The sequence below is a fragment of the Kordia algicida OT-1 genome (genome assembly GCF_000154725.1).
GTDB classification, from domain to species: Bacteria; Bacteroidota; Bacteroidia; order Flavobacteriales; family Flavobacteriaceae; genus Kordia; species Kordia algicida.
Genome location: NZ_DS544873.1, coordinates 2,317,340 through 2,432,682, shown reverse-complemented (window position 1 = coordinate 2,432,682; position 115,343 = coordinate 2,317,340). Strand labels below are relative to the sequence as shown.

Genomic DNA, 115,343 nt, shown 5'->3' with positions numbered 1-115,343 from the left:
TCATGCGGATTTTCCTCAATTTTCTTGCGCTCTTCAAAGGTAAACGTATCAAATAAATCGGGTTTTTCCTCTAATAAGTGAATGGATTCGTGTTGTTTTCCATCTTCAAAACTAGCCCAATGATCTTTATTTACATACGGTGAAAATATGGTAAATGTTGGTTTGTTGAGCGCTTTTGCAATATGAACAATGCCGCCTTCATTTGCCACCATTAAATCACATGCATACATCAGTCGTACAAAACCGCGAATACTATCTTCATAAATGTCTAAAATGATACTTTCTTTGTTTTGACAAAGTTCGTAAATCTTGTCAGCTTCCGCTTTTTGATGCGGCGCATAGTTGAACAAAATATGTACTTTATGATTTGAGGTAATGTAATCTACAATTTCAGCAATATATTCATACGGCATCGATTTTTGTGGCGTGCTTCCTAAAATACCCAACATTAACACAGGATGTTTGTATTTGTCAAGTTTTGGATACGATTTTTCGCTTTCTTTTAATGTGATTTTTGGTTCAAAATCTGGGTTTTCCAATGGAAAAACACTTGTGATTAAGTTGATTCTATCTTCAATCGCTTTTCCGCAAATTTGTGTTTTTTCATCCAACAAATTAATTGGATGTGAGTAGAAGTGAAGTGGTAATTTTTTGTGCTTTCGTTTGTTTCCAATGCGATATTTTGCTTTCGAAAAGTAACAAATCAAGCGACTTTGCAGTTTTGAATACGGATCAAAAATGATGTCGTATTTCTCTTTTCGAATCTTGCCAATCATCTTTATCAAATTCGGAATCTTCTTTAATTCCTTTTCATTAATCGGAATGATAACGTCAATGTTCGGATTGTTTTCAATAACGCCTGTTGTATAATCATACACCATAAAATCTACACGACTTTCAGGAAATATTTTTTTAATATTATTTGCAATTACAGAACTTATCAAGACATCTCCAATACGTTTATTCTGTATAATTAATATTTTTTTCATGTAGTATAATTGTGAAACCAGGCTATTCGTGCAAAATATTATTTTTTCGGCTTTTATTAAAATTTCATTTAGTATATCTTTGGAAAATATCCTCGAAATATGCAAACTGTACACATTCATCCAAAATATCAAGATAAAAGAGAAGCGGTTTTGGCTTTTATCAATGATTTTCAAAATCAAGGTGAGTATGTGACAAAAGGAGAGCGAAACGTTATCAAGTCTTTTAATTTGGATGATGAAACGATCAATATAAAATCGTTTCGTGTACCAAAAGCTTTTAATAGTTTTATATATAAATTTGTACGACCTTCTAAAGCAAAACGTTCGTTTGAATATGCGGAAAAGTTATTGTTAAACGCGATTAAAACGCCGTTTCCGATTGCATATGTGGAAAATTTTTCTGCTTTGGGCTTGAAAGATAGTTATTATGTGAGTTTACATATTGACTATGATTTTGATTTTCGGGCATTAATTCACGATCCGTTGTTTGAAAATCGTAGGCAAATTTTAGAGCAATTCGCAGAATTCTGTTTTCAGTTACATGAACATGATGTCAATTTTTTAGATCATTCTCCAGGAAATACGTTGATTGTAAAACGCGATCAGCATTATGATTTTTATTTAATAGACTTAAACCGAATGAAGTTTGAATCAATGAATTTAGATCAGCGTATGGAAAATCTAAAACGTTTATGGTTATCAAAATTGATGATTCACATTATTAGCAAACGTTATGCGGAATTAGCAAATAAAGAACTTCACGAAGTACAGAATTTATTACTTAAACACAGTACAGCATTCAAACGAAAGATAAACCGTAAAAAATATTTGAAGAAGAAATATTTGAAGAAGAAGCGTGTTTAAGATACTTTATTTTTGATTTTGTTCAGTGAAGTGATTTAAACTTTTTTGATTTGCTAAAAAATTACTGTTTTTCAGCCCTGTTTTCGTCTTTTTTTCGTTCCGTAGTGCTGCTATGAAACTCAAAAAAGCCTTCAACAGTACTTAAAACTTCTAATTTTCGCTTAAACCCGAAAAGTTTAAATCACTTCAGTAAAAAAACTTTTACAATACCGAATTCTTGGATTCTAAATTTTTAAAATCTTAACTAAAATTAATAAGTGAAACTTCCAAAGTAATTTACCTATTGATAGATTATTCTTTTCTATTCAGATTGAATTTTAAATCTATGAATTGCGCGAATCGATTCTAAACTTCAAAAATCGTTTTTCTTCACGTGCTAACAAGCTTTTATATTTATTTGGCGGATGAATGGTAAATACAAGTTTTTCTTTTGTTTTTGGATGTATCAACTGAATCGAAGTTGCGCATAAAAACAATCCTTTTTTATAATTTTCTTCCGCTTTTCCATACAATTGATCGCCCACTATTGGATGATTGATACTTGCCAAATGTATGCGTAATTGATGCGTTCTTCCTGTTTTTGGGAATAATTTTACCAGCGAAAGATGTCCGTTTTGTAATGAAGAAACAGTTTGAAGTGTTTCGTAGTTTGTCAATGCTTCTTTTTCTGCTACGGCGGAAGTAATTTCACCTTCTTTATCTGTTTTACCGATAACAATTGCCTGATACGTTTTTGAAATTTCCTGTTGTTCAAATTGTTGATATAGTGATATTTGTGCACTTTTTGTTTTGGCGATAATCAAAATTCCTGAAGTCGGATTGTCTAAACGATGTACAGGTTTCGGAAACGGCAAAGCATCAATAGAATTAGAAGGTTTTAGGTTGTGTGGTAATGCGTTTTCAATAGTTTTAAAATAATTTCCATTAGTAGGAAATCCAGCAGGTTTGTTGATGATAGCAATTTCATCATCTTCAAAAATTACAGAAATGACAAGCTTGAATATTTTCTTTACAATTGTTTCTTCAGCATAAATTTCAATGACATCATTTTCAGAAATAAACGTAGCTGTTGTCGCTATTTTATTATTGATGAGAATCCGCTTCTTTTTCAACGCTTTTTTGAGGGAACTTTTCGTAGCAATACTTGTAAAATTAGACACATCATATGCCTGAATTCGCACGGGAGAATTAAGTTTGGGAACAATATGTGTTTCGAGAAGTTTCAAGAATGTTACTTTTTGGTAAAAATAGAAAGACTAAATTAAATAATTAAATATCAGTTGATTTATGATTGATTATATATTATCTTATGGCTAAAAAGTGTTAATTCTTACAAAAATATTCAAATTCTACGGTTTACCGTAATGTATTGACGTTCGTTTTACATAATTTTACACCATAAAATAGCATAAACCTCAACATATCATGAAAAAAAAGAATTTTATACTCAGCATATTATGTGTTTTTACCGTGTTTGTAATTTCTTGTTCATCAGACGATTTAACTATTGAACAAAAAACGTTGAGTAAATCAGAGCAAGACGCAATTGTGAAATTAGTTTCTACAAATTTATCTATTTCTAAAGATGCGAATGTATCAATTGATTCTGTAAAACTGATGAAAATTAATGATGGCTATTATTTAAGATTATATCATGATGGTGAAATTACAACGACGTTATTAAAAGTAGAAAAAGAGACAATGTTAAAATATGCAGGAATTTCATGTACTACTACGTATTGTGCTACTGATGATGGTTGTATCCCAGATAAAGATGGAAAAAAATGTACCAAATGCGGCGCTTTTAGTTCTGACTGTAAAAAGACAGTAACATCAGATGTACTTACAGAATAAAATTAGTTATACATTTTAATAAATATAAAAGACTATCTAAAAAGTACAGATTTCGTCAAGCCGAACTTGATTCGGTTTCTCATAACAGTTGAAAATCAATATGATGAGATTCTGTATCAAGTCCAGAATGACGTTTTAATATACTTTTTAGACAGTCTCCTTTATAGATATCTAGATCTAATACTATTTTACTTTTTTCCCAACTGTACTGTTGCCGCCTTGATGAAGTGTCAAGCTTTTTGGCATTTTTGTGCGTTCATCAATTTGAAAAGTAACGCTTGCAGGAACAACTTTTAGAAAGAAATTATCTTCCGATTCTGCAAACATTTCAAATTTGGATTGTCCGGTAGCTTGTGCGAAAATTTGATTTCCGTCCACCGTAATTTCAATAAAGAAATTTGGTGCTAATTGGTAATTTCCAATGTATTTTTTGAGTGTTGTAGGAGAAAGTTGTACTTCTTTTTTTGGTTCGGGCAATTTTGCATCGGTTTCAATTCCTTTAGATTCAAAAGTATTACTTTTAAAAATAGCCGTTTTTTGCTTTCCATCAGAAAAAATAAATTCCGAAAAACTGTCTTCGAAGAAAAAACGATGCTGCGAAAGCGGGAAAATTTTAAATTCAGCGCTACTGTCCGTTCGTTGACTGTATAATTGGTTTCCTTTTAAGGTGATAACACGTATTGTGCCATCTTCAAATTTGTATGCGCCAACCCATTTTTTGAGTTCTTCTTTACTAAGTTTGATAGCATCCATAGCTTTTGGATATGGTTTTCCAATAGCAATAGCGGCAATTTTGTTAGCAGTTTGTGTAGGCGAATCACAATCGCAATTTGTCAAAATAATCACGTATACATCTTCGCTTGGTACATAAATTCCTTGTGTGGTAAAACCAAAAATTCCGCCACCATGCTCAATAGTTGCTACATCTTTGATGCTGTTAAGCGACCATCCGTAACCGTAATTGATTTTATTGCCGTTGTTTAGTGTGTAGTTTGTAAAGGCTTTTTCTAAACTTTTCTTAGAGATTAATTCGTGATTTTGAACTGCGGTATTCCACTTTAATAAATCATCAACCGTAGACATGATAGAACCTGCCGCATACGGAATGGTCATGCTGATATAATCTGCATTTGCATAACCATTTTCGCTTTGTTGATAACCATACGCTCTGTTTTTAATGATTTTAGACTTGCTTCCGTAATGAGATGTATTCATGTCCAATTTGTCAAAAAATCGCTTTTGGATAAAATCTTCGTAAGTCATTCCGCTTACCTTTTCAATGATATAACCCAAAAGAACGTATCCAGAGTTGTTATAGCGGTATTGTTCGCCAGGTTTAAAATCCATTGGCTCGTTTTTAAAGGCGTCAATGAGTTCTGTAACCTTTAAATCTTTTCGTGCAAATTCTCTTAACGAAGGAATTGACGTGTAACTTTTTATTCCAGAAGTGTGTGTTAGTAAATGATGAATGGTAATTTTAGTGCCTTGTGTCGGATATTCAGGAATAAACTTTGTGATTTCATCGTCCAGCGAAAGTTTTCCTTCTTCTAGTAGCATTAAAATACCAACTGCGGTAAATTGTTTTGTGATGGAACCAATTTCGAATACATTTTCAGGAATCATGTTAATGTCCAATTCTACATTTGCTTTTCCAAAAGCTTTTCGGTAGCGCACTTTGCCATCTTTTGCGACTAAAACGGTGGCGCCATAATTTTCTTTTTGATATTGATCGTTCATAATTTGATCGATCAGTTTTTCCATGTTTTGCGATAGCAGAACGGCAGGAGCTGTAATAAAGAGAAGTAGTAAAAGTTGCTTAAGTAATATGCTTTTTTTCATGTTTTTTGTTTTTGATTGATGATTAGTTAGACGATATAAAGTTTGATTTGGTTACAAAAAAAGCCTCTTGAATTTCAAGAGGCTTTAAGATACTGCTTTTTACAGTTTATTTTATCATTTCGTAACTACGTTTGATGAATTGTGTCAATTCTTCTCCCGTAAGTAAGTTTTGTGATAATCGCGCTAAATCGAGAGATTGCTTGATTAAACGTTCTTGTTTCTTTCTTGTTTTTGTGTTTAGAATTTGTCCAACCAATTCGTGATTTGTATTTACGATTAAGTTGTACATTTCAGGGAAATTCCCCATTCCAAACATACCGCCACCGCCAGTTTGTTGCATTTCTTTCATACGACGCATAAATTCTGGTTGCGTAATCATAAATGGTGATGCGTTTGAATCCATTGCTTCTAACTGAACCGTGTATTTATCGGCAGGAACAACTTCTGTTAAGGTCGTTTTTAACGATTCTTTTTCTTCGTCTGAAAGCTTAGAAATTTGTGCTGAGTCTTTCTTGATGATGTTGTCAATATGATCGGCATCCACACGAGCAAACGAAATGTTCTCTTTTGATGTTTCTAATTTTTGAATTAAATGTGAAACAATTGGAGAATCTAACAACAATACTTCATATCCTTTTTCTTTGGCAGCTTCAATATAGCTGTGCTGTTGATCTTTGTTAGAAGCATACAAAATGATCGTTTTATCATCTTTATCTGTTTGTGCATCTTTTATTTTTTCGTATAATTCTTCATACGTATAATACGTTCCATCAACAGAAGGATATAGTGCGAATTTATCAGCTTTGTCAAAGAATTTATCTTCTGAAAGCATTCCGTATTCGATCACAATTTTAATATCATCCCATTTTGCTTCAAAATCTTCTCTGTTGTTTTTGAACAGTGAATTTAATTTGTCCGCTACTTTTCGTGTGATGTATGAAGAAATTTTCTTTACATTTCCATCCGCTTGCAAGTACGAACGTGAAACGTTTAATGGAATGTCTGGAGAATCAATAACACCTTTTAGCATGGTTAAAAACTCAGGTACAATTCCTTCTACATTGTCCGTTACAAATACTTGGTTTTGGTATAATTGAATGCGATCCTTTTGCATGTTCATATCATTCCCAAGTTTTGGGAAATATAAAATACCAGTTAAGTTAAACGGATAATCTACATTTAAATGAATGTTGAATAAAGGTTCTTCAAATTGCATTGGATATAACTCGCGGTAGAAACTTTTATAATCAGCATCTTCTAAATCGGCAGGTTGTTTTGTCCACGCTGGATTTGGATTGTTGATGATATTATCAACTGTAATTTTTTCAGCTTCTGCGCCTTCTTCTGCATCTTCAGGAAGTGGAAGTGTTTCTTCTTTTGTTCCAAACTTGATTGGAATAGGCATAAATTTGTTATATTTTACTAACAATTCGTTGATTCTTGAATCTTCTAGGAATTCGGTTGAATCTTCTGCAATGTGTAAAATAATTTCTGTTCCACGCTCTGTTTTGTCGTGTTCTTCTATCGTATATTGTGGCGAACCATCACACGTCCAATGTGCCGCTTTTTCATCTTCTTTATAGCTTTTTGAGATGATTTCTACTTTTTCTGCAACCATGAATGCAGAATAAAAACCAAGTCCAAAATGTCCGATAATTCCTGAATCTTTGGCAGAATCTTTGTATTTTTCTAAAAATTCTTCGGCTCCAGAAAAAGCCACTTCGTTGATATATTTTTGGATTTCGTCTGCTGACATTCCGATTCCCTGATCGATAATGTGCAATTTCTTTCCTTCTTTGTCTACTTTAATTTCGATCACTGGATTTCCGTATTCTACGCTAGCTTCTCCAATATTGGTTAAGTGCTTAAGCTTAAGTGTAGCATCGGTTGCGTTAGAAATAAGCTCTCTTAAAAAGATTTCGTGATCGCTGTATAAGAACTTCTTAATTAAGGGGAAAATATTTTCTACAGATACATTAATATTTCCTGTTGCCATTTGTTATCTTTTTAGTTTATGATTAAATAATTCGTATTGTTTGACAACATTCTTTTCAAAAAAAATACCATGTTCTACGCAAGTGACAAGATGACATCATTTCTGTCAAATTTTGATTAAAAGATTGAATGAGTAAATCTCTTTGAAATACCTTTACGGAAATTTTGTAAAAATTTGCGGTAATCTGCTTTTTAGTTACAATAACTTTTGTGAGTCCAACAAATTCTTTTGATACTATTTCATTAGATAATTTATAAAGACAAAAAAACTCCGCCAAAAAAGCGGAGTTCCTATTGTTTTATGTAAAAGAGATTACTTAGAATCTGGTTTTTTGTTTTTTAGATGCATTTCTAACCAACGATCTTGTTCCCACAATAAGTGCAAAATAGATTCTCTTGATCGGTATCCGTGACTTTCCTTTGGAAGCATTACCAAACGTACAGGCGCGCCCATTCCTTTTAGTGCGTTAAAATAACGTTCACTTTGTAAAGGATAGGTTCCTGAGTTATTATCTGCTTCACCATGAATTAATAATAATGGTGTTTTCATTTTATCAGCATGCATAAACGGTGACATGTTGTAATATACTTCAGGAGCTTCCCAATAGTTGCGTTCTTCACTTTGAAAACCGTACGGAGTTAGCGTTCTGTTATACGCGCCACTTCTTGCGATTCCTGCGGCAAACAAATCGGAATGCGTTAATAAGTTTGCAGTCATAAATGCACCGTACGAATGTCCGCCAACGGCAACTTTCGTCCTGTCAATATATCCAAGTTTGTCTACAGCATCAATAGCAGCTTTTCCGTTAGCAACTAATTGTTTTATAAACGTATCGTTTGGTTCTTCGTCACCTTCACCTACAATTGGGAAAGAAGCATCATCTAGCACTACATAACCTCTGGTAACCCAGTAAATTGGCGAACCGTAATACGGATAGGTAAATTCATTAGCGTTTGTCGTTACCTGACCTGCATTTTTCTTGTCTTTGTATTCTACAGGATATGCCCAAAGAATCATTGGGTATTTTTTTCCTTCTTTATAATCTGTAGGAAGATATAAGGTTCCAGAGAGATCCAAACCATCATCACGTTTATAGGTTATTACTTTTTTTGATACATTCTGAATACTTTCAAAAGGATTTTTAATATTTGTGAGTGGTATTTCTTTTTTATTTTTCTTTAAGTTTTTAATGTAATAATTAGGATATTCATTCTGTGATTCTAGCATGATTAAAAAGCTTCCTTTTTTTAAGTCAATAGCATCGAGAATATTTAGTCTTTTATCTGTAAAATCAGATTCATAAATACGTGTCTTTTTTTGAGTTTTTAAGTTGAATTTGTCCACAAAAGGTTTTCTTCCGTTTTTGCTATATCCTTCACCGATTAAATAAAGATTGTTTTTTTCGATACTTAATACATATTCATTGAAAGAATTCTTTGAAGTGATATAGTTTCCAGGATTGCTATATGAATCTTGGTAACTTCTGTCTGTAATCACTTTGGCAGGAATAGAATTGTTGGAAGGATTGAATAGATATCTTTTCGTATTTCGCGTATTCCACCAATAATCATAGGCAATCGCAGTTGTTTTGTTTCCCCAAGTAATTCCAGAAAAACGCCCTTTTGTTTTTAGTAATGATGTTGGTGTTCCTGTAAAAGGAGCTTTTAGTTGAAATACTTCATCTCTGTGAGCAACTTCTTTTCCAGCATCGCCTTCATCCAAGGCTTTACACCAATATAGAGTTGCTGCTTGATCTGAGCGCCATCTTAGACTTCTACGTCCTTTACGAACAGACATGAAACCTTTTGGTAAATCTTCAATTAATGCAACTTTTAAAGCTTCATATACTTTATTTCCTTTTGTATCATAAATTACGGAAGTGTATGGAAATCTTGAATAAGTCACTAAATATGAAAATGGTTTTTCAATAGTATTCAACATGATAAATTCTCCATTTGGCGAAAAAGACATGCTTTTATACATATTTTTTTCTTTCCATAAAGTATTTGTACCGTCAAGGTCAACTTTATATAACTCCGAAGTGGCTAATTGTTCAAAATTGAATTCGTCATTTTTATTTTTCAATAAATCTTGATAGGTTCTGTTTTGCGCTTTTTTACCTTTTTCGCTTACTGAAATTGTAGGTCCTGTAGGTATTGTAATCGCAGTATTAATCAATGCTTTTCTTCCATTAGGAACTTTTTTTACCAATAAAGATTGACTATTTTTAAACCACATATACGGACTTCCAATGTTGGCATTTAAATTTGCATCTGTAAGTTTTTTTGCTGATTTTGTAGTGAAATCAACAATCCATAATTCCACGCCAGTGTCAGTCGTATTTGTTAGTGCTATTTTTGTTTCATCTGGCGACCATCTAAAATTGGCAAATTTTCCCGTAGTCGGCAATCCTTTTACAGTTTCTTCTCTGCTATTGCGCCCAATTCTAATTTCAAGTCTGTTATAATAACTTTGTCTGCTGCCAATATTTGTTTTTGGATTGATACGTAAACCTGCCAAGCGTAATTCTTTTTCAGAGAGTTCGGCAATAGTTTTGTAACTGCTTCGATATAAAAAATAGAAATTTTCTCCTTTGCTATCCATACGAACTCTTGGTGCGGCTTCTGCATCAGCAAGTTCTAGAATTTCTTGAGGTGGTTTTTGATATCCAATATTTTCTTGTGCCCGAATGATCGAAAAAGGCAGCGTTATTAAAAAGAGTAAGATTATTTTTTTCATGGTAATTTTTTTGTTTTTGGTTGGTGAAATGTAAAACTATTTAAAAAAATGAAGAAAATCGTAAAAAACAGAAATTTCCTGTAAGGAATCGTAAATCATTTCGATATACTTTACAACGATTAAGGAGAGAGATTACTACAAAAATAGAATGATTCCTTAATCAATTGTTTATTTATTGGTTAGGTTGTTTTAAAGCACATTTATGTTTCATAGATGTGCTTTTTCGTTGAAGTGCATTCAATTGACAGTACAGATGTAATTATTAATGCTTAATATTGTGGTTCAATTTTTAAGAATGTGTAAATTTATAGAGCGATTTTACACTAAAAAATTTAAAATCTACAATTTATGTATACATCAAGAATTATAGGATTAGGACATTATGTTCCAGATAATGTAGTTACCAATGACGATTTATCCAAAATAATGGATACGAATGATGAATGGATACAAGAACGTACAGGAATAAAAGAAAGAAGATTTGCTGTAAAAGGTACAGAAGATACAACTTCGGGAATGGGCGTAAAAGCTGCAAAAATAGCAATTGAACGTGCAGGTATTGACAAAGATGACATCGATTTTATCATTTTTGCTACTTTAAGTCCAGATTATTACTTCCCAGGACCAGGCGTAATGGTTCAAAAAGAACTAGATATTAAAACGGTTGGAGCACTCGATGTACGTAACCAATGTTCTGGTTTTGTTTATGCGATTTCTGTTGCCGACCAATTTATTAAAACTGGAATGTATAAAAATATTTTAGTGATTGGTTCTGAGTTACATTCACACGGTTTAGATATGACAACTCGTGGGAGAGGAGTTTCTGTGATTTTTGGTGATGGAGCTGGAGCGGCTGTACTTACTAGAAGTGATGATAACAGTCGTGGAATTTTATCAACACATTTACACTCACAAGGAGAACATGCAGAAGAACTAGCTTTAACGGCACCAGGAATGGGAACACGTTGGGTAAATGATATTTTAAAAGATCACGATAACGGAGAAGAAGATACTTCATACTTTCCACTTATGAACGGACAGTTTGTATTTAAAAATGCAGTAGTTCGTTTTAGTGAAGTAATTATGGAAGGTTTGATGCAAAACGGATTGAATAAAGGTGATATTGATATGTTAATTCCGCATCAAGCGAATTTACGAATTGCACAATTTATTCAGAAGAAATTTGGATTAAGTGACGATCAAGTCTATAACAATATCATGCGTTATGGAAACACAACTGCGGCATCAATTCCAATTGCACTAACAGAAGCGTGGCAAGAAGGAAAAATCAATGAAGGTGATACTGTAGTATTGGCAGCTTTTGGAAGTGGATTTACTTGGGGAAGTGTCATTATAAAATGGTAAATTAAGCTTGCGAATAAATTTCGCATCATCATAACAATAAAATCCCAAATGCTGGCGTGCGTTTGGGATTTTTTCTTAGATATAAATATCTAGTATACGTTATGCAATTTTAAGGGTATTTTTAGAGTGCTAAATTCGAATAATTAACCTAAAACAATACAGTATACTTAATTTGATACTGCAAGTAGGCTGTTTTTTTTGAGATTTGTTTACTGATTGACAGAATTTTAACATTTTTTTTGTTCAAATGTGCTAGTTTACGGATTAATAGCACTTTGATAACAAACTAAATCGTACAAAAAAATAGAAAACCCTAGCTGTGCACAACTAAGGTTTTCTTTGTTTAATAACGTTCAATTAACACTAACCATCAATAATAATTGAAGTTATTAATTTGTTATGGAATAGCGATTTATAAGAATCCGCCACTTCCTGATTTTTCATCATTATCACGTTGTTTACGAGATTTTGCTCTGTATTTTCCGCCACCAAAACGGTATGAAATGGCAACATTTACCGTATTACTTTCCCAAGTAAAGGCTCCAACCTGACGGAAAGGTCTTTGTCCATCAAAACCAAATTCCATAGTGTTGAAAATATCATTATAATTTACACTCAACGTTCCGTTTCCTTGTGCAAATGAGTAACGTGCGCCAATGTTTACAAAGTACATTGGTTTCATCTCAAATTGTAATCCTTGTACACTTCCACGGTAAAACCCAAAAGCAGAAAGGTTTAATTTTTTACTTACTTTAAAGTTGTTGAACATTCTAAAATTCCAAGCGGCATTGTCAACCTCAACAGTTTCACGAACAATATTATCAGCCGTAGCAACATCTGTTGGTGCATTTAATGATTCCGTAATTCCTTTTTGTGTTTGAGAAAAGAAATCGAAACTAGAGTTAAAACTCCACCAGCTTGTTGGTCTAAAGTTGCTTGAAATCTCTACTCCATACGCGGAAGTATTGTCAAAATTATCGTGAGTTAAAATCAATCGGTTGATATCTGTACGATCTACAAAAACGGCTCTGTTAATCTCATCTTCAATCAATCTATAAAAAACGCCACCCGTAATTGTTCCTTTATTGCCAAGTTTTCTCGTGTAATTTACTTCCATAGAGTTGGTAAATTGTGGCTCTAGATTGATATTTCCAAAAGAAGAAATCAATGGTGTACTCCATTCTCTAATAGGATTTACTTGTCCAATTCCAGGACGATCTACACGTCTGCTATAACTTAATTGGTATGAATTTTTTTCAGAAGGTGTATATGTAAAGAACGCCGAAGGATACACTTGAACGTAATCGTTTTCAAAAACAATATTATTTACGTCAGTTGTTTCAATTTCTCTAGAAAGTGCGTTTGCATCTACCTGAACGCTTTCTGCGCGTAGACCAACTTGGTATGACCATTTTTCGTATTGTTTTCCATACGTTCCGTACACAGAATAAATATCTCTGCTATAATCAAAATCAGTACTTGGCGTTCTGCGTAAGTTTCCTAATTCGTTAAACGTAAATCCAGAAGATTGATAGTCAATTCCAGAATTAAACAAACGTGCTTCTGCACCTAATTCTAACTTGGCTTTGTTTTTTAAAGGACGCACATAATCTAGGTTAATTGTCGTACGATCTCTGTCTGTTTCAGTTTCATCAATATAATCTGGAAATGCAGAAACACCCGAAAATTGAAAGTCAATATTATCATTTGCATCAAACACATTATAGTCTACTTCAAGTTCAATGTTGTGACCTTCATCGTCAATATCATATTTATAGTTAAAGTTGTATTGTGAAGCAAGATTATCATTTAAAGCTGCAAAATCTTGAAAACTGTTGGATGAAGCATCGTCATAGAAAAATACGTCTGTAACTCCATCTGTTCTGCTGTCGGTAATATTTTGATTGGTAAAGAAAGAAACGGTATTTTTTTCATTCAAATAAATATCAACTCCAACTTTAAATAAGTGTGTTTTTCTATTGTCTAAAAAGCTGAAAATTTGTTCTGAATTTTCGTCTGCACGGAAGATATTTCCATCATTTGCATTTTTAGAAATATTGTTTCCGTAGTTTCCAAAGATGTTGAATTTTCCGTTACGGTAGTTCATATCAAGAGAACTGTTAAACTTTGATTCACGTTCACGCGTCAAACCAATATTTACATTTCCATTGAAACCAATATTTACATTTTTACGCAATACAATATTGATGATTCCGCTCATTCCTTCAGGATTATATTTTGCGGAAGGATTTGTAATTAATTCTATTTTTTTGATAGAATTGGAAGGTAATTGTCTTAATAATTGTGCTGTTGGAATGTTGGATAACTTTCCATCAACCATTACACGCACATTCTGATTTCCTCGTAAACTGATGTCTCCTGTTTGCTGATCGACATTTACAGAAGGTAAATTGTTCATAATGTCGGAAGCAGTTGGTCCGCTTGTTACCAAGTCTTTACCAACGGTAATCACCTTTCTGTCTACTTTTTGTTCAATTGTGGTACGTTCGGCAACAACTTCAACTTCATTAAGCGTTGTAGCACTTTCAGCTAAAGAAATCGTTCCGAGTTGCGCAATTTTATTCTCTCTTGAAATTGTAATTTCTCGCGTAATAGTTTCGTAACCGATAAACTGAATGTCTACTTTAAGCGTTCCTGCGGGAATTTTTTCAATTTTGAAATTTCCGTTGTCGTCTGAAATTGCTCCAGTAATAACTTTGTTGTCTGCTTTCGATTTGATAACAATCGTTGCATAAGGAATTGCTTCGCTGGTGTTTGCGTCAATAACTTTTCCTTGTACAGTACCGATTTTGGGGGTTTCGTTTTGAGCGTGTAAGGCAAAGCATAACATTGCCATGCACAGTGTGAATAGTTTTTTCATGTAATTAGTTCGTTTTTTGTTGATGATGATGAAACTAGAAATACTAGAATCATGCATACTTGACGAAGGAATTCAAGTTGTGTTACGTTCTTTAACTACTTTTAACATATTTTAACAAATATGAGCGTTGCATTTTAAAAATTAGTAAGTTTGTACGCTCATCACCAGTGAGTATAACCCAATTCGTAACCTAAATATATAACCTATTGAAAACATTAGTATTAGGTGCTTCCTTGAAGCCACATCGCTTTTCTCATAAAGCTGTACATAAACTTTCTGCAAACGGACACGAAGTCGTTGCCTACGGATTAAGAGAAGGAGAAATTAATGGTGTAAAGATTGATACAGAACTGTTACCATACGAAGATATTCACACAGTTACGCTGTATTTAAATCCGTCAAGACAAGCCGATTTTTACGAATATATCATTTCGTTACAACCAGAACGTGTCATTTTTAATCCTGGAACGGAAAATTCAGACTTTTATAAAATGTTAGAAGAAAAAGATATCAAACATACAGTAGCTTGTACCTTAGTTATGTTGGCGTCTAATCAATACTAAACCTATAAACGTTAGCAATCCGTTAATCGGTAACAATTCATATCCGAATTGATAAAAAGTTTTCTTTGAAAGTTTTACTGCTGCTGCCATATCGGCTACATCAGCAGTAAAAAAGGTATAATATGCTCCAAAATTAGCAATCAAATACGTCAAGCAGATGGAAACTAAGGTCACAATCCAAACGTTTTTATCAACGACTTTATATTTGGTGAAAATTCCAAAGGCAAACAATCCTAATAATGGACCGTAAGTGTAACCAGCAATCGTTAATAAACTGTCAATAACACTTTTGTTACTCAAACTATTAAAGATAACGACAACAATAATAAGCACGACTGACATCGCAATGTGAACAATTTTACGAGTGCTTTTCTGTTTATTTTCTGGTTTCTTTTCAATACCTAAAAAATCTACTGAAAAAGAAGTTGTCAGAGAAGTTAGGGCAGAATCGGCGCTCGAATACGCGGCAGCAATTAATCCTAATAAAAAGACAATTGCCAACACAATTCCCAATCCGCCTTTGAGCGCAATTTCAGGAAATAACAAGTCTGTTCTAGGTTTTCCGTCCATAATAGGAACTTCAATACCGTGTTTACTAGCATACATAAATACCAACGCTCCTAATAATAAAAAGATCATATTTACAACAACCAACACAAGACTGAACGAAACCATATTTTTTTGTGCGTCGCCCAAACTCTTGCAAGTTAAATTCTTTTGCATCATATCTTGATCGAGTCCTGTCATACAAACCGCAATGAACAATCCGCCAAGGAACGATTTTACAAAATAATTCTTTGCCATCATATTGTCGGTAAACCATATTTGACTGTATTCGCCTAAAGATTCTGAGTTCCAAAAATTACCAAAACTCATGTTCAAGTCGCCTAAAATCAAATAAATAGCAACGCCAACGGCAATTAGCATAAATAGTGTTTGTAACGTATCTGTCCAAACAATCGTTTTAATTCCGCCACGAAATGTGTATAACCAAATCAGCAAAACAGACAGTGAGACCGTGACAAAAAACGGAATTTCATACGCGTCAAAAACATAACGTTGTAGTACAATAGCAACCAAATACAATCTAAAAGAAGCACCAAGAATTCTGGAAATTAAAAAGAAAAAAGCACCAGTTTTATAACTCACAACGCCAAATCGATCTTCTAAATATTGATAAATAGACGTGACATTCAATCGATAATAAATAGGCATTAACACATACGCAATGATAAAATAACCAACCAAATAGCCAAAAACGACTTGCATATAACTAAACTGAGAAGCTTCTACCCAACCAGGCACGGAAATAAAGGTCACACCCGAAAGTGATGCGCCAATCATTCCAAAAGCTACGACATACCAAGGCGATTTTCGCGAGGCCTTAAAAAAAGTTTCGTTACTATCGTCTTTTCCTGTGAAATAGGAGATTAAAATCAAAACGCCAAAATATCCGGCAATCAGTAGTAAAATGTGAATCGGCTGCATCAATGTAAATTTTCAATAGTGCAAAATACAAACTTCTATGACTTTTTTAGATTGAATGCTTAAAAGATTAAAGAATTCAATAATTCAGAATTCTCAATTCAGAATTCTGAATTAAAAAAACGTAACTTTGTCAAATGGAATTCTCCTCAAAACTCTTAGAAAACGCAGTCAACGAAATTTCGCAATTGCCTGGAATCGGAAAGCGAACGGCATTGCGCTTGGTTTTGCACCTCTTGCGTCAACCAGAAAGTCAAACCTTGCATCTTACGAATGCATTACAAGACTTACGCACGGAAATCAAACACTGCAAAAACTGTCACAACATTTCCGATGTAGAAATTTGTGATATTTGTAGAAATGTAAATCGCCAGCAAGAAATTATCTGTGTAGTAGAAGACATTCGCGATGTCATGGCAATTGAAAGTACTGCACAATACAAAGGACTCTATCATGTCTTAGGTGGAAAAATTTCTCCGTTAGACGGAATTGGTCCGCATAATCTAACCATCAATAGTTTGGTTGAAAAAGTAAAAGCAGGAAAAGTCAAAGAAATCATTTTTGCGCTCAGTTCCACAATGGAAGGCGATACGACCAACTTTTACATCTACAAACAAATTGAAAAATATGACGTAAAAACCTCTACAATTGCTCGTGGAATCTCGGTTGGAGACGAATTAGAATATGCAGATGAGGTCACTTTAGGAAGAAGTATTCTCAACAGAGTTCCGTTTGAAAATTCACTGAAAAGTTCATAAAATCATTTGTTCATGCAACTTTCAGTCATCATTCTCAACTACAACGTACGCTACTTTTTAGAAGCTTGTATCAGAAGTGTGCAAGCGGCAATTTCTGAATTAAATGCAGAAATTATCGTCATTGATAACAATTCGCCAGACGACAGTTGCGACATGATGCAAAATACATTTCCAAACATTCAACTCATTCCAAACACGGAAAATGTAGGTTTTGCCAAAGCCAACAATCAAGGAGTCAAAATTGCAAAAGGGAAATACATCTGTATCTTAAATCCAGATACAATCGTTGCAGAAGATACCTTTACGCAACTTCTAAAATTTGCCGAAACTACCGAAAATCTAGGAAGTATAGGTTGCAAACTCATCGATGGAAGCGGAATGTTTCTACCAGAAAGCAAACGCAACATTCCTACGCCAATGGTTTCTGTAAAGAAAATTTTGGGTAATAAAAACTCAGGTTACTATTCCAGTCTTGATGAAAACGACATCGGAAAAGTCGATATTTTGGTTGGCGCGTTCATGTTTATGGAAAAAAATGTCTATGAAAACGTACAAGGTTTCGACGAAGACTATTTCATGTATGGCGAAGACATTGATTTGTCGTACAAAATAAAAAAAGCAGGTTTTCAAAACTACTATTACGGCAAAACGACAGTCATTCATTACAAAGGCGAAAGCACGTTAAAAGACAAAACCTATGCAAAACGGTTTTACGGAGCCATGCAATTATTTTACAAAAAACATTTCAAAAGAAATCTCATCTATGATGTGGCGGTGACGCTTGGCGCGAAGTTAATTCCGTTAGTATCATCATCCGAAAAAGAAGCCAAAAAACAAGTCCAAAAATATATTTTTGTCAGCGATTCGGCGGAACGTTTCAAGAAAATAAAAGCCGTTTATCATCCGAAAGAATGTACTCGCGTAGAAAACTTAGGGCACTTATTACGTCAAATAAAAAATGAAAACAGTACAGAAATCATTCTAGACAATCATTTTGTGGATACAAAAATGATCATTCAAATCGTTGAAAAACAACTTGGATATTACAAAATATTACCAAAAAACAGTACTTTTATCATCGGTAGCGATTCCTCAAAAAATAGAGGAGAAGTTCAATTACTGAATATATCGAAGTAGGATTGTTAAGTAAGCAAAAGAATTGTGTTTGAGAAACTTGAAGTACGGTTACCGAACTTGTTGAAGTAAATTGAAAATAATTCAATAAAAAATCATATTATTTAGTATTTTCGCAAAATAAAATAAAATAACATCTTTAGATTAAGGATATGGCAAAATTTGAACTAAAACTTCCACAGATGGGAGAAAGTGTTGCAGAAGCAACAATTATATCATGGCTCAAAGAAGTTGGCGACACTATTGAAGCTGATGAAGCAGTCTTAGAAATCGCAACAGACAAGGTAGATTCTGAATTGCCAAGTGAAGTTGATGGTGTTTTAGTTGAAATCTTATTCAACGTAGATGATGTTGTAAAAGTTGGGCAAACAGTTGCTATTATCGAAACAGAAGGAGAAGGAGAGGCAACAAGCACAGAAAGTACAGAAACATTACCTGAAACCGAAGTAAAAGGCGAACCTGCAGAAGCAGAAATTGCAGCACAAGCAGTTGTAAAAGCAAAAGAGACAGTAACAAATGACTTTTCAACTTCTGAAAAATTCTATTCGCCATTAGTAAAAAACATTGCGAAAGAAGAAGGGATTTCAGTTGAAGAATTGGACAGCATTGCAGGGACAGGAAAAGATGGTAGAGTTACAAAAAACGATATCCTCAATTATATAAAAGAAGGTAAAAAACAACCGAAAGTTGTACAAAAATCAAACGTGCAAGAAACGCCAAAAGCAGCAGTAAAAGAAGCTGCAAAAACGGTGGCAATGCCAAAATCGACACCAGCAACTCCAGTTTCTGTAAACGGAAGCGACGAAATCATCGAAATGACACGTATGGGGAAACTCATCGCGCATCACATGGTCGCTTCGGTACAAACCTCAGCACATGTACAAAGTTTTGTAGAAGTTGATGTGACAAAAATCTGGAATTGGCGTAAAAAAGTAAAAACGGCTTTTGAAAAACGTGAAGGTGAAAAACTAACGTTCACACCAATCTTTATGGAAGCGGTAGCAAAAGCGCTAAAAGATTTCCCAATGATGAACATTGCTGTAGATGGCGATAACATCATTAAAAAGAAAAATATCAACCTAGGCATGGCAGCTGCATTACCAGACGGAAACCTAATTGTTCCTGTTATCAAAAATGCAGATCAACTAAACTTGGTAGGCATGGCAAAATCTGTAAACGACTTGGCAAGCAGAGCAAGAGCTAACAAATTAAAACCAGACGATATTCAAGGTGGAACGTATACAGTAACGAATGTGGGTACTTTTGGAAGCATCATGGGAACTCCGATTATCAATCAGCCACAAGTTGGAATTTTAGCTTTAGGTGCAATTAGAAAAGTGCCTGCTGTGATTGAAACTCCAGAAGGTGATTTTATCGGAATTCGTTACAAAATGTTCTTATCACATTCCTACGACCACAGAGTTGTCAATGGAGCACTTGGGGGACAATTTGTAAAACAAGTAGCTGATTACTTAGAAGCTTGGGACAGCGATAGAGATATTTAATTTGAAATTATACAGATTATATAGAAGAAAGAGTTCTCAATTATGGGAACTCTTTTTTGTTAAGTTTTGGTATAGTTTCTTTACAAAAATTCACTTAATGTAATGTTTAAGTAGTATTTGGAAATTAGATGGTTTCTATGTTATGAGTTAACAAATGAGTGATTTAAAAATCAACAAACAGAAAAAATCCAACAGTGCTAAAGCGCGATCTAAGAGATTTCTGCCAGTCTAAAAGCAAAGCGGTCTAAAAGCGTCAACGATCTATTTATCCTTCTTCAACATCTCAATAAAAGAAATCAAATTCAAACCTTCATGCAATTCGCCTTTCACAATGGCAATTGGAATAGAAGAAATCATCACATCTTGGCGTTTCATTTTGGAGATTGTATTCCAGAAAAATTCTTTATATCGTTCATTTTCAGAAATATTCAACGCTTTGTGTGAAATGCGATTTGCTTTTAGCATGCCGATCAACTTTTCACATTTAGGACATTGATCTTTCGTAAAAATGATAGTTTCGCCTCTATCAATCAATTGGTTCAGCACTTTCCAATTTTTAACGTTCACGACATCAACATTGACCTTTTCCAGTTTATCATCAAAAGAATAAAAATAGGTGTATTCTGGTGTTGTATTTTTTAGTGGAATCAACGTGGTAAGTAATGTTTTTTGTTTGGAAGGCGCATTTTTAATCACGGGTCGGTAACTACTTTTCCGAAAGCCTTTACCATCAATCTTAAAAAAAACTTCTTTATCGGTTTCGGAGTGATTCATCGCATAAAACAAAATTTTTTTCTTCTCTTTCACCTCTATAATTTCAACAGCTTTCGTTTGTGCAAACATTGAAAATATCCAACAAAAACACAGCAAAATAGTTGCTAAAATAGACTTCCCCATACTTGATTTCATTTAATTGTTAATAAAATATAAAAATCAATTATTATACCACAAAATAATTTTATTTGCTCCGTAATAGTGGTAAATTTACTCTTTTAAACAAAAAAATGGAATTAAAACTAAAAAATCCGATCTGCTTCTTCGATTTAGAAACGACAGGAGTAGAAGTGGCAAAAGATAGAATTGTAGAAATTGCGATACTTAAAGTGTATCCAAACGGAAATAAAGAGAGCAAAACATGGTTGGTAAATCCTGAAATGCCGATTCCCGCAGAAACGTCAGAAATTCACGGAATTACAGATGATAAAGTTGCTAACGAGCCTACTTTTAAAGAGCTTTCAAAAGAAATCTACAACATGATAAAAGATAGTGATTTGGCAGGTTACAATTCTGACCGATTTGACATTCCGCTATTAGCAGAAGAATTATTACGCGCAGATATTGACTTCGACATGAAAAATAAAGTCTCTATCGATGTACAAACCATTTTTCACAAAATGGAGAAACGAACGTTATCTGCCGCATATAAATTTTACTGTGGAAAAGAACTCGAAGGCGCACACGGCGCAGAAGCAGATACAAACGCAACGTACGAAGTGTTAAAATCGCAATTAGATCGTTATGACGAATTGGAAAATGATGTAAAAAAGCTAAGCGAATTTACTACACGTAAAAAAACAGCCGATTTTGCAGGTTTTATCATCTTCGATAAAGATGGCGAGGAAATCTTCTCTTTCGGAAAACACAAAGGTAAAAAAGTAGCAAAAGTGCTTGACGAAGAACCTGGCTACTTTGGCTGGATTCTCAATGCAAACTTTCCATTGTACACCAAAAAAGTGTTGACAGCGATCAAACTAAGAAAACTCAATACCAAATTTTAAAAATAAAAGTGATTCTGAGAAAATCTACCATAATACTCATAACATTTTTAACAATAAGCATAAGTTTTGCGCAGAAAAACATTTCAGGAACTATTGTAAATCAAGAAACCAACGAACCTATTGCGTATGCACATTTAATCATTCCGACTGAAAAAAGAGGAACAACGGCAGACTTTAATGGGAAATTTGAATTTACAGTACCTGATAAATGGGTTGGAAAAGAACTAAAAATAACCTGTGTTGGTTTTGATGACAAAAAAATAGTGCTCACGCAAAAAAAAGGCTTGGTCATTTACATGCAACCTTCTGTTGAATTTTTGAGTGCCGTACATTTATCCAACACAGAAAAAGAAAAAATAGTACGTGTCAATCCGTTTCGTGGAAGGCGAAGTATCGGCTTAGGAAACTTTAGTGGTGGCGCATATCCGTCAATGTTTGCTCGGTATTATTCGTATGACGAAAGTTTGGGCGATGAAAACTATCTAAAAGAAGTCACAATATTCTTTTACAAAGAAGGTAGGCACAATGCAAAATTCAGATTTCGTATTGTCTCAGCAACAGCAAATAAAATGCCGAAAGACGATTTGCTAGATCCTATCATTGTAGAAATAAGCTATAAAAAAGCAAAAACAAAAATACAAATGCCCGCCAATGGAATAGAAGTGCCAAAAGAAGGTTTTTTTGTGGTGGTGGAACATTTATTTATTGAAGAAAATACCTTTGAAGAAGTCATTCATTTAAAAGTAAGTGACACGCTCAAAATATACGACATCAAACAAAAGCGGTATGCACCTATATTTAAAGGTATTGTAGAAGAAGATGGCGAATCTTTCTCGTATTATATGTCTGTCGACGGATGGAAAAAAGTACGAAAACTAAAAATGCCGCGTGCTAATTTTAAACCCAATGAAGTTGTAGCACCAGCATTTAAACTAAAACTAACAAACTAAATAACTAAAAATACACCGATGAAAATTATTTGTATTGGTAGAAACTACACGGAACACATTGCAGAGCTAGAAAATGAAAAACCTGCTGATCCCGTAATTTTTATGAAGTCTGATACTTCGATACTTATAAAAAAGCAACCATTTTTCATTCCCGATTTTTCAAAAGAAATTCATCATGAAGTGGAAGTTTTGGTAAAAATTAATAAATTAGGAAAATATATCGATCAGAAGTTTGCGCACAAATATTATAACGAAATCAGTGTAGGGATTGATTTTACGGCGCGCGACTTGCAATCGAAACTCAAAGCCAAAGGATTGCCGTGGGAAAAAGCAAAAGCTTTTGATGGTTCGGCAGTTGTAGGAAAGTGGATTTCGAAAGATCAATTTACAGATTTGAACGATCTCAATTTCAAATTAGAAAAAAATGACGAAATCGTTCAGCAAGGAAATACCAAGCAAATGCTTTGGAAAATAGATGAACTTATTGCATATGTTTCTCAATATTTTACCTTAAAAATCGGAGACATCATCTTTACAGGAACTCCAGCAGGAGTTGGCAAAGTGCATGCTGACGATCGATTGACGGGATATTTAGAAGGACAACAATTATTTTCAATAGTAGTAAAATAAAAAATGGGATATAACTTAGAAAAAATTAACGCAATTTCAGATGGAGATAAAGATTTTATAGAAGCAGTCGTAGTCACTTTTATAGAAGAAATTCCAGAAGATCTTGTAAAACTTGAACAAGAAGTAAAATCAGGGAATTACGAAGGTATTTATCAAGTAAGTCATAAGATAAAGCCAAACTTAGATTTACTTGGTATGCAAGAATCATACGATCAAAATCTTCAAATACTTAGCTGGTCAAAAGCAGAAACCAACATCACGGACATTGTAGTCATTTTTGAAAGTGTCTCCAAAAAAATCAACGACAATATCATTGAACTAAAGAAAGAATTCAACTTACACTAAGTATGATTGCAGAAATAATTACCATCGGTGATGAAATTCTTATTGGGCAAATTGTGGATACCAATTCTGTATTCATATCAAAAGCACTCAATGAAATTGGAATCTCTGTGCATCAAATCACGTCAATTCAGGATGAAAAAACACACATTCTAGAAGCGCTAGAAGCTGCAAAAGCAAAAGCTGATATCGTATTAATCACTGGCGGATTAGGTCCGACAAAAGACGACATTACCAAACATACTTTATGTGAATACTTTGAAGACGAACTCATTCGAAACGATGAAGTTTTAGTGCATATAGAAGAATTATTCAAAAAATTTGCAACGACTTCGCCAATTTCGGACATGAATAGAATGCAAGCTTTAGTACCTTCCAAGGCACAAGTTTTAAAAAATGAATTTGGGACAGCACCAGGAATGTGGCTTGAAAAAGACAATACGGTATTCATCTCAATGCCAGGCGTTCCGTATGAAATGCGCGGATTGATGACAAATCATATCATTCCGAAACTTCAAGAAGAATTTGAGCGTCCTTTTATATACCACAAAACGATTCTCACGTACGGAATGGGCGAAAGTAGCATTGCAATGAAAATTGAAGCTTGGGAAGACAGTCTGCCGAGTTTTATCAAACTTGCCTATTTGCCTAACTACGGAAAAGTACGTTTACGTCTTACGGGAAAAGGAACCGACAAAGAAAAAATTATCACTGCTGTAGATGCATATGCGCAACAACTATATCCAATAATTGGAGATATCATTCAAGGAATAGAAGGAAAAAGCAGTATTGTAACGCAAATTGGAGAATTTTTAAAAGCAAAAAAACATACATTGGCTGCTGCCGAAAGTTGTACAGGTGGACGCATTGCTGCCGAAATTACAAAAGAATCTGGTGTTTCAGCATTTTTCAAAGGAAGTGCGGTAACTTATGCATTGCCATCTAAAGTTGATCTTTTGGGCGTTTCGGAAGACATTATCAAAACGTATTCTGTGGTGAGTACACAAGTTGTAGAATTAATGGCTGCTGGCGCAAAAAAAATCTATAAATCAGATTATGCAATAGCTACGACAGGAAATGCGGGTCCGTCAAAAGGAAACTCAGATGTAGAAGTTGGTACGGTTTGTATCGGAATTGCCACGCCAAACGGAATCGTTTCGCAAGAATTTAATTTTGGACAACCGCGCGAAAAGGTAGTAAATAAAGCTGTTACAAAAGCTTTTCAGATGTTACTAGAAGAAATTTTAAAAAACAGTAACTAAATATTTGCTGAGAAAATAAAAAAATGTAAATTTGCACCTCGTTTTTGAATAACTTAAAAGTTTAGTACAGATGTCAAGAATTTGTGAATTAACAGGTAAGAAAGCTATGGTAGGGAATAATGTTTCCCATGCAATGAATAAGACAAAACGCAAATTTAATGCGAATCTTACAAAAAAGCGCTTTTACATCCCTGAAGAAGATAAGTGGGTAACTTTGAAAGTTTCTACTTCAGCATTAAAAACAATTAATAAAAAAGGAATCTCAGCTGTGCTAAAAGAAGCAAGAGCGAAAGGTTTTATCAAGTAATTCAGTCATAAAAGTATAAATACCAATAGCAATGGCGAAGAAAGGAAATAGAGTTCAAGTGATACTAGAGTGTACAGAGCACAAAGCGTCTGGACAACCAGGAACTTCTCGTTATATCACTACAAAAAATAAAAAGAATACTCCAGACAGATTAGAGATTAAAAAATTTAATCCAATCTTAAAGAGAATGACTGTTCACAAAGAAATAAAATAATAAGTCATGGCAAAGAAATCAGTAGCATCCTTACAAACAGGATCAAAAAGACTAACAAAAGCAATCAAAATGGTAAAGTCTCCAAAAACAGGAGCTTATACATTTGTTGAGTCAATCATGTCACCAGATAAGGTAAACGATTGGTTAAAAAAATAAGTATATGTTTATACTAAGTATATAAGCTACTTTCGAAAGAGAGTAGCTTTTTGTTTTTATACCTCAACCTAAAAAATATGACAGTTTTTCAGGTGTGTCATTTGGGCAAGATAATTGACAATGAAAAGGTATCTAAAATAACAATGCAAAACATACATGAATTTTAAGTATCTTGTTTTGCGGTTCGCATAAATATTAAAAGGTGCGTAGCATTAAAAATAGTATCACAAATTATGAGTTTTTTTAAAAAAATATTTTCATCAGAAAAAAAGGAAACACTCGATAAAGGTTTGGAAAAATCGAAATCAAGTTTCTTTTCAAAATTGACCAAAGCTGTTGCAGGAAAAAGCAAAGTAGATGATGAAGTTTTAGATAATCTTGAAGAAGTATTAGTGAGCAGTGATGTTGGAGTTGATACGACTTTAAAAATTATTGACCGAATAGAAGAAAGAGTTGCTAAAGACAAATATTTAGGAACGGACGAATTAAATAAAATTCTCCGCGAAGAAATTGCAGCATTACTTTCTGAAACAAACTCTGGAGAAGATACTGAATACACCATTCCAGCCGATAAAAAGCCATACGTACTTATGGTCGTTGGAGTAAATGGTGTTGGAAAAACAACTACGATCGGAAAACTAGCACATCAATTCAACAAAAAAGGACTCAAAGTAGTACTTGGTGCTGCTGATACATTTAGAGCTGCTGCAATCGATCAATTACAAGTTTGGGCAGATAGAGTAGGCGTTCCTATCGTAAAACAAAGCATGGGAAGCGATCCTGCTTCGGTTGCTTTTGATGCTTTACAATCGGGAGTTGCACAAGATGCTGATGTTATTATTATTGATACTGCGGGAAGATTGCATAACAAAGTAAACTTGATGAAGGAATTGACAAAAGTCAAAAAAGTAATGCAAAAAGTCATTGGAGACGCGCCACACGACGTTTTATTGGTTTTAGATGGTTCTACAGGTCAAAATGCTTTTGAGCAAGCAAAACAGTTTACTGCGGCTACAGAAGTAACAACATTGGCAGTAACCAAACTCGATGGAACTGCAAAAGGTGGCGTTGTCATAGGAATCTCAGATCAATTTCAAATTCCTGTAAAATACATTGGTGTTGGAGAAGGTATTGAAGATTTGCAAGTATTCAATAAATATGAATTTGTAGATTCATTCTTTAAAAAATAAGATAGATTTCTTAGAAATCGCTTCGCTTTTAGCATTTTAGATTTTTATTGATGTTTTGAATTGTCTTTACGAGAATTTTAGAAAAATTCGTGGCAATCTGTTTCTTTCAAATATGAATTTTTATGATTTGAATAGGTTACTTGATTGAAAATTCTTTGTAGAAAAACTAGAGGTTTCTTCATATTAAAATTTCCAAATCAAAAATTCACTCGCTATGACGATTTGTATTCAAGAAAACCAATTATAATTCGAAGTTAATTCAACATTCAAAATCCAACATTTAACATAATAAACCTCACAATCTAAGAAAGTCTTTGACCCGTCCTAAAAAACCGTTACAGTTATTTAGGATTAAAAATAGTTAAAACACAGATAAGACAGCTGTCTTATCTGTGTTTTTTCTTTTATAGGTTTTTATGTTGACTTTATTTTGTTTGTGCATCTGTTCTGGAGTTAGCATTTGACATGATAAATGCGGTCTTTTGGTATTATAAACTTTAATACTCTGTTGTACTATTTTCTTCATTAGTTTGATGTCTATTTTAGAGGTGCCCATCAAAAACTCTTGTTTCAAGATTCCGTTGATTCGCTCTGCTACTGCATTTTGATATGGATCATAGGATTCTGTCATACTACATTTAATATGACTCTTAGTTAATATTCTTTGATATTGATTACTACAATATTGTAAACCTCTATCAGAATGATGTATTAGCCTTTCCTTGGGATATTTTCTGTTTTTAACAGCTTGCTTTAATGCTTTTATAGAACTATCTACTGCTAAGGTATTGGATAGATAATACCCAACGATCATCTTAGAATATGCATCTGTAATAAGCGATAAATACATGGGATTAGCTCGATTACCTACATAGGTAATATCTGCTACCCAAACTTGTTCTGGTCTGTTTACATCTAAATTCTCTATTACATTGTTATGTTTTCTAAACCGATGATGAGAGTTAGTAGTGATATGATAGCTCCGCTTGGGTTTAATCAACATATGATTTGCCTTTAAAATAGCAAATAAACGATCTCTGCCGACACCTAAACTACGTAAAGACTCTTGTAGAATATGATATAACTTCCTTGTGCCAATACGTGGTTGCTCTATTCTAACAGATTGAACCAGCTCTATCACATCACTAGCAATACACTGTCGTTTCTCTTTTGAACGTATCGCTCGGTAATATACTTGCCTGCTTACCCCAAGTAACTCACAAGTAGATGAGATACTTTCTCTGTAATGTATTCTAAACATATCGATTACTTGGGTTTGGAGTTTTTTCTGATAGGAATATTAAACTCTTTTTCTGCTAAATCAATCATCATATCAAACAAAATAGCTTTCTTGTCAGCACGCTCCGCCAGATGTTCTGCACGAGCCTTCTGCTTTTCTAACAGTTTGATTTTTTCTTCTAATTCTAAAATCTTTTGTTCTGGAGTCTTTGTCATAGAAAGTGGAGTTTGATTATGCCAATCAAAGTTACCATATTTTTTTAACCAAGTTCTGATGGTAGATCCAGATTGTATACCATACTTTGATAAGACTTGTGAGCGTGTCAGTTTACCCTGTTCAATCTCTTGAACTACTTGGAGTTTAAAAGATAATGAATAATCTTTTTGAGTACGTTTTACATAATTTGTTTTCATTACGCTTAAAATTTAGTGTAACGCTATTTCAGGACGAGACACTTAAAACAAAAAAGCTGCACGTTAAAAACATGCAGCTTTTTTTGATATCTATTCTAATTAATCTCTAGAGACTATATCTTTGTCAATCGAATGGTGACTTCGCTAAGTGGAGCGTTTGTACACATTGCACTTCCTGTGTCTTCTGTAAAGCGAATATCAATAGTAGTATCATCTACCATATTATAAGCGGTTGGTGTTGCTGCGCCTAATCCTAACAGTACATTTGCGCCTCCACAATTGAAGTTTGTATCTTGATCTTCTGGAACACTTACCGTTCCATCACAATTTAAAGTAAAGTTAAACGTCATTGTTGGTTGTGTACCTGCAACATCTAAGTTTGCTAAATACTTTACAGTAATGCTTCTTTCCGTATCAGAAACACTCACAATTTCTACCGTTGCAGGATCACCAAAAATTGGCTCATCTGTATTTCCAATTTCTTCATATGTGTACATTCCTGTATATCCTAACGTCGGAGTTGTCACACTTCCAAAACTAAACCACTGACTTTGCGTTGTAGAACTACATATCGTTCTTACAGCAAATGTATATGTTGTATTTGGGCATAAGCCTGTAGCTGTAAAATTAGAGTTGTTTGTCGTTGTAATCGTTCCTGTATCTGGCGTAAAACCTGCGGCTTCACCATAACTTACTTCCCAAGTAGTTTGTGCATTCGAATCCCAATCTACTGTAATTGAATTTTGAGTAACGGTATCAAAAGTTAAATTAATTGGCGGTAAACAAGTAGCAAATCTATACGGTCCAGAAAAAGCACTTGAACTTCCTGTTTGGCTTCCATCAGTTACTGAATTACAATTGGCACGAACATAAAATTCGTATTCGCTATTTGGCATTAAATTATTTACAATATGCTCAGTACTATTTCCTGTAGCAAACAATTCAGCTTCTTCCAAATTAAATCCTACAAGTCCGTATTTAATCTCCCAAGAAATTTCACTTCCGCCAGGCATCCATGTCAATGTTGCTCCTGTTTGTGTAATATTCGTTGCGCCTAAACCAGTTGGAGCTGGACATGAAGTACGAAATTCAACAGGTCCAAACCATTCGTTATTTGCCAAATCACAATCAGACTTTACATAAAACTCGTATGAAGTCTGTGGAGATAATCCTGTAATATTAATGCTTGTTGCTGGTGTGTCAATAATAGTTCCAGTATCTGGATCAAATCCTGGTAATCCCCAAGAAGCAGTCCAAGTAACTCCAGTAACTGGTAAACATTCTCCAGCTTCATTAACGCTTCCACACCAATTCAATCTGGCTGAATTATCGGTGATATCAGAAGCAAAAGATGCTGCTACGGTTTGACATGGCTGTATAATTTCTGGAATTTGTACATCGTCTGAACACGAAAACACAAATCCTATCAGTAGAAGTAAAACTACTTTTTTCATAAATTTTTTTTTTCGAATATGACAAATATATAAAAACAATAAAGAGTTTATCATTTAGAAGCCAAAAAAACAAGAATTCTAAATAGTTAAACTTTAAGATTGTATCTTTATATCTGTAAATAACGTATCAAAATGAAGAAAATTATATTTCTAGCTATTCTATTTTCATCAATAGCTTGTCACACACAAAAAACAGCGCAACAAGAAAGTAATCTCTCAGATATTAGTGCAAAAGAGTTTCGAGAATTTAAAGTATTAGATTCTAAAATCATTGATAATCAAGGTGTTTGGAATTCGGTTTCAACACAAATGGAAGATTTTACGGAAGCCGATTACAAACGCTTAAAACCATACATCTTAGAGAAAAACATTTTGGAACTACACCAAAGCAGAGTGCAAGGCGTATTTACTTATGAGCAATTGGTGAAATTTTATCTCTATAGAATTAAAAAATACGATCGTGATAATAATTTGTCATTAAATTCTGTAATCAGCATCAATCCAAATGCAATTACAGAAGCGAAACAGCGTGATCGTGATTTTTTCAATAAAAAACTAAAACCGCTTATTTTCGGAATGCCCATCTTACTAAAAGATAATATCAATACCGAAAATATGCCAACTACGGCTGGCGCGTTTGCACTTGAAAATAACAATACAAACGATGCTTTCATCACAGAGCGATTAAAAGAAAACGGCGCTATCATTCTTGGAAAAGCCAATCTAAGTGAATGGGCATACTTTTTCTGTGGCGATTGTCCAAGCGGTTACAGTGCTATTGGTGGACAAACCTTAAATCCGTACGGAAGAAAAATATTTGACACTGGTGGATCGAGTTCTGGAAGTGGCGTTTCAGTTGCAGCAAACTTCGCTGTCGCTGCCGTAGGAACAGAAACTGCAGGTTCCATACTTTCGCCATCAAGTCAAAACTCAGTTGTAGGACTCAAACCAACCATCGGTTTGTTGAGTCGCTCCGGAATTGTACCAATTTCTAGCACACTAGACACACCTGGACCGATGACAAAAAATGTGATGGACAATGCAATTTTATTATCCGCGTTGTACGGTTATGATACAACTGATAGTAAAAGTAAGAATTTCAAATATGCAGGAAGTTACTACTATTCGGGAATTAAAAACGGCAAACCTTCCTTGAAAGGCAAGCGTTTTGGCGCATTTACTCGTTTAATGAATGACACTTTATATGTAGAAGCATTGGAAGTTTTAAAACAGCAAGGCGCAGAAATTATAGAAATAGAAGAAGTGGAAGTTGGATTGCCAAAATTTATCAATCTGTTGAATCTTGATATGCAAAATGACTTGCCAGATTATTTCAAAAACCATGGAGGAAAAACACTTTCGCTCAAATCTGTACAAGATGTGATTGATTTTAACAAGCAAGATTCCGCGAAAGCGATGCCATATGGACAAAAATTATTCTATGGAATTGTGAATGACAACGCTTCCAAAGAAGAATTCTCAGAGATGAAAAAAGTATTGCACGAAAACGGAAAAACATTTTTCAATTCGCCTATGGAAAAACACAATTTAGATGGTGTTTTATCCATCAATAACTATCATGCGGCATTTGCGGCAGTGGCAGAATATCCTGCGCTCACCGTTCCGATGGGTTATACGAACAAAGGCGAACCAAAAGGACTTACCTTTATCACAAAATCGTTTGGCGACAAAAAATTACTAGAATGGGCGTATGTCTACGAGCAAGCGTCTAAAAAGCGAAAAGCACCGAAAAACTATCAATAACATACTAATTTGGGCGTTCCCAAAACAAAATAAAACCCGCACATTGAGGAATCTCGAAATGCGGGTTTTATTTTGTTTTCGTCAGGCTATCCGCGTTACACGGTAACTTGCTACTATCCTTAACGCGGGAAAACATATAGGTTGTATTACACTGAGCAAAGTCGAAGTATCCTTAACGCGCATACAATTACCTATTCTCTATAAAAGGATATACTATTTTAATCAAATACTCTTTAATCAATCAAAGTATTTATTTTTCCCCAAAAAACATTATCAAAGTCAGAAAGTGCAAAATTGTCATCATCGGCAGCATTTCCCATTCGCACAATAACCAAATCTTTGCTTGGAACGATATAAATCTTTTGATCGTTTTTACCTAATGCACAAAACATGTCTTGTGGCGCATTCGGAATCAATTCACCAGAAAACTCCAATTGAGTTTGTGGCAAACGATAAGAAGTCTTTCCATTGAGCCACCATAAATATCCATACGCTTTGTTGATATTTTGCGTAGTTGATGTTGCTTCATTCAAAAAACTTTCAGGGATAATCTGTGTGTTTTCCCAAGTTCCTTTTGCGGCAATGAGCAAACCAAAACGAGCCATGCTTCGTGTCGTACTCCAATACACATTCGTATTTCCATTTTGAATCCAAGAGCCAGTCATGCCAATACGATTTTTCAATTTTACCTCAAAATAATCATCCCACGGTTGATTGCTTGCGGAAGCCACTACATCTTGCATTTTCAAAAATACACCGTGATATGCCCAACGTGTTCCCGCATCTGCAATATATTGTAAATTTTCGGGAGCAATTCCATCGCCCATACTATCATCCAAACCTGAAGTCATAGACAATAAATTTTTACAAGTAATTAAATTTTCTTTTTCCAAAGTGGCGCTTGTCCAACCATTTCCAATATAATCGGAAACTTTATCATTAAGATTGATGAGACTTTCTTCTTGTGCAATTCCTGCAACAGCAGTTGTCAAGGTTTTTCCGGCACTTGCCCAATACCAAGGTGATGTATCTGAATGTCCGTTCATATACGCTTCTACAACAATTTTTCCTTTGTGAAGGATGATAAAACTTTTGGTGTTTTTTTCTTCAAGATATCCTAAAAGTGGTGACAATTGATCTGCATTCCAGTTCAATTCTGTAACCGAAGTTGTTTCCCATGTATCGGAAGTTAAAGGTGGGAAATACAGGGATGTATCAACCGTTGTAGGCGTTTCTTCTGGTGGAATTTCATCTGTTTCTTCCGAAGAACAATTCACAAAAAATAATACTAAAACAAATAGAAATACAAAAAAAAGTCGGTTCATCTTTTAGATTTTCATTTTATGACTGTTAAATATACCAAAGGTTTAAATTAGATTGTATCTTTGCCCACTGAATTTTTGGATATGAGAACAAAGACTTTAAAGAAAAACAAAATCAACGTCGTAACACTTGGATGCTCTAAGAATGTATATGATTCTGAAGTTTTGATGGGACAATTGAAAGCCAACGGAAAAGAAGTGGCGCATGAAGAAGAAGGAAATATTGTCGTAATTAACACGTGCGGATTCATCAATAATGCAAAAGAAGAAAGCGTTAATACGATTTTAGATTATGTAAATAAGAAGGAAGAAGGCGTTGTTGATAAGGTTTTTGTAACAGGTTGTTTAAGTGAGCGTTATAAGCCAGATTTAGAGGCAGAAATTCCAGATGTTGACCAATATTTCGGAACTTCAGATTTACCACGATTGCTAAAAGCACTTGGTGCCGATTACAAACATGAATTGATTGGTGAGCGAATTACAACAACACCAAAAAACTATGCATATCTTAAAATTGCGGAAGGTTGCGATCGTCCGTGTTCATTCTGTGCAATTCCGTTAATGCGCGGAAAACACAAATCGAAACCGATTGAAGAATTGGTAGAAGAAACCGAAAAATTAGCCGCAAAAGGTGTCAAAGAATTGATCTTGATTGCACAAGATTTAACGTATTACGGACTCGATTTATACAAAAAGCGAAATCTTGCAGAGTTGCTTCAAAATTTAGTAAAAGTAGAAGGAATTGAATGGATTCGTTTACATTACGCGTTTCCAGCAGGTTTCCCGATGGATGTTTTAGAAGTAATGAATAATGAACCAAAAATTTGTAATTACTTAGACATTCCGTTGCAACACATTGCGGACGATATTTTAAAGTCGATGCGTCGTGGAACCAATCAGGCGAAAACGACTAAGTTATTAAAAGAATTCCGAGCTGCCGTTCCAAACATGACCATCCGTACAACATTAATTGTTGGTTATCCAGGAGAAACTGAGGAACATTTTCAAACCTTAAAAAACTGGGTTCAGGAAATGCGTTTTGAACGTTTAGGTTGTTTCACGTATTCGCATGAAGAAAATACACATGCATACAACTTAGAAGACGATGTACCAGAAGAAGTAAAGCAAGATCGTGCGAATCAAATCATGGAAATTCAGTCGCAAATCTCTTGGGAATTGAATCAGGAAAAAATTGGACAAACCTTTAAATGTATCATTGATCGAAAAGAAGGAAACTACTTTGTAGGTCGTACCGAATTTGATTCTCCAGATGTTGATAATGAAGTTTTAATTGACGCAGCAAAATTCTACGTAAAGCAAGGTGAGTTTGTAGATGTTAAAATCACAGATGCTGCTGATTTTGATTTGTATGGCGAACCTGCTGTGAAATGATAAAAGCTAAATGTAAAAGTATTTCAAATGTCATTACGAGGAGTTTGCGACGAAGTAATCTGTTTCTTTTTTTATGTTGAATGTTAAGTTTTGAATGTTGAATTGACTTCAAAGTGTAATTGATTTTCTTCAATACGTTTTGTTATAATGAATATCGAATACTGAATATTTAATTTTGAATGTAGAAGTTTTTGAAACGACTTCATTACGAGGAGTTTGCGACGAAGTAATCTGTTTCTTCGCTAAAAGCTAAAAGCTAAAAGCTAAACACCAAACATTGCGCAAGCGAAACAAGTCTAAAAGCAAAGCAGTCTAACAATGAAGTGGTCTAAAAGCGCCAGCGATCTAAATCACAATTCAAAACTATTATTATTCACCATAAAAATTGCATTGGCAAAAAACAACTTTCCATTTTCCCAAAAAGCACGAAACATTGGATTATCAACCATATAAATCACGCTTCCTTTTTCAATGCGTTGTTCTCCAAAAACTAAGGTATTTTTAATATTTTTAGCAGCTTTATATCCTGCAAAACCAGAAACTACGTTATTATCTTCCAAATAGGTAACGGTATATCCTTTTTTCAAATAATCATACGCGTCGCTTCCTAATTTCAAGGTAAAATACGAGTCGTTATATCCAAATCCTAGTGGATGTGTCGTATCAACTTTCGTTTTAAAAATAGCTCCTGTAATGTAATTGGAAATATTCTTTCGTTCGCTCTTTGCATACGAAATAATTTCATTCTTTTTATCTTCCTTTTCACGCTCTTTCTTTGTGAGCCCAAAACCTTCTTTTCCTTCAAATGTTCTTAAAGCACCTTTCATCGCAATTACTTTCCCACCACGAGAAATCCAATTCTTTAACACTTGTAATTGTTTGTTATTAAAGACTTCCTTATAATTTCCGTCAGGTAAAACCAAAACATTAAAAGAATTCAGTGTATTTGCAGAAAAGCTTTCACTATTAATATTCGTTACAGGAAATTTTAATTCTTGCTCAAAAAAGTACCAAAGTTCACCAAAACCTAATGAACTTGTTGTTTTTCCAGACATTACCGCGACTTTTGGCATCTTTATTTCTTTAATATCTGGCGAACCCAAATCAACACCATTATCTGAAAACCCACTACCAATTTTTGTCATTATTATTTTAGAACTATTTGCTAAATCTGCTAAAGATGTATTGAAATTAGCTATATTTTTATTATCACTACGGGTAATAATCAACGAACCACGATCGAACTTTTTTCCATCATAAACAATTGGTTTTTCGGTAAAGCGAATGCGAAATTTGTTTTTTAACAATCGACTTAAAAAAGCAGCATCTTTGATTGAATTCCAAGAAATAATGTAAGCAGGACTTGTGCCATAATCTGAGTTAAAAATTATAGAATCTTTAGTTATTGCATTTGTAGAAACCAAAGTCTTAGAAGCAGTTGTTTTTAAACCATACGCATACGGAATACTCCATGCAGTAATATCATATGTAACAGAATCACTCAATTTTGCGTTGGGCTCAAACAATACTTTGACCATTTTTGCTTTTGGCTGATTTGTGCTGACCACCAACGCATTATTTACCTTATTTGATTTCTGAGAATTACTCTCATAATCGTATCCTTTTATCGTTGTGTTTGCAGTAAAACCGTATTTAATTTCATGTCTATCCAACAAGGTTGTTAACTTATTAATACGATCTTGATTTCCTTCCAAAACATAACTTTTATATGTAAAATCCTTATTACTAAAAAACTTTTTAAATTCAGCATTCAACTTATCAACATTTTTTGATGAAATCTCTACGGTTGACAATCCTGTAGTATGATGATGTGCAATTCGATCTTTCAACGTCAGCAAATCGCCTTCATCAGTCATAATTCCCAAACCTGCGCGTCCGTGTCCTGCTTGTTCGTACGTCATTCCAATGGCACCATTAAACGTAGGATATGTATCTCCATAACTCGGATAAAACAAATCAAAACGTTCGCGCGTAAAATACAACCAACCTTCCTTATCAAAATAGCCAGCATGATTCTTTCCAATTTGTATCTGAAAATTACGTTGCCAATCGGTAATAACTTCATGAAAAGGTTCTGCTGCAGGTGCAAAATAATACGGTTCGTTAATGCCTTGTTCATGAAAATCAACATGAATATGTGGCAACCATTTATTATATACTTTCAATCGTTGACGTGTTTCTACTTGTGTTGCCCAAGCCCAATCTCGGTTTAAATCAAACAAATAATGATTTGGTCGTCCGCCAGGCCAAGGTTCGTCATGTTCTTTTGCTTTTTGATGTGAATTATACGGAACACTAGCTACTTGATTGTACCAATTTACATACCGATCGCGTCCATCAGGATTGATACATGGATCAATAATAACGACAGTATTTTGAAGCCAAATTTTCTTGGAAGTAATCAATTCGTAAATCGTTTTCATAGAAGCTTCTGTACTAGACGATTCGTTTCCATGTACATTATAACTCAACCAAACGATAGCTTTATCTGCGGAAGCGGAAGAAGTGCCAATTCCGGCATTTGCCAAATGATTTTTCCGAATACTTTCTAAATTTGCTAAATTTTCAGGTGTAGAAACATAGGCAATTTGCAACAAACGATGTTCATTCGTTTTACCATATTCTTCTAGTTGAATCATGTTGGAAGCTTTTGCCAAATACTGATAATAATCCACAACACGATAATGATTTGTAAATCGTGTTCCCAATTCATAGCCTAAAAAATCTTTAGGTGACTGAATGTTTTGGGCAAAAATTGTAGTAGAAATAATAAAAAATGAAAGTAAAGTAAAAAAATGTCGTCTCATTAGTTGGTTCAGTTTGATAGACATCAAAGCTAACTAATATAATTTTGAAAAAGAATATCTTAACGAAATTTTGAGAAAATCGCATTTAAATAACCATATCTTTGCAACTTTAAAATCCTGACGACCAACTATGCCAACAGAATGTATTCCCTACAGTGAAACTGGATATTTTTCTCCCTTAATGTGTGATTATTTAGCCGAAAAAAACACGCTAAAACCCTTTTATCACCGTTTTCCGAAGCTTGAGAATTTTGAAGCTCAAATTAAAGAAAAGCAACAATCCAGTTTAACAGCTATTTCGCAAAGAGCTATTCTGTCAAACGCTTTGGTAAAGCAATATGAAAACGTAAATGCTTCAAAAACAACACTAAAAAATATTCAAAAACTTGCGTTAGAAAATACATTTACCATCACGACAGGGCATCAATTAAACCTATTTACAGGTCCATTATACTTCTTGTACAAAATTATTTCTACGATTAATTTGACAACGACGTTACAAGAAAAACATCCAAATCATCATTTTGTACCAATCTATTGGATGGCTTCGGAAGATCATGATTTTGACGAAATCTGTTTCTTCAATTACAAAGGCAAAAAAATACGTTGGGAACGTGAAGCAAGTGGCGCAGTTGGCGAATTATCTACAGAAGGTTTGGCGGAAGTTTTGGAAGATTTCTCCAAAAAAATAGGCATCAGCGACAATGCAAAATACTTACAATCGCTATTTGAAGATGGTTATGTAAAACACAATAATCTTACAGATGCAACGCGTTATATTGCCAACGAATTATTCAAAAAATACGGATTGGTCATTGTGGATGGAAATGATAAAGAATTAAAAAAACTATTCATTCCGTTTGTCGAAAACGAGTTGTTTCAACAAACCGCATACAAAAAAGTGTTGGAAACGGCGGAACATCTAACGAAAGTTAATGATTCCTACAAAATACAAGTTAATCCAAGAGAAATCAATCTATTTTATATCAACAACGGAATCCGCGAACGCATTATTGAGCATGAAGGTGTTTTTATGGTAAATAACACTTCCGTGAGATGGAACTCGGAGCAAATAAAAGCTGAGGTTCACGCACATCCAGAACGTTTCTCACCAAATGCATTATTGCGTCCGTTATATCAAGAGATCATTCTGCCAAACCTATGTTACATTGGTGGTGGCGGAGAATTGGCGTATTGGCTTGAATTGAAATCTTACTTTGAAACTGTTAACGTGACATTCCCGATGTTGCTCTTGCGAAACTCCGCAGTTGTAAAAACGCAGAAGCAATCGGAAAAAATGGGAAAACTCAATATTTCCAATCGTGATTTATTCCTCAAAAAAGAGGATTTTATAGCCAAAAAAGTCAAAGAGCTCAGTAAAATTGAGATTGATTTCACACCACAAAAAGAACACTTACAACAGCAATTTGAAGACTTGTACAAACTTGCAGAACAAACGGACAAATCATTTATTGGAGCAGTTGCTGCGCAAGAAAAAAAGCAACTTAAAGGCTTGAATCATTTGGAAAAACGCTTGTTAACAGCTCAAAAACGAATGTTGAAAGATAAAGTTTCAAGAAGTACCGAATTGCGAGAAACATTATTTCCTGCAAACTCTTTACAAGAGCGTAAGCAAAACTTTAGTGAATTGTATTTAGAATATGGCGAAACGCTCATTCCAACTTTAGTAAAACATTTGCAACCATTATCAGGAGAATTTTTGGTGTTGGAATTGTAATCTAATTAACAAGAGGTAATCAGATAATAAGGTGTATAAAAAAAGCGAACCGAAGTTCGCTAATGAGATTAATCAGGTTTCTTAATTTTTTTGCATAGTCCACACCATGTACCACAACTCAAATAAATTGTATTAGGAGGAGGATCTGCAGTTGTATCAGCGCAAGATAAGCATCCTGTATTCCAATGTGTTCCGCCTCCCGTAACTGTCACTTGAGTTATCGACGAAATGGCTTTTTTGTTCAGTCTTAATGACTTTACATTCTTTTTTTTCATAATAATATTAAGTTTGAATTAATAAATCACTACTAAAAATACATAATGCAATATGCGATCCCTAGTAAACTATCTTCATATTTATAAATTGTAAGTACTACTATTTTAGTCTAAAAAGCCATAAAAAATAGCGTAGACTCCTTGTGAATATCCTGTGAAAAAATCTTCAATTGAAGTGTTAAAATCTAAAATCTAAATACTACTTTTGCGTATGCAACACGACAAGGTATTAATATTAGACTTCGGATCGCAATACACACAACTTATTGCGCGCAGAGTTCGAGAACTGAACATCTATTCCGAAATTCATCCATTCAACAAAATTCCAACTAACGTAGACGATTACAAAGCGGTTATTCTTTCAGGAAGTCCAATGTCTGTAAGGTCTGATGATGCTTTTCATCCAGATTTAAAAGGCATTCGAGGCGAAAAACCAATGCTTGCAGTTTGTTACGGCGCGCAATACTTAGCACACTTTTCAGGTGGTGAAGTTGCCGAATCAAACACACGTGAATACGGACGTGCCAACCTGAGTTTTGTACAAGAAAATGAACCATTTTTAGCGGGAATTTCTTCAGGAAGTCAAGTATGGATGAGTCACAGTGATACCATTAAAAGTTTACCAACCAACGGAAAACTATTGGCAAGTACGCACGATGTGCAAAATGCAGCGTATAAAATTGAAGGAGAAACAACGTTTGCTATTCAATTTCATCCAGAAGTATATCATTCAACAGATGGAAAACAATTGCTTGAAAATTTCTTGGTAAACATTGCTGAGGTAAATCCAGATTGGACACCAAATGCTTTTGTAGAAGAAACGGTAGAAGCCTTAAAAGCACAACTTGGAAATGACAAAGTAGTCTTAGGTTTATCTGGCGGAGTGGACTCAAGTGTCGCAGCAATGTTATTACACAAAGCCATTGGCGAAAACTTATATTGCATCTTTGTAAACAATGGTTTGTTACGAAAAGATGAATTTTCAAGCGTATTGAAACAATACGAAGGTATGGGACTCAATGTAAAAGGAGTTGATGCTTCGGCACGCTTTTTGGATGCGCTAGCAGGATTGAGTGATCCTGAGAAAAAACGTAAAGCCATTGGTCGTGTTTTTATTGAAGTATTCGATGATGAAGCAACACAAATTAAAGATGTAACTTGGTTGGCGCAAGGAACTATTTATCCTGACGTGATAGAAAGTGTCAGTGCTACGGGCGGACCAAGTGCTACGATAAAAAGTCACCATAATGTTGGCGGTTTGCCAGATTTTATGAAATTAAAAATCGTAGAACCTTTAAAAGCATTGTTTAAAGATGAAGTTCGCAGAGTTGGCGCTTCTATGGGAATGGACAAACAGTTACTAGGACGTCATCCATTTCCGGGTCCAGGATTGGCAATTAGAATATTGGGAGATATTACTGCTGAAAAAGTTCGTATCTTACAAGAAGTTGATGCCGTTTTTATCAACGGATTGCGTGAATGGGATTTATACGATAAAGTTTGGCAAGCAGGTGCAATATTATTGCCTGTAAACTCAGTAGGAGTCATGGGAGATGAGCGAACCTACGAAAAAGTAGTTGCCTTACGAGCTGTAGAAAGCACCGATGGAATGACGGCAGATTGGGTAGATTTACCTTATAAATTTTTGCAAAAAGTATCAAATGATATAATAAATAAAGTTAAAGGCGTTAATAGAGTAGTATATGACATCAGTTCAAAACCGCCAGCTACCATTGAATGGGAATAATTAATTAACAACGTAAAGAATGAAGAAGCTTTTAGGATTTTTTTTAATGATATTATTGACAAGTTGTTCTGCCACTGCACAACAATATAAAAGTCATAAAGTATCTAGAGGCGAAACGGTAGAAAGTATTGCAGCACAATACAATATTACGGCTGATGATATTATCAGACTAAACCCTGAAGCACGACGTGGCGTTCGAAGAAATAATGTATTAGTCATTCCTTCAAAATCGATAAAAGTTTCCAAAGATGTAGATGTAACCTTTACCAATCATAAAGTACGTAGAAAGGAAACGCTTTATAGCATTTCCAAAAAATACGGTGTTACTGTTGATGATATCTTAAAATTTAATGAAAAGGTTGCAAAAGAAGGTCTTAAAAAAGGCGATCGTATTGCCATTCCGAAGTATAAAAAGAAAGAAGCGAACGAAGTCGTAGACAATTCCTCAACAAATGATGATGAAGATAAGGATGATACTGACGAAGAAGTTTCTTTTGAAAAATACACTGTTAAAGCAAAAGAAACAAAATGGGGAATTGCGCACAGTTACGGACTTACCATTGAAGAACTCGAAGACATCAATCCAGAAATAAAAGAAGGATTAAAAATTGGACAAGAAATAAAATTACCAATTCGCAAAGAAAAGCCAAAAGTTGCTAGTGCAGCGAACTATGTGTTTTATGATGTAAAACCAAAGCAAACAATGTACACGCTTACGCGAAAACTAGGTGTTTCTGAAGATGAATTGATACGTCTAAATCCAGCGTTAAAAGATGGACTAAAAGCAGGAATGGTGTTAAAATTACCTGTGAAAAAATCAGAAGATTTGGAAGTAGTCGGTGCTGTTGTCGTAGATAAATTCAATTTCATTGAGCATGTAGACACTGAAAATGTTTCCAACATCGTTATCATGTTACCGTTTAAACTGAACGAAATGAACATGGATTCTGTGTCGCAAACAAAAGACAAACTCAAAAATGATCGCTTGTTAAATTATGCAACAGAATTTTACACAGGAACTTTAATTGCCTTAGATTCTATCAAAAACTTAGGTTTATCTGTTAATGTGAAAATTATTGACAATCAAGGAAATAAAAGTGGAACTCGAAAAGCGGTAGAAAGCTATGACTTTTCAGACGTACATGCGGTAATTGGTCCAATCTTAGATTCAAACGTAGAAGTTGTGGCTTCTGAATTAAAATCAGACGGAATTCCAGTAATCTCTCCACTATCAAGCATCGAAGTAAAACATAGAAATGTTTATCAAAGTGTGCCTGATAAAAGGTTATTGGAAGAAAAAATGCTAGATTTTATCAAACAAAACGGACAAGATAAAAACGTTATCATCATTGCGGGAAAAAATAAATCAGCTATTAAAAACAGATTGCGTTCAGCATTGCCAAATGCTACCGTATTTGATCCTGAAGATGGAAATTACATTCAACCCACAAAAATTTTACCTTTACTCAAAGCTGATGTTGAAAATTGGGTTATTCTTGAATCAGATGACCTATCGCTCATCGCAAATGCCACATCAGTGCTAAACTCATATACGACTAGCGAAAAACGTAAAATTGTGCTGCTTACAACCAACAGAAACAAAAATTACGACAACAGTGACAATGTATACAACAGTCACTTGGCAAATCTGAATTTTCACTATCCATCTATAGACAAACCAACGTCGTTTAGCAACAAATTTGTTAAACAATACAAGCGTACTTATGGTATTACTCCAAGTACCATTGCTGTCAGAGGTTTTGATATTACATTTGATGTATTATTACGTCTTGCATATGACCAAAACTTGGCGAAAAGTGTGCGCACAGGTGCAGAAACGAGTTATGTAGAAAATAAATTTGATTACGATAAAAAAATCTTTGGCGGATTTTACAACAAAGGAGTATACATCGTAAAATATGAAGGATTGGAACTCGTAGAAGTAAAAATACCACAAAACTAAACATATGACTTCAAAAGTAACCTACACAGGAAGCCTCAGAACCGTTTCTCAACATATAAAATCTGGAAATGAATTCATTACAGATGCGCCAACAGACAATAATGGTAAAGGAGAAGCGTTTTCTCCTACAGATACTGTTGCGACAGGACTCGCAAGTTGTATGTTAACGGTAATGGGAATCAAAGCCAATCAACTCGGTGTAAATATGGAAAATACGACTGCCGAAGTGACCAAAACCATGGCTTCAAACCCGAGAAGAATCTCAAGAATAGAAGTGCAAATTCATTTGCCTTTTGAAGCAGATGATAAAACCAAAAAAATACTAGAAAACACCGCAAACACGTGTCCTGTACATTACAGTCTTCATCCAGATATTGAAAAGATTGTTGAATTTCATTGGAAATAAATGTATAAAATTTTAGGCATACTCTGTATTTTCTTGCTCGTTCAAGAAGAAGAAACCATTACATGGGAAAAAACGCAAAAACTTCATTGGGGAAACTTCAAAGATGAGCCTGATTACGACTCGGATGCGGTTGCTATTACAGCTTCAGGAATTACATATGGTTTTCGCTCAAAAACCTATTCTAATAGTGATAAAATAGAATATTCAACCAACGTTATAGCGCAATTCTATCCAAATCAATCTTGGTATTTAAGAGATCGTGTAAATGATACCGTTTTAGGACACGAACAGTTGCATTTTGATATTACAGAATTACACGCACGCAAACTTCGTAAGCGTTTCAAGAATGTCAAATCTACCAAAAACATTCAGCAAGAGCTTTCCAAAATATACGATCAGGTAAACAAAGAGCTTCAAGAAATGCAAAATGCTTATGATAACGGTTCTGATTATTCTCGCGATTACGAAGGACAAATAAAATGGCAAAAATTTATTGCATCAGAACTCAAAAAATACAGTCAATACAAACAACCTACCAAACAAAATGACTGATTTCCCCAACAAAGAAGCGCAACAAAAACTTCTCATAGAATTGGCACACGCCAAAATGCCTTTCGGAAAATACGAAGGTAGCTACTTGGTTAACTTACCTGAACGCTATTTGATTTGGTACCGACAAAAAGGATTTCCCAAAGGAAAACTCGGCAAACAAATGGAACAAATGCTTGATATCAAAATCAATGGTTTAGAACCGATGATTCGGAATATTCAGCGACATTTTCAAAAACAGTAATTACCATTTTTCTTCTACTAATACATGATGTTAATTGCTGTTGACACTTTATAAAACGTCACTAACAATTCTTTTTTCTTTTCTCACAGCACTATATGTTTGTTACCTAAATATCAAAATATTTATTATGAAGAAAAAAAGAAGTATTCAAAAACTAAAAGTTCACAAAGAAACAATTAGTAATTTAAACACAATTAAAGGAGGAGCTGTAACAACTACGGTAACAGAAGGGCTAATAGTGATTTATACAATTATTTGGGATTGTAATCGAGACAAAATTGACCATTCGTTTACTCATGGTGATCCATGAGATATAAAGAAGCTGTGAAAAATTTTACGGATATATCGTGATGTATAAAAATGAAGCTATTTTTCTTTTTAAAGACGAATAGCTTCATTTCTTTATACTATCTCGGCGACAGTTTTACAAATAAGAATTTTATCATGTCGTAAAGGAAAGATTTATTACTTCAATGCCTAGTCCATATAAGTATATTTTGGGATATAAATGTATAGGTGTAGTTGTTAAAAAATCATCCCAAAAAAGTCTTATTTTATCACATCTTACTTTTAATTCATCACTATTTCAGTGGTAATCTATCACAAAGCTTTATGAATAGTGCGTTTGAGTTTTTTATGTAGATATATTTGACGCATTCATTGCGTATCGAAATTTTATCATTCTTTTCAGAATACCTATGAGTTTTATCTAACATTAAAACATTTATTATGAAGAAAAAAAGAAGTATTGAAAAACTGAGTTTTCAAAAAGAAACGATTAGTAAATTAAACGAAGTAACAGGAGGAGCCAAAATTACGACAACAATAGTTACTATAACTCCAGCTGTATCAGAAGGACTAGGAGGTAGTTGTGTCGACAGTTGTGATTGTCCAAATAAAACATATAATTGGATGATATGCGTAGCTGATTATACTGAAGATTGTTAAATAATAAAAAGGTTTTTTAAACTTTCAAAAGACCTTTTAGCACAAATACTATTGAAGCTATCTGTTTCTTAGGAATATTCAGAAACAGATAGCTTCTGTTATATGCAAACAATACTATTCTTAAAATACATATATATAAGGTAGGTATTCAAATTCTAATAACTTCTACCATACATTCATAAATAGTTAACCTGCAACTACAAAAAAAGGTGATTTTCCCCTTTTTGTGGTTCTCAAATATTCCATACCTTTAAGAATTCCCCTTTTATAGAAACTTCATCAGTAAATTTTAATTGCTTTTTGAAGTAGAAACGAAAGGATTTTTTGTTTAAACACAGACATATATTATGATCGTATTACTAGACAATAGACACGGCGGAATCATCAATGGAACCTATCAAACACCCGGAAAACGTTCTCCAATTTGGAATGATGGTTCGCAACTATTTGAAGGCGAATTCAACAGAGCTATCGTAAACGGAATCATTGAAGAACTCACAAAACTTCGTATTCCGTACGATAACATTGCCGCAGAATACAGAGATGTCACACTTCAAACACGCGTGCGTAGAGCCAACAAATACGGCTCGCGAAACTGTTTCTATCTCAGCGTACATTCCAATGCTGGTGGCGGACATGGAAGCGAAATATTTACTTCTATGCGTAACACCAAAAGTGACCGAATTGCTACCGTATTTGGAGAAGAATTCAAAAGAGAATTTCCAAATCGTCGATTGCGTACCGATTTCTCGGATGGCGATTTAGACAAAGAAAAAAACTTCTACGTGTTAAAACATACACGAATGCCAGCCATCTTAACAGAAAACTTCTTTATGGACAATGAAGAAGAATGTAAATCTATCTTAATGACGCGTGAAGGACGATTAAAAGTCATTCGCTATCATGTAGATGCCATTAAAAGAGTAAAACAAGAATTATTTTAATCATAACAAAAACAACTATGAAAACACGTTTTTATGCAGTATACCTAAGTGTTGTAGCACTTCTATTGGTTTCTTCATGTACCTCATTACGCGCACCAGTTTTTGACCAATATTCCTATCAAAAAGGAACAGAACTCAAAGTAGATGCCACGCGACTCATGGATAAAGCAACCATGCAATACGTTTCGCAAACAGAAGCCATTGAACACCTTGAAGGCGAACTAGCAAAAATGCTCGAATACCAAAAAAATAGACCCAACAATCAAATCAGTTATGCCATGTGGAAAATGATGGCAAATCCTGATAAAAAATTCATCGCAGGATTCTTAAAACGTTGGAAAGAAGAAGGAAAACTATCATCATTCTTTATCAACGAAGCAAAAGGACAGGTAGTAGAAGCACTCGATTTGATCTTACAATACGAAGGAAAAAAAGATCCTGCCGCAGAAAAACGACTACAAGGACTTTTAGGTTTACAATAACGACATAACAACACACAAAAATGGATTTCAAAAACGTACTAAAAGAAATAAAAGGAAACCTATTAGAACTAATGGGTGCAAAGTTTGACGACTTAAAAACTGAATCAAAAAAAGATGTACAAGACTTTCTAGAAGCTTCCAAAGCGAAATTAGAACGCTGGACAACTTTATTAGCAGAAGGAAACCTAACGCCACAAGACTACAAATGGTTAGTAGAAAGCCAAAAAGACTTGGTAGTTTTAAAAGGATTATACGCTGCGGGCGTTTCTAAAATAAAACTCGGTCACTTAAAAAACAGCATTCTCGATACGGTTATAAATACCGCTATTGGCTTGGTCACAAAGACAGATGAAAATACAGATGACACAGAAACTTCCTAAAAGCAAAACATAGCGCACTGATAATCAGTTTTATCAGAAAAAAATACAAAGGTTGAATACACTTGAAAAATAGTTATTCAACCTTTATTATTTATAAATACTTCTTTGTACTTTTGCCGCCGAATACAACAACAACACAACACACTATTACGAATGACAAACACCAAATACATATTTGTTACGGGCGGTGTTACTTCTTCTTTGGGAAAAGGAATAATTGCGGCTTCACTAGCCAAATTATTACAAGCAAGAGGTTACAGAACAACCATCCAAAAGCTAGATCCTTACATCAATGTTGATCCTGGAACGCTAAATCCGTACGAGCATGGAGAATGCTACGTTACAGACGATGGCGCAGAAACGGATTTGGATTTAGGACATTACGAACGTTTTTTAAATGTTCCAACTTCGCAAGCAAATAATGTAACTACCGGACGCATCTATCAAAGTGTCATAGAAAAAGAACGTAGAGGTGAATTCTTAGGAAAAACGGTTCAAGTAGTTCCGCACATTACCAACGAAATCAAAGAACGCATTCAAATTCTTGGAAACTCAGGAAACTATGACATCGTTATCACGGAAATTGGAGGAACTGTCGGAGATATTGAATCTTTACCATACATAGAATCTGTTCGTCAACTCTTGTGGGAATTAGGAGAACACAACGGAATGGTTATTCACCTAACCTTAGTTCCGTATCTATCTGCCGCAGGCGAATTAAAAACAAAACCAACGCAGCATTCTGTAAAAACCTTAATGGAAAGCGGAATCAAAGCAGATGTTTTGGTATGCAGAACAGAGCATGAACTCTCAGAAGAATTGCGTCACAAACTCGCTTTATTCTGTAACGTAAAACGTGAAGCTGTCATTCAGTCAATCGATGCAAAAACCATCTACGATGTGCCTAATTTAATGTTGCAAGAAGGTTTGGATTCGGTTGTTCTAAAGAAACTAGATTTAATAGAAGAAGAAGCACCAAACTTAACCAGTTGGAATCAATTCTTAAAAAAACTAAAAAACCCTAAACACACCGTAACCATTGGTTTGGTTGGAAAATATGTGGAGTTGCAAGACTCATACAAATCCATTCTTGAGGCGTTCATTCACGCTGGAGCGGAAAACGAAATCAAAGTCAATGTGGAGTCTATTCACTCAGAACACATCACAGAAAAAACCATTGCTGGTAAGTTTAAAAACTTAGATGGAATCTTAGTAGCACCAGGTTTTGGCGATCGTGGTATAGAAGGAAAAATAAAAGCGGTTCAGTATGCACGTGAGCACAATGTCCCATTCCTGGGAATTTGCTTAGGTATGCAAATGGCAGTGATTGAATTCTCTAGAAACGTATTAGGTTTAGATAGCGCCAATTCTACGGAGATGAATCCAAAAACGGCAAGTCCTGTTATCAATCTCATGGAAGCACAGAAAAACATCGAAAACAAAGGAGGAACGATGCGTTTAGGAGCTTGGGAATGTGAACTCAAAGCAGGAAGCAAAGTACATGACATTTACGGACATGATATGATTTTGGAACGTCATCGCCACAGATACGAATTCAATAATGATTACAAAGAAAAAATAGAAGCAGAAGGATTAATTGCTACAGGACTGAACCCAAAAACAGGATTGGTAGAAATTGTCGAATTGCCTTCGCATCCTTGGTTTGTAGGTGTACAATATCATCCTGAATACAAAAGTACGGTAGCAAATCCGCATCCACTATTTGTGGCTTTTGTAAAAGCAGCGTTGGTGTTTGCAGAAAAAAAACAAAATGCCACTTTGGCATAAAAATAGAAAATGGTTGCTTTTTTGAGTAACAAAACAACACAAAAGGTGTCTACCAATGTAGATGCCTTTTTATAAGATGAGTATAAATTAACGATTAGATGGAAGAAGAAAACAAGTTTGATTACAAACAATTCATAGGCCTTGCTTTAATTGCCTTAATTGCTGTATATTGGTATAACAGTACCAAACCTACCGAAGAAGAAATTGCTGCTGCAGAAGCTGAAAAAGCAAAAATGGAGCAAGTTGTAAAGCAAGACAGTATAACAGCAGCAACAAATGCTACTAAAGAAACTATACTTAATCTTTCCGATTCTACGCAAGTAGCTCAATACAAAAGTTCGCTTGGCGCTTTCGGATACAACGCTGATAAAGTTTCGGCAGACAAAGTAACTACGCTTGAAAACCAATTACTTTCTTTAAAAATAAGTAACAAAGGTGGGCAAATTGTTGAAGCACGCGTAAAAGGACAAATGGTAAAAGGCGAATTTGAACCTTTGGTAACCTATGATTCACTTCCTGTATATCTAGTAAAAGACGGAAATGCTTCTTTCGGATTGAACTTGACAACGACTGATAATCGAGTAATTAATACGAAAGATTTAGCTTTTGAACCGAACTATTCTGAAAATGGAGACAGCAAAGTACTTTCCATGAAACTGAAAGTTGCTGCAGATAAATACTTGGAGTACAGATACGAAATCAAAGACGATTATATGGTTGATTTTTCGGTTCGTTCACAAGGATTAAATGGTGTCATCAACGCAAGTCAGCCAATCAACATGGAGTGGAAACTGAAAAGTTTCAGACATGCAAAAAGTGTAACTTATGAAAACCGTTATACAGATTTACACTACGAATACGACGATGGAAAAGACAGTTACCTAGGGCAAGCGACTGACGAAGAAAAAATAAACGATGTTACGTGGTTAGGCTACAAACAACATTTCTTTACGTCTATCTTACTGACAGATGATCCTTTCAAAACGGCTACCATCTCAACAGAAAACATCGTAGACAGCGAAATGCCAGAAAAAGATGTGGAGTTCTTAAAGAACTTTGGCGCAACGATTCCTTTAGAATTAAAAGGCGGAGAATTAAATTACACCATGGATTTATATCACGGTCCAACGGATTATGATATCCTATCCAAATACGATAGAAACTTAGACGAAATCGTTCCATTAGGTTGGGGAATTTTTGGTTGGATCAATCGTTTCTTCCTAATTCCGTTATTCGGATTGTTAAGTTCGTTCTTACCTGCGGGAATTGCTATTATTGTGATGACAATTTTAGTTCGTTTATTACTATCGCCAATTACGTACAAGTCGTATCTATCACAGGCAAAAATGAAAGTAATTCGTCCAGAGATCAACGAAATCAACGAAAAGTACAAAGACGATGCAATGAAAAAGCAGCAAGAAACCATGAAACTATATGGTAAAGCTGGCGTGAGTCCAATGGCAGGTTGTATTCCTGCATTGATGCAAATTCCAGTATTCTATGCCTTATTCATGTTCTTCCCATCTGCGTTTGAATTACGTCAAAAAAGCTTCCTTTGGGCAGAAGATTTATCGTCATACGATACTATTGCTCAATTGCCTTTCAATATTCCTGTATATGGAGATCACATCAGTTTATTTCCAATCTTAGCGTCTATTGCCATCTTCTTCTATATGCGAATGACTACAGGCCAGCAAATGAGTTCTATGCAGCAACCAACGCAAGAAGGAATGCCAGACATGAGTAAAATGATGAAATACATGATGTATTTCTCTCCATTAATGATGTTATTCTTCTTTAACAACTACGCAAGTGGATTGAGTTTATACTATTTCGTATCGAACTTAATTACGATCGGAATCATGTTAGTCATCAAAAACTACATCATTGACAACGATAAAATTCATGCACAAATTGAGGAAAACAAAAAGAAGCCGAAAAAGCAGAACAGATTCCAAAAGAAAATGCAGCAAATGATGGAACAAGCCGAAGCGCAGAAAAAAGCAAACAGTAAAAAATAATTTACAACAGTAAATACATTACACAAAAGCTTCTCAATTTGAGGAGCTTTTTTTTGTATCTTATATTTCATGAAAGATTTGGTATTAAATGACATCAAAATTCGTAACAAAATCTTTGTGCATACTACTAATATGAGAAATTGTATTTTGATTAAATTCAAATCAGTAAGAATATAATCCTACTGACAAAAGTCAATTAAACACATCTCAAACTCTAAAAAAGAATATGAAATACATAATTTTATCAATCCTAACACTCATTGTGACATCGTCCTTGGCTCAAGAGCATAATGATGAGGAAATAAAAAAAGTAGCAAATCAGGGTAAACTACTTCAAAATACAAACAGAGACACAATTCCTATCAGGATTGTCAATGACTTGATTGTACTAAAAATGAAAGTCAATGACCAAGAGCTCAAATTTATGTGGGACAATGGTTTCTCTTTTTCCGCAATTGATAGCAATCTGGTGAAAAAACTTCAACTTACAGATTACACAAAAGCAAACACAATTACTGCGACTGATGGTGTAAACAACCAAGTAGATATGGATTTGAAAATAGCAAAAGAAATCACAGTAGGTAGTCACACAATACAACAAACTCCTTTTCTATTGCTTGATATCGAATCGTTAGCAGGTTTTGGAGATGAAGTCCATGGAGTTTTGGGGGCAACAATTACCAAACGATTAAACTGGAAATTTAACTTTGACAAAAACTATGTGGTGGTTTCTCAAAAACCATTCAACGGAGAAGGTATAGTAATTCCTTTTGTATTGAATGATTATAATACCATGTTTACTTCTCTAGAAATCAATGGAATTAAAGATGGTGTCGAAATAGATTTTGGCTCTACCAGTGATGATATTGAAGTCACTATTAATGCGCTAGAATTATTTAAAGACTCTAAAAAAGCTACGTATGAAGGTGTTTCAGGAATGTCTGTTGGCGGTTTGTCAAAACCAGATGTTGGCTATTACATTAAAGACTTTACGTATAAAATTGGAGATACCATTTTAGCACATCCTATCAAATTATTTATAACATCTTCAGAAAGAGGAGCGCGTATTGGTAACAAGATGTTACGAAACTACAACTGTATCATCAATAGTAATACTAATGAAATCATTTTAAGTACTAGAAAAACCAAAATGAAGACTTCGCCTGAAAAAAAACACGGAGTTATTATTTTCAAATTAGAAGACAAATTAAAAATTATCGGTATTTACAACAATCCAAATACCAAAGGAAATCAAGACTTGAAACTTGGAGATGAAATCATAGAAATCAATGGGAAAAAAGCTGCTGACTTTAAAGACAATGTAGCGCTCAGAAATTTTCAATTAGAATTACTTCACAAAGGAGAAAAACTTAGCATTACCAAAAGTGATGGAAAAGTAATTACCTTACTTCCTGAATATAGTATTTACGAATAAGCGAGGTAAAAAATAAATTCTAGCATCAAATTCCATACAAAAGGCTGTCTAAAAAAGTTAGACAGCTTTTTTTGTAATACCAATACACCATCATGTGAAAAAAGTACCGCAGGAAACCACCAAAAGCACCGCAGGAAAAGGTGAAAAGTAGCGGAGGTTTTCATCAAAAGCACCGCAGGAAATAGGTAAAAGCAAAGCAGGTTTTAATTCTTGCATTTCAAAAAGGAAGAAAAGCACTATAAAGTGTTCAGGATTAACACCTTTTTTGCCGAAAATGAGTCATAAAGCGCAAAGAAAATTCGTATGGTGTTAAAATAATGACTATATTGTGTTGTATTACCATTAAAACAAATTCATATTATGAAAACAAATAAGAAAATAAAAGTACTTAAAGTACACGAAAAAGAAACGCTATTAGGAGGATTTAAAGGAGATTTAAATCTAAACCATAGAGTTGATGATTGTGACGATCCAACCTGTAGTTGTTGCGACCACACGTTGGCAAGCGCTCCAGTTGATAAAACACCGCAAAGGTAAATAATACTACAAAATACATAAAAAAGTCTTTGTAAATATAAATGTATTCGCAAAGACTTTTTTTGTTTTAATATTGTCTCGTCCTGAAATAGCGTTACACTAAATTTTAAGCGTAATGAAAACAAATTATGTAAAACGTACTCAAAAAGATTATTCATTATCTTTTAAACTCCAAGTAGTTCAAGAGATTGAACAGGGCAAACTGACACGCTCACAAGTCTTATCAAAGTATGGTATACAATCTGGATCTACCATCAGAACTTGGTTAAAAAAATATGGTAACTTTGATTGGCATAATCAAACTCCACTTTCTATGACAAAGACTCCAGAACAAAAGATTTTAGAATTAGAAGAAAAAATCAAACTGTTAGAAAAGCAGAAGGCTCGTGCAGAACATCTGGCGGAGCGTGCTGACAAGAAAGCTATTTTGTTTGATATGATGATTGATTTAGCAGAAAAAGAGTTTAATATTCCTATCAGAAAAAACTCCAAACCCAAGTAATCGATATGTTTAGAATACATTACAGAGAAAGTATCTCATCTACTTGTGAGTTACTTGGGGTAAGCAGGCAAGTATATTACCGAGCGATACGTTCAAAAGAGAAACGACAGTGTATTGCTAGTGATGTGATAGAGCTGGTTCAATCTGTTAGAATAGAGCAACCACGCATTGGCACAAGGAAGTTATATCATATTCTACAAGAGTCTTTACGTAGTTTAGGTGTCGGCAGAGATCGTTTATTTGCTATTTTAAAGGCAAATCATATGTTGATTAAACCCAAGCGGAGCTATCATATCACTACTAACTCTCATCATCGGTTTAGAAAACATAACAATGTAATAGAGAATTTAGATGTAAACAGACCAGAACAAGTTTGGGTAGCAGATATTACCTATGTAGGTAATCGAGCTAATCCCATGTATTTATCGCTTATTACAGATGCATATTCTAAGATGATCGTTGGGTATTATCTATCAAATACCTTGGCAGTAGATAGTTCTATAAAAGCATTAAAGCAAGCTGTTAAAAACAGAAAATATCCCAAGGAAAGGCTAATACATCATTCTGATAGAGGTTTACAATATTGTAGTAATCAATATCAAAGAATATTAACTAAGAGTCATATTAAATGTAGTATGACAGAATCCTATGATCCATATCAAAATGCAGTAGCAGAGCGAATCAACGGAATCTTGAAACAAGAGTTTTTGATGGGCACCTCTAAAATAGACATCAAACTAATGAAGAAAATAGTACAACAGAGTATTAAAGTTTATAATACCAAAAGACCGCATTTATCATGTCAAATGCTAACTCCAGAACAGATGCACAAACAAAATAAAGTCAACATAAAAACCTATAAAAGAAAAAACACAGATAAGACAGCTGTCTTATCTGTGTTTTAACTATTTTTAATCCTAAATAACTGTAACGGTTTTTTAGGACGGGTCATATGTAGTTGGCTCAGGAAGTGATATTCAGTTTTCGAATCACAGAATTTATTTGCTGAATTTCGTCAAAACCAGTCTTCGGAATCTCCACAATCAAACTTTCTACACCTTTCTCAATATAGGTTTGTATATAAGTTGAAACGTCTTCATAACTGCCTACCAAATAAGGAACATCCGAATAGCCATTTACAAACGGTTGCAAACTGTACACGGTATCTTCTTCGGAAGCTTTATAGCATTTATACACACTTTCCTTCCAAACCGATTGTGATTGCTTAATGGAAATCTGTTGTAAAATACTTCGTTTTCGATCTTTTTTGCTGAAAAATTTCAACACTTCTTGCGCTTCCTCTGTCGTTTCACGTGTAATAATTCCAAAATGATAGCTGATCTTTTGAGACGCATTCAAAGACAATTTAGACAAACTTTCGCCCATTTTTAACTGTATCATTTTTTTCTGCTGTAGCAACTGTTGTGCAAACTCCGAACTTCCCGCAATATGAAACACAGGTTGCAACTGTGCAGGCAACGAACCTTTAAAAACGATATTATCTAAGGTATAATACTTTCCTTTGAAGGAATACGTTTCGCTTTCATTCGCGGTCAGCAATTCCTGTACAATCGTGATAAATTCATTCAAGCGATTATATTTTTCTTCCTTTGAAAGTACATCGGAAATCTTCATCGAATCTGCTGCCGAACCGCCCGTAATAAAGTTGAGGTACATAGGGCGTTGGTAAAAAGTAGACAAATTATATAAGTTCCGCACCACATACAACGGATGCACAAAACAAGGATTGATTGCGATAAACGGAAGTTTGGAAGATTTTGACAACAATTCCTGTGCAAAAAACCACGGATTTATGGGACCTTCAATCGATTCGGGCAACAATGTTCCAGAAAAATGCGAAGTCTCAGTTTCTTGGATAAAATCGGTCAAATAATCTGCAAACGATAACTGTTCCTCAAAAACGGAATCGCGCGAAATGCCCAACAAATTAAAAATCTGTATACTCATATTACTGTCTAATTATCTTTCCTGTTTGTGTGCGTTCAATGGTTTCTACGATCATAATTTTATCTGGAATTGCATAATTAGGCAATTGACTTCTAAGATAATTCTTCAAACCAACTTTATCATAATTTTCTAGCGGAATTAACTTTGCAATCAGCGTATCATTCTTTGTCAACACGTGAACTTCTTGAATCATTCCAGAATCGATAAACACTTTTTCAATAAAATTTGGCGAAACTTTATACCCTTTCACTTTCAAAAACGAAGCTTTCCGATCAATCACAAACAATCGTTCATCTTCCATAAAACCGATGTCGCCTGTAGCAATTTGTGTAGCATTATAATTGTTTGAAACTACAATTTCATCTGCTGTTGTTACCGTATATCGCGGATGAATTTCATATGAATTGGTATTATCTTCCAAACGTGTAAACATATTCAAACCAATCACCGAAGGAATCTCAGAAACTCCGTAACGCACTGAAAACGAAATATCTTCATACGCATTGCAAAGCGATTGCAACAACGAATCATGTACAAAATCGCCACCAAAACCAATATGTTTCAAATTACTAAAATGAATCTTCTTTTGAAACACAATCAACTGTTTATAAAAATACGGAACGGCTTCAATTGCCGTTACTTGCGCTTGAATTTCCTTTTTCCCCATCAACCGAAAAATTCCTGCAAACGAAGCTTCACTCGGAATCAAAATGGTGCTTTTTCCTTGTGTATATTCGAGCAATGCACTAAAACCGTAGGAATGTGTCAAAAATGGTGTAATCAATACCTTTTGCGCTTTCGTATATGGCATAAAATCATGTTCGTATGTCGTAGTCAAACTTGTGCCAAATTGTTGTGACGTATTCCAAATCAGTTTTGGTTTTCCTGTTGTTCCGCTCGATAAAAATCCAATCTTAGAAATCTGTGATTCCTCTTTTTTTACTATTGCTGATTTGATACGTTTGCTTGTCAAATTACCAATTCCAAAAGATGTAGAAAGATTTTCTTTGGAGGAAATCAATACATTACAAGAAGCTTCTGTCAACAAACGTTCTTCTAAATTACGATCTATATCAAACGGCAATAACACAAACGATTTTCGATGTATCATGCATGCCCAACTACAAAACACCAACAACGCTTGATCTTTAACTTTTAAGGCAAAAATTTCATTCGCATCTGACAAAAACTCTTTTTCAAAATCGTTCACAAACGAAAACAATTCCGCATACGTATACGCAGCTTTCTCTGTTTGCAGATAGACTGCATCAGGTTTTCTGTTTGCTATGAAATTGTGTAGGTTCATACTTTTAAAATTAAGCTTCAAGTTTATCAAGTTGCCCAAATCTTAAAACTCCAATATTACTGAATTCAATTACTTTGGTTAGTTTTCTGTTCCAAAGAAAAAAGTTTTTCTTTTCAACAATTGATGTCATTATTTTCTTATTCTTTTGACTGTCAAGAAGCTCTGAATTCTCTCTTTCGTGAACAAAGAAAATGTCTTCTTCATTAAAGTGTTCGTTGATTATTTTATGAATCAAATTGGAATCAATATTTTTATCGACTCCAAAGTAAATCCATTCCTCATTTGCTGTTTTATTCCAATGAATACTTGATTTTAAATAATCGGTTGCGCTATATAATAATCTTGATTCCAATGTTTTTTAGGACTGTATTAATTAATTTGTTTTAAGTTTTCTACTTGCTAAAAAATTATATAAAAGCATTTAGTTTTGCTTTCTTTTTAAAAGTAGGGAAAATATTGGAAAGTCAACACTTTGATGTTGTTTTGTAAAAGTCACTAAGAATAACACACCAATGCTTGCGTTATTTTGGCTTGCTAATTATTTTTCTTTGATAACTTTACGGAAAACCACATTGTGTATGTGTGGGTTTTGTTTTACATTTATGGAGAATAATGGTGAGTTGATTTAGAACTAGTTTCTATTATTTATTAGTATAGTGTGATATGCGGAATTTTGTGTATATATACATTAGCATGTATATGAGAAAACTTTTTTGTATCAAAAAAATAAATAATTCATAAATTCGTTAATCGAATCAAAAAAACTGATTATGCCAAATAAATATGTCGACTTTGTATCTGACGAACATTTAATAAGTTGTATTTCCGAATTATATACTAAATATCTGAAGGCTAAAGCTTCATATACAAAAACTGATTTTAACAAGAACAAAGTTGATGTATTCAAAATGCTTTTTGATAAAAAATTCAATAATTTAAATGATGAAGATTTAATTGAAAAAGAAATATCAAGACAGGTAGATAGAACAATCGTCAATGCAATTGGAGACTTTCATGAGAATATATTAAACGGCGTTCATGGTTATTCAAAAGTTCCCGCTGGAATTGACATAAAATCTGAAGATAATAAAGTTTTCATTGAATTAAAAAATAAGCATAACACAGTAAAAGGAGAAGACAATAAAAGTATATTTACAAAACTGAAAGGAGAAATTAATAAAAATCCTGGTTCAAAAGCTTATTTCGCAAGAATTTTGGACAAAAAATCGACAAATAAACAATGGTGTTTTTCTCATAAAAAAACAGAATACACAGACAAAAATGTACTTATTATTTCAGGAGACCAGTTATACAAAATTATAACAGGAAAAGACAATTCGTTATTTGAATTATACCAAAATCTTCCACAAGCAATTGACGACTTTTTGGCAACCATTCCTGACGACCAAAAAAGCGACAATGTAGAAAGTACAGCAATGAAAGAATTTACTGCTGACATTGCTAAATCAAACAGAAGTATAATTGACGAAATTACTTTTAGTAATTACAACTATTATTTAGGATTTGACAAACTATAGTAATCATTTAAAAATTTAACAATCGAATAACCAACTTCTTGTCCTAAATTACAAGGAACAGCATTTCCTATCTGTTTATATTGTTGAGAAATTGAGCCCATAAATTTCCAATCGTCTGGAAATGTTTGAATTCTTGCATATTCTCTAACTGTAAAAGGTCTTGTTTCATCTGGATGACATCTTTCTGTTTGTTTTTGAGCTGGACTGCAAGTAAGAGTTAAGCAAGGTTCGTCCCAACCAATTCTTCTTGCAATTCCTGTTTTCCCACCACCCAAATAAAAACTCTTACCCATAAATTCTTTTTGAATTTCAACTGGTAAATCTCGCCAATAACCTTTTGGAGGAACTAAATCTAGAACTTCTTTCTTATGGTCAGGATATTTTGAGCCTTCAGATTTCGGAACATTATTATCATATAATTCACCTTTCTTTAAAGCATCAGATAAATTATAAATTTTATTATGTGGTTTTGGATAATCATACTTAATGTCAATGTCTTTTCTTATCCCTACCAAAATTAATCTTTCTCTTTTTTGAGGTACTTTATAGTTAATTGCTTTCAAGACTTGAACAGGCATAACGTTATAGCCTATTTCATCAAGAATAGATATCATACCTTGTAAAGTCTGACCTTTTTCGTGTGACAATAAACCTTTAACATTTTCGCCAATACAAATTGGAGGACTTACTTCTTTTACAACTCTTGCGAATTCATAAAATAAAGTTCCTCTCGCATCTTCTAACCCAAGTCTTTTTCCTGCATAACTGAAAGCTTGACACGGAAAACCACCTGTGACAATTTCAACTTTGTCTTTATACTTACTAAAATCAAATGATTTAATATTGCCTTCTAAAACATTCCAATCCGGTCTATTCTCTCTTAATGTTTGACAAGCCCATTTGTCAATTTCATTTAATGCAACACATTTAATTCCTGCTTTTTCCAAACCTATGGCTAAACCACCTGCACCTGCAAACAACTCTAAAACACGATAATCTTTTAATGGAATTACGGAATTATCAACTTTATCTTCTGTATCATTAGATAATAAATCTGAAAACATTTCTAATTGAGTTTTTTTATAAACTCGATAATTACTTATTGGTTCGCGAACAGCCTCTAATTTACCATCTCTATCCCATCTTCGTAAAGTTTCTTTACTTTTACCTAAAATTTTAGCTGCTTCAGAAAGCGAATAATAATCTTTTGTAACCATATTACACAACCTTATACATTGGTTACAAATTTAGAATAAAAATTGAAATAAAAAAATGCGGAGAATAATAATAACCATCACACAACTCAATAATTTTATAAACCCAACTGATTTTTAATCCTAATATAAATGTTTTTTTAAAATTTTCCTAAGAAAACCCAAAACCCAAAACCCAATTAATCAAACACAGTCAAGATCACATCCCATTAGAAAACAAAATCTCACACTTCGAACAAATCGGCATCAATTCGTTATTATGTGTTTCGCGGAATTTGGTAAACGTGTCGCCATGCCAAACTTCGTTCATGTCGTTTTCATATAAATTTCCCATCTTAAATTCGGTAAACTTTTTACAGGAAACCACATTTCCAGAAGGCATCACGTCCATACGATTGGAAATTCCCAAACACGTCGCTTTACACGATGGTGCTTCCGATTTCCCTTTGAGATATGCTTCCATTTCATGCAACTCCAAATCAGGTTGAAAACGAATGCGAATGTTCCAAGTTTTTTCCAAAATACGGCGAATCTGCGCCAACAAATCATCATACAATTTCATATCAATATGAAAGTCAAACGATTCCCAAGTACGCTTGCGAATGCGCGGTCTTTCCAACCAAGTAAAATTATCATTATAAAAATTAGTCATCTTTTCCGCTTCGTCTTCAGGAATATACCAAGGGAAATTAAAATACAAGGTATCAATTCCTTTCGATTCAAAATATTCACAACATTCGTACAAATGCGGAATCAAATCTTCGCTAAAAACCGCCGCAATCGAAATATGACCTTTGTAAATTCCCTGTTGTTGTAACGAAATTAAATGATCGAGATTACTCATGATTTTTTGAAACGTTCCTTTTCCGCGTAACTTGTCATGCTGAGCTTCCAAACCTTCCACACTTACCAAAGTCGTTAGTTTTTCCGAGATTTTCACCAAAGAATCTATCTTCCGTTTGATCGACAAACCATTTGTACAAACTACCGTATCTCGCTGATCGTTTGCTAACAATTCCACCAATTCGTTCCAATAGGCGTAAATCATTGGTTCGCCGCCCCACAAATAAATATGTGACTTTTGCTCGCGGGTTTGTTCCAACAATTTTTTGACAATACCAATATCCAAATCACCTTGCACTTTCACTTCTTTTTTGTCTAATTCTCTATGAAATCCAATATCATTCCATTGAAAACAATGTGTACAACGCAAATCGCAACGATTCGTTAACTTTAAACCGATTTCTTGCGGAACTTTTGTCGCATACGTTGGATCTTTCATGCGTTCCGTATAGCATTTTCGCGTAAAATCGATCTTTTCTTTAAAGCGTTGCAACGCTTCTTTTTTGTACGGTTTATTACTTTTTGGTTGCATATATAGATGAGTTAGCGACTAAATTTGTATACGTTTGTATGAAACAAGGTGTTTCTGTTTTTACAGCAAGAATTCGCGATTGCATTTCTTGTAAAAGTGCTGTTTTATCTTTGCTTTGTTGCCAAGCTTCTAAGGAAATTCCGAGTTGTAAATTTTCCCAAAGTTGCTGATTGCTATTTTCGTTCTTTCCAACGGATTTTAAAAACAATAACGGCGTTTCCGTAATCAAAGAATCCATCAACGTCATGCCGCCGGGTTTGCTGACAATCGCTTTACTTTTGGCTAAAACGGTCAAAATTCCAGGATGCTTTTCGTAGTTTTCTAAAGCTAGTTTTGAAGTTGAGTCCATTCTCCCGAAAGGAGGAAAACCATTTTCATACAACGGATTCCAATTCGGTTGATTGGCAAACAATGTGATATTTTTAGCTGAAAGTTCCTGCAAACCATTCACAATTAGGTTCACATGGAAGTCTTTGGTAAATTGTTCCGTTTTCGAAGTAAAATCGCCCAAATCCCAACCGCCACCGTGAATTGTAACGTTTTGAGAACGTTCGGAATAGGGAAGTGGCTTGATTTCAGGAATATTCAACACATAATTAATTTTAGTTGCTTTCGCATCAAAAAAAGAAACATCGTTGGTAATTAGGTTTTTATGTCGCAACAAGGCTTCCCAAGTGGAAGAAACTGCCGAATCTACACGACAGATATCAATCACGCAATTTGGTTGTTGCTTTTTATAATCTTGCAAGGTTTCCAACCACAAACCAGAAAAGCATAAAAAATGCGTAGTGTTGTTGTTAGACCAGTTTTGGAACAATCGTTCTGTTTTCTCGTCGCTTAGTTTTTTGGTGTATTTTACAGGAATTCGTGACGCAATTTGCACCAAACGCACATCTTTTTGAAAAGCTGTTTTGGTAAGTTCAAATTCGGAAGTTGCCTTTTCGTCAAAATAACGTTCAATGATGTAGATATTCACATTGTAATGTAGCGCTTTCAATTGCTCATACACGATCAACGCAGGAAAGTAAATTCCGTATCCAATAACGGAAGTAAGTATGTTGATGGTATGTGATTTGGTAGAATTCATGCGTTATTCAAGCTCTTTTTCAATATAAGCTTTTACGGTTTTGTAGACGAAAAAAGTTTCTAAATCGACTTCTTCCAAATCGACTTCCACGCCAAACACATTTTCAATTTCCAGAATAAAATACATCATATTTAACGAAGTCATTCCTAAATCGGTTGTCAAATTGGTGTCTTCTTTAATATCATTTGGCGTAATAGTTTCGTCCAAAATCTCGGTGAGAATGCTTGCTAGTTTTTCTTTCATTTGATGTGTTCTATTTTTCTGTTTTGGTCAAATCAATATTCTGAACGCCCATTTTTATTTTCAATAACCTTGCAAAAAGAATATTTCATTTGTCAGTTTCTATTTTCTGTTTTTGGTCAAATCAATAGTTACATTTTATCGATTTGTATATAATTTTTCAGCCATCTGTAATTGTGCTTCCGTATTGACAGAATACCATGTTTTTGTATAGGTTTCCGAAGCAACGAGCAATTCTTTCGACATCAATTGTTGCCAAACGTCATAAAAATTTTCTACAGCTTCTGTCATTCCGTTTATTTTTTTCGGATTGAGAATTTGAATGCCCGAACCGTAAATAGAAGTCGTTTCTGTTCTACTTAATGTTGTGATTTTATGATTTTGATGTTGAATGAAATCGCCTTCAATTCCTTTCACTGGTTTTACTGGAATCAACATGCACGTCGGTTCATTGAATTGTTGGTATTGTTGTGAGATCCATTCGAGATCAATTTCTACAATATTATCACACGTCAAAACCAACACAGGTTCGTCTAATTGTTTGAGTAAGGTATGGTAAATCCACCAAGAATTTCCTTTGCCGTTGGTATTGAATACATTGTGAACGCCTTCTTTTATAGCGTATTCCGCGAGTTCAGCACCTTTGTAACCAACCGTAATGCTGATGGTTTCTAAGTTGAGTTTTACAAGTTGTTTCAACGAATTCGCAATCAACATGGCATTATTAAACTGAATCATTGCTTTTGAGGTGTGACTCGTTAGAGGCATCATTCGCAATCCTCGTCCTGCAGCCAATATCAATGCATGTTTTATCAAAAAATATGGTCAGTTTCAAAAGTTAATAATCGTTTCAATGCGTCTTTTGTCAAGTGTTCTTGATTGTCGGTTGCTACCGAATGTGCAATTGGATGTTTCACAGAATGATTGTGAATTAAGTAGAAGCGTTCGCCATTCAAGTCAATAGTAGTCGTTTGTGAAACTTCATACGGATCAATCATGACCTCATCAATACTTTCGCCAGCGCGTGCGGGAATCTTTTTATAGCTTCCGCCATTGAGTTCAATAAAACAGTCTAACGCATCTTGCATTAACACAGTTTTCATTTCGGGACATACTATTTTTCCTTTCGTTTGTTCAATATGATTTAGACAGTTTTCGACCAAGTTTACAGCATCATCCAGACTAAAAATAAAACGTCGCATGTGCGCGCCAGTCGTTTCGATGAGGTTGTCGTTTTCTTTCAGCATTTTTTGCCAAATAGGAAACACCGAACCTGTAGACCAAGCAATATTTCCGAAGCGAACACAGGCAAATTTCGTTTTGGAATCATCATTCATTAACAAAAATAACTTTTCCATGACGCGTTTGGACAATCCATAGAACGAATTGTTTTTTACACTTGCTTTGTCGGTAGAAATTCCGATGACAGTTTCCACTTGGTGTTCAATTGCTACACGCGCTATATTTTGCGAACCTTTAATGTTGATGTCCAAACATTCGTTGGGAAACTTTTCAGCAAGATGCACATATTTTGTCGCTGCCGCGTGAATGATGATGTCAGGTTTTGTCAATGAAAATGTTTCACGAACGGCGTCCATATTGGTAATATCCATTGGAATAACTTCACAACCAATCACTTTCCGAACGCGTTCATTGAGGTAATTATTTCGACCACAAAGTACGACATGATAGTGTTCTTTGAACTTTCGCGCCAACGCACGACCAAGAAAACCTGTGCCACCTGTGATTAAAATTTTTTCCATCTGTGAATTATAAGCCTTTCTTGAATTTTAAAATACGCTGATAGGATTCGTCAATGCGTTTTTCTGAAATTTCGCCATCTGCAATCATCTTTTTAACGATATCGATAATGTCTTGTGGTAAAATCATATCGCGACCTTTCATCGGAATATGGTTGGAAAACATCAACACATCAACACCTGCATGAATTGCCATTTGAATCGATTTTTCAAAACCAAATTGATCGGCAATGGCTTTCATTTGCATATCATCAGAAAAAATGACGCCATCAAAACCAAGATCGCCACGTAAATAGTCGGTCATAATCTTTTTAGAAAGTGTTGCTGGCAATTTAGAATCGTCTAACTTTTCATTGACAATATGTGCGGTCATAATTGCATCTACATTTCCTTCGTATAACAATTTGATATATGGAAACACTTCTTGCTGTTGCCAATATTTGCTCACGTCAGTTACATTATAATGTGAATCTTGGCGCGAATTTCCATGTCCAGGAAAATGCTTTACAACGGTTTTTACATTAAAATAGCGATGACTCAATACAACTTGTCGTGCATGATTGATGATATCTTGTGGATTTTTAGAAAATGCACGATGATTTTTTCCAATTGGCGGATTATTGTCATTATGAACATCCAACACAGGTGCATAATTCACATTAATTCCTAGTTGTAATAAATTGTGCGCAATAATATCGCTGTAATATTTTGTGGAGTCAATATCATTTACTTCGCCTAAATATTTTGCCGAAACCGTTTTTGGAAAACCGTATTTCTGTTTCAATCGATTTACTTTTCCACCTTCTTCATCAATACTGACCAACAATGGCAATTTTGCATGCTTTTTCAGTTTGGAAATTAATCTTTTTAAATTTTCAACGGAATTTAATTTGGTAATATTCTTTTCATAAATCAAAACACCACCGAGTTTTTGTGCTTTAATATCCGCCAAAATCTTATTATCAGATCGTATTTCGGTATCTTTTCCAATACCTAACATCAGCATTTGCCCAATCTTGATATCTAGACTGTCTGTTTTTTTCGTTTGCGAAAATCCTGTGTTCCAAACAAAAAGTAAGGTAATGGCAATAATTCCTATTTTCAATTTCATGTACTACTTTTTTTTAATTGCTTCAATGGTTTTGTCTCCGTCTTGATCGAACTTATGATATTGCTCCACCACAAAATTATCGTAGAAAAAGCAATATGCCAATTCTCCGTTTTTATGAAAAAACAAAATAATCCGATCGGTCAAGTATTCTTTACCTTCAACGGTGTAATATATACGATACTTCACATAAAATATGCCACCTGTTTTAAAATACTCACGTTCTACTTCTTCATTACTCTGGTAAACCGCGTTTTCATAGGGAACACGCATGTTGAAAACTTTTTCAAATTTTGGTTTTAGTGCTTCTTCAAGAGCATCAAAAGTAATGATGGTTTTCATATATGTGATGGAATATTTTCTTTACAATAAAAGTGTGAAATACGAAATATTAAGGTAAATACTACGCTTGATTTAGATCGAATATACGGTAAAAATGATGAAATAAAAAGCACAATAAACAATGTGTAACAAAGTATTAACAGAATTCTAAATACAGGCACAACAATGCGAATTCCGTTTTTTTGAAATCGGATAGGGGAATTTCAACTTTTAAATTGTTTTTATAATGAAAGCAGAGGATTTAACAGATTGTATTATAAACTGTTAAATCTTATAATGCGACGCAACCGAAAGATGAATTGTTCATCTACTACATGACCACCTAACCAAAATTACGACATGAAAATTCAAAAATTAACACTCATACTACTTGTTTTCTCTTTTTTACTTTCGTGTGAAAAGGACAATGATCCAGCGCCTTTGGCAGAAAGTAGCATTTCAGGAAAATTCCTAGCTCCAAATGATATGGATCCAATTGTAAACGGATTGATTACGGCAAGTAAAGACGGAACTGTAGTTTCAGAAACACTCACTGCAACCAATGGAACATTTACACTTGCAAATCTAACCGCAGGAGAATACACAATCACTTTGAAAAAAGGCTTGTTCAGTTCAGAACGTACAGTGGAAGTAGCAGAAGATGACGATATTGACATTCCAAACATTCCTATAGAAACTTTTCCAAGAATCGGAGTCGTAACAGGAAGTTTTGACCACATAGAATCTGTATTATATAACATTGGCTTGGTAAATCCGTTTACGCAAGAACCTTTATTTGACATCATTCAAGGGAGAAACTTAGGAAGACCAGCAGGAGTTGGACATCACGGACAGCATCATGGAAATGACTCAGGAATATTTTCTCCTGAAAACAATAACAATCTTGATCCGAATGTAACTCATACACTTGCTGATTTGGTAGCTTCACCAGAATTATTAGTACAATATGATATTTTATTTTTTAATTGCGGATTGAGTGAAAGCTATACCGAATTCAACGACAATATCTTACAATACGTAAGTAATGGCGGAATCTTATACGCAACCGATTGGGCTTTCAAATACCTAGAAGGCGGAATTACAGGTGATGGACAACAATATATAGATTTCCTCGATCCAGAAAAAAGCGGACGTTCGTTAGAAACCGAAGCAACCATTTTTGACCAAGATTTAATCGATTGGTTACAACTAAACTTTAACATCACACTTAATAATAATGATACAATTCTACTTGACGAATTCTCTCCAGGATGGCAAGTAGTAGAAAGTGCAAATGATGCAACGGTATTAAGCTGGTTTAACGGACCAGTCACATACCGAGATGCAACAGGAACAGAAATAACAGAAAACAAGGACTTGGCGTTTACATTTCAAGTTGGAGAAGGCGGCGTGTTTTACTCATCATTTCATACGGATAACCACGACGACGGATTCAATACAGTGGACAGACTTCTAGAATACTTAGTATTTGAGTTGTCTTCACTGTAGCAACAAAATGTAAACTATAAAAAAAGCCTGAGTGTTCTTTCCGCTCAGGCTTTTTTGTTAATGAAACTCAATTTTATACATACACCAATTTTGGTGCGCTCAGTAATTTCCAATTTCAAAAATACGCTTGGCGCAAAACGACTCGTAAAAACGCGAAAAAGATAGTATCTTTGTCAGCAATTCAGGTAAGCTTCGTCTTATCAAAATAAATAAGCGAAAGGATACAAATGAAACATCCGTGGCTAATGTTTAGTTATGTAGCAAAATGATTATCGGGATGTTCCATCTAGTAGCTTAAAAAAACAATAAGAATAATCAGATGAAACGAGTAATAGTAGGACTTTCTGGTGGAGTAGATTCAAGTGTAACGGCATATCTTTTAAAAGAACAAGGATATGAAGTCATTGGACTCTTTATGAAAAACTGGCATGATGACTCTGTCACAATCTCCAATGAATGTCCATGGTTGGAAGATAGTAATGATGCTATGATTGTAGCGGAAAAATTAGGCATTCCTTTTCAAACAGTAGATTTAAGCGAACAATACAAAGAACGAATTGTAGATTACATGTTCAACGAATACGAAAAAGGACGTACGCCAAATCCGGATGTATTGTGTAATCGTGAAATAAAATTTGATGTCTTTCTTAAAATTGCTTTAGACTTAGGTGCAGATTATGTAGCAACAGGTCATTATTGCCGAAAAGAAACTATTGAAAAAAACGGAAAACAGATTCATAAGTTACTTGCAGGAAAAGACGGAAACAAAGATCAATCGTATTTTTTATGTCAATTATCGCAAGAACAACTAGAAAAATCATTATTTCCAATTGGCGAACTGACAAAGCCTGAAGTGCGTGAAATTGCTGCAAAAGCTGATTTAATTACTGCCGAAAAGAAAGATTCACAAGGATTGTGTTTTATCGGAAAAGTAAAATTACCAGACTTTTTACAACAACAATTACAACCAAAAGAAGGTGTGATTGTGGAAGTACCAAACACAATAAAAAGTTACCACAAAGAATTGCCTGAATTTGCTAGTAAAGAAGAAGAATTGGCATTCTATGCACAAAAATATACGTACAATCAAACGGATGGAAAAGTCGTTGGAAAACATCAAGGTGCGCATTATTTCACCAAAGGACAACGAAAAGGATTGGCTGTTGGCGGAACGGTAGAACCTTTATTTGTGATTGAAACAGATGTGGAAGAAAACGTAATTTATACCGGACAAGGAAAGTCGCATCCAGGATTGTACCGAAGAACACTATTTGTAACAGATGACGAATTGCATTGGGTTCGTGAAGATTTAGCCTTACAAGCAGACGAATCTATGGAAGTCATGGCGCGTATTCGCTACCGTCAACCATTGCAAAAAGCAGTTCTTTACAAAATAGAAGGTGGCGCATACGTAGATTTTGAAACGCCGCAAAGTGCCATCACCGAAGGACAATTTGTTGCTTGGTATATGGACGAAGAATTAATTGGTTCTGGTGTGATTTCTTGATGAAGTTGAAATTGAAACTGAACTTGAAATTGAAACTGAATTTGAAGTTGAAACTGAACTTGAATTTGAGTTAAATCATTACTGTCATATCGAGCGCAGTCGAGATAAGTTCGAAACTGAAACATATGAAAACACAAACGTCAGTTCGAGTAAATTTGTAAAGCAAATTTGTATCGAGAACAACTTTGAAGCAAAAAATCTTAGGAAAAACATAAAACAAAAACCAAAAAGCAGAGAACAAAAAACGAATCAATATAAAACCAAAGCGATCAAAAACCAAATACCCAAAACCTGAAATTCCATGAAAAACCTAATCGGATTCATCATTATACTCGCAGCACAACTCAGTTTTGCGCAAACCGAACACGCTTGGGTATATTTTACAGACAAACCTGATGTTGCAAATTCACTTGCAAATCCGATAACGATTCTGACGCAAAAAGCGATCGATCGTAAAAATAATCATGGAGTTGCTATTGACGAACGTGACGTTCCTGTAAACGAATCGTATATCACGCAAGTGAAAAACCAAACAGGAATTACAGTCAAAGCGAAATCAAAATGGTTCAATTGTGTGCATGTAGTCGGTACACAAACTGATATTGACAACTTGTTGAATCTATCGTTTGTAGATGAAATATTATATGCAGATCGCTCATTAAATGTATCCAATAGACCTTCTGCGGAAGCGAACTCAAATAGAACAAGGGAAAAATTTGAAACCTTAGTCATGTACAACTACGGAAACAGTTCCAATCAAGCAACCATGATTAAAGTAGACAAACTACACGAACTCGATTATACAGGCGAAGGCGTTACAGTTGCTGTGATGGATAGCGGTTTTCCGAATGTAAATACGATGGCGGCTTTTCAACGTTTGCGCGATAATGGCGATTTGCTTGATGGATATGACTTTGTAGATCGTACACCAAATATTTACGCTTATACAGGAAACGGACACGGAACCACAGTTTTGTCAGACATGGCTGGTTATGTAGATGGACAATTTGTAGGAACGGCGCCGGATGCAAGCTATTATTTATTTAGAACCGAAGATGCAGGAAGTGAAACACCTTTGGAAGAATCGAATTGGGTTGAAGCCGCAGAACGTGCCGATAGCTTAGGTGTTGATGTAGTCAATACGTCGTTAGGTTACAATCGTTTTGACGATAGCCGATACGATTATACAACCGCTGATATGGATGGAAATACCGCATTTATCACGAAAGGTGCTAACATTGCGGTTGAAAAAGGATTACTCATTGTAAATTCGGCAGGAAACTCAGGAAATGATGGAACTTGGGGAATTATTACCGCGCCAGCTGATGGAAACGGTTTTACAGTCGGAGCTGTAAATGCTAGTGGAAATTACGCATCGTTTAGTTCGCGCGGAAGAACACCAAATGTTCCCGTAAAACCTGATGTGGTAGCACAAGGCGCAAGTGTATACGTAATTAATTCTAGTAACAGTGTGGTGACTTCGAATGGAACTTCTTTTTCTTCGCCAATCATTGCAGGTTCTATGGCGTGTTTGGTACAAGCGTTTCCTAATAAAACAAATTTAGAGTTGATGCAGTTGGTGCGTGAATCTTCTTCCATCTATACAAACCCTACAATTCAATTAGGTTATGGAATTCCAAATTTTGAAGCGGCATTTCAAACCTTATCAGTTTCAGAAAATAGAAGTGAAGCTACAATTCAGCTTTTTCCAAATCCCGCGAAAGCGATCGTAACGATTAATTTGCCAGAAACTACGCAGAATGCAACCATTACGTTAGGTAATTTGGTTGGAAAAACGATCAAAATATACCATACAACCGCAACTTCTCAACAAATTGACGTGCATAATTTAGCCGCAGGAATGTACTTGTTACGTATTGAAGCAAACGGCGAAAAAATCATCAAAAAACTTATAAAACAATAAACGAATGGCTTTGTTCGAACACAATAGAATCACACAATTATACAAGATACAATATCCAATTATTCAAGGAGGAATGATTTGGGCAAGTGGCTGGCGATTGGCTTCTGCGGTAAGTAATGCTGGCGGTTTAGGCTTGTTGGGCGCAGGATCGATGTATCCAGATGTATTGCGCGAACACATTCAAAAGTGTAAGAAAGCAACCGACAAACCTTTTGGAGTGAATGTGCCGATGTTGTATCCGAATATTGAAGAAATCATGGATATTATTGTGGAAGAAGGCGTGAAAGTTGTATTTACTTCTGCGGGAAATCCGAAGACGTGGACGCCTTTTTTAAAGGAAAACGGAATTACAGTTACACATGTTGTAAGCAGTTCTAAATTTGCTTTAAAATCACAAGCAGCTGGCGTAGATGCCGTTGTTGCGGAAGGTTTTGAAGCTGGCGGACATAACGGACGTGAAGAAACGACGACCTTAACCTTGATTCCGAGTGTAAAAGAACAATTGGAAATTCCGTTGATAGCTGCTGGAGGAATTGGCAGTGGAAAAGCAATGTTGGCAGCAATGGTTTTAGGTGCCGATGGCGTACAAGTTGGAAGCCGCTTTGTGGCAACAGATGAAGCATCTTCACATATAGAATTCAAGAAAAAAGTGGTTGAAGCCAAAGAAGGAAGTACAAAATTAATGCTGAAAGAATTAGCACCAGTTCGTTTGTTGAAAAATAAATTCTACGAAGATTTAGAAGAATTGTATACAAAAGGTCCATCTGTAGAAGATTTAAAAGCTTTGTTGGGCAGAGCGCGTGCAAAACGTGGAATGTTTGAAGGCGATTTGACAGAAGGCGAATTGGAAATCGGACAAGTTTCTGCATTAATTCACGAAATCAAACCAGCGGGAACAGTGGTTGCGGAAATGGTAACGGAATTTCAGGAAAGTATTGCTTCGTTAGATCGCTTACGCTGTTAGACTTGGCTTAGCCTTTTAGAATTTTAGATTCGCTACGCTGTTAGATCGCTTTGTTCAATTCGAGGATTTAAAAATTGAAGGTTTCAACGTTGTTTTTGATACATTATTTGATTTAAAAAAAATATTTGTGAGGAAGAACAGTTATTTCCGATGTTATTTTTTAATATTTTGGTATTGTTTAAAACATCTTTATATACAGAAGACGTCAGTTCGATTGACTTGATAATGTATCTTTTCCATTTTTAACCTAAGCAATTATAAATAGAAATCTAAAAGAGTGAATTTTACGATTGAAAATGTGTAAAATTTGTATCGAGAATAGATTTTTGTACCTCAAAATCACTCAAACTGACGTTTCTTGATATTTTTTGAATTCAAACGCACAATAAAAGTATAAATGTACTATTACTGTTTGATAAACTTCTTAGTTGTTATTGCGCCACTTTCAGTTTCTAGCGTGATAAAATACATTCCTTGTTGTAAACTTGTTACAGGAACTCTCGCTGTTGCTATAGAAGATGTAAAAACATTTCTTCCTTGTACATCTACAATAGAAACCTTTGTAATCACTTGATTATCTTTTGAACTAATGGTGATAAAGTCTTTTGCAGGATTTGGGTATAACTCAAAACGAGAAGCATCAACTGTATTTCTAGACAATGTTATTTCAGTATTGCGTTCATGTGTTTCGGTAGTCTCGTTAATTCCCAAAAATCCAGAAACAATACTCGCATTTGTGTACCTAAAAGCAATATTGTCGGCTGTATTATCATAATAATAATACGTAGTTTGTGTCAATGTTCCGATGTTATTAAAAATAGGAGGAATGCTAAAACTTAGGTTTTGATCAATTCGTAAACGTGTTACATTCCCGATATAATCTGGTAAAATTGGATCAGGAATATTCAGTGTTCCGTAAGCTTCAACTGTTGCTGTAAACGTTCCTGTAAACGTTCCGTTGGTTCCTTGGTATGTAAACGTTCCAGCGACAGCGCCAGAGTTATTATCGCCAAAATTTAAAGGGAATAATCCGATAAAAGCATTCGTTGTGCTATAATTTAATACAATATCACCTTGTGAAACACCTGTAATGTATGTACCACTTCCGTCTTCTCGTTGAAAAAACTCACTTACTGTTGGTGTCCCACCTTGTGTTGTAATAGAAAGTACTTCGGTAGTACCAGGATACGTAGATAATTGTGTGGCAGTTGGAGCTGCATACGTATCAATATTTGTTCCTGTTGCATTCAGATTATTAAATGTCCAAACCGCATTTGCTCCAGTAGGTGTTTGATCGATTGGTGCGCTAGGATTTACAATTGTAAAATCTGAATTTGGATCACTGTTAAAACTAGAAATCGTTTGTGAAAAAGCTGCAACACTAAAAAACGTTGCAAGTAAAAGTAATTTTGTTTTCATTAATATTATTTTAGTAGTTGTTAGTTTAGCTATGTAAAGCTACTAAAAACATATCATGAAAGCTGCTAACTAGGTTATTTTCTTCATTAAAAAGTCAAGTTGTAAGTATTTTAAGTAAAAAAAATAACGGCTATAAATCGTTTCTGAGCGATATTTAAAATTTCTATTCAGATACTAAGAAAAAAATATATCAAAATTGCTTCTAAAGCTATTTTAAGACGCTCTAAGCAATTTTCTTTAAAAGTGATAAATGTTAATAACTATTTAAAAAGCTGCTTAAAAGTGTTTAAAAATGAATTTTTGAAGTGTTATATTTGTTTGTTTAACAACAACATGAAGTAGCACGCAAAAAGCAATGCTAAAACTATAAATTAAGTAGCATATTTATGAGCGAAGAAAACAAAAATCAATATTCTGCTGCCAGTATACAGGCGTTAGAAGGAATGGAGCATGTGCGTATGCGTCCTTCCATGTATATTGGAGATGTTGGTGTACGTGGATTACATCACTTGGTATATGAAGTTGTCGATAACTCTATTGATGAAGCATTGGCAGGTCATTGTGATACGATTAGTGTAATTATTAATGAAGATAATTCGATTACTACAGAAGACAACGGTCGTGGTATTCCTGTTGGAATTCATGAAAAGAAAGGTGTTTCGGCATTAGAAGTAGTGATGACAGAAATCGGAGCTGGTGGAAAATTTGACAAAGATTCGTATAAAGTATCTGGAGGATTACACGGAGTTGGTGTAAGTTGTGTGAATGCACTATCAGATCACCTCAGAGCCACCGTTTACAGAGATGGAAAAATCTGGGAACAAGAATATGAACGCGGAAAAGCATTATATCCTGTAAAAGCTATTGGAGATTCAGACAAAAGAGGAACGGTAGTTACGTTTAAACCTGATGCTTCAATCTTTACACAAACCTTAGAATATAACTACGAAACGCTTGCCAATCGTATGCGTGAATTGTCATACCTAAACAAAGGAATCACAATCACACTTACAGATAAGCGTAACAAAGATGAAAAAGGAGAATATATTGGTGAAGTATTTCATTCTCAAGAAGGATTAAAAGAATTTATCAAATACTTAGATGGAAACCGCGAGCAAATTATTGCTGATGTCGTTGCCTTTGAAGGAGAAAAAAATGGAATTCCTGTTGAGGTTGCTATGACCTATAACACTTCGTACTCTGAAAACTTACATTCATATGTAAACAATATCAACACGCACGAAGGTGGAACGCACTTATCAGGATTTAGGAGAGGTTTAACGCATACGCTGAAAAAATATGCGGAAGGAACTGGAATGTTAGACAAACTAAAGTTTGATATTTCGGGTGATGATTTCCGTGAAGGACTCACGGCTATTATCTCTGTAAAAGTTGCAGAACCACAATTTGAAGGACAAACCAAAACAAAACTAGGAAACCGTGAAGTATCTGCGTCTGTAAGTCAAGCAGTATCTGAAATGCTAACGGATTACTTAGAAGAACACCCAGACGACGCAAAAACCATTGTGCAAAAAGTTGTATTGGCTGCACAAGCACGTCATGCTGCTCAAAAGGCGCGTGAAATGGTGCAACGTAAAACGGTCATGAGTATTGGAGGATTGCCTGGAAAATTAAGTGATTGCTCTGAGCAAGATCCTGCAAAATGTGAAGTATTTCTTGTCGAGGGAGATTCGGCAGGTGGAACGGCAAAACAAGGACGTGATCGTAATTTCCAAGCAATTTTGCCGTTGCGTGGTAAAATCTTGAATGTTGAAAAAGCCATGCAACACAAAGTGTTTGAAAATGAAGAAATCAAAAATATTTTCACAGCTTTAGGAGTAACGATTGGAACTGAAGAAGATAGCAAAGCATTAAACCTTTCAAAACTTCGATACCATAAAATTGTGATTATGTGTGATGCTGATGTCGATGGTTCGCATATTGCCACATTAATCCTTACGTTCTTCTTCCGCTATATGAAAGAATTAATTGAAAATGGACATATTTACATCGCTGCGCCACCACTATACTTAGTGAAAAAAGGAGCAAAACGTAGATATGCTTGGAACGATGAAGAACGTGATGCTATTATTGAAGAATTTGGTCAAGGAGCAAACATTCAGCGATACAAAGGTCTTGGAGAAATGAACGCTGAACAGTTATGGGACACTACGATGAATCCAGATTTTAGAACATTACGTCAAGTAATGATTGATAATGGAGGAGAAGCAGACAGAGTTTTCTCTATGTTAATGGGAGACGAAGTTCCGCCACGTAGAGAATTTATTGAGAAAAATGCAGTATATGCAAATATTGATGCATAAATAATCATACATTGACCCGTCCTAAAAAACCGTTACAGTTATTTAGGATTAAAAATAGTTAAAACACAGATAAGACAGCTGTCTTATCTGTGTTTTTTCTTTTATAGGTTTTTATGTTGACTTTATTTTGTTTGTGCATCTGTTCTGGAGTTAGCATTTGACATGATAAATGCGGTCTTTTGGTATTATAAACTTTAATACTCTGTTGTACTATTTTCTTCATTAGTTTGATGTCTATTTTAGAGGTGCCCATTAAAAACTCTTGTTTCAAGATTCCGTTGATTCGCTCTGCTACTGCATTTTGATATGGATCATAGGATTCTGTCATACTACATTTAATATGACTCTTAGTTAATATTCTTTGATATTGATTACTACAATATTGTAAACCTCTATCAGAATGATGTATTAGCCTTTCCTTGGGATATTTTCTGTTTTTAACAGCTTGCTTTAATGCTTTTATAGAACTATCTACTGCTAAGGTATTGGATAGATAATACCCAACGATCATCTTAGAATATGCATCTGTAATAAGCGATAAATACATGGGATTAGCTCGATTACCTACATAGGTAATATCTGCTACCCAAACTTGTTCTGGTCTGTTTACATCTAAATTCTCTATTACATTGTTATGTTTTCTAAACCGATGATGAGAGTTAGTAGTGATATGATAGCTCCGCTTGGGTTTAATCAACATATGATTTGCCTTTAAAATAGCAAATAAACGATCTCTGCCGACACCTAAACTACGTAAAGACTCTTGTAGAATATGATATAACTTCCTTGTGCCAATGCGTGGTTGCTCTATTCTAACAGATTGAACCAGCTCTATCACATCACTAGCAATACACTGTCGTTTCTCTTTTGAACGTATCGCTCGGTAATATACTTGCCTGCTTACCCCAAGTAACTCACAAGTAGATGAGATACTTTCTCTGTAATGTATTCTAAACATATCGATTACTTGGGTTTGGAGTTTTTTCTGATAGGAATATTAAACTCTTTTTCTGCTAAATCAATCATCATATCAAACAAAATAGCTTTCTTGTCAGCACGCTCCGCCAGATGTTCTGCACGAGCCTTCTGCTTTTCTAACAGTTTGATTTTTTCTTCTAATTCTAAAATCTTTTGTTCTGGAGTCTTTGTCATAGAAAGTGGAGTTTGATTATGCCAATCAAAGTTACCATATTTTTTTAACCAAGTTCTGATGGTAGATCCAGATTGTATACCATACTTTGATAAGACTTGTGAGCGTGTCAGTTTGCCCTGTTCAATCTCTTGAACTACTTGGAGTTTAAAAGATAATGAATAATCTTTTTGAGTACGTTTTACATAATTTGTTTTCATTACGCTTAAAATTTAGTGTAACGCTATTTCAGGACGAGACACATTCATAAAACAAAAAACACCTCTTTTCGGAGGTGTTTTTTTATACGTTAAAGTTGTGCTTGTTACTAAAAATCACTCTTTCAAAAATCGAGAAACTGTTGTGTCTCCATCTTTATAAGTCGTTTTCATAAAATAAATTCCAGGCGATAAAAAAGACAAGTCTATAGCATTTTGCTGATGAGAAACCTTCGCTTCAAAAATACTCGAACCTACTAAAGAAAGTATATTTATTTTTTCTGGTGAAAAGCCTTTAAAATCAAAATACAGTTTCTTCTTCACTGGATTCGGATACATGACAATATTCTTTTTCTGAAACTTTTCTACAGAAAGCACAAAGTTACCATGTACAGCTCTGTTTCCTTCGGGTGTATCAATAATTAATAACTTTTCTCCGTTTCCTTGGTCAATAATTTCATAATCAAAAACTCTCGATGAGGAATTACTTCCACTCATTATCGTATATAGATATTGACTTTCAAGCGTACAGGCACTTAAGCAGTTACCTAGCGTAACGCTAACAAAATCAGCCGTAAAATTGCCTGTTCCGAAAGTTAATGAGTTTCCTGAATTAAACGCGTAATTTATATCTCCTGCGGTAGCTTGAAATTCATAATAATTAGATGAAGGCTCAGCGAAAACAATTCCTGCGCTGTTTATTCCTTGTGTTGGTGCTACATTAATGATATTTCCGTCGATTTCCATATAATGTAATCGCCATGTTTCTCCTACTAAATCTCCTTGCGAAAACCCAAAAAAACAACAAAAAAACAGACAGAATGGTAGTGTAATTTTTTTCATGTCATAAAATGTTTACATAAATATACAAAAAATAAGTATTGTAAATTCAGGAGAAACATGTGTAGTGCAGAAATAAGAATTGAAGTGATTTAAACTTTTAGGACGCAAGCAAAATTAGAATTTTTAAATGCTATTGAGATCTTTTTTGAGTTTCATACTATAAAACCAAATCAAAGGTAATAACGTACATAGTGTATGTAATTGCCTTTTTTCTGCAAAAGAAGAAAAAAAGGGGGATTTTCCTGTGTATAGTATTACACGATTTTATTATTTTTATAGTCATAAAAAACCAAATCAAAAATGAAAAAAATTCAAGCCTCACTTATTGCGCTTCTTGCAATATGCTATGTAAATGCTCAAGATAATATTAATGAACTACTCGCTGCTGGTATTGACGATGCAAAACGTTTCAGTACAGACTATATCGCGCCAGCTTCAGAAGGTTTGGCATATACTATCAACAGTGGTTGGTTCAACAGTGCATCATCTCTAAAAAAATACGGATTTGAAATTTCAGTTGTTGGAAATGCGTCTTTCTTTAAGGACGAAAAAAAATCATTCCAGCTAAATGTAGCAGATTACGAAAACATACGATTTCCAGACAACAGTCCATCAAAAACTGTCGCAACAGCTTTGGGACATAACGAACCAGATATTACGGTAATTGTAACCTATGATGATCCAATTTTTGGAAATCAAGAAGTAGAACTCACATTACCAACAGGAATTGGTTCAGAAGATGTAAATCTAATTCCAACGGCTTATTTACAAGCAAGTTTTTCACCGTTTAAAGGGACGCAGTTAAAAGGACGTTTCTTTCCAAAAGTTGATACTGAAGATGTAAAACTAAGCACTTACGGATTTGGTATTCAGCAGGAATTTACTTCATGGTTGCCAGCAGAAAGTGTATTTCCTGTAGCAGTTTCTGGACTTATAGCGTATACACACTTAAATGCAAATTACGATTTTACAAACTCAAGTGTTGTTGACGGAGACAATCAGCAAGTAGAAACTGAAGTAAATACATTATTATTTCAATTAATCGTTGGAACAAAATTTAAAGTCGTTAACTTTTACGGAGGTTTGGGATATATCAATGGAGATTCTAAAACAGATTTACTAGGAACATATACTGTAACAGATGGTGTTTTCTTTTCAGAAACCATCACAGATCCATTTTCGATAGATCAGGATATTTCTGGTATTCGAGGTACATTAGGTGCAAACTTAAAACTAGGATTTTTTGGTTTAAATGCTGATTATTCTTTTGGAGAATTTGACACAGCTAGTTTAGGAATCAACTTTTCATTTTAAGTATATTTTAAGGATTGGTTCTTTTCTAAAGAGGAGATTAATTTGTACTTTTGCACCTTATAAACAATACATTAAAAAATAATAAGAATATGAAAGTTACAGTTGTAGGAGCAGGAGCCGTTGGTGCTAGTTGCGCAGAATATATTGCCATCAAAAATTTTGCTTCAGAAGTCGTTTTATTAGATATCAAAGAAGGATTTGCAGAAGGAAAAGCAATGGATTTGATGCAAACAGCTTCTTTAAATGGATTTGATACAAAAATTACAGGAAGCACAAGCGATTATTCTAAAACAGCTGGTAGCGATATTTGTGTAATAACTTCTGGAATTCCTCGTAAACCAGGAATGACACGTGAAGAATTAATCGGAATCAACGCTGGAATTGTAAAATCAGTTTCTGCAAGCTTAATTGAGCATTCTCCAAACACCATCATCATTGTTGTAAGTAATCCAATGGATACGATGACATATTTAGTGCATAAAACTACTGGTTTACCTAAAAATAGAATCATTGGAATGGGTGGAGCTTTAGATAGTGCTCGTTTCAAATACAGATTGGCAGAAGCATTAGAAGCACCAATATCTGATGTTGACGGAATGGTAATTGGTGGACATAGCGATAAAGGTATGGTTCCTTTAACAGCTCATGCAACACGTAACAGTGTAAAAGTTTCTGAATTCTTATCAGAAGATCGTTTAAATCAAGTAAAAGAAGATACGAAAGTTGGTGGAGCAACATTAACAAAATTATTAGGAACATCAGCTTGGTATGCGCCAGGAGCCGCAGTATCAGGATTGGTTCAAGCAATTGCTTGCGATCAAAAGAAAATGTTTCCTTGTTCTGCTTTACTAGATGGAGAATACGGTTTAAGTGATTTATGTATCGGAGTTCCTGTAATCTTAGGAAAAAATGGAATTGAAAGTATCGTTGAAATCAACTTAAGCGATGCTGAAAAAACACACTTAAGCGAAAGCGCAGAAGGAGTTAAGAAAACAAACGGATTGTTAGAATTATAAAATCTGTTCTAAAAAATACAAACCAAAAACCTCATCGTTGTATAAATGATGAGGTTTTTTTAGATTAAAATGTAACATAATCATACAAGCGAGTACCTACAATAATAATTGAATCACTTTAAACAAAAAACATGAAAAAAATATTAGTAGCAGTAGCATTGGCATTCAGTGTAATGAGTTTTGCACAAGAAAAAATAACAGAAGGTAAAATTATCATGAAGCAAAAAATGTCTACTGATAATGAACAAGTACAGGCACAGTTTGATATGATAGGAGACATGGAATCGCTAACCTATTTTAAGGATAGCAGCTCACGATCAGAATTATCAAATCCAATGTCGGGTGATATTGTCACAATTATCAATGCTGAAAAAAATGAAATGCTCATGTTGATGGACAATCCTGCAATGGGCAAAATATATGTTCGTGAAAAAAATCTTGTCAAAGAAGAAGATGTAAACAAAATAAAAGTTGTAAAAGGCGATAAAACGAAAAAGGTTTTAGGGTATACATGTACGCAATATACTGCAACTATTGAAAAAGATGGTGTAAAAATGGAAATGGAAATGTATACTACAGAAGCACTGAACATTCCTTCACAGCAAACTTCGGTATTAGGTGATAAACTCAAAGGATTTCCATTGTATATGATAATTAGAATGAATCAAATGGGCGCAGATATTGAAGTCACATCAGAAGTAACTAAAATTGAAAAACAAGAAGTTTCTAGCGAATTATTTGATTTGACTGCTCCAGAAGGCTACAAAGACATGAATAAACAATAACAGGCAATCACGACAAAAAAAATACATGAATTACAAATATCTCCTAAGTGCCTTACTTGTCATTACAATCTTTGCTATGTCTTGTACAGATTTAGCTTCTGGACCAGAAAAAATCATTCAATTTGAAATAGAAACAGAAGTTGCAACAAGCGAAAAAGCAAGTATTATTGAAAATGTTCAAAACCGACTTACCGCTCTAGATCTTCATGCTGTAAAACTTGTAAATCAAGAACAGCAAAAAATGACATTTAGTTACAGAGGTAATGTCGAGCCAGAAATTATAAAAGAAAACTTTTCAATAACTGGAAACTTGGAGTTCTATGAAGTATGTAAACAAAAAGCAATCATATTCAAATACCTTCGCAGTTTAGATGATGCAAAAACTGATGAAAACTCAGAAATGGAAGAAAAAGATCCTGGCGAAAAGTTAATGGATCGTCTTACTACTTTTGCGTCTGTAATAAATGACGATGCTCCCAATCTTGCAGAAGATTTTATTCTTGGATTTATATACAAAGGAGACGTAGCACACATACAACCATTACTAGAAAAATCATCAATACGTATTCCGAAAATAAAGAAGAAAGTCAAATTCTTATTAGGAAAATCTACTGTAAAAAATCAGTTTTTAGTTTATGCGGTATATGTAAATTCAGATGAAAAAGCGCCACTTAACGGGCGTTATGTAACTAATGCTGCTGCTGCGGAAGGATACATAGAAGGTTATTACGAAATTAACATACAAATGAATCCTGAAGGTGCATACATTTGGGAAAAAATGACCGAGAAAGCATATGAAAATCGAGGAAATATTGCTGTAGTGCTAGACAATATCGTACATGTTGCGCCAACAGTAACACAAGGGAAAATCACAGGTGGAAACACGCAAATCTCAGGAAGTTTTACTAAAGAACATGCAAACATGTTGGCAAATGTGATTCAATCTGGAAGCATTCCGAAAATGAAAATTCTTAAAATGGGAATTTTAGAATAAAAAAGTTGATTTCATCAGTCAAACCTTGGCAATAGTAGGATAATATTCAACACATTAAAGCAAAATTAATTCACAAAAGACTACGTTTATGTAGTCTTTATTTTTATATTTGGCGCATGTTTGCGAAAAGGTATCTTAGTGCTTTTGTCATATTACTAACACTGCTTGGTTTCTACAAGGAGCAAACGCCTGCACCAAATCAAGAAATTGAACTTCAATTTACGAATCAAACTGTTTCGCAGGAAACAAAAGAAGTAATTGATGGCATCAAAAAACAACTGGAAGCTTTAGGTGTAGCAAACATTCAAGTGCGTCAAATAGATGGTGCGCTCAAAATTGCATACTACAGCGATGAAAATGTCGCAGCAATCAAAGAGTTATTACTAGAAGAAATTCCTGCTTCAAACAACGAATCTCCAAACCAAACAGATGATGACAATACAGTAGTATTTCAAGAATATACTGCCATTGAAGGATACAAACTAGAAGTATATGAATTGCATACAACTTCAAATCCGTTCATAGGAGTTCAAGGGAAGTTCATTCTATCGTTACAAAAAGATTACGACAAATCTCCAAATCCAAATTCGTTTGCTAACACAAACAATTTCATTTCAGGAGAAGTAAAACATACAATTGCTTTAGCGTATACAGAATCTAGTTATACAGCAATTCCAAAAGAAAACACTTCATACGAAATTCCAGATGTGCGCGCAGGACCTTTTGCTGCAATGCATTCTTAAATAATTTCAAAACATTTACGAAAGTATTTTATCATGCAATCGTGCTTCATTCTCAATACAAAAGAATGAATAGCGCGAATAAAGTGTCGTTAATACTATTAGAATGGCACAAAACATCTCAATCAAAAACACATTAAAAAATAATTGTCAGATGATACGGTAAATTATATATTTGCTCGTTTTAAAAAATTTGACCAAAAACATTGAATAATGCAAAACAAAGGATTAGTAAAATTATTTGCACTTTTATTCGGATTGGTAAGTATTTACCAATTATCGTTTACGTTTATCACGAATAAAATTGAAAATGAAGCAAAAACGTATGCGGTAACGCAAGTGCCAAAAGCAGCAGATGGTACCGATACAAGAGCAAACGCAGAAGCGAGAAGTATTGTAGAAAAAGCATACTTAGACTCAATTGATAGAAATGAACCAATCAATTTTGGGTTTGCAAAATTCACTTACAGTGAAGCAAAAGAAAAAGAATTAAATAAAGGACTTGACCTTAAAGGTGGAATCAACGTAATTCTTCAAGTTTCTGTAAAAGACATCCTAAAAGGATTGGCAAACAATACAGAAAACGAAACATTCAACAAAGCTTTAGAAAGAGCAGATGAACTACAAAAAGATGCACAAGAAGACTATGTAGAATCTTTCTTTAGAGCGTTTGACGAATTAAATACTGAAGGTTTAAAACTAGCTGACACAGATATTTTCTACACAGCAGCGTTGAGAGAAGAATTCAAAAAAGAAACGTTCAATACGCCAGATGATGTTGTTAAAAATGTCATTAGAAGAAAAGTAGATCAATCTATCGTTTCTGCAAAAGAAGTATTAAACAAACGTATTGACCAATTTGGTGTTACGCAACCAAACATTCAGCGTTTGGGAACTTCAGGACGTATCTTAATTGAATTGCCAGGAGCGAAAGATGTAATACGTATTGAAAAACTATTACAAAGAACAGCAGAACTTCAATTCTGGAAAACTTACAATGACAACGCTAAACTAAGTTCATACTTATTTTCAGTAAATGAAAAATTAAAAGAACTTCCAGGATATTCAAAAGATACACAAAAAGCAGACGATGCAACAGAAAATGAAGGAGAAGATGATGCAGATCAAGATGCATTATTAACTTCTACAGAAGAAGATTCCTTAAACGTTATCAATCCTTTATTAGACAAATTAAGACTTGCAAATGCAGGTGGTGGAATTATTGGATTTGCTAAAGAAGAAGATAAAGACACTATCATGTCATTATTATCAAATGACATTTTAAAGCAAGTAACTCCAGCAGAATTACGTTACGTACGTTTTGCTTTCGGAAAAGAACCTACTAACGGAATGTATGAATTATACGCGTTAGACGGTAAAAGAAAAGGAAACAAAGCAGAGCCACAAATGAAAGGTGATGTTGTTGATGGTGCTTCACAAGGATACGATCAGTACAGTAAGCCAAGCGTTAACATGCAGATGAATGGTATTGGAGCAAAACAATGGGAAAACTTAACAGAAGAAGTTTACAACGAAAGAGTAAACATTGCAGTTGTATTAGATAACATTGTATACTCTGCTCCAGGAGTATCAAACGGTAAAATTTCTGGTGGAAACACTGAAATCTCTGGACAATTTACAATTGAAGAAGCGCAAGATTTAGCAAACGTATTAAGAGCAGGTAAATTACCAGCAAGAGCAGATATCTTACAATCAGAAATTGTTGGACCTTCACTTGGTCAAGAAGCAATTGATAGTGGTTTAATGTCGTTCCTAATCGCTTTAGGATTGGTATTGGTATGGATGATATTCTATTATGGTAGAGCAGGTCTTTTTGCAGACATTGCCTTAGCATTCAACATCTTATTAATATTTGGTGTATTATCAAACTTAGGTGCCGTATTGACATTGCCAGGTATTGCAGGTATTGTATTAACTATTGGTATGTCGGTGGATGCAAACGTGCTTCTATTTGAAAGAGTTCGTGAAGAACTTGCCAAAGGGCAATCGCTGCAAGAAGCAATCAAGCATGCATTTAGCTGGAAAGGAGCAATGTCTTCTATCTTTGATGCCAACATTACAACTGGTTTAACAGCCTTAATCTTATTCTTATTCGGAACAGGACCAATCAAAGGTTTCGCAACAACGTTATTAATCGGTATTGGAACATCATTATTTACAGCAATCTTTATCACAAGATTATTGATTGACTGGTATATTGGGAAAGGAAACAACTTAGACTTCTCTACAGGAGTTACAAAGAACTTATTCAGAAATATGAATGTATCGTTCTTAAAGAAGCGTAAAATTGCTTACGTAATCTCTGGTATTGTAATCGCAATTGGTTTGTCGTCAATGTTATTTGGTAGCAAATTGAATCAAGGTGTTGACTTTGTTGGAGGACGTTCGTACCAAGTACGTTTTGCTAATGATGTAAGTGCGCAAGATGTTAAACAAGACCTTACAGCTATTTTTGGTTCAGAAAACTCGCCAGAAGTAAAAACATTTGGAGGAGAAAATCAGTTGAAAATCACCACTAAATATAAAGTTGACGAAACAGGAACTGAAGTTGATGACGAAATCAAAGAGATGTTATTCAATGGTTTAAGTAAATTTTTACCAAGCGACATGAAGTACGTAGACTTCGTAGATGGAGCAGAAGACAAAACTGTAGGAATCATGCAATCTGTTAAAGTAGGACCAACCATTGCCGATGATATCAAAAAAGATTCTTTCTGGGCAGTATTAGGTTCGTTAGTAGTTGTATTCTTGTATATCTTACTACGATTTAGAAGATGGCAATTCTCTCTTGGGGCAGTTACTGCCGTATTCCATGATGTATTAATCGTATTAGGTATCTTCTCACTTGCGTGGAAATATGTGCCATTTACCATGGAAATCAACCAAGCATTCATTGCGGCAATCCTAACGGTAATTGGATACTCGCTGAATGATACCGTGGTAGTATTTGATAGAATTCGTGAATTTATGGATGAGCGTCCAGACTGGAAACTAAGTAAAGTTGTAAACGCTGCCTTAAATAGTACATTAAGTAGAACGTTAAATACATCATTAACTACATTAGTAGTATTATTAGCGATCTTTATCTTTGGTGGAGAATCTATTCGAGGATTCATGTTTGCCTTAATTGTAGGTGTAATTGTAGGTACATACTCATCGATGTTCATTGCAACACCAATTATGTTTGATACCATCAAAAAAGGAGATATCAACAAAGGATTAGAAGAAGTTGAAGCATAACATTATGTAAATGATAGTGTTCAATTTATATATAGAAAACGCCACTCAATTGAGTGGCGTTTTTCATTTGAGATATTCTGTGTAAAAATTTTATCTCTCGTTATCACAAATAATAACAGAGTTATCGCAAATGCCTCCGCACGTCACATTTGTTTTATGTGTTGTTGGTGCACCACCAACAAGTTTTTGTGATGCTAAGTGAGAAATTGCTGTTTTGTTCAATGATAAGTTTTTCAAATTCTTAGTTTTCATGATATAATAATTTTAAAGTTATACTTAAAATTAAAGAGTTGGAAGTATACTTTGTTACGGAAATACCATAAAATTTATTTTTGAAGCTAAAAAAAGCCGCTATTCAAAAGAATAACGACCTTTCTCATTTGCTAAACATATTGTATTGCACTAGGGAACTTATCTTGCGCCACCACATGCAGGTGGTCTTGTAGCACAAATGGTATTTTCTGAATTAATAGTTGCATCGCACAAATCAAATGAGCCACAAAGACTTGGAATTTGACATGTAATGTTTGAATTCATAGTTGTTGGCGCCAATCCACCTACAGCTTTTCTAGAAGCCAAACTAGAAACTGATTCTTTCTTTAAATTCAGCGCTTTTAATCGTTGCTTTTTCATACGTAAAATAATGTGTTAAGTTAAACTTGAAACGAAACTATAAAAACCCTTGTAAGAAACACAAAGAAGCTTCTCGCGATTTATATATTTCGACCTGTAAATAAAAGTGAATTGCCTAATGAAGTTTGCTTGCTATAACAAATGCGCATACCAAAACGCTTAAAGGAATCAATCCGATGAGCATGCCAATCCCAACAAATTTATGTTTGGAAAACCATCTGAAATATATTCCTAAAATAGGAGTGATGATAAGTGTAATAATTACGGCAGCTACATCATTAACTTTAGAAGTTGTTATTAATCCTAAAAATGGAATGCCAAGTGCTAATGCGATACCAAAAAGAATATTGAGGGTTTTCAAAGTAGTTCTGTTTTAGTTTTAGTGAAACCCGCGATCTTGGAATAAAATAAAGATAGCGCCAAAAAAAATGAAAATTCCTATAATCATACCTGTGACAAATAGCGCATATTTCCTTACTAACATAAAATAAATTGTGGTAATGGCTAATATGAATAAAGCAATAATAAAAATTGAAAAATGTTCAATTCTAAACGATATAATCAGGCTTAAAAATAGCATGCAAAGTGCTGTGATAATTCCAAAGACTACTTGCAGTATTTTATAAAAGGCACTTTTATTCATTTAGTCTTTTACAAACGTAATGCTGTCGCCAATTTCCAGCAACCATTTTTCCGCCAAACCAGCATTTACTTCCAAAACGTACATGGCAGGAACTTCTGAAGGCAAACCTTCTACATTCATAGGTTGTGCATTTTCTTGAAAACTCACTATTTTTTTATCCTTATCTAAATAAATAATATCCAAAGGAATATAGGTGTTTTTCATGTAAAAACTTCTTGGAAACTCAGTTTCAAAAATAAAAAGCATTCCTTGGTTTTGTTTCATCGAAGTACGATACATTAATCCGGTTTCACGTTCGTAATTCGTTTCAGCAAATTCTATATCAAGTGTTACAATATCGTCTCCATTAGCCTTAGAAAGTGTCAATTCGCCTTCTTTAGTAAACTTAATTTCAACGGTTTTTATTTTTTTATTTTCATTAGAATCGCCACAGGAAACCATCGCCACAGCAAAACAAAGTAAACACACAATCTTTTTCATCAGGCAGTTGTAGTTTTTTCTTCTTGATACGGTTTGGTAGGTCTAAACATAAAGTAGAAACCAACAATGATAAAAGGAATGCTCAACCATTGTCCTGTAGATAAAATATCGCCAAGCTGATCTTCAAATCCACCTTGACTTTCTTTTACAAACTCCACAAAGAAGCGAACTGTCCATAAAAGCACTAAAAACAATCCAAAAATATAACCGTGTTTCTTTTTCTTTTCCGTTTTCCAATATACATACCATAAAATGGCAAACACAAAAATGTAACAAAATGCTTCATACAATTGTGCTGGATGACGTGCAAAACTCTCATTTCTTCCCTGGAAAACAACTCCAAAATCAGAATTGGTTGCTTTTCCAACAATTTCAGAATTAAAGAAGTTTCCAATACGCACAAAAACACCACCAATGGCTACAGCAATTACTATTTTATCTAAAATCCAAAGTAAAGTTTTATACTGATATTTGCGTCGGTATAAATACATCGCGATAATAATTCCGATGGCAGCTCCATGACTCGCCAAACCTGCAAAACCAGTAAACTTATAACCATCAATAAAACCGAACAATGTCGCATTAGGATCTTCTTTAATAGGAAGTAAAATTTCAACTAAATGATTCTGGTAATAATCCCAGTTGTAGAAGAAAACTTCTCCCAAGCGCGCACCAAGTAACGTGGCAATTACCGTGTACATAAATAAAGAATCTAAATACTTTAGCGGAATTCCTTCTGCTTCATAAATCTTTTTGGTAATGTAATATCCTAAACTAAAAGCAATAATAAACATTAAGCTGTAATATCGTATTTGAATCGGACCCAATTCTAGTAAAATTTCGCTAGGATTCCAGTTGATACTTAGTAAGTGCATATTTGGTGTCATTTATAAAGTGTAAATATAGGCAAACCAAACGGAAATCAAAGGATGCAAATGCTAAAGGAATGTTATTTGTAAAAAACTTAAATTAAAGACGATGTTAGAAGACGTGTATAGTCTGTAGTAGGAAATTTAACGCTTTTTTTTAGGTAATTCATCTGGCACAGGATCGTAACCACTTCCGCCAAAAGGATGACAGCTAAAAATACGTTTGATGGCTAATTTTCCACCGCGAAACAATCCGTGTTTTTTCAATGCTTCTGCGGTGTAGTGTGAGCAGGTTGGTGTGTAACGGCAAGTAGCAGGCGTGTACGGAGAAATTGCCGCTTGATAAAAACGGATGATTAATAAGAAAGGATAAATAAGTATCTTTTTAATCTTCATGTATTTTTTGCTAAAACTACTAAGTTGTATTTTTAATGGTCAGAAAAAATCAACTCCGCTGTGTAAACGGAGTTTGATTTGTATGTTTTTATATTACTATTTATGCTCGCGAAAAAGAAGTGCCATCTTTTCCATCTTTCAACTGAATTCCTAAAGCTAACAACTCATCACGAATTTTATCAGAAGTTGCAAAATCTTTGTTGGCGCGTGCTTCGGTTCTCATATTAATTAACAATTCAACTACACCAGAAAGCGCATCGCCATCATCAGAAGAAGCATTAGGTTGCTCTAAGCCTAAAATTTCAAACACAAATGCGTGCATACATTTTTTTAATTCCGCCAAACTTTCTGCTAAAATAGTAGCTTTTCCATCTTTTAATTGATTGATGAACTTTACAGCTTCAAACAAATCTGCAATCAAAATTGGTGTGTTAAAATCGTCGTTCAATGCGTTATAACAGTTGCGTTTCCACACAGAAAGATTAAAACTTGTCTTGTCGCCAATAGGCTTTAAGTTTTCAAGAGTTGTCATAGCTTCCATTAGCTTATTGTAGCCTTTTTCTGAAGCCAACAAAGCATTATTGCTAAAATCAAGAATGCTTCTGTAGTGTGCTTGCATCATAAAGAAACGAGCGACGCTTGGAGCAAATCCTTTGGATAAATGTGTACTTTCTCCAGAGAAAATTTCACCTGGAAGAATATTATTATCTGTTGATTTAGACATCTTCTTGCCATTCAATGTTAGCATATTAGCGTGCATCCAATAATTGACAGGAGAAGTTCCGCAGCAAGCTTCATTTTGTGCAATTTCAGATTCGTGATGCGGGAATTTTAAATCCATTCCTCCGCCATGAATGTCAAATTTTTGTCCTAAATACTTTGTGCTCATGGCTGTACATTCTAAATGCCATCCAGGAAATCCTTCGCCCCACGGTGAAGGCCAATGCATAATATGCGTTTCTTCTGCTTTTTTCCAAAGTGCAAAATCTTGCGGATTCTTTTTGTCGCTTTGACCGTCTAATTCACGTGAATTATTAACCAAATCGTCTAAGTTTCTATTACTCAGTATGCCGTATTTATTTTTTTCATTGAATTTGTGTACATCAAAATACACAGAACCATTTACTTCATATCCATATCCATTGGCTATGATTTCTTTTACAATTTCAATTTGCTCAATAATATGTCCTGTAGCTGTTGGTTCAATACTTGGTGGTATAAAATTGAATTTTTGTAAAATGTCATGGAAATCAATCGTATAACGTTGTACAATTTCCATGGGTTCTAATTCTTCCAACCGAGCTTTTTTGGCAATTTTATCTTCACCTTCTTCAGCATCATTTTCTAAATGACCAACATCGGTAATATTTCGTACATAGCGAACTTTATATCCCAAATGGTTCAAATACCTAAAAATCATATCGAAAGACATAAACGTGCGTACGTTTCCTAAGTGTACATTGCTGTATACTGTAGGGCCGCATACATACATTCCAACGTGACCTTCATTAATAGGTGTAAAAACTTCTTTTTGGTTTGTGAGGGAATTGTATATTTTTAGTTCTTGTTCTTGATATAGTTTCATGGTTTTTAGTAAAAAATGTTGGTTTAAAATTTCGTATCTAATTTAATATAATCTAGGAATTCTAGACGTGTTTTTTCATTTTTAAATTTTCCACCAAATTCTGCTGTTACCGTGCTGCTCTCTATGTCTCTGATTCCGCGAGAATTAACGCACAAATGTTTAGCGTCAATTACACAGGCAACATCATCAGTTCCGAGTACTTTTTGCAATTCTTTTACAATTTGAATAGTTAATCGCTCTTGAACTTGCGGACGTTTTGCGTAATAATCAACTATACGATTCATTTTTGAAAGTCCTACGACAGTTCCATTAGAAATATAAGCAATGTGCGCTCTGCCGACAATTGGAAGTAAATGATGTTCGCAAGTAGAGTAGACGGTAATATTTTTTTCTACCAGCATTTCATTGTACTTATACTTATTGTCAAAAGTAGAAGCTTTTGGTTTCCTGTCAGGATGCAAGCCTCCAAAAATTTCTTTCACAAACATTTTGGCAACTCGATTAGGAGTTCCTCTCAGGCTATCATCGGTCATATCAAGACTAAAGTTTCCATAATATGAGCAACATCTTTCTTGATACTCGCTATCTTTTCTTCGTCACTCAAATCAAAAGCGTCTTTGCGTAGTGGAGTATCATAAGAAGTCATGATGTGATCGTCTCCTATAGCTTGTATTTCTTCTTCAAGCGCCTTATCTATTTTCATCTATTTTAATATTTCTTTGGTAAAAAAACGTAGTACACACAAACAATAATACGCAAGATTTAAAACTTTGCATTACTAAAGGCTTGTATCACAATTTTTTTCAAAATTTAATAAGACTGCAAAGATAATTAAATATTAAATATGATTTAGCGGAACGTGCCGTAAATAAATGTGTTAAAGAATTATGTATATCATAAAATTTTCTTAATTTTCCGCGTTTCAAAATAAATTTTTTAACACAATGTCGGGTTTTCATAGGTGTTGTTGTTATATATCTAAAGAGAAAAATTGAAACTTTAATTATGCGTTATTTATTCGATGAAAGCATTGTTAATAAATCCGATAATTAAAACAAACCAAAACTCAAGTTCTCTAGCGTTAATGCGTTACGAGCGCTTATAATATTAGAATTTAAAGATTGTTTCTATGCGTACATGCAGCTTTTTAATTATTGCCTTGTGTTTTTGTATTACGAGTACCTTTGCACAAAACACCAAAGAGGCACCAAAAGTAAATCCAAACCAAGTAGATAACTTTATCAAAGAAGTGTATCAAGATCAAGCAAACGCTATTGTGTTTTCCGATCCTATTCGTTACAAAGGATTTAAAGATTTGCTCCTCAACCGAATCTCATTCTACAGATTAAATTACAAGCTAGGAGAAGATTTTGTAAATCTTTCTACCGTGCCACTTTTCAGAACATACAATAAAAATATAGTGAGAAACAATATGTTTAATATCAACAAATTCAATCCGTTGAAATACGATATTAACTTTTTCTCAAACGAACTAATTAGATACAGAATTAACCAACAGTATATTCTTGTAATAACTCCCCAAAAAACTCGCTAAAAACACAGGAAATGAAAAAATTACTAACCTTTCTACTGATATTATTGCCGTGTATATTATTAAGTCAGAATATACTCATGCAAAATGGAAATTTAGATGTTGATTGTACTGCAAGTCCTGTTTTTTTAGACTCTGGAGGAAGTGGCGCAGGACAATATTCAAATAATGAAAACTTTGTACTTACGCTATGTCCTTCGGAAGCTGGGCAATCATTGCGTATGGACTTTACATCCTTTGGTCTACAAAATAATAGTGACTTTATGGATATTTTTGATGGACCTGATACGTCAGCGCCATTAATTGGTACATATACAGGAGTTGGCTCACCAGGATTGGTCGAAGCTTCAGGCTCAAATACCTCAGGATGTTTAACAGTACGATTTGTATCTGATAATGCAGGTGTTAATATCGGTTGGCAAGCAGATTTAAGTTGTTTTGTGCCTTGCCAAACAATCACAGCAAACTTAGATAGCTCGGTGCCAGCAGTTTCTGCAGATGATATCATTCGAATTTGTTTGGGAGATCCGTTAACACTTAACGGAAGCGGAACATTCGCAAATGATGGAACAGGCGCAACTTATGAGTGGGATTTAGGAGATACTACAATTTTAAATGGAGCAAGTGTTACACATACTTATACACAATCAGGAATATACAGAGTTAACTTAACAATTCGTGATGACAATCCAGCGAACTCCGATGGAGATCCTGATAATGATTGTATGAATGTCAATGTTTTAGATCAATTAGTATACGTATCTACGCCAGTAGATTTCACAGGAACACAAGCCGCAAATCCAGAAATATGTTTTGGAGAATCTACAGATATTACTGGAATGGCAGTAATTCCTCCTTTTGAAGATTGTGCGCCAGAAATATTTGATCAAACGTGGTTGCAAGATACTGTATCTACAGGTACAGCAACTTCATACAACTCTCAAATTGAAGTAGATTGTTATGGTGATGGACAAGTAATTACAGATGTTGCTCAAATCAACCAAATCTGTATTGTAATGGAGCATTCCTTCATGGGAGATTTAGATATGATCTTAACCGCACCAAACGGAGCGCAAGTAGTATTTATCTCTTATGGTGATGGATCTGATCCAGGAGATAATCTTGGAGTTCCAGATCAAGCAGACAACGGAAATCCAGGTACAGGATGGGAATACTGTTTCTCTCCAACAGCAACACAAACATTAGATGATGCAGCAGCAGGTGTAACTACAATTCCAGCAGGGACATATGCGCCATTAGCTTCAAGTTCGTTTGATAACTTACTAGGAGCGCCACTAAACGGAACTTGGACTTTTGAAATCATTGATACTTGGGCTGCAGATGATGGAACACTTTTCTCATGGAACTTAGACTTTGATTCAAGTTTACTTCCGCCACCATCATCAATTGTAACTGAAGAATGGTTACCAGATGCTTCTATCACAAATACAGCAGGAAACGTAATTACTGTACAACCTACCACTGCCGGTCAGCACTGCTACACATATCAAGTAATTGACGATTTAGGATGTGAATATACAGAAACAGTTTGTATAGATGTTGCTCCAGAAATCAACAACGGTCCAGCTTCAAACTTATCAGAATGTTCTAACAACGCTACAGAAGTATTTGATTTAACCGTAAATACCGCACAAGTTTTAGCACCTATTGCAGATACTACAGACATGGTAGTCACATATCACCTCTCACAAGCTGATGCAGATTCGGGTGCAAATCCACTCACAGATGCGCAAGCTCAGGCTTACACAGGAAGTGATGGCGAAGAAATTTTTGTAAGAATAACATACAACGGAACAACAACAATAGACTGTTTTGCTACTTCATCATTTACATTAAACATAGGAAATACAACGGCGAACTCAGTGCCAGATATTGTCTTATGTGATGTTGGAAACGACAACCAAGAAGAATTTGATTTATGTTCGCAAACAGCAACCGCTTTAGGAGCTTTAGATCCTGCTGATTACACAGTAACATACCACGATACACAAGCTGATGCTGATGCAAATCAAAATCCATTGCCTTGTTTATACACAAATATGACTTCACCAACAGATGACATATATGTTAGAATTGAAGATAACAATGATGCATCTTGTTTCGCAGTAACATCATTTGACTTGGTGTTAAATCCAGAACCAACTGTAACAGCTCCTGCTGATATGGTAGTTTGTGATGATGCTTCTAATGATGGAGTTGAAACATTTGATCTAACCACACAAATAGGGGGCATCTTAGGTACTCAAGATCCTATGGATTTTACCATAAGTTTCCACGCAAATGCAACAGATGCTGATGCAAACGCGAATCCGCTTTCAACAATGTATTCAAATGTAAATCCTACTGATTTAATCGTAGTAAGAGTAGAAGATAATACAACAAACTGTGTATCTACAACGCAATTCAATGTTGTGGTAGATCCATTGCCAATTGCAAATCCTGTAGCAGACATTACTGTTTGTGATGATGATAGCAACGATGGTACTGAACCTTTTGACTTAGATGCGTTAAGTATTCAAGTGCTCGGAACACAAGATGCGGCAATATTTTCAGTAACATTTCACCCAACGCAAGCTGATGCAGATGCTGGTACAAATGCATTAACAAGTCCATATAACAGTGATGCTACAGTTGATTGTGAGACAATATTTGTTCGTATTGTAAACATTAACAATACAACTTGTGTTGATACTACAAGCTTCGAAATCTGTGTAGATTATCAACCAACAGCTGTACAACCACCAAATATGGTAGTTTGTGATGATGCTTCTAACGATGGAGTTGAAACATTCGATCTAACAACGCAAATTCCAATCATTCGCGGAACGCAAGATCCTGCTGACGTAACCATCAACTTCCACGCAAGTCAAGCAGATGCGGATGCAAACGCAAACCCATTACCAACAACATATACAAATACAGGTACAACTCCAACAGATATAATATATGTAAGTGTTACAAGTACGGATGCCACAAATTCATGTAATGCAACCACAAGTTTTGAAGTAACCGTAAATCCATTGCCAGTCGCAGTAGTGCCAACCACTTTAGAAGAATGTGACGACGATACGGATGGTTTTGTAGCATTTACCTTAACAGATGCTGATGCGGAAATCTTAGCAGGTCAAACATCTACAGATGCAATGACAATCACGTATTACGACAATCCAGCAGATGCAGTTTCCGGAACAGGAACGCCACTTACATCGCCGTATACGAATACAACAGCAAACATGCAAACGGTACACATTCGTATTGTAAATACAGTAACAGGTTGTGTTAATACGTCAACATTAGACTTGCAAGTAAATCCAGGTATTGTCGGAACTACACCTTCAAACTACAGTGTTTGTGATGATACTAACGGAAACGATACAGATCAATTAGGAACTTTTGATCTTTCTACATTAGATGCCCAAATTTTGGGTGCTTTGGCAGGAACGGCTACAGTAACTTACTATGAAACAGGTGCATTAGCACAAGCAGGAACAGCAGGAACGGAACTTCCTGTGATGTATACCAACACGAGCCCTTCTTTGCAAATCATTCATGCACGTGTTACGGATGATGTAACAGGTTGTTTTGATGTTGTAGAAGTAACGCTCATCGTAGATCCGCTACCAAATCTAGAGAACATTCCACCGATGATTGCCTGTGACTTTAACAATCCAGGCGATATGATGGAAATGTTCGATTTGACAGAGCATACCACTACAGTGGAAAACGGACAAGTAGGACTGACCATTACGTATCACGAAACACAAGCAGATGCTGACAACAATACAGCGGCGGTGACAAATGTTAACGGAACTGATGGACAAATCATTTGGGTGCGTGCGGAAAACTTAATCGGCTGTGTACAAGTAGGAAGTTTTGAAATACAAGTTCCTCAATTGCCTGTCATTACAAACCCTACAACGCTAGAAGCCTGTGACGATGAGACAGCTGATGGAATCGCACCAGTAGACTTATCCATCAAAAATGACGAAATCACGCAATCCAATCCAGATTTGGTGGTTTCTTATCACTTGACTGACGCTGATGCGGATACTGACATGAATGCTTTAGTATTACCATATGAAAACACTTCTTCACCAACAACCTATACGGTTTCTGTTCGTGTAGAAGACATCAATACCGGTTGTCATGTAGTAACACAGCTTACGGTAAATATCAACGATACGCCAGGAGTTTTTCAACCAACACCACTCGAATACTGTGACACGGACAATGATGGCTTTGGAATCTTCGACATAAGAAGTACAGAAAACGAAATCACAGGCGGATTATTACCAGGACAAGTCACAGTCACTTACCACGAAACACCAGAAGATGCTGATAACAATGTAAACAGTTTGCCAGATACCTATACCAACATCAATGCTTACAATCAAACGATTTACGTACGTGTTGAAAATGTACTGACAGGTTGTTACAATGTGGTTTCTTTAGATCTAATCGTATACGATTCTCCAGAGATTGCTGCGCTAGATGCCACGAGTTTATCAGAATGTGATGATGCAAGCGCGGATCAAATCGCCCAATTTGATTTGACCGAGGCTGAGGCTGATTTACTCAACGGAGAAGATCCACTCACACACACCGTTCGTTACTACAACACACAGGCAAATGCTACGGCAGGAACCACCACAGGCGAAATCAACAATGTCAATGCTTACAGCAACATTCCACCGAGTCCACAAGTGATTTGGGTTCGTGTAGAAGATCAAAACACAGGCTGCGCAAGCATTACGAATCTTACGCTGATCGTAGATGAACTTCCCGTACTTACACAATTACCAGGTTTGGAAACCTGTGATGCAGTCACGCTCAATGACGGAATAGAAGTCTTTGACCTGACATCTTTAGCAGAAGACTTACTAAACAGTCAACCAGGCATCAGTCTGCAATACTTTGCTAGTCAAACCGACTTGGACAATAATACGCCCATAGCTGATCCTTCGGCATATAGCAATGCGGAGGTTGGCGTACAAACCATCTTTGTTTTAGCTACCAATGATACTACAGGTTGTCAAAACACCATTACCTTTGACATCAGAGTGAATCCATTGCCAAGTCCAACGCTAGATCCAAACGGAATGCTTAGCTCAGATACCTGTGATGATGACAACGATGGTTTTGTCGCTTTTGACTTAGATGCACTGACCAATGACATTATCAACAATGAACCAGATGTCGTGTATAGTTTCCATGAAACACAAGCGGATGCGAACAACAACCTAAATGCACTGCCTAGTCCATACACCAACATTGTGATGGATAGTCAAACGATTTACGTGTTAGCAACCAATACGGTAACAGGCTGTTTTACCGTAACACCGCTTACGCTGAATGTCATTTCGATTCCTGAGATTCCAATCAATCTCACCGACTTGGAAGAATGTGATGAAGAACCATCAGATGGTTTTGCTATGTTTGATCTCTCTGAGACACAAACAGAAATCTATGGCAGTCAAACACCAAGTGACTTTACCCTGACTTATCATGAGAGTGAACAAGATGCTATCGATGATGTATCACCAATAGTCAATGTGACTGATTATATCAACACAACCATCAATCAACAAACCATTTGGGTGCGATTAGAAGACAACGCTACCGAATGTTATGCCATTGAAAGCTTTGATATTATTGTAGTAGCGCCACCAGTACTTGTACAACCTACAGCATTCTCTCTCTGTGATGATGCAGAAAGTGGTGATGAGAGTGATGAGATCAGCAGTTTTGATTTGACCGACAAATACATTGAGATCACAGGTGGAGATACGAGTTTAACACTGACCTATTATGCAAGTCAAACTGACTTAGACAACGATACGCCTATAGCTGATCCAACAGCCTACCAAAACATCAGCAATCCGCAGGTACTCTACATCCGAGCAAGCAATGCGGCAGGCTGTACGACTGACATTACCATGACCTTAAGAGTACTTCCAATTCCAACGCCAAACACATCTCCTGATGTCTTAGAAGCATGTGATGACAACAGCGATGGAGATGCCACCAATGGAATGCTCGTCTTTGATCTGACACAATCAGAGGCAGAAATTGTAAACAATGAAAGCAATGTTACGGTAAGCTATCATACCACACAAGAAGATGCTGATGGAGACATTAACCCGATAGCTGATCCAACCATGCATACGGTTGACATGGCAAATGCAAACATGAACGGACAAGTAATTATTTATGTACGTGTAGAGAGCGACATTCAAATAGACAGCAACATGCTTCCATGTTACAAAGTAGTCGAATTACCTGTAGTGGTACACCCATTACCTGAACTTACAGACATTGCCTTTAACTATGTATTCTGTGAATATGACAATGATGATGTAGGACAATTTGATTGGGATGTGGTGACAAGTTCCTTAGACTTACTCACAGCGCCACAAATGGTAGCAGACTTTACCGTTACCTATCATCCAACAGTAGCAGATGCCTTAGCAAACACCAATGCACTTGCTAACGGGTTTGAAAACACGAGTGATCCACAAACGGTATTTATCCGTGTGGAGAACAATGTCACAGGTTGTGTAAATACCAACAACATTGCTAGTTTAGAACTGAGTGTAGAGCCAATACCAACGGCAACAGCGCCAGACACCTATGAACTATGCGCAGCGGATGAAGCAGCTCAAGACACGGCAGTATTTGATCTAACGAGCTTGGATGCGGAGATCATAAATGGACAAACAGACATGGCGGTATCCTACTATGAAACGGCTACAGATGCTGATATGGATAGCAACGCGATCACAAATACGACAAGTTATACCAACACTTCCAATCCGCAGACGCTTTACGCGAGAGTGAGACAAACCATTACAGGTTGTCTATCAGATCCAGTTGTAGTGAACTTACAGGTAAATCCATTACCGGTATTTACCTTACCGGAAGATGATATCTTATGTGTGGATGCAGAGACAGGCTTGGCATTAGAGACCAGAACCATAGGCGTAGACTTTGGAGCAGGCTACACTTACTCGTGGACCACACCAAATGGAACAGCAACAACAGCGACTGTAGAGGTAACTACTGCAGGAACCTACAGTGTGACCGTGATTGATGCTAACAATGAAACCAACTGTAGCTACAGTGATAGTGTGACGTATGAAGCCTCATCAGCACCAAGTTTGTTAGATATCCAGATTACTACACCAGCCTTTGCAGATACGCACAATGTGATTGCAACGGCATCAGGCGGATCAGGTGTGTATGAATACCAACTAGATGATGGAGAGTGGCAAGAATCAGGAGAGTTCTTAGACTTACAACCAGGCGAACACACGGTAACAGTAAGAGACAACAACGGTTGTGGCGAGCTGGTAAGAACCTTTGAACTGATTGATTACATGAAATTCTTCACACCAAACGGAGATGAATACCATCCGACTTGGAACATCATCGGATTGAGAAATCAGCCAGGAGCAAAGATTTATATCTTTGACAGATATGGAAAACTCTTAAAACAGATCAGTCCGGCAGGACAAGGTTGGGACGGAACCTTCAACGGAGTACCAATGCCATCCAATGATTACTGGTTTAGAGTGGAATACGTAGATCCATTTGATGGTTCGCCAAAAGAATTTATCAATCATTTTACTTTAAAGAGATAATTCATCAAAGAAATATTGATAAAATGTATAAATGAAATAAAAGAATAAGTATAAAAAACCGAAGTAATTTCAACACTTCGGTTTTTTAATAAACACCAAAAAATCATTATATCAGATAAGAATTCTCAACTGTTTTTGTGTTAAAAAATAAAAAATTGACATCCTTAATTGATATATTTGAATATTACTATAGCTAAACTAACCAGAAAAAATACTTTATGAGGGCAAAAATTCTACTTGTTCTATTACTATTCATAGGGCAACAAGCATACTCGCAAGCAATCACGGTAGACGACACGATGACGCCAGAAGAACTGGTCGTAAATGTTTTATTCCAAAATGTCTGTGGTAATGAGCCAACCAACATTGCTGTAACGAATCATAGTGGAGCAGATAATCTTGCAGGAGAAACCAACGGAGCAAATCTCGGTTTTGAAAGTTACGGATACTTTAATACAGGAACAGCTGCATTTCCTTTCGAGGAAGGAATCATATTAAGTAGTTCCAGCTTACTTCCAATAGCAAACAATGGTGGAGGAAACTTGAGTTTTGGAGGAACGAGTTGGGAAGGAGATCCAGATTTGCAAGTGCTTACAGGTGGAGGAGATAATGTTTTTAACGCTACAGCAATAGAATTTGAATTTGTGCCATTAGCCGACCAAATCAGTTTCAGATACATATTAGCTTCTGAAGAATATACAACAAGCGCAAACTATCCGTGTCAATTTGCAGATACTTTTGCATTTATCTTAAGCGGACCTGGAATTGCAAACTCAAATTTGTACGATCACGATGCAAATCCAGGAACAGCAGAACTCAACTTAGATTTAGGAGGAAGAAACATCGCGCTACTGCCAAACTCCAATATTCCAGCAAGTATTACCAATATTCACACATTTACTTGTGGTCCAGGATTAGGGCAATTTGCCTTTCCAGAATATTACGATACAGCAGGAAGTAATAACGGTTCTACGGAGTTTGACGGGCAAACAATTGCTTTAAAAGCTGAATCTGCCGTAATTCCAGGAGAAACATACACGATAAAATTAGTAATCTCAGATTATATCGATTCTTCTTTTGACTCTGCAGTATTTCTAGAAGGAGGAAGTTTCAATATTGGAGCATTCGATTTAGGTCAAGACAGGCTATTAATGACAGGAAACCCTGTTTGTGAAGGAGATTCTGTGACTCTAAACGCTCAATCAGCCATAGATACAGCAACATATACATGGTTTAGAGATGGCGTAGAACTTACAGGAGAAACCAATCCAACTTTAGAAGTAACTACTCCAGGAGAATACTCAGTAAGTGTTTCGGTTTCAACAAACTGTAGTACAGAAGACAGTATTGTTATAGAATTTGCACCAATACCAGAAGCAAATCAACCAAATAACTTACTAGAATGTGCGCCAGAAGGTGTTACTGCTGTTGAATTTGACTTGTCATTAGTAAATAATGATGTATTGCTTACGCAAGATCCTACACTCTTTAATATATCCTATCACAATACACTTGATGATGCTGAAATGGATATGAATCCATTACCAACATTATATACCAATAATCTAAGTCCAACGGAAACAATATTTGTTAGAATAGAAGATACATCAGGAATGTGTTTTGCAACGACAACTTTTGACTTAGAAATATACACGCAGCCTGTCGCAAATACTGTCGCAGATGTTATTATTTGTGATGATGATTCCAATGATGATGTAGCCAATTTTACACTAACGGACTATGATGTACAGGTATTAGGAACACAAGATGCATCACAATATACTATTACCTATCACGGAACACCGGATGATGCAACAAACAATGCAAATCCATTACCTGCAGCATTTACAAACACATCAAATCCGCAAACAATACATGTAAGAATTGAAAATAACGACAATACTTCATGTTTTGATACAACACAATTTGAAATACGAATCAATACACAACCTATCGCAAACCAACCAGCAGATATGGCTTCGTGTGACTCAAATGGCGACGGATTTGAAGACTTCGATTTCACAACGCAAGAGGCTGCAATACTAGATACGCAAGATCCTGCAGACTTCAACATAACTTTTCACGCAAATCAAACAGATGCGGATGATGATATGAATCCACTGCCAACAAATTATACGGGAGTTGATGACGAAGAAATATTTGTTCGTATTGAAAGTACAGAGTCAGGAAATACATGTTATGCAACCACTAGCTTTATGTTAGCTGTAAATCCATTGCCAGTCGCAGTCTTGCCAACCACTTTAGAAGAATGTGACGACGATACGGATGGTTTTGTAGCATTTACCTTAACAGATGCTGATGCGGAAATCTTAGCAGGTCAAACATCTACAGATGCAATGACAATCACGTATTACGACAATCCAGCAGATGCAGTTTCAGGAACAGGAACGCCACTTACATCGCCGTATACGAATACAACAGCAAACATGCAAACGGTACACATTCGTATTGTAAATACAGTAACAGGTTGTGTTAATACGTCAACATTAGACTTGCAAGTAAATCCAGCAATCACGGGGACTACACCTTCAAACTACAGTGTTTGTGATGATACTAACGGAAACGATACAGATCAATTAGGAACTTTTGATCTTTCTACATTAGATGCTCAAATTTTGGGTGCTTTGGCAGGAACAGCTACAGTAACTTACTATGAAACAGGAGCATTAGCACAAGCAGGAACAGCAGGAACGGAGCTTCCTGTGATGTATACCAACACGAGCCCTTCTTTGCAAATCATTCATGCACGCGTTACGGATGATGTAACAGGTTGTTTTGATGTTGTAGAAGTAACGCTCATCGTAGATCCGCTACCAAATCTAGATAATATTCCACCGATGATTGCTTGTGACTTTAACAATCCAGGCGATATGATGGAAATGTTCGATTTGACAGAGCATACCACTACAGTGGAAAACGGACAAGTAGGACTGACCATTACGTATCACGAAATACAAGCAGATGCTGACAACAATACAGCGGCGGTGACAAATGTTAATGGAACTGATGGACAAATCATTTGGGTGCGTGCGGAGAATCTCTTAGGATGTATTCAGGTGGGAAGCTTCGAATTGCAAGTACAACCATTACCAGTTTTTGTAGTACCAACAGATTTAGAAGCCTGTGACGATGAGACAGCTGATGGAATCGCACCAGTAGACTTATCCATCAAAAATGACGAAATCACGCAATCCAATCCAGATTTGGTGGTTTCTTATCACTTGACTGACGCTGATGCGGATACTGACATGAATGCTTTAGTATTACCATATGAAAACACTTCTTCACCAACAACCTATACGGTTTCTGTTCGTGTAGAAGACATCAATACCGGTTGTCATGTAGTAACACAGCTTACGGTAAATATCAACGATACGCCAGGAGTTTTTCAACCAACACCACTCGAATACTGTGACACGGACAATGATGGCTTTGGAATCTTCGACATAAGAAGTACAGAAAACGAAATCACAGGCGGATTATTACCAGGACAAGTCACAGTCACTTACCACGAAACACCAGAAGATGCAGATAACAATGTAAACAGTTTGCCAGATACCTATACCAACATCAACGCTTACAATCAAACGATTTATGTACGTGTTGAAAATGTGCTGACAGGTTGTTACAATGTGGTTTCTTTAGATCTAATCGTATACGATTCTCCAGAGATTGCTGCGCTAGATGCCACGAGCTTATCAGAATGTGATGATGCAAGCGCGGATCAAATCGCACAGTTTGATTTGACAGAAGCTGAGGCTGATTTACTCAACGGAGAAGATCCACTCACACACACCGTTCGTTACTACAACACACAGGCAAATGCTACGGCAGGAACTACCACAGGAGAAATCAACAATGTCAATGCTTACAGTAACATTCCACCGAGTCCACAAGTAATTTGGGTACGTGTAGAAGATCAAAACACAGGCTGTGCTAGCATTACGAATCTTACGCTGATCGTAGATGAGCTTCCTGTACTTACACAATTACCAGGTTTGGAAACCTGTGATGCAGTCACGCTCAATGACGGAATTGAAGTCTTTGATCTGACATCTTTAGCAGAAGACTTACTAAACAGTGTTCCTGGAATCAATTTGCAATACTTTGCTAGTCAAACGGACTTAGACAATAATACGCCCATAGCTGATCCTATGGCATATAGCAATGCAGAGGTTGGCGTACAGACCATCTTTGTCTTAGCTACCAATGATACTACAGGTTGTCAAAACACCATTACCTTTGACATCAGAGTGAATCCATTGCCAAGTCCAACGCTAGATCCAAACGGAATGCTTAGCTCAGATACCTGTGATGATGACAACGATGGTTTTGTCGCTTTTAACTTAGATGCACTGACCAATGACATTATCAACAATGAACCAGATGTCGTGTATAGTTTCCATGAAACACAGGCAGATGCGAACAACAACCTAAATGCACTGCCTAGTCCATACACCAACATTGTAATGGATAGTCAAACCATCTATGTCTTGGCAACCAATACGGTAACAGGCTGTTTTACCGTAACGCCGCTTATGCTGAATGTCATCTCTATTCCTGAAATTCCAATCAATCTCACCGACTTGGAAGAATGTGATGAAGAACCATCAGATGGTTTTGCTATGTTTGATCTCTCTGAGACACAAACAGAAATCTATGGCAGTCAAACACCAAGTGACTTTACCCTGACTTATCATGAGAGTGAACAAGATGCTATCGATGATGTATCACCAATAGTCAATGTGACCGATTATATCAACACAACCATCAATCAACAAACCATTTGGGTGCGATTAGAAGACAACACTACCGAATGTTATGCCATTGAAAGCTTTGATATTATCGTGGTAGCACCACCAGTACTTGTACAACCTACAGCATTCTCCCTCTGTGATGATGCAGAAAGTGGTGATGAGAGTGATGAGATCAGCAGTTTTGATTTGACCGACAAATACATTGAGATCACAGGTGGCGATACGAGTTTAACCCTGACTTATTATGCAAGTCAAACTGACTTAGACAACGATACGCCTATAGCTGATCCAACAGCCTACCAAAACATCAGCAATCCGCAGGTACTCTACATCCGAGCAAGCAATGCGGCAGGCTGTACGACTGACATTACCATGACCTTAAGAGTACTTCCAATTCCAACGCCAAACACATCTCCTGATGTCTTAGAAGCATGTGATGACAACAGCGATGGAGATGCCACCAATGGAATGCTCGTCTTTGATCTGACACAATCAGAGGCAGAAATTGTAAACAATGAAAGCAATGTTACGGTAAGCTATCATACCACACAAGAAGATGCTGATGGAGACATTAACCCGATAGCTGATCCAACCATGCATACGGTTGACATGGCAAATGCAAACATGAACGGACAAGTAATTATTTATGTACGTGTAGAGAGCGACATTCAAATAGACAGCAACATGCTTCCATGTTACAAAGTAGTCGAATTACCTGTAGTGGTACACCCATTACCTGAACTTACAGACATTGCCTTTAGCTATGTATTCTGTGAATATGACAATGATGATGTAGGACAATTTGATTGGGATGTGGTGACAAGTTCCTTAGACTTACTCACAGCGCCACAAATGGTAGCAGACTTTACCGTTACCTATCATCCAACAGTAGCAGATGCCTTAGCAAACACCAATGCACTTGCTAACGGGTTTGAAAACACGAGTGATCCACAAACGGTATTTATCCGTGTGGAGAACAATGTCACAGGTTGTGTAAATACCAACAACATTGCTAGTTTAGAACTGAGTGTAGAGCCAACACCAACGGCAACAGCGCCAGACACCTATGAACTATGCGCAGCGGATGAAGCAGCTCAAGACACGGCAGTATTTGATCTAACGAGCTTGGATGCGGAGATCATAAATGGACAAACAGACATGGCGGTATCCTACTATGAAACGGCTACAGATGCTGATATGGATAGCAACGCGATCACAAATACGACAAGTTATACCAACACTTCCAATCCGCAGACGCTTTACGCGAGAGTGAGACAAACCATTACAGGTTGTCTATCAGATCCAGTTGTAGTGAACTTACAGGTAAATCCATTACCGGTATTTCCTTACCGGAAGATGATATCTTATGTGTGGATGCAGAGACAGGCTTGGCATTAGAGACCAGAACCATAGGCGTAGACTTTGGAGCAGGCTACACTTACTCGTGGACCACACCAAAATGGAACAGCAACAAACAGCGACTGTAGAGGTAACTACTGCAGGAACCTACAGTGTGACCGTGATTGATGCTAACAATGAAACCAACTGTAGCTACAGTGATAGTGTGACGTATGAAGCCTCATCAGCACCAAGTTTGTTAGATATCCAGATTACTACACCAGCCTTTGCAGATACGCACAATGTGATTGCAACGGCATCAGGCGGATCAGGTGTGTATGAATACCAACTAGATGATGGAGAGTGGCAAGAATCAGGAGAGTTCTTAGACTTACAACCAGGCGAACACACGGTAACAGTAAGAGACAACAACGGTTGTGGCGAGCTGGTAAGAACCTTTGAACTGATTGATTACATGAAATTCTTTACACCAAACGGAGATGAATACCATCCGACGTGGAACATCATCGGATTGAGAAATCAGCCAGGAGCAAAGATTTATATCTTTGACAGATATGGAAAACTCTTAAAACAGATCAGTCCGGCAGGGCAAGGTTGGGACGGAACCTTCAACGGAGTACCAATGCCATCCAATGATTACTGGTTTAGAGTGGAATACGTAGATCCATTTGACGGTTCGCCAAAAGAATTTATCAATCATTTTACTTTAAAGAGATAATTCATCAAACCATATAGAAATCATAAAAACCGAAGATTATTTTTCTTTGGTTTTTTTATATACTATAATTTAGTTGTGATTTTTTGTGTTGTGTAAGATTGGAATACACACGGAATGCTTCAATCGGAAACAAAACAAAGATTATGTTTGATTTGAACCTAAGCAGTTTTAAAATTTAAACAAATTATGGTATGTATCAATATCAAATCCCGAAAGGAAAATATTCAATAGAAAAATTATAAAGAAAGAAATCAGTGATGAAATACTGATTACAAAATTTGGCAAGTAAATAGGGTAGAGGACGAACTTTTTCTCAATTATAATGCGCCTTTTGAATTTGGAATCATAAAAAAATCCTCATGTTTACGATGAGGATTTTTTAGTGGTAATCAATCGGTTATGATGATGTAATTTTATAGTTTAAACGAAACTGAAAGTGTTACGTTTGAATTTACGTTGTTAATGTTTGCGCGGTCTACCAAGCCAGCTTGGAATAATTGAGGATTTCTCGCTTGTTCGCTTCTGTCGTAAGCTAAATCGATTCCGAAACTTCCAAAATTGTATCCTAATCCTAATGAATAGCCTTCTAGATCGCCAATGGCAACTCCATCTTTGTATGGACTTTGCTCAAAACGATATCCGCCACGTAAACTAAGTTGTTTGATTCTGTACTCACCACCAATTCTGTATGAAGAAGCAGCTTGTAATTGGTTGTCAATATCATTGTTTGTTACAATGAAGTCATTTGTTGGACGTATTTTTGCATGCGTGTAATCTTTTAAAGAATAATCGAAACTAATTAATCCGCTTTTTCCAAAAATGTATGCAAAACTACCTGTAATGTTTCCTGGTGTTACAATTCTGTGTTCTCTATATGCGTTGACAACATTAGGGAAAATGTCTCTCCTTAAAATATCACTTGGGTTCCCTGGATCTCTGAAATCGGTGCTTAATCCTTGAATTAGTTCGTCATTTAGGCTATACCAAGTAGGTGATTGGTATGAACCTCCCAAACGGATATTGTCTAATTTTAAAATAGCTCCAACTTGAAAAGAAATTCCTGTTCCATATGTGTATAGTTCGTTTGAAAACTCTGCATACTGCAAGCCAGAAGCGTCATTTACAGGAGTTTCTACTAAAACTCTGCGCTCTCTATAGTCAACATCGTGTGAGTTGATATTTAAACCTAAGTATAGATTATTTCTGTATTGTGCAGCTACATTGAAAGTGTATTTTCTGTTGAATCCTGAAGTTTGTACAATATAATCGTGATCTGCTCCATTAGAATAATCTGCATTTGAAGTATAAGAAGTGTTGTTATTGTCGTTGCTTACAGGATTTATTACAAAACCTTCATATCCTAAGAAACCTTGTTGTGCGTTGAATCCAATATTTTCTCCTAAAAATAAATAAGTATCCGTATCGCTTTCATCAGCTTGTTGCGCAATATCACCTAAAAACTGTCCGTTGGCAAGTGCTACAAAGTAGTTAGCGATTCCTCGCGAATTGTTTCTACCAGTTGCTAAATAATTATTATAGTAGTTTCCGTTGTTTTGTACGTTTAAACCTAAAGAGATTTTTCTCCAATCGCCATCATCAACATTATTGAATACAAAAACGATTCCTGCTTGATTTAAATCAAATTCTGATTCATTTCTATTGGCAACAGTACCAAAATAGGAAACATCATTATCGTTATTATAATTACTTAATGAAACCGTAACCTCGCTAGTGGTAAAAACGGCTGAACCTGCAGGGTTTATTGAAAATGCAGAGAAATCACCTCCGAGAGCTCCAAAAGCTCCACTCATTGCTTTGAAACGTGCCGTACCGTTTATATTCTCGGATGAATATCGTACGACATCATTTATATTTTGGGCGTTACTTACAGACATAGCGAGTACACCTATGAATAGTATGAATACTTTTTTCATAATTTAATTTAGTAAAATGTTATTTTTAGGAATATATATTTGTGTGCGATTTGATATTAGCGTCTTCCGCCTCTTCTTCCACCACCACGGCTTGCTCCGCTAGATCTGCTTCCGCCAGATGATCTCATTGAAGATGAACCTCTACTTGATGATCTACTACTATTAAATGATCCTCGTGAACGATTATTCGATCTAGTAATTGTTGAACGAGTGTGCGAATTTCTAGTAGCGCGTGTTGATCTTGTGCTTCTTGTATTGCGTGTTGCTCGCGTTGATCTTGTACTTCTTGTGCCACGTGTAGCTCTTGTGTTTCGAGAATTTCTTGTTGACCGTATTGTGCCATCACTTCTTCTTGAAGAACGAGAGTTGGAATATCTTGTGTTTCTATTTGTACTTCTAGAGTAGTAATTAGCTCTTCTGTTAGCTAAAGCTCTATTTGCGTATGTTCTTCTTCCTCTATTATATGCGTAGTTTCCGTAATATGGAGATCTCCAGTTGCGTCCGTAAAAGCCAGCATAGCCGTAAGGTCCGTAGAATCCTCCACCATAAATACCGCAGAATCCGCCTCCGAATCCCCAGCCGCCGTTCCAGCCCCAGTTATTCCAGCCCCAGCCCCAGTTGTTCCAGCCCCAGCCCCAACGGTTCCAGCGATTCCAACCCCAACGGTTCCAACCCCAATTGTTCCACAATCCAAATTGAGGACCGTAAAAACCGCCACCGTTAAAAACATTAATAGTAATGTCGTCAGCAGTTTCGCCCCAAGGAGAATAGCTTTCAGTATACCCAATTGCTTCAACTTCTGTTTCTGTTTCAACGTTATCACCTTGACTAGAATAAGAATCTATATCTGTAAAAACTTCGCCGTAGCGATCTTCAGCCTCAAAGGACTTTTGTTCAAAATAATTTTGATATGCATTAGCATTTGGAGTTGTAGTAACCTGAGCTGTTTCTCTAGTTTCTTCTCCAGAACTGTAAATTCCGTCATCATATGTCGCTTGTTGATAAGTTCCACAAGATGTTAATGTCAATAAAGTTAGCGCTAAAATATATATAGCGCTTATGTTGTTTTTTAAATGGTAAATTACTCGCATATCTCCTAAAATTAATTGTTGAACAATACAAAAATAGTTAGTTTTGTCGAAACTATTTTATATTTAACATATTCACAATATTTGTGCCAAACTACTAAGAATGAGCAAGAAATTAACTAAGAGAACAGAGGATTACTCAAAATGGTATAATGAATTGGTTGTAAAGGCTGATTTAGCTGAAAACTCAGCTGTTAGAGGTTGTATGGTAATTAAGCCATATGGTTATGCTATTTGGGAAAAAATGCAAGCTCAATTAGATAAAATGTTTAAAGAAACAGGACATGAAAATGCTTATTTTCCGCTATTTGTGCCAAAAAGTCTCTTTGAAGCCGAAGAAAAAAATGCAGAGGGTTTTGCAAAAGAGTGTGCTGTTGTAACACATTACCGACTCAAAACGGATCCTGATAAAGAAGGCAAACTAATGGTAGATCCAAATGCAAAACTTGAAGAAGAACTAATTGTACGTCCTACAAGTGAGGCAATTATTTGGAATACATATAAAAATTGGATTCAGTCGTACAGAGATTTACCTATTTTAATAAACCAATGGGCAAATGTAGTTCGTTGGGAAATGCGTACACGCCTTTTTTTAAGAACAGCAGAGTTTTTATGGCAAGAAGGGCACACAGCGCATGCAACAAAAGATGAAGCGGTAGCAGAGTCGTTACAAATGCAAAAAGTATATGCTGAATTTGCAGAAGATTTTATGGCAATGCCAGTTGTAAAAGGTGCTAAAACAGAAAGTGAGCGTTTTGCTGGAGCTCTAGATACTTATACCATAGAAGCACTTATGCAAGATGGAAAGGCATTGCAAGCAGGAACTTCACATTTCTTAGGGCAAAACTTTGCAGAAGCATTTGATGTAAAATATGCAACCAAAGAAGGGAAACAAGAATTGGTTTGGGCAACTTCTTGGGGAGTTTCTACGCGATTAATGGGCGGATTGATTATGACGCATAGCGATGATGCAGGATTGGTGTTACCTCCAAAATTAGCACCAATACAAGTGGTTTTTGTTCCTATATATAAAAATGAAGAACAATTTGAAGCAATTGCTAAAAAAGTAACTGAAATCTCCAATGAATTAAAAGCAAAAGGAGTTTCTATCAAATTTGACAAAAGAGATACATTACGTCCTGGAGCTAAATTTGCTGAATGGGAATTAAAAGGTGTGCCACTACGTATAGCGTTAGGTGCACGTGATCTTGAAAATGGTACTTTGGAAATTGCTCGTAGAGATACCTTCGAAAAACAATCTGTAGCGCAAGAAGATGCTGTGGCGACTGTTGTGAGCTTGTTAGAAACCATTCAAGAGGATTTATTTAACAAAGCAAAAAATTACAGAGACGATAACACAACTGAAGTGGATACATTTGATGAATTCAAAGATATCATTGCTAATAAAGGCGGATTTGTATCTGCACATTGGGATGGAACTGCAGAAACGGAAAACAAAATAAAAGAACTCACAAAAGCAACAATTCGTTGTATTCCATTAGATGCTTTGGAAGAAGAAGGAAAATGTGTATATTCGGGTCAGAAATCAACTAAGAGAGTGCTATTTGCAAAGGCATATTAAAAAAAATAAAAAAAACTTTAAAAAATAGTTGGAGCATATAAAAATAGTTGTATTTTTGCATCCGCTAACAGAAATAATGGCCCGTTCGTCTAGGGGTTAGGACGCCAGGTTTTCATCCTGGTAACAGGGGTTCGAATCCCCTACGGGCTACTAATTTTTTCTGAAAGTTTTATTTGCAAATATTAATTAATAAATTAAATTTGCAACCTCATTGAAAAATGATGGCCCGTTCGTCTAGGGGTTAGGACGCCAGGTTTTCATCCTGGTAACAGGGGTTCGAATCCCCTACGGGCTACTAAACATTAAGTTTAAAAAAGATTAATTAAAAAGAGAGATGGCAAATCACAAGTCAGCATTAAAGAGAATTAGAAGTAACGAGACAAAGCGTCTAAGAAACAGATATCAGCATAAAACTACTCGTAATGCTATTAAGAAATTAAGAGCATTGACGGATAAGAAAGAAGCTGAGGCTTTATTCTCTAATGTAGTATCTATGATTGATAAATTAGCAAAGCGTAACATTATCCATGATAATAAAGCAGCTAATTTAAAATCAAAGTTAGCAAAGCACGTTAGTTCTTTATAAAGAAGAAATTAACTTTATAATATATAGCTTCAACATTTGTTGGAGCTTTTTTTATACCTAAACTTTTCCTTCAAAAAGTTAGCAATTAAAAAAGCTACTTACATAAATAATTGTAAGTAGCTTTTTTTAATATGGTATTTTGTAATTCTAAATAGCTTTATGCGTTCATAGAAATCAAAAATTCCTCATTATTTCTAGTTTGTTTTATACGTTGGTTGATAAATTCCATTGCTTCTACAGGATTCATATCTGCCAAATACTTTCGCATTACCCACATACGCTGAATTGTGTTATCATCAAGTAATAAATCGTCTCTACGCGTACTTGAAGAAGTAAGATCGATTGCAGGGAAGATTCTTCTATTAGAAATCTTACGATCTAACTGAAGTTCCATGTTACCAGTTCCTTTAAATTCCTCAAAAATTACTTCATCCATTTTAGATCCAGTTTCTGTCAATGCTGTAGCAATAATTGATAATGATCCGCCACCTTCAATATTTCTGGCAGCTCCAAAGAAACGTTTTGGTTTGTGAAGTGCATTTGCATCCACACCACCACTTAATATCTTTCCAGAAGCAGGTTGTACCGTATTATAGGCTCTGGCAAGTCGTGTGATCGAATCCAGTAAAATAACAACATCGTGTCCACATTCTACCAAACGTTTTGCTTTTTCTAAAACAATATTAGCAACTTTAACATGATCTGAAGCCTCTTTATCAAAGGTTGAAGCAATTACTTCACCTTTCACATTGCGTTGCATGTCGGTAACTTCTTCAGGACGTTCATCAATTAACAATACAATTTGATAAACCTCAGGATGATTTGCTGCAATAGCATTCGCAACATCTTTCAATAACATTGTTTTACCTGTTTTTGGCTGCGAAACAATCATTCCTCTTTGTCCTTTTCCTATTGGAGCAAACAAATCCATAATTCGTGTAGAGATTGTACTTTGACGATGAGCTAAATTAAATTTCTCATCTGGAAATAACGGTGTCAAATGCTCAAATGCAACACGATCTCGTACTACTTGAGGATCCATTCCGTTAATTTTGCTAACCTTTATTAAAGGAAAATACTTTTCGCCTTCTTTTGGAGGTCTTACAATACCTAATACGGTATCTCCAGTTTTCAGTCCAAACAAACGAATTTGTGATTGTGATACATAAATATCATCAGGTGAAGACAAATAGTTGTAGTCAGATGATCTTAAAAATCCGTAACCATCTTGCATGATGTCGAGTACACCTTCACTTTCAATAATTCCGTCAAATTCAAAATCAGGCTCACGATAGCGATTACGCTGATCTTTATTTCCGTTATTTTTATTGGAATTATCCTTTTTGTTGTTATTGTGTTGCTTATTATTTTGTTGAGAATGATCCTTCTTGTTATTATGTTGCTTATTATTTTGCTGAGAATGATCTTTCTTGTTATTGTTATGCTGTTGTTTGCTATTATTGTCTGAAGAATCATTCGTATTCTTTTTAGAATCTTCTTTTTTCGCTTGTGGCGGATTGTTTTTTTGATTCTTATCAGATGTCTTGCGTGGTTGCTTACTTTGTTTGGAAGCTTGTGTGTTAGATTTTTCAGAAGTCGTAGGTTCAGACTTTTTTTGTTGTGAAGAAGATGCGGTAGTTTTCTCAGATCGTTGATTAGGTTCTCGCTTAATCCGCTTTCTCTTAGTAGTAGTTTCCTCAGCTTTTGGCTTGGGTTCAACTTTAGTAATCGGTGCTACCGATTCAGGATTGCTCGCTTGAAGGTCTAATATTTTATAAATTAAATCTAATTTCTTTAAAGATCTGTACTTCGGAACGGCTAAAGTCTTCGCTATCTCTTGTAGCTCAGGGAGTTTTTTGCTTTTTAATTCTGAAATTTCTAACATTTATTGGATTGTAATGAATTTTTTTTGAAAAATGAGTGATAAAAATACTCTTAAGAAGTGTGTAAATCTATTATTAACAATAGATTATGAATTGTCTATGCAATAATACAAATTTATTTTAATAAACAAAATAGTATTTTATGAAAAGAACTATTATTTTTGTGATCCAATTTTAAGATATGATTCAAAGAATACAAACCATATACCTATTATTAGTCGCTGCAATTGCTGGTGGTTTAACGTTTGTATTTGGTCTGTACACGCTAGAAAATGGAGCAGCAGTGTTTGCAAAAGACGAACCCTTATATTTAGGTTTGTTTATGGCGTCAGCAGTATTGGCTTTAATCACAATCTTTTTATTCAAAAATAGAAAATTACAATTTGTGTTGAATCGCTTCAACATCTTATTACACCTTATTTTATTAGGGATATTTGTATATCGAATGCTAAATTTATCTGGAGAGAGTGAAATCTCAGAGAAAGGTATTGGGATCATTCTTCCTATCATTTCTATCGTTTTATTAGTGCTCGCAAACCGAGCAATAAAGAAGGATGAAGATCTTGTAAAATCTGTAGATCGATTGCGATAAACCTAACATCTTAGTAATCTTAGTGCGTAAAAACTCCAAAGTGAAAGCTTTGGAGTTTTTTTTTAGTGAAACTCAATTTTAAAAAGTCTGAAAGGCGCGTTTAAAATTGTAAGTTGAACTAATTCCTTTGTCTAAAGGAATCTTTCTCTCTGAAGTTTTGATTTTTTTAAAAGAGTGCTCGCTTTTTATGATACGTAACACTTGAAAAAGTCTGAAAGACGCATTTAAAATTGTAAGTTGAACTAATTCCTTTGTCTAAAGGAATCTTTCTCTATGAAGTTTTGATTTTTTTAAAAGAGTGATCGCTTTTTATGATACGTAACACTTAAAAAGTCTGAAAGATGCATTTAAAATTGTAAGTTGAACTACTTTCATTATAAAATCAACATTACATTCTCCAAACCTATATAGTTTCTGTAGAAAGCAATTACAATGGCAAAAAGGAAATTTTTTAAAAATCATAGTAATTTTTAAATTCTTCAATCTTTTAATTTTTCAATCAAAATATAAACCAAGTAAAAATACGGGAATTTCAAAATCAAGAAAATCACGTTAAAAATTCTAATGTTTCAATTGTAAGTTTACCATATAACAAACTAAAAACTATACTTATGGCACTTACAGCATCAATTTATGGCGGCGGACCTTTTTATCCGGGAGAAAATTCAGCATTACCAACAATCAAAAAATCAGATTTTACAACAGTTGTTTGTTGGGCACTACATGTGCGCCCTAATGGAGATTTAGCATACAATGACACACTAATTGTAACCAGCGGGTCTTACGTGGGCGATCATAGTTGGGGACAACAATTAGCAGAAGTAAAGGAAGGTGGAAGCGTCAATAGAATCCTATTCTCAATTGGAGGCTGGGAAACAAACGATTTTTATCACATTATGACGTTACTCAATACACAAGGTGACGGACCAACGAGTATTTTATACAGAAACTTTCAAGCTTTATTAGAAGCAATTCCTGCAATTGATGGAATTGATTATGATGATGAAGGAAACTACAATATCAATACCATTACACGACTGAGTCGTATGTTGGCAACAATCGGATATAAGCAAATTACATTTTGTCCGTACACAAACAGTGCGTTCTGGATCAATTGTTTGGTTCTTTTAGAAAAAACAAATCCAGGATTAGTTACAGGATTCAATTTACAATGTTATGCTGGTGGAGCAGGAAATATTGGCTATGTTAAACAAGGTTGGATTGATCCATTACAAAAAGCTATGGGAAGTAATTTTGATGCCGCAGGCTTTATCGATCCAGGTTTATGGTGTAAGCATGGTGATAATTGTACGCAAGGAATGGATCCAAAGCAAATAAAAAGTCAGTTTACAAAGTGGAAAAAAGACAAAATTCAAGGCGGATTCATCTGGTTATATGACGATATTGAAAAATGTGGAAATGATCCGCAAGCGTATGCAAATGCTATTTTAAGCGGATTAAAATAAAAAGAATACAATACCATCTTAGTCAAATAGTAAGAAACCTCAGTAAAAAATACTGAGGTTTTTGGTTTTTAGTACTTTTCCTAAAAATTAAATAGCGTTTTCCCTGTAACAATCTAGTTTTCTTCCTTGATTTTTTCTGGAGGAACAACTGTGGCTAGATTAACTATTGTAGCTCCAACAGTTTCGTCAGCTTTAGGAACGCAAGTAGCAAGACCTGCACAATTTCAAGATATGAAAATTGAAGTGCCAATTTTAATCATGTTGCTAATTCCTTTTATTAGTCTTGATGAAACTACAGTAGATTTTAACGCAAAAATAAATTCGATTGCATCAAGAAACGTAGAAACTGAATTTGATGTTAATTGACTTCAATACGTATATCATGGGAATTTTTGAAAATTTTAAAAACCATGAACAACTTCGTGCAAGTATGACAAAGGTGTTAACAATGGTCAACAGATCGGATGTATTGCGAATAATGGCGGAGGAAATTGATTTTTC

Annotated in this window: 94 protein-coding genes, 2 tRNA genes and 1 pseudogene (1 of these 97 cut by a window edge); 58 read left to right on the top strand and 39 right to left on the bottom strand. The window is 35.2% G+C overall.

Annotated elements, in window-relative coordinates:
* Positions 1 to 989 carry the 5' portion of a glycosyltransferase family 9 protein gene (locus KAOT1_RS10445; protein WP_007094766.1) on the bottom strand. It extends 76 nt beyond the left edge of the window, so the window shows 989 of its 1,065 coding nt (coding positions 1-989); its start codon is at positions 987 to 989; the stop codon falls past the left edge of the window.
* A 99-nt stretch (positions 990 to 1,088) separates the two neighbouring features.
* Between KAOT1_RS10445 and KAOT1_RS10440 the strand changes: the two genes are divergently transcribed.
* Entirely contained in the window at positions 1,089 to 1,853 is a 765-nt protein-coding gene (locus KAOT1_RS10440) for a lipopolysaccharide kinase InaA family protein (protein WP_007094765.1), read from the top strand.
* Between the two features lie 323 nt (positions 1,854 to 2,176).
* Here the strand turns inward: KAOT1_RS10440 and KAOT1_RS10435 are convergent, their stop codons facing one another.
* Complete coding sequence (locus KAOT1_RS10435; RefSeq protein ID WP_007094764.1) at positions 2,177 to 3,079, bottom strand: RluA family pseudouridine synthase; 903 nt, start codon at positions 3,077 to 3,079, stop codon at positions 2,177 to 2,179.
* A 199-nt stretch (positions 3,080 to 3,278) separates the two neighbouring features.
* Between KAOT1_RS10435 and KAOT1_RS10430 the strand changes: the two genes are divergently transcribed.
* Positions 3,279 to 3,707, top strand: coding sequence for a hypothetical protein (locus KAOT1_RS10430; protein ID WP_007094763.1), 429 nt, complete (start codon positions 3,279 to 3,281; stop codon positions 3,705 to 3,707).
* A gap of 183 nt (positions 3,708 to 3,890) precedes the next feature.
* Here the strand turns inward: KAOT1_RS10430 and KAOT1_RS10425 are convergent, their stop codons facing one another.
* From KAOT1_RS10425 to KAOT1_RS10410, 3 genes are all read right to left on the bottom strand, one after another.
* On the bottom strand, positions 3,891 to 5,546 hold the full coding sequence (locus KAOT1_RS10425; protein WP_007094762.1) for a serine hydrolase: 1,656 nt from the start codon (positions 5,544 to 5,546) through the stop codon (positions 3,891 to 3,893).
* A gap of 106 nt (positions 5,547 to 5,652) precedes the next feature.
* A complete protein-coding gene (gene htpG, locus KAOT1_RS10420) occupies positions 5,653 to 7,542 on the bottom strand; it encodes a molecular chaperone HtpG (protein ID WP_007094761.1) in 1,890 nt (629 codons plus the stop codon).
* Between the two features lie 312 nt (positions 7,543 to 7,854).
* Positions 7,855 to 10,281 (bottom strand): alpha/beta hydrolase family protein, encoded by a 2,427-nt coding sequence (locus KAOT1_RS10410; protein ID WP_007094759.1) that lies wholly within the window; start codon positions 10,279 to 10,281, stop codon positions 7,855 to 7,857.
* Between the two features lie 348 nt (positions 10,282 to 10,629).
* Here KAOT1_RS10410 and KAOT1_RS10405 point away from each other — a divergent pair, with 348 nt between their 5' ends.
* A complete protein-coding gene (locus KAOT1_RS10405) occupies positions 10,630 to 11,646 on the top strand; it encodes a 3-oxoacyl-ACP synthase III family protein (protein WP_007094758.1) in 1,017 nt (338 codons plus the stop codon).
* 412 nt (positions 11,647 to 12,058) lie between these two features.
* Here the strand turns inward: KAOT1_RS10405 and KAOT1_RS10400 are convergent, their stop codons facing one another.
* Positions 12,059 to 14,527 (bottom strand): outer membrane beta-barrel protein, encoded by a 2,469-nt coding sequence (locus KAOT1_RS10400; protein ID WP_040560002.1) that lies wholly within the window; start codon positions 14,525 to 14,527, stop codon positions 12,059 to 12,061.
* A 206-nt stretch (positions 14,528 to 14,733) separates the two neighbouring features.
* Here KAOT1_RS10400 and KAOT1_RS10395 point away from each other — a divergent pair, with 206 nt between their 5' ends.
* Entirely contained in the window at positions 14,734 to 15,090 is a 357-nt protein-coding gene (locus KAOT1_RS10395; RefSeq protein WP_007094756.1) for a CoA-binding protein, read from the top strand.
* Here the strand turns inward: KAOT1_RS10395 and KAOT1_RS10390 are convergent.
* The gene (locus KAOT1_RS10390; RefSeq protein ID WP_007094755.1) at positions 15,061 to 16,578 is read right to left on the bottom strand and encodes a sodium:solute symporter; all 1,518 of its coding nucleotides are present in this window, start codon (positions 16,576 to 16,578) and stop codon (positions 15,061 to 15,063) included. The genes KAOT1_RS10395 and KAOT1_RS10390 overlap by 30 nt on opposite strands.
* 134 nt (positions 16,579 to 16,712) lie before the next feature.
* Here KAOT1_RS10390 and recR point away from each other — a divergent pair, with 134 nt between their 5' ends.
* The 3 genes from recR (at position 16,713) to KAOT1_RS10375 (ending at position 19,972) form a co-directional block, all read left to right on the top strand.
* Positions 16,713 to 17,333: a recombination mediator RecR gene (gene recR, locus KAOT1_RS10385; RefSeq protein WP_007094754.1), complete on the top strand. Its 621-nt coding sequence runs from the start codon at positions 16,713 to 16,715 to the stop codon at positions 17,331 to 17,333.
* Positions 17,334 to 17,345: 12 nt separating this feature from the next.
* Positions 17,346 to 18,470: a glycosyltransferase family 2 protein gene (locus tag KAOT1_RS10380; protein WP_007094753.1), complete on the top strand. Its 1,125-nt coding sequence runs from the start codon at positions 17,346 to 17,348 to the stop codon at positions 18,468 to 18,470.
* A 149-nt stretch (positions 18,471 to 18,619) separates the two neighbouring features.
* Positions 18,620 to 19,972, top strand: coding sequence for a dihydrolipoamide acetyltransferase family protein (locus tag KAOT1_RS10375; protein ID WP_007094752.1), 1,353 nt, complete (start codon positions 18,620 to 18,622; stop codon positions 19,970 to 19,972).
* Between the two features lie 261 nt (positions 19,973 to 20,233).
* On the opposite strand, the gene KAOT1_RS10370 is transcribed toward KAOT1_RS10375, so the two are convergent.
* Positions 20,234 to 20,746 (bottom strand): glutaredoxin domain-containing protein, encoded by a 513-nt coding sequence (locus KAOT1_RS10370; RefSeq protein WP_162014341.1) that lies wholly within the window; start codon positions 20,744 to 20,746, stop codon positions 20,234 to 20,236.
* A gap of 230 nt (positions 20,747 to 20,976) precedes the next feature.
* Here KAOT1_RS10370 and KAOT1_RS10365 point away from each other — a divergent pair, with 230 nt between their 5' ends.
* The 9 genes from KAOT1_RS10365 (at position 20,977) to ftsY (ending at position 26,801) form a co-directional block, all read left to right on the top strand.
* The gene (locus tag KAOT1_RS10365; protein WP_007094750.1) at positions 20,977 to 21,750 is read left to right on the top strand and encodes a 3'-5' exonuclease; all 774 of its coding nucleotides are present in this window, start codon (positions 20,977 to 20,979) and stop codon (positions 21,748 to 21,750) included.
* Between the two features lie 8 nt (positions 21,751 to 21,758).
* The gene (locus KAOT1_RS10360; protein WP_007094749.1) at positions 21,759 to 22,700 is read left to right on the top strand and encodes a carboxypeptidase-like regulatory domain-containing protein; all 942 of its coding nucleotides are present in this window, start codon (positions 21,759 to 21,761) and stop codon (positions 22,698 to 22,700) included.
* A gap of 18 nt (positions 22,701 to 22,718) precedes the next feature.
* Positions 22,719 to 23,330 carry a fumarylacetoacetate hydrolase family protein gene (locus tag KAOT1_RS10355; protein ID WP_007094748.1) on the top strand — a complete coding sequence of 204 codons (612 nt, stop codon included), beginning with the start codon at positions 22,719 to 22,721 and terminating at the stop codon, positions 23,328 to 23,330.
* A 3-nt stretch (positions 23,331 to 23,333) separates the two neighbouring features.
* The gene (locus tag KAOT1_RS10350) at positions 23,334 to 23,675 is read left to right on the top strand and encodes an Hpt domain-containing protein (protein WP_007094747.1); all 342 of its coding nucleotides are present in this window, start codon (positions 23,334 to 23,336) and stop codon (positions 23,673 to 23,675) included.
* A gap of 2 nt (positions 23,676 to 23,677) precedes the next feature.
* Positions 23,678 to 24,934, top strand: coding sequence for a CinA family nicotinamide mononucleotide deamidase-related protein (locus KAOT1_RS10345; protein ID WP_007094746.1), 1,257 nt, complete (start codon positions 23,678 to 23,680; stop codon positions 24,932 to 24,934).
* Positions 24,935 to 25,004: 70 nt separating this feature from the next.
* Positions 25,005 to 25,241, top strand: a complete 237-nt coding sequence (gene rpmB, locus KAOT1_RS10340; RefSeq protein ID WP_007094745.1) for a 50S ribosomal protein L28 — start codon at positions 25,005 to 25,007, stop codon at positions 25,239 to 25,241.
* 31 nt (positions 25,242 to 25,272) lie between these two features.
* A complete protein-coding gene (rpmG, locus tag KAOT1_RS10335) occupies positions 25,273 to 25,455 on the top strand; it encodes a 50S ribosomal protein L33 (RefSeq protein WP_007094744.1) in 183 nt (60 codons plus the stop codon).
* Between the two features lie 6 nt (positions 25,456 to 25,461).
* Positions 25,462 to 25,611 carry a DUF4295 domain-containing protein gene (locus KAOT1_RS22355; protein WP_007094743.1) on the top strand — a complete coding sequence of 50 codons (150 nt, stop codon included), beginning with the start codon at positions 25,462 to 25,464 and terminating at the stop codon, positions 25,609 to 25,611.
* A gap of 233 nt (positions 25,612 to 25,844) precedes the next feature.
* Complete coding sequence (gene ftsY / locus KAOT1_RS10330; RefSeq protein WP_007094742.1) at positions 25,845 to 26,801, top strand: signal recognition particle-docking protein FtsY; 957 nt, start codon at positions 25,845 to 25,847, stop codon at positions 26,799 to 26,801.
* Positions 26,802 to 27,162: 361 nt separating this feature from the next.
* Here the strand turns inward: ftsY and KAOT1_RS10325 are convergent, their stop codons facing one another.
* The 3 genes from KAOT1_RS10325 to KAOT1_RS10315 all read right to left on the bottom strand — a co-directional run bounded on the left by KAOT1_RS10325 (position 27,163) and on the right by KAOT1_RS10315 (position 29,908).
* Positions 27,163 to 28,062 carry an IS3 family transposase gene (locus KAOT1_RS10325; protein ID WP_007092993.1) on the bottom strand — a complete coding sequence of 300 codons (900 nt, stop codon included), beginning with the start codon at positions 28,060 to 28,062 and terminating at the stop codon, positions 27,163 to 27,165.
* Between the two features lie 5 nt (positions 28,063 to 28,067).
* Positions 28,068 to 28,454: a helix-turn-helix domain-containing protein gene (locus KAOT1_RS23430; RefSeq protein ID WP_007092873.1), complete on the bottom strand. Its 387-nt coding sequence runs from the start codon at positions 28,452 to 28,454 to the stop codon at positions 28,068 to 28,070.
* A 113-nt stretch (positions 28,455 to 28,567) separates the two neighbouring features.
* Positions 28,568 to 29,908, bottom strand: coding sequence for a fibronectin type III domain-containing protein (locus KAOT1_RS10315; protein ID WP_007094741.1), 1,341 nt, complete (start codon positions 29,906 to 29,908; stop codon positions 28,568 to 28,570).
* Between the two features lie 132 nt (positions 29,909 to 30,040).
* On the opposite strand from KAOT1_RS10315, the gene KAOT1_RS10310 reads away from it, so the two are divergent.
* Positions 30,041 to 31,672 carry an amidase family protein gene (locus tag KAOT1_RS10310; protein ID WP_007094740.1) on the top strand — a complete coding sequence of 544 codons (1,632 nt, stop codon included), beginning with the start codon at positions 30,041 to 30,043 and terminating at the stop codon, positions 31,670 to 31,672.
* 233 nt (positions 31,673 to 31,905) lie between these two features.
* On the opposite strand, the gene KAOT1_RS10305 is transcribed toward KAOT1_RS10310, so the two are convergent.
* Positions 31,906 to 32,997: a serine hydrolase domain-containing protein gene (locus tag KAOT1_RS10305; RefSeq protein WP_007094739.1), complete on the bottom strand. Its 1,092-nt coding sequence runs from the start codon at positions 32,995 to 32,997 to the stop codon at positions 31,906 to 31,908.
* Between the two features lie 81 nt (positions 32,998 to 33,078).
* Here KAOT1_RS10305 and rimO point away from each other — a divergent pair, with 81 nt between their 5' ends.
* Positions 33,079 to 34,386: a 30S ribosomal protein S12 methylthiotransferase RimO gene (rimO, locus tag KAOT1_RS10300; protein ID WP_007094738.1), complete on the top strand. Its 1,308-nt coding sequence runs from the start codon at positions 33,079 to 33,081 to the stop codon at positions 34,384 to 34,386.
* Between the two features lie 350 nt (positions 34,387 to 34,736).
* On the opposite strand, the gene KAOT1_RS10295 is transcribed toward rimO, so the two are convergent.
* Entirely contained in the window at positions 34,737 to 37,214 is a 2,478-nt protein-coding gene (locus KAOT1_RS10295; protein WP_040560001.1) for a M14 metallopeptidase family protein, read from the bottom strand.
* Positions 37,215 to 37,344: 130 nt separating this feature from the next.
* Between KAOT1_RS10295 and bshC the strand changes: the two genes are divergently transcribed.
* The 17 genes from bshC to KAOT1_RS10210 all read left to right on the top strand — a co-directional run bounded on the left by bshC (position 37,345) and on the right by KAOT1_RS10210 (position 54,078).
* Positions 37,345 to 38,952 (top strand): bacillithiol biosynthesis cysteine-adding enzyme BshC, encoded by a 1,608-nt coding sequence (bshC, locus tag KAOT1_RS10290; protein ID WP_007094736.1) that lies wholly within the window; start codon positions 37,345 to 37,347, stop codon positions 38,950 to 38,952.
* A 486-nt stretch (positions 38,953 to 39,438) separates the two neighbouring features.
* On the top strand, positions 39,439 to 40,974 hold the full coding sequence (guaA, locus tag KAOT1_RS10280) for a glutamine-hydrolyzing GMP synthase (RefSeq protein ID WP_007094734.1): 1,536 nt from the start codon (positions 39,439 to 39,441) through the stop codon (positions 40,972 to 40,974).
* 19 nt (positions 40,975 to 40,993) lie between these two features.
* Positions 40,994 to 42,937 (top strand): LysM peptidoglycan-binding domain-containing protein, encoded by a 1,944-nt coding sequence (locus KAOT1_RS10275; protein ID WP_007094733.1) that lies wholly within the window; start codon positions 40,994 to 40,996, stop codon positions 42,935 to 42,937.
* Positions 42,938 to 42,941: 4 nt separating this feature from the next.
* The gene (locus KAOT1_RS10270; RefSeq protein WP_007094732.1) at positions 42,942 to 43,343 is read left to right on the top strand and encodes an OsmC family protein; all 402 of its coding nucleotides are present in this window, start codon (positions 42,942 to 42,944) and stop codon (positions 43,341 to 43,343) included.
* Complete coding sequence (locus KAOT1_RS10265; RefSeq protein ID WP_007094731.1) at positions 43,344 to 43,895, top strand: DUF922 domain-containing protein; 552 nt, start codon at positions 43,344 to 43,346, stop codon at positions 43,893 to 43,895.
* A complete protein-coding gene (locus tag KAOT1_RS10260; protein WP_007094730.1) occupies positions 43,888 to 44,136 on the top strand; it encodes a DUF3820 family protein in 249 nt (82 codons plus the stop codon). Before KAOT1_RS10265 ends, KAOT1_RS10260 begins: the two co-directional genes overlap by 8 nt.
* Before the next feature lie 127 nt (positions 44,137 to 44,263).
* On the top strand, positions 44,264 to 44,446 hold the full coding sequence (locus KAOT1_RS10255; protein WP_007094729.1) for a class I lanthipeptide: 183 nt from the start codon (positions 44,264 to 44,266) through the stop codon (positions 44,444 to 44,446).
* A 419-nt stretch (positions 44,447 to 44,865) separates the two neighbouring features.
* Positions 44,866 to 45,084 (top strand): class I lanthipeptide, encoded by a 219-nt coding sequence (locus KAOT1_RS10250; protein WP_007094728.1) that lies wholly within the window; start codon positions 44,866 to 44,868, stop codon positions 45,082 to 45,084.
* A gap of 347 nt (positions 45,085 to 45,431) precedes the next feature.
* Positions 45,432 to 46,028: an N-acetylmuramoyl-L-alanine amidase gene (locus KAOT1_RS10245; RefSeq protein WP_007094727.1), complete on the top strand. Its 597-nt coding sequence runs from the start codon at positions 45,432 to 45,434 to the stop codon at positions 46,026 to 46,028.
* Positions 46,029 to 46,045: 17 nt separating this feature from the next.
* Complete coding sequence (locus KAOT1_RS10240; protein WP_007094726.1) at positions 46,046 to 46,510, top strand: hypothetical protein; 465 nt, start codon at positions 46,046 to 46,048, stop codon at positions 46,508 to 46,510.
* A 20-nt stretch (positions 46,511 to 46,530) separates the two neighbouring features.
* Positions 46,531 to 46,890, top strand: a complete 360-nt coding sequence (locus KAOT1_RS10235; RefSeq protein WP_007094725.1) for a hypothetical protein — start codon at positions 46,531 to 46,533, stop codon at positions 46,888 to 46,890.
* 153 nt (positions 46,891 to 47,043) lie between these two features.
* Complete coding sequence (locus KAOT1_RS10230) at positions 47,044 to 48,678, top strand: CTP synthase (protein ID WP_007094724.1); 1,635 nt, start codon at positions 47,044 to 47,046, stop codon at positions 48,676 to 48,678.
* A gap of 98 nt (positions 48,679 to 48,776) precedes the next feature.
* Positions 48,777 to 50,699, top strand: a complete 1,923-nt coding sequence (yidC, locus tag KAOT1_RS10225) for a membrane protein insertase YidC (protein WP_007094723.1) — start codon at positions 48,777 to 48,779, stop codon at positions 50,697 to 50,699.
* 226 nt (positions 50,700 to 50,925) lie between these two features.
* Complete coding sequence (locus tag KAOT1_RS10220; protein WP_007094722.1) at positions 50,926 to 52,134, top strand: retropepsin-like aspartic protease; 1,209 nt, start codon at positions 50,926 to 50,928, stop codon at positions 52,132 to 52,134.
* 360 nt (positions 52,135 to 52,494) lie between these two features.
* On the top strand, positions 52,495 to 52,671 hold the full coding sequence (locus KAOT1_RS22895) for a hypothetical protein (protein ID WP_007094721.1): 177 nt from the start codon (positions 52,495 to 52,497) through the stop codon (positions 52,669 to 52,671).
* Between the two features lie 115 nt (positions 52,672 to 52,786).
* Positions 52,787 to 53,173 (top strand): helix-turn-helix domain-containing protein, encoded by a 387-nt coding sequence (locus KAOT1_RS23425; RefSeq protein WP_007092873.1) that lies wholly within the window; start codon positions 52,787 to 52,789, stop codon positions 53,171 to 53,173.
* 5 nt (positions 53,174 to 53,178) lie between these two features.
* Positions 53,179 to 54,078 (top strand): IS3 family transposase, encoded by a 900-nt coding sequence (locus KAOT1_RS10210; protein ID WP_007092993.1) that lies wholly within the window; start codon positions 53,179 to 53,181, stop codon positions 54,076 to 54,078.
* 58 nt (positions 54,079 to 54,136) lie between these two features.
* Here KAOT1_RS10210 and KAOT1_RS10205 read toward each other — a convergent pair whose 3' ends face one another.
* Genes KAOT1_RS10205 through KAOT1_RS10195 form a run of 3 tightly spaced genes read right to left on the bottom strand, consistent with a single transcriptional unit; the run spans position 54,137 to position 56,799 of the window.
* Positions 54,137 to 55,141 (bottom strand): LLM class flavin-dependent oxidoreductase, encoded by a 1,005-nt coding sequence (locus KAOT1_RS10205; protein WP_007094720.1) that lies wholly within the window; start codon positions 55,139 to 55,141, stop codon positions 54,137 to 54,139.
* Position 55,142: 1 nt separating this feature from the next.
* Complete coding sequence (locus KAOT1_RS10200) at positions 55,143 to 56,447, bottom strand: AMP-binding protein (RefSeq protein ID WP_007094719.1); 1,305 nt, start codon at positions 56,445 to 56,447, stop codon at positions 55,143 to 55,145.
* Between the two features lie 10 nt (positions 56,448 to 56,457).
* Entirely contained in the window at positions 56,458 to 56,799 is a 342-nt protein-coding gene (locus KAOT1_RS10195) for a hypothetical protein (RefSeq protein WP_007094718.1), read from the bottom strand.
* A gap of 418 nt (positions 56,800 to 57,217) precedes the next feature.
* Between KAOT1_RS10195 and KAOT1_RS10190 the strand changes: the two genes are divergently transcribed.
* Positions 57,218 to 57,985 (top strand): Eco47II family restriction endonuclease, encoded by a 768-nt coding sequence (locus tag KAOT1_RS10190; RefSeq protein ID WP_007094717.1) that lies wholly within the window; start codon positions 57,218 to 57,220, stop codon positions 57,983 to 57,985.
* Here the strand turns inward: KAOT1_RS10190 and dcm are convergent.
* The 8 genes from dcm to KAOT1_RS10150 form a co-directional block, all read right to left on the bottom strand.
* Positions 57,961 to 59,202: a DNA (cytosine-5-)-methyltransferase gene (gene dcm, locus KAOT1_RS10185; protein WP_007094716.1), complete on the bottom strand. Its 1,242-nt coding sequence runs from the start codon at positions 59,200 to 59,202 to the stop codon at positions 57,961 to 57,963. The genes KAOT1_RS10190 and dcm overlap by 25 nt on opposite strands.
* Before the next feature lie 196 nt (positions 59,203 to 59,398).
* Positions 59,399 to 60,574: a radical SAM/SPASM domain-containing protein gene (locus KAOT1_RS10180; protein WP_007094715.1), complete on the bottom strand. Its 1,176-nt coding sequence runs from the start codon at positions 60,572 to 60,574 to the stop codon at positions 59,399 to 59,401.
* Positions 60,558 to 61,661, bottom strand: a complete 1,104-nt coding sequence (locus tag KAOT1_RS10175) for a hypothetical protein (protein WP_007094714.1) — start codon at positions 61,659 to 61,661, stop codon at positions 60,558 to 60,560. The genes KAOT1_RS10180 and KAOT1_RS10175 overlap by 17 nt, the downstream gene beginning before the upstream one ends.
* Before the next feature lie 3 nt (positions 61,662 to 61,664).
* A complete protein-coding gene (locus tag KAOT1_RS10170) occupies positions 61,665 to 61,904 on the bottom strand; it encodes an acyl carrier protein (RefSeq protein ID WP_007094713.1) in 240 nt (79 codons plus the stop codon).
* A gap of 135 nt (positions 61,905 to 62,039) precedes the next feature.
* Entirely contained in the window at positions 62,040 to 62,696 is a 657-nt protein-coding gene (locus KAOT1_RS10165) for a nucleotidyltransferase family protein (RefSeq protein WP_007094712.1), read from the bottom strand.
* A gap of 17 nt (positions 62,697 to 62,713) precedes the next feature.
* Positions 62,714 to 63,664, bottom strand: coding sequence for an SDR family NAD(P)-dependent oxidoreductase (locus KAOT1_RS10160; RefSeq protein ID WP_007094711.1), 951 nt, complete (start codon positions 63,662 to 63,664; stop codon positions 62,714 to 62,716).
* 7 nt (positions 63,665 to 63,671) lie between these two features.
* On the bottom strand, positions 63,672 to 64,772 hold the full coding sequence (locus KAOT1_RS10155; protein WP_007094710.1) for a glycoside hydrolase family 3 N-terminal domain-containing protein: 1,101 nt from the start codon (positions 64,770 to 64,772) through the stop codon (positions 63,672 to 63,674).
* A gap of 3 nt (positions 64,773 to 64,775) precedes the next feature.
* Positions 64,776 to 65,111 carry a hypothetical protein gene (locus KAOT1_RS10150; RefSeq protein WP_007094709.1) on the bottom strand — a complete coding sequence of 112 codons (336 nt, stop codon included), beginning with the start codon at positions 65,109 to 65,111 and terminating at the stop codon, positions 64,776 to 64,778.
* 339 nt (positions 65,112 to 65,450) lie between these two features.
* Here KAOT1_RS10150 and KAOT1_RS10145 point away from each other — a divergent pair, with 339 nt between their 5' ends.
* From KAOT1_RS10145 to KAOT1_RS10130, 4 genes are all read left to right on the top strand, one after another.
* Complete coding sequence (locus KAOT1_RS10145; RefSeq protein ID WP_007094708.1) at positions 65,451 to 66,599, top strand: carboxypeptidase-like regulatory domain-containing protein; 1,149 nt, start codon at positions 65,451 to 65,453, stop codon at positions 66,597 to 66,599.
* A 319-nt stretch (positions 66,600 to 66,918) separates the two neighbouring features.
* On the top strand, positions 66,919 to 68,106 hold the full coding sequence (gene mnmA, locus KAOT1_RS10140; RefSeq protein WP_007094707.1) for a tRNA 2-thiouridine(34) synthase MnmA: 1,188 nt from the start codon (positions 66,919 to 66,921) through the stop codon (positions 68,104 to 68,106).
* Between the two features lie 301 nt (positions 68,107 to 68,407).
* Positions 68,408 to 70,030: a S8 family serine peptidase gene (locus KAOT1_RS10135; RefSeq protein ID WP_007094705.1), complete on the top strand. Its 1,623-nt coding sequence runs from the start codon at positions 68,408 to 68,410 to the stop codon at positions 70,028 to 70,030.
* 4 nt (positions 70,031 to 70,034) lie between these two features.
* Positions 70,035 to 70,994 carry an NAD(P)H-dependent flavin oxidoreductase gene (locus KAOT1_RS10130; protein ID WP_007094704.1) on the top strand — a complete coding sequence of 320 codons (960 nt, stop codon included), beginning with the start codon at positions 70,035 to 70,037 and terminating at the stop codon, positions 70,992 to 70,994.
* A gap of 405 nt (positions 70,995 to 71,399) precedes the next feature.
* On the opposite strand, the gene KAOT1_RS10125 is transcribed toward KAOT1_RS10130, so the two are convergent.
* The gene (locus KAOT1_RS10125) at positions 71,400 to 72,413 is read right to left on the bottom strand and encodes a T9SS type A sorting domain-containing protein (protein ID WP_007094703.1); all 1,014 of its coding nucleotides are present in this window, start codon (positions 72,411 to 72,413) and stop codon (positions 71,400 to 71,402) included.
* 386 nt (positions 72,414 to 72,799) lie between these two features.
* Here KAOT1_RS10125 and gyrB point away from each other — a divergent pair, with 386 nt between their 5' ends.
* Positions 72,800 to 74,737, top strand: a complete 1,938-nt coding sequence (gene gyrB, locus KAOT1_RS10120; protein WP_007094702.1) for a DNA topoisomerase (ATP-hydrolyzing) subunit B — start codon at positions 72,800 to 72,802, stop codon at positions 74,735 to 74,737.
* A gap of 58 nt (positions 74,738 to 74,795) precedes the next feature.
* Here the strand turns inward: gyrB and KAOT1_RS10115 are convergent, their stop codons facing one another.
* The 3 genes from KAOT1_RS10115 to KAOT1_RS10105 all read right to left on the bottom strand — a co-directional run bounded on the left by KAOT1_RS10115 (position 74,796) and on the right by KAOT1_RS10105 (position 76,927).
* A complete protein-coding gene (locus KAOT1_RS10115; protein WP_007092993.1) occupies positions 74,796 to 75,695 on the bottom strand; it encodes an IS3 family transposase in 900 nt (299 codons plus the stop codon).
* A gap of 5 nt (positions 75,696 to 75,700) precedes the next feature.
* Entirely contained in the window at positions 75,701 to 76,087 is a 387-nt protein-coding gene (locus KAOT1_RS23420) for a helix-turn-helix domain-containing protein (RefSeq protein WP_007092873.1), read from the bottom strand.
* Positions 76,088 to 76,201: 114 nt separating this feature from the next.
* Positions 76,202 to 76,927, bottom strand: a complete 726-nt coding sequence (locus tag KAOT1_RS10105; RefSeq protein WP_007094701.1) for a T9SS type A sorting domain-containing protein — start codon at positions 76,925 to 76,927, stop codon at positions 76,202 to 76,204.
* Positions 76,928 to 77,227: 300 nt separating this feature from the next.
* On the opposite strand from KAOT1_RS10105, the gene KAOT1_RS10100 reads away from it, so the two are divergent.
* The 6 genes from KAOT1_RS10100 (at position 77,228) to secDF (ending at position 85,037) form a co-directional block, all read left to right on the top strand.
* Positions 77,228 to 78,241, top strand: a complete 1,014-nt coding sequence (locus tag KAOT1_RS10100; RefSeq protein ID WP_007094700.1) for a DUF6588 family protein — start codon at positions 77,228 to 77,230, stop codon at positions 78,239 to 78,241.
* 89 nt (positions 78,242 to 78,330) lie between these two features.
* The gene (gene mdh, locus KAOT1_RS10095; RefSeq protein WP_007094699.1) at positions 78,331 to 79,257 is read left to right on the top strand and encodes a malate dehydrogenase; all 927 of its coding nucleotides are present in this window, start codon (positions 78,331 to 78,333) and stop codon (positions 79,255 to 79,257) included.
* Positions 79,258 to 79,388: 131 nt separating this feature from the next.
* Positions 79,389 to 80,042 carry a DUF4412 domain-containing protein gene (locus KAOT1_RS10090; protein ID WP_007094698.1) on the top strand — a complete coding sequence of 218 codons (654 nt, stop codon included), beginning with the start codon at positions 79,389 to 79,391 and terminating at the stop codon, positions 80,040 to 80,042.
* 25 nt (positions 80,043 to 80,067) lie between these two features.
* Positions 80,068 to 81,036: a SecDF P1 head subdomain-containing protein gene (locus KAOT1_RS10085; protein ID WP_007094697.1), complete on the top strand. Its 969-nt coding sequence runs from the start codon at positions 80,068 to 80,070 to the stop codon at positions 81,034 to 81,036.
* Positions 81,037 to 81,152: 116 nt separating this feature from the next.
* The gene (locus KAOT1_RS10080) at positions 81,153 to 81,779 is read left to right on the top strand and encodes a hypothetical protein (protein WP_007094696.1); all 627 of its coding nucleotides are present in this window, start codon (positions 81,153 to 81,155) and stop codon (positions 81,777 to 81,779) included.
* Positions 81,780 to 81,989: 210 nt separating this feature from the next.
* Positions 81,990 to 85,037, top strand: coding sequence for a protein translocase subunit SecDF (gene secDF, locus KAOT1_RS10075; RefSeq protein ID WP_007094695.1), 3,048 nt, complete (start codon positions 81,990 to 81,992; stop codon positions 85,035 to 85,037).
* A 90-nt stretch (positions 85,038 to 85,127) separates the two neighbouring features.
* Here secDF and KAOT1_RS22890 read toward each other — a convergent pair whose 3' ends face one another.
* The 8 genes and pseudogenes from KAOT1_RS22890 to folE form a co-directional block, all read right to left on the bottom strand.
* Positions 85,128 to 85,289 (bottom strand): hypothetical protein, encoded by a 162-nt coding sequence (locus tag KAOT1_RS22890; protein ID WP_007094694.1) that lies wholly within the window; start codon positions 85,287 to 85,289, stop codon positions 85,128 to 85,130.
* Between the two features lie 159 nt (positions 85,290 to 85,448).
* On the bottom strand, positions 85,449 to 85,670 hold the full coding sequence (locus KAOT1_RS10070; protein ID WP_007094693.1) for a hypothetical protein: 222 nt from the start codon (positions 85,668 to 85,670) through the stop codon (positions 85,449 to 85,451).
* A 115-nt stretch (positions 85,671 to 85,785) separates the two neighbouring features.
* Positions 85,786 to 86,031 (bottom strand): hypothetical protein, encoded by a 246-nt coding sequence (locus KAOT1_RS22885; RefSeq protein WP_007094692.1) that lies wholly within the window; start codon positions 86,029 to 86,031, stop codon positions 85,786 to 85,788.
* Positions 86,032 to 86,313: 282 nt separating this feature from the next.
* A complete protein-coding gene (locus KAOT1_RS10055; protein WP_007094690.1) occupies positions 86,314 to 86,793 on the bottom strand; it encodes a DUF192 domain-containing protein in 480 nt (159 codons plus the stop codon).
* Positions 86,793 to 87,668 (bottom strand): prolipoprotein diacylglyceryl transferase, encoded by an 876-nt coding sequence (lgt, locus tag KAOT1_RS10050; protein ID WP_040560000.1) that lies wholly within the window; start codon positions 87,666 to 87,668, stop codon positions 86,793 to 86,795. The genes KAOT1_RS10055 and lgt overlap by 1 nt, the downstream gene beginning before the upstream one ends.
* Before the next feature lie 138 nt (positions 87,669 to 87,806).
* Positions 87,807 to 88,058 carry a membrane protein insertion efficiency factor YidD gene (gene yidD / locus KAOT1_RS10045; RefSeq protein WP_007094688.1) on the bottom strand — a complete coding sequence of 84 codons (252 nt, stop codon included), beginning with the start codon at positions 88,056 to 88,058 and terminating at the stop codon, positions 87,807 to 87,809.
* A gap of 100 nt (positions 88,059 to 88,158) precedes the next feature.
* Positions 88,159 to 89,643, bottom strand: a complete 1,485-nt coding sequence (gene cysS, locus KAOT1_RS10040) for a cysteine--tRNA ligase (protein ID WP_007094687.1) — start codon at positions 89,641 to 89,643, stop codon at positions 88,159 to 88,161.
* A gap of 23 nt (positions 89,644 to 89,666) precedes the next feature.
* Positions 89,667 to 90,346: pseudogene (gene folE, locus KAOT1_RS10035) on the bottom strand (GTP cyclohydrolase I FolE).
* A gap of 426 nt (positions 90,347 to 90,772) precedes the next feature.
* Here folE and KAOT1_RS10030 point away from each other — a divergent pair.
* From KAOT1_RS10030 to KAOT1_RS23570, 4 genes are all read left to right on the top strand, one after another.
* A complete protein-coding gene (locus KAOT1_RS10030; RefSeq protein WP_007094684.1) occupies positions 90,773 to 91,198 on the top strand; it encodes a hypothetical protein in 426 nt (141 codons plus the stop codon).
* A gap of 11 nt (positions 91,199 to 91,209) precedes the next feature.
* Positions 91,210 to 98,856 carry a T9SS type B sorting domain-containing protein gene (locus tag KAOT1_RS10025; RefSeq protein ID WP_157560092.1) on the top strand — a complete coding sequence of 2,549 codons (7,647 nt, stop codon included), beginning with the start codon at positions 91,210 to 91,212 and terminating at the stop codon, positions 98,854 to 98,856.
* Positions 98,857 to 99,074: 218 nt separating this feature from the next.
* Positions 99,075 to 105,032, top strand: coding sequence for a choice-of-anchor L domain-containing protein (locus KAOT1_RS10020; protein WP_007094682.1), 5,958 nt, complete (start codon positions 99,075 to 99,077; stop codon positions 105,030 to 105,032).
* Between the two features lie 61 nt (positions 105,033 to 105,093).
* Positions 105,094 to 105,711 carry a T9SS type B sorting domain-containing protein gene (locus KAOT1_RS23570; RefSeq protein ID WP_007094680.1) on the top strand — a complete coding sequence of 206 codons (618 nt, stop codon included), beginning with the start codon at positions 105,094 to 105,096 and terminating at the stop codon, positions 105,709 to 105,711.
* 413 nt (positions 105,712 to 106,124) lie between these two features.
* On the opposite strand, the gene KAOT1_RS10010 is transcribed toward KAOT1_RS23570, so the two are convergent.
* On the bottom strand, positions 106,125 to 107,645 hold the full coding sequence (locus KAOT1_RS10010) for an OmpP1/FadL family transporter (protein ID WP_007094679.1): 1,521 nt from the start codon (positions 107,643 to 107,645) through the stop codon (positions 106,125 to 106,127).
* A 56-nt stretch (positions 107,646 to 107,701) separates the two neighbouring features.
* The gene (locus KAOT1_RS10005) at positions 107,702 to 108,736 is read right to left on the bottom strand and encodes a hypothetical protein (RefSeq protein ID WP_040559464.1); all 1,035 of its coding nucleotides are present in this window, start codon (positions 108,734 to 108,736) and stop codon (positions 107,702 to 107,704) included.
* Positions 108,737 to 108,836: 100 nt separating this feature from the next.
* Between KAOT1_RS10005 and proS the strand changes: the two genes are divergently transcribed.
* The 4 genes from proS (at position 108,837) to rpsT (ending at position 110,901) form a co-directional block, all read left to right on the top strand.
* Complete coding sequence (gene proS, locus KAOT1_RS10000) at positions 108,837 to 110,315, top strand: proline--tRNA ligase (RefSeq protein ID WP_007094677.1); 1,479 nt, start codon at positions 108,837 to 108,839, stop codon at positions 110,313 to 110,315.
* A 78-nt stretch (positions 110,316 to 110,393) separates the two neighbouring features.
* A tRNA-Glu gene (locus tag KAOT1_RS09995) sits at positions 110,394 to 110,465 on the top strand.
* 73 nt (positions 110,466 to 110,538) lie between these two features.
* Positions 110,539 to 110,610 (top strand) — tRNA-Glu (locus KAOT1_RS09990).
* Between the two features lie 39 nt (positions 110,611 to 110,649).
* Complete coding sequence (gene rpsT, locus KAOT1_RS09985) at positions 110,650 to 110,901, top strand: 30S ribosomal protein S20 (protein WP_007094676.1); 252 nt, start codon at positions 110,650 to 110,652, stop codon at positions 110,899 to 110,901.
* Between the two features lie 157 nt (positions 110,902 to 111,058).
* On the opposite strand, the gene rho is transcribed toward rpsT, so the two are convergent.
* Positions 111,059 to 112,786: a transcription termination factor Rho gene (rho, locus tag KAOT1_RS09980; RefSeq protein ID WP_007094675.1), complete on the bottom strand. Its 1,728-nt coding sequence runs from the start codon at positions 112,784 to 112,786 to the stop codon at positions 111,059 to 111,061.
* A gap of 179 nt (positions 112,787 to 112,965) precedes the next feature.
* Between rho and KAOT1_RS09975 the strand changes: the two genes are divergently transcribed.
* The 3 genes from KAOT1_RS09975 to KAOT1_RS23565 all read left to right on the top strand — a co-directional run bounded on the left by KAOT1_RS09975 (position 112,966) and on the right by KAOT1_RS23565 (position 115,208).
* Positions 112,966 to 113,376, top strand: coding sequence for a DUF4293 domain-containing protein (locus tag KAOT1_RS09975; RefSeq protein WP_007094674.1), 411 nt, complete (start codon positions 112,966 to 112,968; stop codon positions 113,374 to 113,376).
* 611 nt (positions 113,377 to 113,987) lie between these two features.
* The gene (locus KAOT1_RS09970) at positions 113,988 to 114,842 is read left to right on the top strand and encodes a hypothetical protein (RefSeq protein ID WP_007094673.1); all 855 of its coding nucleotides are present in this window, start codon (positions 113,988 to 113,990) and stop codon (positions 114,840 to 114,842) included.
* Between the two features lie 150 nt (positions 114,843 to 114,992).
* Positions 114,993 to 115,208: a DUF2589 domain-containing protein gene (locus tag KAOT1_RS23565; protein WP_238528695.1), complete on the top strand. Its 216-nt coding sequence runs from the start codon at positions 114,993 to 114,995 to the stop codon at positions 115,206 to 115,208.
* The last annotated feature ends 135 nt before the right edge of the window (positions 115,209 to 115,343 follow it).

Excerpts from the sequence above, each read along its gene's own strand:
- ftsY (WP_007094742.1), top strand. The coding sequence starts at position 25,845 with ATGAGTTTTTTTAAAAAAATATTTTCATCAGAAAAAAAGGAAACACTC.
- mdh (WP_007094699.1), top strand. The coding sequence starts at position 78,331 with ATGAAAGTTACAGTTGTAGGAGCAGGAGCCGTTGGTGCTAGTTGCGCA.
- KAOT1_RS10080 (WP_007094696.1), top strand. The coding sequence starts at position 81,153 with ATGTTTGCGAAAAGGTATCTTAGTGCTTTTGTCATATTACTAACACTG.
- bshC (WP_007094736.1), top strand. The coding sequence starts at position 37,345 with ATGCCAACAGAATGTATTCCCTACAGTGAAACTGGATATTTTTCTCCC.
- rho (WP_007094675.1), bottom strand. The coding sequence starts at position 112,786 with ATGTTAGAAATTTCAGAATTAAAAAGCAAAAAACTCCCTGAGCTACAA.
- secDF (WP_007094695.1), top strand. The coding sequence starts at position 81,990 with ATGCAAAACAAAGGATTAGTAAAATTATTTGCACTTTTATTCGGATTG.
- KAOT1_RS10055 (WP_007094690.1), bottom strand. The coding sequence starts at position 86,793 with ATGAAAAAGATTGTGTGTTTACTTTGTTTTGCTGTGGCGATGGTTTCC.
- yidC (WP_007094723.1), top strand. The coding sequence starts at position 48,777 with ATGGAAGAAGAAAACAAGTTTGATTACAAACAATTCATAGGCCTTGCT.
- gyrB (WP_007094702.1), top strand. The coding sequence starts at position 72,800 with ATGAGCGAAGAAAACAAAAATCAATATTCTGCTGCCAGTATACAGGCG.
- KAOT1_RS09975 (WP_007094674.1), top strand. The coding sequence starts at position 112,966 with ATGATTCAAAGAATACAAACCATATACCTATTATTAGTCGCTGCAATT.
- KAOT1_RS10380 (WP_007094753.1), top strand. The coding sequence starts at position 17,346 with ATGCAACTTTCAGTCATCATTCTCAACTACAACGTACGCTACTTTTTA.
- lgt (WP_040560000.1), bottom strand. The coding sequence starts at position 87,668 with ATGCACTTACTAAGTATCAACTGGAATCCTAGCGAAATTTTACTAGAA.
- KAOT1_RS10350 (WP_007094747.1), top strand. The coding sequence starts at position 23,334 with ATGGGATATAACTTAGAAAAAATTAACGCAATTTCAGATGGAGATAAA.
- KAOT1_RS10210 (WP_007092993.1), top strand. The coding sequence starts at position 53,179 with ATGTTTAGAATACATTACAGAGAAAGTATCTCATCTACTTGTGAGTTA.
- KAOT1_RS23430 (WP_007092873.1), bottom strand. The coding sequence starts at position 28,454 with ATGAAAACAAATTATGTAAAACGTACTCAAAAAGATTATTCATTATCT.
- KAOT1_RS22355 (WP_007094743.1), top strand. The coding sequence starts at position 25,462 with ATGGCAAAGAAATCAGTAGCATCCTTACAAACAGGATCAAAAAGACTA.
- KAOT1_RS10325 (WP_007092993.1), bottom strand. The coding sequence starts at position 28,062 with ATGTTTAGAATACATTACAGAGAAAGTATCTCATCTACTTGTGAGTTA.
- KAOT1_RS10425 (WP_007094762.1), bottom strand. The coding sequence starts at position 5,546 with ATGAAAAAAAGCATATTACTTAAGCAACTTTTACTACTTCTCTTTATT.
- KAOT1_RS10440 (WP_007094765.1), top strand. The coding sequence starts at position 1,089 with ATGCAAACTGTACACATTCATCCAAAATATCAAGATAAAAGAGAAGCG.
- KAOT1_RS10410 (WP_007094759.1), bottom strand. The coding sequence starts at position 10,281 with ATGAAAAAAATAATCTTACTCTTTTTAATAACGCTGCCTTTTTCGATC.
- KAOT1_RS10190 (WP_007094717.1), top strand. The coding sequence starts at position 57,218 with ATGCCAAATAAATATGTCGACTTTGTATCTGACGAACATTTAATAAGT.
- KAOT1_RS10090 (WP_007094698.1), top strand. The coding sequence starts at position 79,389 with ATGAAAAAAATATTAGTAGCAGTAGCATTGGCATTCAGTGTAATGAGT.
- dcm (WP_007094716.1), bottom strand. The coding sequence starts at position 59,202 with ATGGTTACAAAAGATTATTATTCGCTTTCTGAAGCAGCTAAAATTTTA.
- KAOT1_RS22895 (WP_007094721.1), top strand. The coding sequence starts at position 52,495 with ATGAAAACAAATAAGAAAATAAAAGTACTTAAAGTACACGAAAAAGAA.
- KAOT1_RS10405 (WP_007094758.1), top strand. The coding sequence starts at position 10,630 with ATGTATACATCAAGAATTATAGGATTAGGACATTATGTTCCAGATAAT.
- KAOT1_RS10245 (WP_007094727.1), top strand. The coding sequence starts at position 45,432 with ATGATCGTATTACTAGACAATAGACACGGCGGAATCATCAATGGAACC.
- KAOT1_RS10250 (WP_007094728.1), top strand. The coding sequence starts at position 44,866 with ATGAAGAAAAAAAGAAGTATTGAAAAACTGAGTTTTCAAAAAGAAACG.
- KAOT1_RS10100 (WP_007094700.1), top strand. The coding sequence starts at position 77,228 with ATGAAAAAAATTCAAGCCTCACTTATTGCGCTTCTTGCAATATGCTAT.
- KAOT1_RS10205 (WP_007094720.1), bottom strand. The coding sequence starts at position 55,141 with ATGAGTATACAGATTTTTAATTTGTTGGGCATTTCGCGCGATTCCGTT.
- KAOT1_RS10010 (WP_007094679.1), bottom strand. The coding sequence starts at position 107,645 with ATGAAAAAAGTATTCATACTATTCATAGGTGTACTCGCTATGTCTGTA.
- KAOT1_RS10235 (WP_007094725.1), top strand. The coding sequence starts at position 46,531 with ATGGATTTCAAAAACGTACTAAAAGAAATAAAAGGAAACCTATTAGAA.
- KAOT1_RS10175 (WP_007094714.1), bottom strand. The coding sequence starts at position 61,661 with ATGAATTCTACCAAATCACATACCATCAACATACTTACTTCCGTTATT.
- KAOT1_RS10020 (WP_007094682.1), top strand. The coding sequence starts at position 99,075 with ATGAGGGCAAAAATTCTACTTGTTCTATTACTATTCATAGGGCAACAA.
- rpsT (WP_007094676.1), top strand. The coding sequence starts at position 110,650 with ATGGCAAATCACAAGTCAGCATTAAAGAGAATTAGAAGTAACGAGACA.
- KAOT1_RS10355 (WP_007094748.1), top strand. The coding sequence starts at position 22,719 with ATGAAAATTATTTGTATTGGTAGAAACTACACGGAACACATTGCAGAG.
- cysS (WP_007094687.1), bottom strand. The coding sequence starts at position 89,643 with ATGAAACTATATCAAGAACAAGAACTAAAAATATACAATTCCCTCACA.
- KAOT1_RS10365 (WP_007094750.1), top strand. The coding sequence starts at position 20,977 with ATGGAATTAAAACTAAAAAATCCGATCTGCTTCTTCGATTTAGAAACG.
- KAOT1_RS10265 (WP_007094731.1), top strand. The coding sequence starts at position 43,344 with ATGTATAAAATTTTAGGCATACTCTGTATTTTCTTGCTCGTTCAAGAA.
- KAOT1_RS10295 (WP_040560001.1), bottom strand. The coding sequence starts at position 37,214 with ATGAGACGACATTTTTTTACTTTACTTTCATTTTTTATTATTTCTACT.
- KAOT1_RS10025 (WP_157560092.1), top strand. The coding sequence starts at position 91,210 with ATGAAAAAATTACTAACCTTTCTACTGATATTATTGCCGTGTATATTA.
- KAOT1_RS10240 (WP_007094726.1), top strand. The coding sequence starts at position 46,046 with ATGAAAACACGTTTTTATGCAGTATACCTAAGTGTTGTAGCACTTCTA.
- KAOT1_RS10150 (WP_007094709.1), bottom strand. The coding sequence starts at position 65,111 with ATGAAAACCATCATTACTTTTGATGCTCTTGAAGAAGCACTAAAACCA.
- KAOT1_RS10105 (WP_007094701.1), bottom strand. The coding sequence starts at position 76,927 with ATGAAAAAAATTACACTACCATTCTGTCTGTTTTTTTGTTGTTTTTTT.
- KAOT1_RS23420 (WP_007092873.1), bottom strand. The coding sequence starts at position 76,087 with ATGAAAACAAATTATGTAAAACGTACTCAAAAAGATTATTCATTATCT.
- KAOT1_RS10230 (WP_007094724.1), top strand. The coding sequence starts at position 47,044 with ATGACAAACACCAAATACATATTTGTTACGGGCGGTGTTACTTCTTCT.
- mnmA (WP_007094707.1), top strand. The coding sequence starts at position 66,919 with ATGAAACGAGTAATAGTAGGACTTTCTGGTGGAGTAGATTCAAGTGTA.
- KAOT1_RS10130 (WP_007094704.1), top strand. The coding sequence starts at position 70,035 with ATGGCTTTGTTCGAACACAATAGAATCACACAATTATACAAGATACAA.
- KAOT1_RS10400 (WP_040560002.1), bottom strand. The coding sequence starts at position 14,527 with ATGAAAAAACTATTCACACTGTGCATGGCAATGTTATGCTTTGCCTTA.
- KAOT1_RS10135 (WP_007094705.1), top strand. The coding sequence starts at position 68,408 with ATGAAAAACCTAATCGGATTCATCATTATACTCGCAGCACAACTCAGT.
- rimO (WP_007094738.1), top strand. The coding sequence starts at position 33,079 with ATGAGAACAAAGACTTTAAAGAAAAACAAAATCAACGTCGTAACACTT.
- KAOT1_RS09970 (WP_007094673.1), top strand. The coding sequence starts at position 113,988 with ATGGCACTTACAGCATCAATTTATGGCGGCGGACCTTTTTATCCGGGA.
- KAOT1_RS10345 (WP_007094746.1), top strand. The coding sequence starts at position 23,678 with ATGATTGCAGAAATAATTACCATCGGTGATGAAATTCTTATTGGGCAA.
- KAOT1_RS10170 (WP_007094713.1), bottom strand. The coding sequence starts at position 61,904 with ATGAAAGAAAAACTAGCAAGCATTCTCACCGAGATTTTGGACGAAACT.
- rpmG (WP_007094744.1), top strand. The coding sequence starts at position 25,273 with ATGGCGAAGAAAGGAAATAGAGTTCAAGTGATACTAGAGTGTACAGAG.
- KAOT1_RS10260 (WP_007094730.1), top strand. The coding sequence starts at position 43,888 with ATGACTGATTTCCCCAACAAAGAAGCGCAACAAAAACTTCTCATAGAA.
- KAOT1_RS10160 (WP_007094711.1), bottom strand. The coding sequence starts at position 63,664 with ATGGAAAAAATTTTAATCACAGGTGGCACAGGTTTTCTTGGTCGTGCG.
- rpmB (WP_007094745.1), top strand. The coding sequence starts at position 25,005 with ATGTCAAGAATTTGTGAATTAACAGGTAAGAAAGCTATGGTAGGGAAT.
- htpG (WP_007094761.1), bottom strand. The coding sequence starts at position 7,542 with ATGGCAACAGGAAATATTAATGTATCTGTAGAAAATATTTTCCCCTTA.
- KAOT1_RS10200 (WP_007094719.1), bottom strand. The coding sequence starts at position 56,447 with ATGAACCTACACAATTTCATAGCAAACAGAAAACCTGATGCAGTCTAT.
- KAOT1_RS10315 (WP_007094741.1), bottom strand. The coding sequence starts at position 29,908 with ATGAAAAAAGTAGTTTTACTTCTACTGATAGGATTTGTGTTTTCGTGT.
- KAOT1_RS10155 (WP_007094710.1), bottom strand. The coding sequence starts at position 64,772 with ATGAAATTGAAAATAGGAATTATTGCCATTACCTTACTTTTTGTTTGG.
- KAOT1_RS10125 (WP_007094703.1), bottom strand. The coding sequence starts at position 72,413 with ATGAAAACAAAATTACTTTTACTTGCAACGTTTTTTAGTGTTGCAGCT.
- proS (WP_007094677.1), top strand. The coding sequence starts at position 108,837 with ATGAGCAAGAAATTAACTAAGAGAACAGAGGATTACTCAAAATGGTAT.
- KAOT1_RS10275 (WP_007094733.1), top strand. The coding sequence starts at position 40,994 with ATGAAGAAGCTTTTAGGATTTTTTTTAATGATATTATTGACAAGTTGT.
- KAOT1_RS22890 (WP_007094694.1), bottom strand. The coding sequence starts at position 85,289 with ATGAAAACTAAGAATTTGAAAAACTTATCATTGAACAAAACAGCAATT.
- yidD (WP_007094688.1), bottom strand. The coding sequence starts at position 88,058 with ATGAAGATTAAAAAGATACTTATTTATCCTTTCTTATTAATCATCCGT.
- KAOT1_RS10070 (WP_007094693.1), bottom strand. The coding sequence starts at position 85,670 with ATGAAAAAGCAACGATTAAAAGCGCTGAATTTAAAGAAAGAATCAGTT.
- recR (WP_007094754.1), top strand. The coding sequence starts at position 16,713 with ATGGAATTCTCCTCAAAACTCTTAGAAAACGCAGTCAACGAAATTTCG.
- KAOT1_RS10180 (WP_007094715.1), bottom strand. The coding sequence starts at position 60,574 with ATGCAACCAAAAAGTAATAAACCGTACAAAAAAGAAGCGTTGCAACGC.
- KAOT1_RS10375 (WP_007094752.1), top strand. The coding sequence starts at position 18,620 with ATGGCAAAATTTGAACTAAAACTTCCACAGATGGGAGAAAGTGTTGCA.
- KAOT1_RS10030 (WP_007094684.1), top strand. The coding sequence starts at position 90,773 with ATGCGTACATGCAGCTTTTTAATTATTGCCTTGTGTTTTTGTATTACG.
- KAOT1_RS23570 (WP_007094680.1), top strand. The coding sequence starts at position 105,094 with ATGGAACAGCAACAAACAGCGACTGTAGAGGTAACTACTGCAGGAACC.
- KAOT1_RS10270 (WP_007094732.1), top strand. The coding sequence starts at position 42,942 with ATGACTTCAAAAGTAACCTACACAGGAAGCCTCAGAACCGTTTCTCAA.
- KAOT1_RS10430 (WP_007094763.1), top strand. The coding sequence starts at position 3,279 with ATGAAAAAAAAGAATTTTATACTCAGCATATTATGTGTTTTTACCGTG.
- guaA (WP_007094734.1), top strand. The coding sequence starts at position 39,439 with ATGCAACACGACAAGGTATTAATATTAGACTTCGGATCGCAATACACA.
- KAOT1_RS10085 (WP_007094697.1), top strand. The coding sequence starts at position 80,068 with ATGAATTACAAATATCTCCTAAGTGCCTTACTTGTCATTACAATCTTT.
- KAOT1_RS10305 (WP_007094739.1), bottom strand. The coding sequence starts at position 32,997 with ATGAACCGACTTTTTTTTGTATTTCTATTTGTTTTAGTATTATTTTTT.
- KAOT1_RS10220 (WP_007094722.1), top strand. The coding sequence starts at position 50,926 with ATGAAATACATAATTTTATCAATCCTAACACTCATTGTGACATCGTCC.
- KAOT1_RS10310 (WP_007094740.1), top strand. The coding sequence starts at position 30,041 with ATGAAGAAAATTATATTTCTAGCTATTCTATTTTCATCAATAGCTTGT.
- KAOT1_RS23425 (WP_007092873.1), top strand. The coding sequence starts at position 52,787 with ATGAAAACAAATTATGTAAAACGTACTCAAAAAGATTATTCATTATCT.
- KAOT1_RS10005 (WP_040559464.1), bottom strand. The coding sequence starts at position 108,736 with ATGCGAGTAATTTACCATTTAAAAAACAACATAAGCGCTATATATATT.
- KAOT1_RS10145 (WP_007094708.1), top strand. The coding sequence starts at position 65,451 with ATGAAAATTCAAAAATTAACACTCATACTACTTGTTTTCTCTTTTTTA.
- KAOT1_RS10115 (WP_007092993.1), bottom strand. The coding sequence starts at position 75,695 with ATGTTTAGAATACATTACAGAGAAAGTATCTCATCTACTTGTGAGTTA.
- KAOT1_RS10370 (WP_162014341.1), bottom strand. The coding sequence starts at position 20,746 with ATGAATCACTCCGAAACCGATAAAGAAGTTTTTTTTAAGATTGATGGT.
- KAOT1_RS10255 (WP_007094729.1), top strand. The coding sequence starts at position 44,264 with ATGAAGAAAAAAAGAAGTATTCAAAAACTAAAAGTTCACAAAGAAACA.
- KAOT1_RS10390 (WP_007094755.1), bottom strand. The coding sequence starts at position 16,578 with ATGCAGCCGATTCACATTTTACTACTGATTGCCGGATATTTTGGCGTT.